The sequence below is a fragment of the Pseudomonas sp. S2_A10 genome, assembly GCF_054668465.1.
On the sequence record NZ_CP162773.1, the window covers coordinates 2,285,505 to 2,400,847 of the forward strand.

At 61.1% G+C, this 115,343-nt stretch carries 94 protein-coding genes and 1 pseudogene (2 of these 95 cut by a window edge); 48 read left to right on the forward strand and 47 right to left on the reverse strand.

Annotated features, from left to right (window positions below):
- Window positions 1–429: the 3' portion of a protein-export chaperone SecB gene (gene secB, locus AB4N41_RS10490; RefSeq protein ID WP_016772114.1), read on the forward strand. Its footprint begins 57 nt before the window's first position; the window shows 429 of its 486 coding nt (coding positions 58–486); the start codon falls outside the window, past its left edge; it ends in the stop codon at window positions 427–429.
- Between the two features lie 121 nt (window positions 430–550).
- Here secB and AB4N41_RS10495 read toward each other — a convergent pair whose 3' ends face one another.
- Window positions 551–1,006: a tRNA (cytidine(34)-2'-O)-methyltransferase gene (locus AB4N41_RS10495; protein ID WP_150637976.1), complete on the reverse strand. Its 456-nt coding sequence runs from the start codon at window positions 1,004–1,006 to the stop codon at window positions 551–553.
- On the opposite strand from AB4N41_RS10495, the gene AB4N41_RS10500 reads away from it, so the two are divergent.
- From AB4N41_RS10500 to AB4N41_RS10515, 4 genes are all read left to right on the forward strand, one after another.
- Entirely contained in the window at window positions 1,005–1,445 is a 441-nt protein-coding gene (locus AB4N41_RS10500) for a hypothetical protein (RefSeq protein ID WP_056787242.1), read from the forward strand. The two genes, AB4N41_RS10495 and AB4N41_RS10500, sit on opposite strands and share 2 nt — an antisense overlap.
- A gap of 186 nt (window positions 1,446–1,631) precedes the next feature.
- Window positions 1,632–3,623: a leucine-rich repeat domain-containing protein gene (locus tag AB4N41_RS10505; RefSeq protein WP_252877267.1), complete on the forward strand. Its 1,992-nt coding sequence runs from the start codon at window positions 1,632–1,634 to the stop codon at window positions 3,621–3,623.
- A 119-nt stretch (window positions 3,624–3,742) separates the two neighbouring features.
- A complete protein-coding gene (locus tag AB4N41_RS10510) occupies window positions 3,743–6,208 on the forward strand; it encodes a leucine-rich repeat domain-containing protein (RefSeq protein ID WP_252877268.1) in 2,466 nt (821 codons plus the stop codon).
- A 246-nt stretch (window positions 6,209–6,454) separates the two neighbouring features.
- The gene (locus AB4N41_RS10515; protein WP_252877269.1) at window positions 6,455–8,926 is read left to right on the forward strand and encodes a leucine-rich repeat domain-containing protein; all 2,472 of its coding nucleotides are present in this window, start codon (window positions 6,455–6,457) and stop codon (window positions 8,924–8,926) included.
- A 610-nt stretch (window positions 8,927–9,536) separates the two neighbouring features.
- Here AB4N41_RS10515 and ntrC read toward each other — a convergent pair.
- The 5 genes from ntrC to glnA all read right to left on the reverse strand — a co-directional run bounded on the left by ntrC (window position 9,537) and on the right by glnA (window position 15,154).
- Window positions 9,537–10,973 carry a nitrogen regulation protein NR(I) gene (gene ntrC, locus AB4N41_RS10520; RefSeq protein WP_016772108.1) on the reverse strand — a complete coding sequence of 479 codons (1,437 nt, stop codon included), beginning with the start codon at window positions 10,971–10,973 and terminating at the stop codon, window positions 9,537–9,539.
- A complete protein-coding gene (gene glnL / locus AB4N41_RS10525; protein ID WP_024011230.1) occupies window positions 10,970–12,055 on the reverse strand; it encodes a nitrogen regulation protein NR(II) in 1,086 nt (361 codons plus the stop codon). Before glnL ends, ntrC begins: the two co-directional genes overlap by 4 nt.
- A gap of 230 nt (window positions 12,056–12,285) precedes the next feature.
- Window positions 12,286–12,909, reverse strand: coding sequence for a DUF4124 domain-containing protein (locus AB4N41_RS10530; protein ID WP_122747959.1), 624 nt, complete (start codon window positions 12,907–12,909; stop codon window positions 12,286–12,288).
- Complete coding sequence (locus AB4N41_RS10535; RefSeq protein WP_252877270.1) at window positions 12,906–13,418, reverse strand: DUF4124 domain-containing protein; 513 nt, start codon at window positions 13,416–13,418, stop codon at window positions 12,906–12,908. The genes AB4N41_RS10530 and AB4N41_RS10535 overlap by 4 nt, the downstream gene beginning before the upstream one ends.
- 329 nt (window positions 13,419–13,747) lie before the next feature.
- Window positions 13,748–15,154 carry a type I glutamate--ammonia ligase gene (glnA, locus tag AB4N41_RS10540; protein WP_016772104.1) on the reverse strand — a complete coding sequence of 469 codons (1,407 nt, stop codon included), beginning with the start codon at window positions 15,152–15,154 and terminating at the stop codon, window positions 13,748–13,750.
- 327 nt (window positions 15,155–15,481) lie between these two features.
- Here glnA and thiI point away from each other — a divergent pair, with 327 nt between their 5' ends.
- Both thiI and typA read left to right on the forward strand, forming a co-directional pair.
- Entirely contained in the window at window positions 15,482–16,936 is a 1,455-nt protein-coding gene (gene thiI, locus AB4N41_RS10545) for a tRNA uracil 4-sulfurtransferase ThiI (RefSeq protein WP_024011233.1), read from the forward strand.
- Between the two features lie 139 nt (window positions 16,937–17,075).
- Complete coding sequence (typA, locus tag AB4N41_RS10550; protein ID WP_016772102.1) at window positions 17,076–18,896, forward strand: translational GTPase TypA; 1,821 nt, start codon at window positions 17,076–17,078, stop codon at window positions 18,894–18,896.
- Window positions 18,897–19,109: 213 nt separating this feature from the next.
- On the opposite strand, the gene AB4N41_RS10555 is transcribed toward typA, so the two are convergent.
- Complete coding sequence (locus AB4N41_RS10555; RefSeq protein ID WP_016772101.1) at window positions 19,110–19,547, reverse strand: YkgJ family cysteine cluster protein; 438 nt, start codon at window positions 19,545–19,547, stop codon at window positions 19,110–19,112.
- A gap of 259 nt (window positions 19,548–19,806) precedes the next feature.
- Between AB4N41_RS10555 and AB4N41_RS10560 the strand changes: the two genes are divergently transcribed.
- The 5 genes from AB4N41_RS10560 (at window position 19,807) to AB4N41_RS10580 (ending at window position 29,407) form a co-directional block, all read left to right on the forward strand.
- On the forward strand, window positions 19,807–22,257 hold the full coding sequence (locus tag AB4N41_RS10560) for a glycogen/starch/alpha-glucan phosphorylase (RefSeq protein ID WP_041477535.1): 2,451 nt from the start codon (window positions 19,807–19,809) through the stop codon (window positions 22,255–22,257).
- Window positions 22,258–22,508: 251 nt separating this feature from the next.
- Window positions 22,509–26,090: a DUF2339 domain-containing protein gene (locus AB4N41_RS10565; protein ID WP_252877271.1), complete on the forward strand. Its 3,582-nt coding sequence runs from the start codon at window positions 22,509–22,511 to the stop codon at window positions 26,088–26,090.
- A complete protein-coding gene (locus AB4N41_RS10570; protein WP_252877272.1) occupies window positions 26,087–27,451 on the forward strand; it encodes a DUF3999 domain-containing protein in 1,365 nt (454 codons plus the stop codon). The genes AB4N41_RS10565 and AB4N41_RS10570 overlap by 4 nt, the downstream gene beginning before the upstream one ends.
- A 339-nt stretch (window positions 27,452–27,790) precedes the next feature.
- Window positions 27,791–28,801, forward strand: coding sequence for a class 1 fructose-bisphosphatase (locus AB4N41_RS10575; protein WP_016772098.1), 1,011 nt, complete (start codon window positions 27,791–27,793; stop codon window positions 28,799–28,801).
- A gap of 3 nt (window positions 28,802–28,804) precedes the next feature.
- On the forward strand, window positions 28,805–29,407 hold the full coding sequence (locus AB4N41_RS10580; RefSeq protein WP_252877273.1) for a DUF924 family protein: 603 nt from the start codon (window positions 28,805–28,807) through the stop codon (window positions 29,405–29,407).
- Window positions 29,408–29,514: 107 nt separating this feature from the next.
- On the opposite strand, the gene AB4N41_RS10585 is transcribed toward AB4N41_RS10580, so the two are convergent.
- Complete coding sequence (locus AB4N41_RS10585) at window positions 29,515–31,407, reverse strand: methyl-accepting chemotaxis protein (protein WP_252877274.1); 1,893 nt, start codon at window positions 31,405–31,407, stop codon at window positions 29,515–29,517.
- A gap of 282 nt (window positions 31,408–31,689) precedes the next feature.
- Between AB4N41_RS10585 and AB4N41_RS10590 the strand changes: the two genes are divergently transcribed.
- Window positions 31,690–31,944 carry a hypothetical protein gene (locus tag AB4N41_RS10590; RefSeq protein WP_016772095.1) on the forward strand — a complete coding sequence of 85 codons (255 nt, stop codon included), beginning with the start codon at window positions 31,690–31,692 and terminating at the stop codon, window positions 31,942–31,944.
- Between the two features lie 29 nt (window positions 31,945–31,973).
- Window positions 31,974–32,543 (forward strand): lipocalin family protein, encoded by a 570-nt coding sequence (locus AB4N41_RS10595; RefSeq protein ID WP_016772094.1) that lies wholly within the window; start codon window positions 31,974–31,976, stop codon window positions 32,541–32,543.
- Window positions 32,544–32,664: 121 nt separating this feature from the next.
- On the opposite strand, the gene AB4N41_RS10600 is transcribed toward AB4N41_RS10595, so the two are convergent.
- Entirely contained in the window at window positions 32,665–34,029 is a 1,365-nt protein-coding gene (locus tag AB4N41_RS10600) for a formimidoylglutamate deiminase (protein WP_236168198.1), read from the reverse strand.
- Window positions 34,030–34,174: 145 nt separating this feature from the next.
- Between AB4N41_RS10600 and hutC the strand changes: the two genes are divergently transcribed.
- The 15 genes from hutC (at window position 34,175) to mdoH (ending at window position 53,942) form a co-directional block, all read left to right on the forward strand.
- The gene (gene hutC / locus AB4N41_RS10605; protein WP_162999786.1) at window positions 34,175–34,885 is read left to right on the forward strand and encodes a histidine utilization repressor; all 711 of its coding nucleotides are present in this window, start codon (window positions 34,175–34,177) and stop codon (window positions 34,883–34,885) included.
- Window positions 34,882–35,454: a HutD/Ves family protein gene (locus AB4N41_RS10610; protein WP_252877275.1), complete on the forward strand. Its 573-nt coding sequence runs from the start codon at window positions 34,882–34,884 to the stop codon at window positions 35,452–35,454. The genes hutC and AB4N41_RS10610 overlap by 4 nt, the downstream gene beginning before the upstream one ends.
- 471 nt (window positions 35,455–35,925) lie before the next feature.
- Window positions 35,926–37,614: a urocanate hydratase gene (gene hutU, locus AB4N41_RS10615; protein WP_016772090.1), complete on the forward strand. Its 1,689-nt coding sequence runs from the start codon at window positions 35,926–35,928 to the stop codon at window positions 37,612–37,614.
- Between the two features lie 148 nt (window positions 37,615–37,762).
- A complete protein-coding gene (locus AB4N41_RS10620; protein WP_252877276.1) occupies window positions 37,763–39,235 on the forward strand; it encodes a purine-cytosine permease family protein in 1,473 nt (490 codons plus the stop codon).
- 71 nt (window positions 39,236–39,306) lie between these two features.
- Window positions 39,307–40,275, forward strand: a complete 969-nt coding sequence (locus AB4N41_RS10625) for an ABC transporter substrate-binding protein (RefSeq protein ID WP_071174126.1) — start codon at window positions 39,307–39,309, stop codon at window positions 40,273–40,275.
- Window positions 40,276–40,345: 70 nt separating this feature from the next.
- Window positions 40,346–41,197: an ABC transporter permease gene (locus AB4N41_RS10630; RefSeq protein WP_016772087.1), complete on the forward strand. Its 852-nt coding sequence runs from the start codon at window positions 40,346–40,348 to the stop codon at window positions 41,195–41,197.
- Window positions 41,194–42,024 carry a quaternary amine ABC transporter ATP-binding protein gene (locus AB4N41_RS10635; protein WP_016772086.1) on the forward strand — a complete coding sequence of 277 codons (831 nt, stop codon included), beginning with the start codon at window positions 41,194–41,196 and terminating at the stop codon, window positions 42,022–42,024. Before AB4N41_RS10630 ends, AB4N41_RS10635 begins: the two co-directional genes overlap by 4 nt.
- Window positions 42,025–42,208: 184 nt before the next feature.
- The gene (gene hutH, locus AB4N41_RS10640; protein ID WP_252877277.1) at window positions 42,209–43,732 is read left to right on the forward strand and encodes a histidine ammonia-lyase; all 1,524 of its coding nucleotides are present in this window, start codon (window positions 42,209–42,211) and stop codon (window positions 43,730–43,732) included.
- Window positions 43,733–43,848: 116 nt separating this feature from the next.
- Window positions 43,849–45,381, forward strand: coding sequence for a histidine ammonia-lyase (hutH, locus tag AB4N41_RS10645; protein WP_252868648.1), 1,533 nt, complete (start codon window positions 43,849–43,851; stop codon window positions 45,379–45,381).
- A 244-nt stretch (window positions 45,382–45,625) separates the two neighbouring features.
- On the forward strand, window positions 45,626–46,831 hold the full coding sequence (gene hutI / locus AB4N41_RS10650; protein WP_252877278.1) for an imidazolonepropionase: 1,206 nt from the start codon (window positions 45,626–45,628) through the stop codon (window positions 46,829–46,831).
- A 10-nt stretch (window positions 46,832–46,841) separates the two neighbouring features.
- Window positions 46,842–47,645, forward strand: coding sequence for an N-formylglutamate deformylase (gene hutG / locus AB4N41_RS10655; RefSeq protein WP_252877279.1), 804 nt, complete (start codon window positions 46,842–46,844; stop codon window positions 47,643–47,645).
- Window positions 47,646–47,886: 241 nt separating this feature from the next.
- Window positions 47,887–48,858, forward strand: coding sequence for a prolyl aminopeptidase (pip, locus tag AB4N41_RS10660; protein WP_056787286.1), 972 nt, complete (start codon window positions 47,887–47,889; stop codon window positions 48,856–48,858).
- A complete protein-coding gene (gene dtd / locus AB4N41_RS10665) occupies window positions 48,855–49,292 on the forward strand; it encodes a D-aminoacyl-tRNA deacylase (RefSeq protein ID WP_056787289.1) in 438 nt (145 codons plus the stop codon). The genes pip and dtd overlap by 4 nt, the downstream gene beginning before the upstream one ends.
- A gap of 305 nt (window positions 49,293–49,597) precedes the next feature.
- Window positions 49,598–51,379 carry a glucan biosynthesis protein G gene (locus tag AB4N41_RS10670; protein ID WP_162098724.1) on the forward strand — a complete coding sequence of 594 codons (1,782 nt, stop codon included), beginning with the start codon at window positions 49,598–49,600 and terminating at the stop codon, window positions 51,377–51,379.
- Window positions 51,372–53,942, forward strand: coding sequence for a glucans biosynthesis glucosyltransferase MdoH (gene mdoH / locus AB4N41_RS10675; protein ID WP_460138389.1), 2,571 nt, complete (start codon window positions 51,372–51,374; stop codon window positions 53,940–53,942). Before AB4N41_RS10670 ends, mdoH begins: the two co-directional genes overlap by 8 nt.
- A 250-nt stretch (window positions 53,943–54,192) precedes the next feature.
- Here mdoH and AB4N41_RS10680 read toward each other — a convergent pair whose 3' ends face one another.
- The 11 genes and pseudogenes from AB4N41_RS10680 to ubiE all read right to left on the reverse strand — a co-directional run bounded on the left by AB4N41_RS10680 (window position 54,193) and on the right by ubiE (window position 62,410).
- The gene (locus AB4N41_RS10680) at window positions 54,193–55,065 is read right to left on the reverse strand and encodes a methyl-accepting chemotaxis protein (protein ID WP_370695128.1); all 873 of its coding nucleotides are present in this window, start codon (window positions 55,063–55,065) and stop codon (window positions 54,193–54,195) included.
- Window positions 55,066–55,095: 30 nt separating this feature from the next.
- Window positions 55,096–56,109 (reverse strand): annotated as a pseudogene (locus AB4N41_RS10685) (methyl-accepting chemotaxis protein); the annotation flags it as partial.
- A 206-nt stretch (window positions 56,110–56,315) separates the two neighbouring features.
- A complete protein-coding gene (locus tag AB4N41_RS10690) occupies window positions 56,316–57,023 on the reverse strand; it encodes a 16S rRNA (uracil(1498)-N(3))-methyltransferase (protein ID WP_041477553.1) in 708 nt (235 codons plus the stop codon).
- Window positions 57,020–57,811 carry a twin-arginine translocase subunit TatC gene (gene tatC / locus AB4N41_RS10695; protein WP_252877281.1) on the reverse strand — a complete coding sequence of 264 codons (792 nt, stop codon included), beginning with the start codon at window positions 57,809–57,811 and terminating at the stop codon, window positions 57,020–57,022. The genes AB4N41_RS10690 and tatC overlap by 4 nt, the downstream gene beginning before the upstream one ends.
- On the reverse strand, window positions 57,808–58,251 hold the full coding sequence (tatB, locus tag AB4N41_RS10700) for a Sec-independent protein translocase protein TatB (protein ID WP_095181038.1): 444 nt from the start codon (window positions 58,249–58,251) through the stop codon (window positions 57,808–57,810). The genes tatC and tatB overlap by 4 nt, the downstream gene beginning before the upstream one ends.
- Before the next feature lie 10 nt (window positions 58,252–58,261).
- Window positions 58,262–58,543 (reverse strand): twin-arginine translocase TatA/TatE family subunit, encoded by a 282-nt coding sequence (locus AB4N41_RS10705; protein WP_016772073.1) that lies wholly within the window; start codon window positions 58,541–58,543, stop codon window positions 58,262–58,264.
- Between the two features lie 25 nt (window positions 58,544–58,568).
- Window positions 58,569–58,901 (reverse strand): phosphoribosyl-ATP diphosphatase, encoded by a 333-nt coding sequence (locus AB4N41_RS10710; protein WP_003220849.1) that lies wholly within the window; start codon window positions 58,899–58,901, stop codon window positions 58,569–58,571.
- A complete protein-coding gene (gene hisI / locus AB4N41_RS10715; protein ID WP_007899278.1) occupies window positions 58,894–59,295 on the reverse strand; it encodes a phosphoribosyl-AMP cyclohydrolase in 402 nt (133 codons plus the stop codon). The genes AB4N41_RS10710 and hisI overlap by 8 nt, the downstream gene beginning before the upstream one ends.
- A 120-nt stretch (window positions 59,296–59,415) precedes the next feature.
- On the reverse strand, window positions 59,416–61,020 hold the full coding sequence (ubiB, locus tag AB4N41_RS10720; protein WP_024011256.1) for a ubiquinone biosynthesis regulatory protein kinase UbiB: 1,605 nt from the start codon (window positions 61,018–61,020) through the stop codon (window positions 59,416–59,418).
- Window positions 61,017–61,640, reverse strand: a complete 624-nt coding sequence (locus AB4N41_RS10725) for a ubiquinone biosynthesis accessory factor UbiJ (protein ID WP_016772070.1) — start codon at window positions 61,638–61,640, stop codon at window positions 61,017–61,019. The genes ubiB and AB4N41_RS10725 overlap by 4 nt, the downstream gene beginning before the upstream one ends.
- On the reverse strand, window positions 61,640–62,410 hold the full coding sequence (gene ubiE, locus AB4N41_RS10730; protein WP_016772069.1) for a bifunctional demethylmenaquinone methyltransferase/2-methoxy-6-polyprenyl-1,4-benzoquinol methylase UbiE: 771 nt from the start codon (window positions 62,408–62,410) through the stop codon (window positions 61,640–61,642). The genes AB4N41_RS10725 and ubiE overlap by 1 nt, the downstream gene beginning before the upstream one ends.
- Before the next feature lie 154 nt (window positions 62,411–62,564).
- Between ubiE and AB4N41_RS10735 the strand changes: the two genes are divergently transcribed.
- The 3 genes from AB4N41_RS10735 to AB4N41_RS10745 all read left to right on the forward strand — a co-directional run bounded on the left by AB4N41_RS10735 (window position 62,565) and on the right by AB4N41_RS10745 (window position 64,385).
- On the forward strand, window positions 62,565–62,840 hold the full coding sequence (locus tag AB4N41_RS10735) for a polyhydroxyalkanoic acid system family protein (RefSeq protein ID WP_150638023.1): 276 nt from the start codon (window positions 62,565–62,567) through the stop codon (window positions 62,838–62,840).
- 230 nt (window positions 62,841–63,070) lie between these two features.
- Window positions 63,071–63,493 (forward strand): phasin family protein, encoded by a 423-nt coding sequence (locus AB4N41_RS10740; protein WP_076565216.1) that lies wholly within the window; start codon window positions 63,071–63,073, stop codon window positions 63,491–63,493.
- 10 nt (window positions 63,494–63,503) lie between these two features.
- Window positions 63,504–64,385, forward strand: a complete 882-nt coding sequence (locus AB4N41_RS10745; protein ID WP_252877282.1) for a phasin family protein — start codon at window positions 63,504–63,506, stop codon at window positions 64,383–64,385.
- Window positions 64,386–64,640: 255 nt separating this feature from the next.
- Here the strand turns inward: AB4N41_RS10745 and AB4N41_RS10750 are convergent, their stop codons facing one another.
- The 9 genes from AB4N41_RS10750 to argS form a co-directional block, all read right to left on the reverse strand.
- Window positions 64,641–65,261, reverse strand: a complete 621-nt coding sequence (locus tag AB4N41_RS10750; RefSeq protein ID WP_024011259.1) for a TetR/AcrR family transcriptional regulator — start codon at window positions 65,259–65,261, stop codon at window positions 64,641–64,643.
- Window positions 65,262–65,291: 30 nt separating this feature from the next.
- Window positions 65,292–66,974 carry a class II poly(R)-hydroxyalkanoic acid synthase gene (gene phaC / locus AB4N41_RS10755; RefSeq protein ID WP_095181035.1) on the reverse strand — a complete coding sequence of 561 codons (1,683 nt, stop codon included), beginning with the start codon at window positions 66,972–66,974 and terminating at the stop codon, window positions 65,292–65,294.
- Window positions 66,975–67,114: 140 nt separating this feature from the next.
- Window positions 67,115–67,969 carry a poly(3-hydroxyalkanoate) depolymerase gene (gene phaZ, locus AB4N41_RS10760; RefSeq protein ID WP_252877283.1) on the reverse strand — a complete coding sequence of 285 codons (855 nt, stop codon included), beginning with the start codon at window positions 67,967–67,969 and terminating at the stop codon, window positions 67,115–67,117.
- A gap of 215 nt (window positions 67,970–68,184) precedes the next feature.
- Window positions 68,185–69,864, reverse strand: coding sequence for a class II poly(R)-hydroxyalkanoic acid synthase (gene phaC, locus AB4N41_RS10765; protein ID WP_041477559.1), 1,680 nt, complete (start codon window positions 69,862–69,864; stop codon window positions 68,185–68,187).
- 257 nt (window positions 69,865–70,121) lie between these two features.
- On the reverse strand, window positions 70,122–70,499 hold the full coding sequence (locus tag AB4N41_RS10770) for a gamma-butyrobetaine hydroxylase family protein (RefSeq protein ID WP_217864588.1): 378 nt from the start codon (window positions 70,497–70,499) through the stop codon (window positions 70,122–70,124).
- A 153-nt stretch (window positions 70,500–70,652) separates the two neighbouring features.
- A complete protein-coding gene (gene hslU, locus AB4N41_RS10775; protein WP_016772060.1) occupies window positions 70,653–71,990 on the reverse strand; it encodes an ATP-dependent protease ATPase subunit HslU in 1,338 nt (445 codons plus the stop codon).
- 55 nt (window positions 71,991–72,045) lie between these two features.
- Window positions 72,046–72,576: an ATP-dependent protease subunit HslV gene (gene hslV / locus AB4N41_RS10780; protein ID WP_007968352.1), complete on the reverse strand. Its 531-nt coding sequence runs from the start codon at window positions 72,574–72,576 to the stop codon at window positions 72,046–72,048.
- Between the two features lie 290 nt (window positions 72,577–72,866).
- Window positions 72,867–73,577 (reverse strand): SPOR domain-containing protein, encoded by a 711-nt coding sequence (locus AB4N41_RS10785; protein WP_041477562.1) that lies wholly within the window; start codon window positions 73,575–73,577, stop codon window positions 72,867–72,869.
- A gap of 1 nt (window position 73,578) precedes the next feature.
- The gene (gene argS / locus AB4N41_RS10790) at window positions 73,579–75,315 is read right to left on the reverse strand and encodes an arginine--tRNA ligase (RefSeq protein WP_095181033.1); all 1,737 of its coding nucleotides are present in this window, start codon (window positions 75,313–75,315) and stop codon (window positions 73,579–73,581) included.
- On the opposite strand from argS, the gene AB4N41_RS10795 reads away from it, so the two are divergent.
- The gene (locus tag AB4N41_RS10795; RefSeq protein ID WP_256674698.1) at window positions 75,314–75,436 is read left to right on the forward strand and encodes a hypothetical protein; all 123 of its coding nucleotides are present in this window, start codon (window positions 75,314–75,316) and stop codon (window positions 75,434–75,436) included. The genes argS and AB4N41_RS10795 overlap by 2 nt on opposite strands.
- 90 nt (window positions 75,437–75,526) lie before the next feature.
- Here the strand turns inward: AB4N41_RS10795 and AB4N41_RS10800 are convergent, their stop codons facing one another.
- Window positions 75,527–77,746 carry a primosomal protein N' gene (locus AB4N41_RS10800; protein ID WP_150638032.1) on the reverse strand — a complete coding sequence of 740 codons (2,220 nt, stop codon included), beginning with the start codon at window positions 77,744–77,746 and terminating at the stop codon, window positions 75,527–75,529.
- 284 nt (window positions 77,747–78,030) lie between these two features.
- Between AB4N41_RS10800 and rpmE the strand changes: the two genes are divergently transcribed.
- The 3 genes from rpmE (at window position 78,031) to AB4N41_RS10815 (ending at window position 80,529) form a co-directional block, all read left to right on the forward strand.
- The gene (gene rpmE / locus AB4N41_RS10805) at window positions 78,031–78,252 is read left to right on the forward strand and encodes a 50S ribosomal protein L31 (protein ID WP_041477565.1); all 222 of its coding nucleotides are present in this window, start codon (window positions 78,031–78,033) and stop codon (window positions 78,250–78,252) included.
- Between the two features lie 41 nt (window positions 78,253–78,293).
- The gene (locus AB4N41_RS10810; RefSeq protein WP_252877284.1) at window positions 78,294–79,076 is read left to right on the forward strand and encodes a thermonuclease family protein; all 783 of its coding nucleotides are present in this window, start codon (window positions 78,294–78,296) and stop codon (window positions 79,074–79,076) included.
- 184 nt (window positions 79,077–79,260) lie between these two features.
- On the forward strand, window positions 79,261–80,529 hold the full coding sequence (locus AB4N41_RS10815) for a malic enzyme-like NAD(P)-binding protein (protein ID WP_016772053.1): 1,269 nt from the start codon (window positions 79,261–79,263) through the stop codon (window positions 80,527–80,529).
- Window positions 80,530–80,851: 322 nt separating this feature from the next.
- Here the strand turns inward: AB4N41_RS10815 and AB4N41_RS10820 are convergent, their stop codons facing one another.
- Window positions 80,852–83,296, reverse strand: a complete 2,445-nt coding sequence (locus tag AB4N41_RS10820) for a penicillin-binding protein 1A (RefSeq protein ID WP_371857552.1) — start codon at window positions 83,294–83,296, stop codon at window positions 80,852–80,854.
- 219 nt (window positions 83,297–83,515) lie between these two features.
- Here AB4N41_RS10820 and AB4N41_RS10825 point away from each other — a divergent pair, with 219 nt between their 5' ends.
- From AB4N41_RS10825 to hemE, 11 genes are all read left to right on the forward strand, one after another.
- Window positions 83,516–84,580 carry a pilus assembly protein PilM gene (locus AB4N41_RS10825; protein WP_252877285.1) on the forward strand — a complete coding sequence of 355 codons (1,065 nt, stop codon included), beginning with the start codon at window positions 83,516–83,518 and terminating at the stop codon, window positions 84,578–84,580.
- Entirely contained in the window at window positions 84,580–85,146 is a 567-nt protein-coding gene (locus AB4N41_RS10830) for a PilN domain-containing protein (RefSeq protein ID WP_056787334.1), read from the forward strand. Before AB4N41_RS10825 ends, AB4N41_RS10830 begins: the two co-directional genes overlap by 1 nt.
- Window positions 85,143–85,766 (forward strand): type 4a pilus biogenesis protein PilO, encoded by a 624-nt coding sequence (gene pilO / locus AB4N41_RS10835; RefSeq protein WP_041477570.1) that lies wholly within the window; start codon window positions 85,143–85,145, stop codon window positions 85,764–85,766. The genes AB4N41_RS10830 and pilO overlap by 4 nt, the downstream gene beginning before the upstream one ends.
- Window positions 85,763–86,287, forward strand: coding sequence for a pilus assembly protein PilP (locus AB4N41_RS10840; RefSeq protein WP_056787340.1), 525 nt, complete (start codon window positions 85,763–85,765; stop codon window positions 86,285–86,287). Before pilO ends, AB4N41_RS10840 begins: the two co-directional genes overlap by 4 nt.
- Before the next feature lie 13 nt (window positions 86,288–86,300).
- Window positions 86,301–88,379, forward strand: coding sequence for a type IV pilus secretin PilQ (pilQ, locus tag AB4N41_RS10845; protein WP_150638039.1), 2,079 nt, complete (start codon window positions 86,301–86,303; stop codon window positions 88,377–88,379).
- A 4-nt stretch (window positions 88,380–88,383) separates the two neighbouring features.
- Window positions 88,384–88,902, forward strand: coding sequence for a shikimate kinase AroK (aroK, locus tag AB4N41_RS10850; protein WP_024011270.1), 519 nt, complete (start codon window positions 88,384–88,386; stop codon window positions 88,900–88,902).
- Window positions 88,903–89,054: 152 nt separating this feature from the next.
- Complete coding sequence (gene aroB / locus AB4N41_RS10855; protein ID WP_041477573.1) at window positions 89,055–90,155, forward strand: 3-dehydroquinate synthase; 1,101 nt, start codon at window positions 89,055–89,057, stop codon at window positions 90,153–90,155.
- Window positions 90,156–90,165: 10 nt separating this feature from the next.
- Window positions 90,166–91,758 carry an AAA family ATPase gene (locus AB4N41_RS10860; RefSeq protein WP_252877286.1) on the forward strand — a complete coding sequence of 531 codons (1,593 nt, stop codon included), beginning with the start codon at window positions 90,166–90,168 and terminating at the stop codon, window positions 91,756–91,758.
- A 350-nt stretch (window positions 91,759–92,108) separates the two neighbouring features.
- Window positions 92,109–96,554: a glutamate synthase large subunit gene (gene gltB / locus AB4N41_RS10865; protein ID WP_252877287.1), complete on the forward strand. Its 4,446-nt coding sequence runs from the start codon at window positions 92,109–92,111 to the stop codon at window positions 96,552–96,554.
- Between the two features lie 33 nt (window positions 96,555–96,587).
- Window positions 96,588–98,006: an FAD-dependent oxidoreductase gene (locus tag AB4N41_RS10870; protein WP_007909438.1), complete on the forward strand. Its 1,419-nt coding sequence runs from the start codon at window positions 96,588–96,590 to the stop codon at window positions 98,004–98,006.
- A gap of 251 nt (window positions 98,007–98,257) precedes the next feature.
- Window positions 98,258–99,325 (forward strand): uroporphyrinogen decarboxylase, encoded by a 1,068-nt coding sequence (gene hemE, locus AB4N41_RS10875; RefSeq protein WP_056787355.1) that lies wholly within the window; start codon window positions 98,258–98,260, stop codon window positions 99,323–99,325.
- Between the two features lie 176 nt (window positions 99,326–99,501).
- Here hemE and AB4N41_RS10880 read toward each other — a convergent pair whose 3' ends face one another.
- The gene (locus tag AB4N41_RS10880; RefSeq protein ID WP_056787358.1) at window positions 99,502–100,776 is read right to left on the reverse strand and encodes an MFS transporter; all 1,275 of its coding nucleotides are present in this window, start codon (window positions 100,774–100,776) and stop codon (window positions 99,502–99,504) included.
- A gap of 118 nt (window positions 100,777–100,894) precedes the next feature.
- Between AB4N41_RS10880 and AB4N41_RS10885 the strand changes: the two genes are divergently transcribed.
- Window positions 100,895–101,797 carry a LysR family transcriptional regulator gene (locus AB4N41_RS10885; RefSeq protein ID WP_056787362.1) on the forward strand — a complete coding sequence of 301 codons (903 nt, stop codon included), beginning with the start codon at window positions 100,895–100,897 and terminating at the stop codon, window positions 101,795–101,797.
- A gap of 103 nt (window positions 101,798–101,900) precedes the next feature.
- Here AB4N41_RS10885 and AB4N41_RS10890 read toward each other — a convergent pair whose 3' ends face one another.
- From AB4N41_RS10890 to AB4N41_RS10960, 15 genes are all read right to left on the reverse strand, one after another.
- Window positions 101,901–102,338: a hypothetical protein gene (locus AB4N41_RS10890; protein ID WP_041477579.1), complete on the reverse strand. Its 438-nt coding sequence runs from the start codon at window positions 102,336–102,338 to the stop codon at window positions 101,901–101,903.
- Window positions 102,339–102,473: 135 nt separating this feature from the next.
- Window positions 102,474–102,917 (reverse strand): hypothetical protein, encoded by a 444-nt coding sequence (locus tag AB4N41_RS10895; RefSeq protein ID WP_041477580.1) that lies wholly within the window; start codon window positions 102,915–102,917, stop codon window positions 102,474–102,476.
- Between the two features lie 29 nt (window positions 102,918–102,946).
- Window positions 102,947–104,173, reverse strand: coding sequence for a beta-ketoacyl-ACP synthase (locus AB4N41_RS10900; protein ID WP_252877288.1), 1,227 nt, complete (start codon window positions 104,171–104,173; stop codon window positions 102,947–102,949).
- Window positions 104,173–104,901: a 3-oxoacyl-ACP reductase FabG gene (gene fabG, locus AB4N41_RS10905; RefSeq protein WP_041477582.1), complete on the reverse strand. Its 729-nt coding sequence runs from the start codon at window positions 104,899–104,901 to the stop codon at window positions 104,173–104,175. The genes AB4N41_RS10900 and fabG overlap by 1 nt, the downstream gene beginning before the upstream one ends.
- On the reverse strand, window positions 104,894–105,358 hold the full coding sequence (locus AB4N41_RS10910) for a hotdog family protein (RefSeq protein WP_056787367.1): 465 nt from the start codon (window positions 105,356–105,358) through the stop codon (window positions 104,894–104,896). Before AB4N41_RS10910 ends, fabG begins: the two co-directional genes overlap by 8 nt.
- Complete coding sequence (locus AB4N41_RS10915; protein ID WP_217851087.1) at window positions 105,355–106,551, reverse strand: beta-ketoacyl-[acyl-carrier-protein] synthase family protein; 1,197 nt, start codon at window positions 106,549–106,551, stop codon at window positions 105,355–105,357. The genes AB4N41_RS10910 and AB4N41_RS10915 overlap by 4 nt, the downstream gene beginning before the upstream one ends.
- Complete coding sequence (locus tag AB4N41_RS10920) at window positions 106,548–107,159, reverse strand: hypothetical protein (protein ID WP_252877289.1); 612 nt, start codon at window positions 107,157–107,159, stop codon at window positions 106,548–106,550. Before AB4N41_RS10920 ends, AB4N41_RS10915 begins: the two co-directional genes overlap by 4 nt.
- The gene (locus AB4N41_RS10925; RefSeq protein ID WP_125925750.1) at window positions 107,159–107,884 is read right to left on the reverse strand and encodes a class I SAM-dependent methyltransferase; all 726 of its coding nucleotides are present in this window, start codon (window positions 107,882–107,884) and stop codon (window positions 107,159–107,161) included. Before AB4N41_RS10925 ends, AB4N41_RS10920 begins: the two co-directional genes overlap by 1 nt.
- Window positions 107,881–109,128, reverse strand: a complete 1,248-nt coding sequence (locus tag AB4N41_RS10930) for an NAD(P)/FAD-dependent oxidoreductase (protein WP_252877290.1) — start codon at window positions 109,126–109,128, stop codon at window positions 107,881–107,883. The genes AB4N41_RS10925 and AB4N41_RS10930 overlap by 4 nt, the downstream gene beginning before the upstream one ends.
- Window positions 109,115–110,278 carry a cation:proton antiporter gene (locus AB4N41_RS10935; RefSeq protein WP_252877291.1) on the reverse strand — a complete coding sequence of 388 codons (1,164 nt, stop codon included), beginning with the start codon at window positions 110,276–110,278 and terminating at the stop codon, window positions 109,115–109,117. Before AB4N41_RS10935 ends, AB4N41_RS10930 begins: the two co-directional genes overlap by 14 nt.
- Window positions 110,275–112,605: an MMPL family transporter gene (locus AB4N41_RS10940; protein WP_252877292.1), complete on the reverse strand. Its 2,331-nt coding sequence runs from the start codon at window positions 112,603–112,605 to the stop codon at window positions 110,275–110,277. The genes AB4N41_RS10935 and AB4N41_RS10940 overlap by 4 nt, the downstream gene beginning before the upstream one ends.
- Window positions 112,589–113,191 (reverse strand): outer membrane lipoprotein carrier protein LolA, encoded by a 603-nt coding sequence (locus AB4N41_RS10945; RefSeq protein ID WP_252877293.1) that lies wholly within the window; start codon window positions 113,189–113,191, stop codon window positions 112,589–112,591. The genes AB4N41_RS10940 and AB4N41_RS10945 overlap by 17 nt, the downstream gene beginning before the upstream one ends.
- Entirely contained in the window at window positions 113,188–113,613 is a 426-nt protein-coding gene (locus AB4N41_RS10950; RefSeq protein WP_056787385.1) for an acyl-CoA thioesterase, read from the reverse strand. The genes AB4N41_RS10945 and AB4N41_RS10950 overlap by 4 nt, the downstream gene beginning before the upstream one ends.
- Window positions 113,606–115,150: an HAL/PAL/TAL family ammonia-lyase gene (locus AB4N41_RS10955; protein ID WP_095181015.1), complete on the reverse strand. Its 1,545-nt coding sequence runs from the start codon at window positions 115,148–115,150 to the stop codon at window positions 113,606–113,608. The genes AB4N41_RS10950 and AB4N41_RS10955 overlap by 8 nt, the downstream gene beginning before the upstream one ends.
- Window positions 115,131–115,343, reverse strand: partial view of an LpxL/LpxP family acyltransferase gene (locus AB4N41_RS10960; protein WP_252877294.1) — the 3' end only. Its footprint extends 735 nt past the window's final position; 213 of the gene's 948 nt are visible here — the last part of the coding sequence; its start codon lies beyond the right edge, outside the window; it ends in the stop codon at window positions 115,131–115,133. The genes AB4N41_RS10955 and AB4N41_RS10960 overlap by 20 nt, the downstream gene beginning before the upstream one ends.

Genomic DNA, 115,343 nt, shown 5'->3' on the forward strand with positions numbered 1-115,343 from the left:
TTGCAGCGCATCTACGTACGCGACCTGTCCTTCGAAGCCCCGAAAAGCCCGGCAATCTTCCGCCAGCAGTGGGATCCGGCGGTCGGTCTGGATCTGAACACCCGCCAGAAAGCGCTGGAAGGCGATTTCTACGAGGTGGTGCTGACCCTTTCCGTTACCGTGAAAAACGGTGAAGAAGTGGCCTTCATCGCTGAAGTGCAACAGGCCGGTATCTTCCTGATCAAGAATCTGGACGCGGCTTCGATGAGCCACACCCTCGGTGCGTTCTGCCCGAACATCCTGTTCCCGTACGCCCGCGAAACCCTGGACAGCCTGGTCACCCGCGGTTCGTTCCCGGCGCTGATGCTGGCCCCGGTGAACTTCGACGCCCTGTACGCGCAAGAGCTGCAGCGCATGCAGGAAAGCGGCGAGACCCCGACCGTTCAGTAAGACGGTTCAGTAATACCCATGTGGGAGCGAGCCTGCTCGCGAAAGCGGTCTGTCAGACACATCAATGTTGACTGACACTCCGTAATCGCGAGCAGGCTCGCTCCCACATTTGCTTGCGGCGTTACTTGAAGTCGTTCTGCCGCCACGCTTCGTACACGGCGACCGCCACGGTGTTGGACAGGTTCAGGCTGCGGCAGCCTTCGCGCATCGGCAGGCGCAGGCGCTGTTCGGCGGGCAGGGAGTCGAGCACGTCCGCCGGCAGGCCACGGCTTTCCGGGCCGAACAGAAACGCGTCGCCGGGCACGAACGCGGCATCATGGAACGGCCGCGAACCCTTGGTGGTGAAAGCGAACACGCGCGGGTTACCCAGACTTTCCAGACAGCTGGCCAGGTCAGCGTGACGCTGCAACGTGGCATATTCGTGGTAGTCGAGACCGGCACGGCGCAGGCGCTTGTCGTCCATCTCGAAACCCAGTGGTTCGATCAAATGCAGGTGGCAGCCACTGTTGGCGCACAGCCTGATAACGTTGCCGGTGTTCGGCGGAATTTCTGGTTGAAAAAGGATGACGTGAAACATGCACGGCTCCGAAGGTAAAGATGAGCGGCATTCTACGCCGCCTGTGGACAACCGTTCGAAACTATTCCCGCGAGTCATCGGCTCGCTGGCGATTGTCGGCTTGATGATCGGCTTGATGATTGGCCGTCTGACGACGCCCGATCCAAGCGTGCTGGAGCGTGTCGAGGTCACCGATGGCGGCCTGGTGGTGTGGTTCAACAACGAGCCGAAACTGCACGGCGAGATTATCGATGGCACCGTCGCGCTGCTGTTTCAGGCCGAAGGTCGACCGCAGAAGGGCCAGCTCAGGCTCAACGGCAAGGACGTCAACTGGCGCACGCGCAAAAGCGATGGAGGGTTATTGCTGACGGTGCTGGCAGCGCGCCCGTTGCAGGGCGACTGGGTTGGCAGCGAGGTCGATGATCGTTGGCGGCTGGAGATCCGCTTGAGCGAGCCCTAGGGGCAAGTCCTCATCACTGGGCGCGCTCCGACACTGTTTGAGGTCGTTTCCCACTGCGGCCGTCTCCCTTTCCCATCTCCGTCCGATGCTCGTCCACGCTATCGTTTGCCCCTTCAAACGGCAGGATGCCGAAACCCGTCGTCCCCTTGCTCGACTGCATGGGGCGTCTTTTTCAAGGATGAAAACATGCCAGTAAAACCCCCTCGCGGTGGCGGTACCCACGTGGACGTTCCGGACAGCCTGCATCGGGCTGCGGACGCCGACATTTCGCTCCACGGCCACCCGGGTCGCACAGGCGTCGATGTGAATTTTGCTTCGCATCATTTGCTGCCGCGCGCCGAATCATCCAGTGATGCGACCCTGGGTGCCATACCCCCTGCCGCGGCCGTTGTGGTGCGCGCACTCGCAGAAGGTATTCGCCCTCCCGCTACCCAGCCTTCGCTGGACAATTACGTCACCAACGCCCGAGCGATACTTCCACAGGTCAACAGTGAGGGTTTGCGGGTGATCAGTCGGCGAACCTACGCAGACTTGGTCAACGGCGACCTGGTGCCTGTCGCAGTGGATCCTGCGACGGGTCTGTATCGAGCCCGGCGGCCAAGCGAGTTGCTCCCATCCGGCCCGGTGATGCTGCGCGATGTGCACAGCGGACTTTGGTATGCGCGTGAAGTCGTGGAACCAACTACCCGGGAGCAGATCCGCAAGTACCTGCCCGACACGACCGACGAGGACGCGGATGCCTTCATCGCCCGGTTCGATGACAAGGACGTGGCAGAGCTTGAGCTCAAGCATATTCAGCTTGGGCTGGCGCAATTGGACTCGACGCGTTTTGACCTGCCGATCAGTCGAGGTCGCATTTCATCGGACAAGGAGTTACATGAGGCGCGGAATATATGGGCGACGTTTCGCCAGTTGTACCGATGGCAAGGTCAGCCCGAACAGCGCGTCTACCGTGACGGGCGGCATGTGGGCTTCAAGCTGGAAATCGATCTGACGATATGGCCAGTTCAAAAACCGCTTTCCTTGAAATTCAGCTCAGTGATTTCTCTGACTTTAAGAGGCCATGGCCGGCTGGACCCGGACGTGTTTTGCGCACAGTTTCCCAATCTTGAAAGTCTGACCATTACCAGTCAGGCAATCGAAGTGGAAGGGCGGTTTCAAGGATGGAACGTGATCGAACGGGCTTATTCGAAATTCAGACTGGATTCGCGCTTTGCCGAGCAATTGAAAAGATTCCCGCGTTTGCAAAGGCTGCACCTGCAGGACTGTGAATTGACGTCTGACTTTTCCGTACGAGGCCTTGCCAGGCTAAACGAGCTATGGCTTTGCAACACATTCGAGGCCCCGGTGAACAGCCTGGACATGCAGATGCGGCATCAGGAGCAAGTCACCTTTTTGCAAGTGGCAGCTGATATCAGAGGGATGACTGAACTGCGGGTGCTGGATCTGAGCCGCACCGGAATACACCTGCTGCCTTCCGGACTTGATGCCATCGACGTGGCGTCGACGCTGGAAGTGTTGAGACTGGGGGGCAATCCGCTTTCGATCAGCCCCTCACTCGAACACATGACCGCACTGCAGGAGCTGGATCTTTCCAATACACGATTGCAAAGATTTCCCGAGGGCATTACCGACAGGATTCCCGCAAGAGAACTGAATCTTGCGGACAATCACATCAGGTCGATCCCCGAGTCCGTGGAGCTCAGAGCGGGCTTCAATCTCATCGGCAATCCGATAATGGACCCGGCCTCTTTACGGCGGTTGATACGAGCACGGGTAGAGACAGGCACCGATATCTGGCTTGGGCAGGAAAGCAGCGATGTAACTGCCGATCTCTGGCTACGCAATGTGCCACAGGAACAGATAGCGGAAAAACAAGCGCTGTGGGACAGGCATAACGCCGCAATGCCACTGGCAGTGACCGGCATTCTTCGTCGACTGAGTCGAACGCCCGAGTTTCACGTGGAGCGCCCGCTTCTGCAGCGGCGCGTGTGGTGGTTTCTGGAAATGTATGACAGCGCCGAAGTCAACGAGCGGGCCAGGCTCGACGCCATTCTTTATACGGAAACGAGTCCCGGGAGGATGCTGGACAGGCTGGAGAATGAAATCCGCAACTATGACGGAGGGCGACAGAGTCAGCCGCTGCACCCTTTGCCCAAGCGTCCCAGGTTCGAGTAACTCGCAGGAGTACGCAGTGCCGATGCAAAAGCGGCAAACCTCGGCCCGTCTGTAACAGCAATGCCACCCCCCCATCGTCTCTGGGATAAATGCCAGGGACGACTTTCAAGGATGAAAACATGCCAGTAAAACCACCCCGCAGTGGCAGCACCCGCGTGGACACGGATGTTCACCCGGCCATGACCCGACGTCTGGACAAGGATTTCGCACTGGTGCGCACTCCCGATCTCAATGGCACCGCCCCCTGGGTTCGTGGCGATGATCCGAAGCTGCGGGGCAGCTTGCCGGGCGATGTTGTCGGCGCGGACAGGACCTTGCCGACGCCGATGGTCGAGGTTCGCCCTGCGCCGCACACCAATCCAAGTCCTCCCGTCATCGCCAGGTCGCTGGACAGTTACGCAATGCGATCACCGGCCGGACTGCCGGCAGCTGACGGTGACGGCTTCAGGCTGTACAAAAAACGTCAGTATGTGGATGTGTCTGGCGGCGGCATCGTTCTGGTAGGGGTGGATCCGGACAGCGGATTTTATCGCGCTCGACTCCCCAGCGAGTTGCTGCCCACCGGTCCATGGATGTTGCGGGATAGCCGCAGCGGCCTCTGGCATCCGCACAACGACTTCAACGCACGCACCGATCCTCTGACCGCTGCGGGTTTGCAGGGATTTCGCAGCGGGCTGGATCTCAGCGGCGTCGCCCCCGGCAGCGACGGCGTGGTACGTCACGCTGGCAAGCTCTACGTGGTCATTGATCAACAGGCGTATCAGGTTTTGCAGGATCTTGCTGCGTCTCGCCCGGAATACAAGGTCTGGCGTCTGGTTGATCCCAGTCATCCCGGCGCCACCGACAGCGCAAACATTTATCGCGCCAGCCTCGGCGGTGAGACGCTGGCCATTACCCGGAACGAGCGCAATACCTGGGTTTCCATCCTTCCTGGTTTACGCGGGGGCATGCAGCGCAATGAGGCTGCAGGTGCCAATCCGTTCAACTTTCATCGCCCCTGGCTCACTGACTCCGGCCCTTCACGGGGGCAAGCGGCGGTTGCAGACGCGACCACGCGGGCGCAGGTAAAACGCTATTTCGCCGACTCCACCGATCAGCATGCCGATGATTTCATTGCCCGATTTGCTGAGGCAGGTGCGGCTGAGGTGGAGCTAAAACGGCTACAGCTTGAGTTTCCTCAACTCAACCGTGAGGTCACTGCGTGGGAGACTGCCTACAGGGGTGACAGCAGTGCCGAGCGCATTCGGCGACTGGCAATAGGTGCCAGCGTGCGTCGATTGTTCAAGTGGCAGGGCGACAGTTCGGAAAAAGTCTACCGGGATGGCCGGCTGATCGGCTTCAGGTTGAAACTGGATTTGGGCGCGCGGGGGAATTTCGCCCTTCCGGTTTTTTCGACTCGACTCGGATCTGTTGTGTCTCTTGGCCTGGAGGGACGCACCTCTAGGAATCTGGGAGATCTGTTGTCGATGTTCCCGCGCATGGACACCTTGCAAACACGCAGAATCGACGGCCAGAAATTGCTTGCCCAACTCGACAAGCTCCCTCAATTGAGAGTCCTGGAAATTCGTGAAAGCAGTCTGTTGCTGTCGTCGACAGGCCTCGACCACTTCGCCACATTGACCGGGCTGGAAGAGTTGAGCCTGATCAATTGTGGTATCTGGCCCGATCTTTCAGTGCGAGGGATGACCGGGTTACGGGTATTGCGCGCACGTTCCTGTGGCTTGCTCCGTCTGCCTTTCGGATTGGATGAGGTGGCCGTGGCGTCACGGTTGCAGGTGCTTGATCTGTACCACAATCCCGAACTGCGACATCCGCCTGATGTGACCCAGATGTCCGAATTGCGAGTATTGGATCTGTCCCATACCCGCATATCCGCGCCGCCACCCGGGCTTGGCATGCAGAGCGGTCCTTCGCAACTCCAGGTCTTGAATTTATCCAGCACCCCACTCGCTGTGGCGCCGTCGCTCAGCGCAATGTCGGCATTGCTGGAGGTTGACCTGAGCCATACCGCGATAAAAACTTTCCCGGACGGCGTGAACTCCGAGGTTCCCCGAGCACGTCTGGATCTGAGTTATACCCGGATCGAATCAATCCCCGAAGCTGTTGAACTCAGGGAGGGTTTCAACCTTACCGGCACGTTGATTTCCGATCCTGTCTACTTTCGGCGGTTGATTGCTGCACGTCGGCAAACAGGTACGGACATCTGGTTGGGACGAGCTTCGAGCCATCTGGTCATAGACCACTGGATGCACAATGTTCCACAGGCGCAACGCGCCGCCCGGATTTCCCTCTGGGACTCGTTAATCGATCAGACGAATGTTGCCATGATGGGCAAAATCAGAGAGCTGGTCCGCACGCCTGAGTTTCAGGTTGAGCGGCCGCTTCTGCAGCGTCGGGTCTGGGCGTTTCTGGAACATTTCCAAAAGGCGAGTCTTGGTGAGCAAGACGCTTTGCGGGACATCGCGATAACGGAGTCCAGTCCCGGAAAAATGCTGGAAAGGCTCGAAGAGGAAATGACGAAGTTCGACTCAACCTGGCAGCACCAGCCCCCGCATCATTTGCCCAAGCGGCCGCGGCTTGCATAGGGGGGTGCAAACCGCAGGCGGCACGATGCCGGCATCATCACCCCTGCACAAAAGCGCAGGCTGATGACGTTCGGCCTGCCCTGCCATTCCCACATTTGCTAGCGTCATTTCCCACCGGAGCCGTCTGTTTTTCCGCTGCGCGTCAACGTTTACGCAGGCTATCGTTGGTCTTCCCAGCTAACCGGCAGGATGCCGACCCCCCCGCCTGAGCATGAATGGCGGGGCGACTTTTCAAGGATGAAAAACATGCCACTAAAACCACCTCGCGGGGGCAGCACCCACGTTGATACGGATGTCCACACGTTCCCGAAGCGAAGCTCGGACAAGGATTTCACAGCGGCGGATATGCCCGTCCGTGATGGCACGGTCCCCTGGGCTGGTCTCGATGATCTGAAGTCGCTTAGCACCAAACCTGGCGACGACGCAGGCCCGAATACGATCCTGCCGGCGCCGGTGGTCGAGGTTCGCCCGGCACCGGAGGTTGCTGCCATCTCTCCTGTGATACACCGGTCGCTGGAGACTTACCGGATAACATCAACCACCGAATTGCCTGACGCTGATGGCGAAGGCTTCAGGCTGTACAAAAATCGCCGTTATGTTGACGTCCCTGGCAGTGGCCTCGTTCTCGTCGCAGCTGATCCGGATACGGGATGGTATCGCGCTCGACATCCCGGCGAGTTGTATCCTTCCGGCCCATGGATGTTGCGCGATAGCGAAAGCGGCATCTGGCATCCGCACAGCGACTTCAGCACCCGCACCAACCCCCTGACCGCCCAAAGCCTGGATGGCTTTCATGCCGGGCTGGATGTCAGTGGCGCACAATCGGGCAGCGACGGCGTGATACGTCACGATGGCAAACTCTATGTGGTCATCCATGAGCAGGCGTATCAGGTGATGCAGGATCTGGATGCCTCCCGCCCGGAATACAGGGTTTGGCGCCTGGTCAAACCCAACGATCCCGTCGCTGCCGACAGCGTGAACATTTACCGCGCCAGCCTGGGCGGTGAAACCCTGGCGATCACCCGCAGCGGGCAGAACACCTGGGTTTGCATCCTCACAGGTTTGCGCGGTGGGATGGATGGCGCTGCTCAAGTACCTGCCAACCCGTTCAACTTTCACCGCCCCTGGCTCACCGGCGCAGGTCCCTCTGGGGGACAGCCGCCGGTTCTGGTTGCGACTACACGGGCACTGGTCAGACGCTATTTTGCTGATGCGACGGATCAACATGCCGATGATTTCATCGCAAGGTATGGGGAAGCGGGTGTGGCAGAAGTCGAACTCAAGCGGCTTGAGCTGGAGTTTCCTCGATTGAACCGTGAGATCACTGCCTGGGAGACGGGTTACAAAGGCCAGGACATTGCCGAACGCAGGCGCCGGCTGGCAATAGGGGCCAACGTGCGTCGGTTGTTCAAATGGCAGGGAGAGCATTCGGAAAAAGTCTACCGCGACGGGCGGCTGGTCGGTTTCAAGCTGGAGCTCGACTTGGGAAGTCGGCGCAATCTGGCGCTACCGGGTTGTTCCGTTCCGCTCAGATCCGTCGTATCTCTAGGCCTGGAAGGAAGTCCTTCGAAAAGTCTGGGAAAATTGTTCTCGATGCTTTCCCACATTGAAACCCTCGAAATCCGCAGATTCAATGGCAAGTGTCATGAACTGTTGGCCGAAATCTATAAACTCCCGGCGTTGAAAGTCCTGACGATGCAGGAAGCCAGACTATGGCTCCCGTCGGACGGCCTTGAGCATTTCACGCGATTGACCCGTTTGCGGGAGTTGAGCCTGACGCACTGCAGTATCTGGCCGCTTTTTTCAGTGCGTGGCATGAGCGAGTTGCGGGTCTTGCGCGCACGTTCCTGTGGTTTGAGTCGTCCCCCTGTCGGGCTGGATCAATGGCCCGTGGCGTCACGGTTGGAGGTGCTTGACCTGTACCATAATCCCGATTTGACAGAAGCACCTGATGTGACTCGCATGTCCGGATTGCGAGAGTTGAATCTGGCCAATACGTTCATAACCTCGCCGCCGCCCGGGCTTGGTTTGCAGAACGGTCCGTCGCGGCTGGAGATATTGAATTTGTCGGAAAGTCGGCTGGCTGTGGCGCCCTCACTGCGGGGAATGACGGCGTTGCGGGAAGTCGATCTCCACCGAACTCGTATAAGAGAATTCCCGGATGGTGTGACATCCGATATTCCCAGGACACGTTTGAATCTGGCCTATACCGCGATCAGAGCCATTCCCGAAACCATTGAGCTGAGAAAAGGGTTTGACCTGACTGGCAGTCCGATTGCCGACCCCGCTTCTCTTCGACGATTGATAGCTGCACGTCGGCAGACGGGTACCGATCTGTGGCTTGGGAGAATCGAGGCTGATTTGGCGGACAGTCCATGGCTGCACCATGTCCCCCAAACGCAACGCGCTGAAAAGTCTGCCCTGTGGGATTCATTTGTCCTTCAAGCGAACCCCGCAATGATCAAACAACTCAGAAATCTGGTGCGTACGCCGGAATTTCAGGTTGAGCGTCTGCTTTTGCAGCGCCGGTTCTGGTCGTTTATTGAAAGCTTCCAAAAGGCCAGCGTAGGTGAGCAAGAAAGTTTGCTGAACATTGCGTCTACTGAACCCAGCCCGGGAAAAATGCTGGACAGGCTGGAGGAGGAAGTAAGGAGGTTTGACCCGACATGGCAAAACCAGCCCCCACATCATGTGCCCGAGCGCCCCAGGTTCGAATAGGGGCGGGACGCATTGCGGTGTAAAAGCGGGAATCCCTGACCTGCCTGTATCAGGGTTCCCAAAAGCATGGGCTTCGCTTGCAGCGTCAGCCCGGTGTAAAGAGGGAACCCCCGGCCTGCCTGTACCAAGGATCCCAAAACGGTGGGCTCGCTGCTTTGCGCTGTGAGCCCGGTGTAAAGAGGGGAATCCCCGGCCTGCCTGTACCAAGGTCCCCGAAACGGGTGGTGAATCGAATCACCTGAGATAGATATTGCAGGCGGCGTGCCAGGTTTTGATTTGCTGTAACAAAAAATGCTTCGAAAACGCGAAAGCCCCGGAATACGGGGCTTTCGCTTATTTCAAGTCTGGGTTTTTCGGCACTGCGGAACTGGGCGATGAGAATCGGGCTCTGCGCGATCACGGGTCATCGTGCATTGATGCGGTGCACGGTGGCCCTCACCCTGACCCTCTCCCAAGGGAGAGGGGACTGACCGAGTTGCCCGGTCAAGTTACGCCGACCTGAGATACCGAGCCGAACCCAGGCCTCGAAACCACCCGAGATTGCTCCCTTCCCCCGGGAGAGGGCTGGGGTGAGGGGGATCGATCCTGAGTGCACGGCAACCCTTAAGCGTTAACCCTCTTCCCCCTCGTCATCATCCCCACCATCAACCTTCATCCCCAGTTCCTTGATCTTGCGCGTCAGGGTATTGCGCCCCCAACCCAGCAGCACCGCCGCATCACGCCGACGTCCTGCGGTGTGCTTCAAAGCAGTCTCGATCATGATCCGCTCGAACGCCGGCACTGCGCTGTCGAGCAGGCTCGACTGGCCGCGGGCCAAGGCCTGATCCGCCCACTGGCGCAGGGCCTGTTCCCAGTTGGTCACTGGCGCCGAATCCTGCGGCAGGTTGAGCAGTTCCGGCGGCAAATCGCTGATGTGCACTTCACGGCCGGAGGCCATGACGGTGATCCAGCGACAGGTGTTCTCCAGCTGGCGCACGTTACCTGGCCACGGCAGGTTTTTCAGGTATTCCTCGGTCTCGCTTTTCAGCAGCTTCGGCTCGACCGCCAGTTCCTGCGCGGCGCGGCTGAGGAAGTGCCGGGCCAGGGTTGGAATGTCTTCACGACGATCCGACAGGCGCGGGATGTGGATGCGGATCACGTTCAGGCGGTGGAACAAGTCCTCACGGAATTTGCCGGCGTGGACAAGTGTTTCGAGATTCTGGTGGGTCGCGGCGATGATGCGTACATCCACCTTGACCGGTACATGGCCGCCGACGCGGTAGAACTCGCCATCGGCCAGCACGCGCAACAGACGCGTCTGGGTGTCCGCCGGCATGTCGCCGATTTCATCGAGAAACAGCGTGCCGCCGTCCGCCTGTTCAAAACGACCGCGACGCAGGTTTGCCGCGCCGGTGAACGCGCCTTTCTCGTGGCCGAACAATTCCGATTCCATCAGATCCTTGGGGATCGCCGCCATGTTCAGGGCAATGAACGGCGAAGCCGCGCGTGGGCTGTGGCGGTGCAGGGCGTGGGCGACCAGTTCTTTACCGGTACCGGATTCGCCGTTGATCAGCACGGTGATGTTGGAGTGGCTCAGGCGGCCGATGGCGCGAAACACTTCCTGCATCGCCGGCGCTTCGCCGATGATTTCCGGGGTGCGGGTCAGGGCTGGCACAACCTCCAGGCCTTGCTGTTCCTGGGCATGTTGATTGGCGCGTTTGACCAGCGAAACCGCTTCATCGACGTCGAACGGCTTGGGCAGGTACTCGAAAGCACCGCCCTGATAGGAGGCGACAGCGCTGTCCAGATCGGAGTGAGCGGTCATGATGATGACCGGCAGCCGTGGGTGCTGTTCGCGAATCCGCGCCAGCAGATCCAGGCCACTGGCGCCCGGCATGCGGATATCGGAAATGATCACGTCCGGCTGCTGCCGGGCCAGACGACTCATCACGCCATCGGCGCTGTCGAAGCTCTGGGTGGTCATGCCTTCCTGCTGCAAGGCCTTTTCCAGGACCCAACGGATAGAACGGTCGTCATCGACGATCCACACGGTTTCACTACGGCTCATGTCGATGTGGCTCCTTGTTCCAGTGGCAGGAAGATCGAGAAGGTGGTGTGGCCTGGATGGCTCTCACACTCGATCAGGCCCTGGTGCTGACTGATGATGTTCTGGGTAATGGCCAGGCCCAGCCCGGTACCGTCCGGGCGGCCGCTGACCATGGGAAAGAAAATGGTTTCCTGCAGTTCCGCCGGAATGCCGGGACCGTTGTCGATGATCTCGATCTTGGTCACCAGACGATGGCGGATGTGGCCGATGGTGAACTGGCGCATGGCGCGGGTGCGCAGGCTGATGCGGCCCAGGCGCAGCTCGTTCTGGCTGCTGATGGCCTGCATCGCATTGCGCACGATGTTCAGCACCGCCTGAATCATTTGCTCGCGGTCGATCAATACGTCGGGAATGCTCGGGTCGTAATCACGCACCAGGGTGATGCAGCCCTGGCTTTCGGCTTCGACCAGATGGCAGACGCGTTCGAGCACTTCGTGGACGTTGCACATGGCCAGCGACGGCAGTTTGTTCGAGCCGAGCATGCGATCGACCAGATTGCGCAGGCGGTCGGCCTCTTCGATGATCACATTGGTGTAATCGCGCAGGCTTTCCTCCGGCAGTTCGCGGGCGAGCAATTGCGCTGCGCCCCGGATGCCGCCGAGGGGGTTCTTGATCTCATGGGCGAGGCCGCGCACCAGCATCTTGCTGGTTTCCTGCTTGGACAGCTGCGCCTCTTCCTTGGTGATGCGCAACAGGCGATCACGCGGGTGCACTTCAAGCAAAAGCAAAGTCTCGCCGTTGCTGAGGATTGGCGTGACCGCGTAATCCACGGTCAGCGTCTGGCCGGTGAGGGCGGTGAGCATCGCTTCACGCTTGGTGAACGGGTGCGCCTGCTCCACCGCCTGACGCAGGGAATTGAGCGCCTCGGGGGATTCGGTGAACAGCTCGCTGATGAACTGGCCGTGGCTGCGCTGACCGCTGACGGCCAACAGCATCTCCGCCGCCGGGTTCATGTACTCCAGGCGCAATTCGGCGTCGAGCAGGATGGTCGCCGTGGTCAGGTTGTCGAGCAGCAAACGGTGAATAGCGTCGCTTATGGTCATCTGGACCCCTTTTGGAGCAAGGCGTGCGCGAGAACAAAGCGCTGATGTCGGGAAAATGCAAAAACCAAACCAAGGCTCCGAAAAGAAGCGTTTAACCCCTGAAACAGGCGTTTGACGCGCGTTTGTATGGCACGAAGCCAGCTCAAACGGGAAGTTTCGAACCAAAATGGGTTGGGTTGTGGGCGAGATGCAGTTTAGTGCACCAATAGAGTGCGCGCGGCTGGCGGAGGTTAAAAGAAGCGCAGGAATGGATTTTTCGGCTCTTCAGGTTTGTCCTTGAGCGGACATTCCGGGCGCACGCCATAGTCGTCGGCAACGCAGGGTTTGACCTGACGTTTCTGCGCGAGGGAAATGCGCAGCATGTGGAACGGCTGATTGGCGGTGCGTTCCACGGTACGCCCGGCGGCGTCGAGGATTTCGATCGAAAGGCTGTGGCTGCCGCGATCGATATTGCTCAGCGCAAATACCGGGCTGACGCCGGGCTCGCCAGTGGCCTTGCCATCCAGCAGCAGGCGATAACGATGGCCGCTTTGCAGGCCGGGCTCGCTGGTGACGCTGACGATCAGCTCGCCGGCGCTGCTGCGCAGAGTGGCATCGGGCTCCGGGATCAGAATGCGCAGCATGTCGTAGTGAAAGGGCGCTGGTTCGGCGGATTTTTTCGCTGTGGTGATCGGCGCTGCGGTGTTGGCAGGGACAGCCATGCGATTGCTCGTCGCGATCGGCACTCGCTTGGCGTTGGCGCGTGGCTGGTCGGTATAGACGCGGTTGCCCTGCGCGTCGACATAGGTAAAGACCTCCGCCAAGGTGTACGTCGACATCAGCGCCAGAACGAGTACCAGCCCCGCGCGGATCATGGTCTATGCACCCGTTGCACGGTGAAGACGGCTGGCGGGCTCTGCTGAATGACGGTCTGGCCGTCGATCACCTGCACGGCCAGGCGATGCTCGCCGCGATCGATGTTCACCAACTGCAAAACCGGTACGTTGCTCGGCTGGCCATAGGGCTCGTCGTCCAGCACCAGTCTCAGTTGATGCGGCGATTGCAGGCGCGGTTTGATCAGGACATTGACCGTAAAGGTGCCGTTGTTGGCGCGCAGCGCCTCGTCAGTGGGCAGACCGGCGAGTTCGAGGATTTCATAGGCGTTGCGCGGTGGTTGCGGTTGTTCTGCGGTGGGTGATTGCGGCGCGCTCGGTGCTTGCGGCTCGACCCGATTGAGCGGCGGCAGCTCGACCGGTTGCGCCTGCACGCCGTCCGGCGGCTGATTGCTGTACGCCGTGTTGCCGTTGGCGTCGGTGTACTTGTAGATCTGCGCGGCGGCGGGCAGAGCGATCAGCAGCAGAATGTAGAGAAACGTGCGACCCATGAAATCGACCGGGATTGGAAGCGATGGGTAGCAGCATAGGACAGGTGGGGCGGTTGGCCAAAACCGTTAATAACTGGAATTGAAAAGACTGGTAGCCAAAACACGGATCGTTCCCATGCTCTGCGTGGGAATGCCTCCTGGGACGCTCCGCGTCCAGTGACGCGGAGCGTCACGGGCTGCATTCCCACGCGGAGCGTGGGAACGATCAATGACCCACCGCTTTCGCGAGCAGGCTCGCTCCCACATGGAAAATGCGTTGCGCCGGGCAATAAAAAAGGCCTCCCAAAGGAGGCCTCTTTTGTCACGCCGCTTTACGCAGCGCTACCGGATCAGCAGCTGTAGTACAGCTCATATTCCAGTGGGTGTACGAAGGTGCGAACCTTGATTTCTTCTTCCGATTTCAGCGCGATGTAAGCGTCGATGAAGTCGTCGGAGAACACGCCGCCCTTGGTCAGGAACGCGCGGCCCTTGTCCAGCTCTTCCAGGGCTTCTTTCAGGCTGCCGCAAACCTGTGGAATCTCTTTCGCCTCTTCAGGCGGCAGATCGTACAGGTTCTTGTCGGCGGCATCGCCTGGGTGGATCTTGTTCTGGATACCGTCCAGACCGGCCATCAGCAGTGCTGCGAAGGCCAGGTACGGGTTGGCAGCCGGATCCGGGAAGCGTGCTTCGATACGGCGGGCTTTCGGGCTCGACACGTAAGGAATACGGATCGAAGCGGAACGGTTGCGAGCCGAGTAGGCCAGCATTACCGGAGCTTCGAAGCCTGGCACCAGACGCTTGTAGGAGTTGGTCGCCGGGTTGGTGAAGCCGTTCAGGGCCTTACCGTGCTTGATGATGCCGCCGATGAAGTACAGAGCGGTATCGGACAGGCCGGCATAGCCTTCACCTGCGAAGGTGTTCTTGCCGTCTTTCCAGATCGACATGTGTACGTGCATGCCCGAACCGTTGTCGCCGTACAGTGGCTTCGGCATGAAGGTCGCGGTGCGGCCGTAAGCGTCGGCAACGTTGTGCACAACGTATTTCAGGGTCTGAACTTCGTCGGCCTTCTTCACCAGGGTGTTGAACTTGACGCCGATTTCGTTCTGGCCGGCAGTCGCCACTTCGTGGTGGTGAACTTCAACCGACTGACCCATTTCTTCCAGTGCGTTGCACATGGCAGTACGGATTTCGTGGTCGTGGTCGAACGGTGGAACCGGGAAGTAGCCGCCTTTCACGCCTGGACGGTGACCCTTGTTGCCACCTTCGATGTCCTGGTCGGACATCCACGAACCTTGCTCGGAGTAGATCTTGAACATCGAGCCGGAGATGTCCGACTTGAATTTGACCGAGTCAAAGATGAAGAACTCAGGCTCCGGACCGGCGAATACGGTGTCACCGATACCGGTGGCTTTCAGGTGCTCTTCGGCGCGCTTGGCGATCGCACGTGGGTCGCGATCGTAGCCCTGCATGCTCGAAGGCTCGATGATGTCGCACACCAGAATCAGGGTTGGGTCTTCGGTGAACGGATCGAGCACGGCAGTTTCGTCGACCGGCATCAGGATCATGTCGGAGGCTTCGATGCCTTTCCAGCCGGAGATGGAGGAACCGTCGAACATCTTGCCGACTTCGAAGAAGTCGTCATCCAGCGCATCGCGAGCCGGCATGGTCACGTGGTGCTGAGTGCCTTTGGTGTCCGTGAAGCGCAGATCAATCCACTTGACGTCATGATCTTTGATGAGTTGAACCGACTTCGACATAGTGTCCTCCGGGTGAATTAGGGCGGGTAGTGGATGCCCTTAATAATGGTGATGCCGGCGCGAATACTCTGCCAAGGCAACCTGCCTCACAAGGGAGCAAATTGCATGCCAGTGCCCCAGCATGGGTTTTTTGCCCCAAATTCACGCTTATTAAGGCGTGCGAGGTACTGAATCGACAAATCCCGCCCCTTAATGTTGCGTTTAAATTCAGAAATGACCTGTTTTGGTGCAAGCAAAACCTTCTGCACATTAACTGGTTAAACCTTGAGCAATTTCCGCTATAATCCGCGCCCCCCTTTTTCGGCTGGCCGTTCGCGCGCTGTTTTCATGAAACTTATCGTAAAAGTCTTCCCCGAGATCACCATCAAAAGCCGACCTGTCCGGACGAAATTCATCCGCCAGTTGGCCAAGAATATCCGCACCGTGCTCCGTGACCTGGACCCGGCCGTGGTGGTGAACGGCGTGTGGGACAATCTCGAGCTGGAAACCCGCGTTACTGACCCCAAAGCCTTGAAAGAGATGGGCGAACGCCTGACCTGCATGCCGGGTATCGCGCATTTTCTGCAGATCGACGAGTACCCGCTGGGCGATTTCGACGACATCACCGAAAAGTGCAAACAGCACTACGGCGATGCACTGGCCGGGAAGATTTTCTCGGTGCGCTGCAAGCGCGCAGGCAAGCATGCCTTCAGCTCGATGGACGTGGAAAAATACGTCGGCAGCAAGCTGCGTCGTGAGTGCGGTGCGGCCGGAATCGACCTTAAAGCACCGCAAATCGAAGTCCGTATCGAAGTTCGCGACAAACGGTTGTTCGTGATTCACAGCCAGCACAACGGCATCGGCGGCTACCCGCTCGGCGCGTTGGAGCAGACGCTGGTATTGATGTCCGGCGGCTTCGATTCGACCGTGGCGGCTTACCAGATCATGCGTCGCGGCCTGATGGCGCACTTCTGCTTCTTTAATCTCGGCGGGCGTGCCCACGAATTGGGCGTGATGGAAGTCGCGCACTTCATCTGGAAGAAGTACGGCAGCTCGCAACGCGTGCTATTTGTCAGTGTGCCGTTCGAGGAAGTGCTGGGCGAAATTCTCGGCAAAGTCGATAACAGTCATATGGGCGTGGTTTTGAAGCGTATGATGTTGCGCGCCTCGTCCGAGATCGCCGAACGGCTGCACATCGATGCACTGGTGACCGGTGAAGCGATCTCCCAGGTGTCGAGCCAGACGCTGCCGAACCTGTCGGTGATCGACTGCGTGACCGACAAGCTGGTGCTGCGGCCGCTGATCGTCGCGCACAAGCAGGACATCATCGACACCGCCAACGAGATCGGCACCGCCGATTTCGCCCGGCACATGCCGGAATACTGCGGCGTGATTTCGGTCAACCCCAAGACCGCCGCCAAGCGTGGCCGGGTTGAGCACGAAGAGAAAGAATTCGACATGGCGGTACTCGAGCGTGCGCTCGCCAACGCCAAACTGGTGCCGATCGATCGGGTAATCGACGAATTGGGCCAGGATTTGCAGATTGAAGAAGTCAGCGAAGCGCTGGCCGGTCAGATCGTGATCGACATCCGCCACCCGGATGCCGCCGAGGATGACCCGCTGGAGCTCGCCGGCATAGAGGTACAGACGATGCCGTTCTATGCAGTGAACGCACGTTTCAAGGAACTGGACCCTACTCGCCAGTACCTGCTGTATTGCGACAAAGGCGTGATGAGTCGCCTGCATGCCCACCATTTGCTCAGTGAGGGGCATGCCAATGTGCGCGTTTATCGACCGAGCTAAGTGCCCGGGGCTGTTTGCCTGTGGCCTGCGTCACCGGCCCCCCGACACCGCCGTCAAGCTGTAACGGCCATGCCGGACACTACTGCTAATCGCTGCCATGACTTGTCAGCAAACCGAATCCTCTGATCGAGATACACAAGTGATCGAAAATCTACGCAACATCGCCATCATTGCCCACGTTGACCACGGTAAAACCACCCTGGTAGACAAACTCCTGCGTCAATCCGGCACCCTGGAGCGCAACGAGCTCAACGACGAGCGCGTGATGGACTCCAACGACCAGGAAAAAGAGCGCGGTATTACCATTCTGGCGAAGAACACCGCCATCAACTGGAACGGCTACCACATCAACATCGTGGATACCCCGGGCCACGCCGACTTCGGCGGCGAAGTTGAACGCGTAATGTCGATGGTCGACTCCGTTCTGCTGCTGGTTGACGCTCAAGACGGCCCTATGCCGCAAACCCGTTTCGTGACCAAGAAGGCTTTCGAAGCCGGCCTGCGTCCAATCGTGGTCATCAACAAGGTTGACCGTCCAGGCGCGCGTCCGGACTGGGTTCTGGACCAGATCTTCGATCTGTTCGACAACCTCGGTGCGACCGAAGAACAACTGGACTTCCAGGTTGTTTACGCTTCGGCCCTGAACGGTATTGCCGGTCTGGACCACACCGCCATGGCGGAAGACATGACTCCGCTGTACCAGGCAGTAGTCGACCACGTTCCGCCTCCGGCCGTTGACCGTGACGGTCCGTTCCAGATGCAGATCTCCGCTCTGGACTACAACAGCTTCCTGGGTGTTATCGGTGTTGGCCGTATCGCTCGTGGTCGCGTCAAGCCGAACACCCCGGTTGTCGCTATCAGCGCTGACGGCAAGCGTCGCAACGGTCGTATCCTGAAGCTGATGGGTCACCACGGTCTGCACCGCATCGACGTTGACGAAGCAGCAGCTGGCGACATCGTCTGCATCAGCGGCTTCGACGAGCTGTTCATCTCGGACACTCTGTGCGATATCAACACCGTCGAGGCGATGAAGCCGCTGACCGTTGACGAGCCAACCGTTTCCATGACCTTCCAGGTAAACGACTCGCCATTCTGCGGTAAAGAAGGCAAGTTCGTGACCTCCCGTAACATCAAGGATCGTCTGGACAAAGAGCTGCTGTACAACGTTGCACTGCGCGTTGAAGAAGGCGACTCGGCTGACAAGTTCAAGGTGTCCGGCCGTGGTGAGCTGCACCTCTCGGTACTGATCGAAACCATGCGTCGCGAAGGCTTCGAGCTGGCCCTGGGCCGTCCTGAAGTGATCATCCGTGAAGTCGACGGCGTGAAGCAGGAACCGTTCGAAAACGTCACCATCGACATCCCTGAAGAATCCCAGGGCAAGGTCATGGAAGAGATGGGTCTGCGTAAGGGCGACCTGAGCAACATGGTGCCGGATGGCAAGGGCCGTGTTCGTCTGGAATACAACATCCCTGCTCGCGGTCTGATCGGTTTCCGTAACCAGTTCCTGACCCTGACCAACGGTGCTGGCATCCTGACCTCGATCTTCGACCGTTACGCTCCAGTGAAGTCGGGCCACATGTCCGGCCGTCAGAACGGCGTTCTGGTTTCGGTTGAAACCGGCAAGGCTCTGACCTACTCGTTGGAAACCCTGCAGGCCCGTGGCAAGCTGTTCGTAGAACACGGCCAGGAGATCTACAACGGTCAGATCGTTGGTCAGAACAGCCGCGACAACGACCTGGGTGTGAACCCAACCAAAGGCAAGAAGCTCGACAACATGCGTGCTTCGGGTAAAGACGAAACCATCGCTCTGGTCCCACCTGTTCGCTTCACCCTGGAACAGGCTCTGGAATACATCCAGGAAGACGAGCTGTGCGAAGTTACGCCTAAGTCGATCCGTCTTCGCAAGAAGATCCTCGACGAAAGCGAGCGTACCCGCGCTGCCAAGAAAGCCAAGGCGTAATCCAGCCCTGGAATAGAAAACGCCCCCGGTCGCGAGACCGGGGGCGTTTTTGTTTGTCTGGCGTTTAGCGATATTTGTGCTGGCCCCATCGCTGGCAAGCCAGCTCCCACAGGGTTTTGGGTCGTATATAAAATATGTGTTCGACCACAATCATTGTGGGAGCTGGCTTGCCAGCGATGGCGGTCGGTCAGCCGCTGAAAATCTCAAGGCCGATCAAAATTTGTCGATGGCCCGGAAATTCTGCACCCGCTCGACTTCTTTCGGCTTATAAGCGCAATACCCCGGCCGCGGCCCGATCTTCGGGTGGTTGCGGCAGGTGTCCGGGCGCTTGTCATAAATGGTGCACAGGCGGGTTTTACGATCCAGGTAATAGCAGTCGTTGTTGCTCATGCGCTGCAGGGTGAAGATCCCCGACTTCTGATTGAAGCGCTCGACCAGACCTTCCTTTTGCAGACGCTTGGCGATGTTCTTTGGCGGATCGCCCAGTTCGAACTCGTCGACCACACCGATGCGCACCAGATCCTTGATCTTCACTTCGACCGGCAGCGTGCAGCAGCTGGACATGCACGAGCCGCACATCGGCGCCGAGTATTTGGCCCACGTATCGAGACGATCAATCTCGGCGGCGGCGATCAGGTTGGGCTTCATCATCGGGAGTTACCAGGCGTGTATGCATCAGGGCGCGCGATCATACCGGGAGCGGTGGAATTTTGAACAACCTTTCGCCGGATATTTTCGCAACGACTGCAATTTGCCCGACAGGACGGCACGGCCCCTGCATTCATTGGCTCATCCGCCAGGGTTATGTCGGACTGGTGCACAGTCCGGGCAAATACTGCCGAACCAGAGCCGTTACCGCCGGTCAGACCGTCTAGGCTCAGAAAATTCCCGCTCGCTCGAGGTCCTGTTGATGACTCAAGAACCACTAGTTCGCGAAGCAGAGGTGGCCGCGTTCCGCGACGCCGTCCTGACCAAACTCACCTACGCCGTGGGCAAAGACCCCGATCACGCCTTCGACCATGACTGGTTCGAAGCCATTGCCCTGGCTGCGCGTGATCACATGGTCGAACACTGGATGGACCACACCCGGCAGATCTATCGCAAAGGCCAGAAGCGGGTTTATTACCTCTCGCTGGAATTTCTCATCGGCCGTTTGCTCTACGACAGCCTGAGCAACCTCGGCCTGCTCGACGTCGCCCGTGAAGCGTTGACCGAACTGGGCGTCGATCTGGAGCGCATTCGTCTGCTGGAGCCCGACGCGGCGCTCGGTAACGGCGGCCTCGGTCGTCTCGCGGCGTGCTTCATGGAGAGCATGTCGACCCTCGGCATCGCCGGCCATGGCTATGGCATTCGTTATGAACACGGCTTGTTCCGTCAGGCGATTGTCGATGGCTGGCAACAGGAGCAGACCGAACACTGGCTGGATTTCGGCAACCCTTGGGAATTCGAACGGCCGGAAGTGGCGTACCCGATCGGCTTCGGCGGCAGCGTCGAAACCGTCACCGATGCCTCCGGCAAGACTCGTCAGGTCTGGTCGCCGGCGGAAACCGTGCGCGCAATTGCTTATGACACGCCGGTGGTCGGCTGGCGCGGGGCGAGTGTCAACACTCTGCGTCTGTGGCGTGCCCGCGCCATGGAAGACCTGCACCTGGAACGCTTCAACGCCGGTGACCACCTGGGCGCCGTGGCGGAAGTGGCCCGCGCCGAGAGTATCTCCCGCGTCCTTTATCCGGCCGACAGCACCGAAGCCGGGCAAGAACTGCGCCTGCGTCAGGAATACTTCTTCGTCGCCGCTTCGCTGCAGGATCTGCTGCGCCGTCACCGCAACATGCACACCTCGGTGCTGACCCTGGGTGATCACGCGGCGATTCAGCTCAATGACACTCACCCGTCAATCGCCGTGGCAGAACTGATGCGCCAACTGGTCGACGTCTACGACGTCGCGTGGGATGCAGCATGGCAAGTCACTGTCGACACGCTGTCGTACACCAACCACACGCTGCTGCCGGAAGCGCTGGAAACCTGGCCGGTCGGGCTGATGGAACGCATGCTGCCACGGCACATGCAGATCATTTACCTGATCAACGCACAGCACATCGATTCGTTGCGAGCCAAGGGCATTCATGACTTCGACGTGTTGCGCGCGGTGTCGCTGATCGAAGAAGACAACGGCCGCCGGGTGCGCATGGGCAACCTCGCGTTCCTCGGTTCGCATAGCGTCAACGGCGTGTCCGGTCTGCATACGCAGCTGATGCGCAAAACCGTATTCGCCGAACTGCACAAGCTCTATCCGGAGCGGATCAACAACAAAACCAACGGCATCACCTTCCGCCGCTGGCTGTATCAGGCCAACCCGGAACTGACCTCGATGCTGATCGACGCTCTCGGCCCGGATGTGCTCGACCATCCCGAAGAGCGCCTGCTCGAACTTGAACCGTTCGCCGAGAAAACCGCGTTCCGCAAAGCCTTCGCCGAGCAGCGGTTGCACAGCAAGAAGGCGCTGGCCTATCTGATTCACGAGCGCCTCGGGATCGCGGTCAACCCGGCAGCGATGTTCGACGTGCAGGTCAAACGTATTCACGAATACAAGCGTCAGTTGCTCAACCTGATGCACACCGTGGCGTTGTATCAGGCGATTCGTGCCGAGCCGGAAGTCGACTGGGTGCCGCGCGTGAAGATCTTCGCCGGTAAAGCGGCGGCGAGTTACCACCAGGCCAAGCTAATCATCAAACTCACCAACGACATCGCTCGGGTGGTGAACAACGACCCGACCGTGCGCGGCCTGCTGAAAGTGGTGTTCCTGCCCAACTACAACGTCAGCCTGGCCGAAAGCATCATTCCGGCGGCGGATTTGTCCGAGCAGATTTCCACCGCCGGTTTCGAGGCGTCGGGCACCAGTAACATGAAGTTCGGCCTCAACGGCGCGCTGACCATCGGCACCCTCGACGGTGCCAACGTGGAAATGTGCGAGCGCATCGGTGCCGAGCACATGTTCATCTTCGGTCTCAGCGCGCAACAGGTTGAAGCGCGCAAGCAGAACCACGAGTTCAGCGCCGTACCCGACATCGCCGCCTCCCATCGTTTGAACGATGTGCTGCAAGCGATTCGCAGCGGTGTGTTCTCGCCGGACGATACCTCGCGTTATACCGGGCTGATCGACTCGTTGATCGACTATGACCGCTTCCTGGTCTGCGCCGACTTCGATTCCTACTGGGAAGCGCAGAAGCGTGTCGATGCGCACTGGCACGACTCGCAGAACTGGTGGCGTTCGGCGGTGCTCAACACCTCGCGGATGGGCTGGTTCTCTTCCGACCGGACGATTCGCGAGTACGCCACGGATATCTGGAAAGCGCTGGAGTAACTTTCCCCGACAAATCTGCGCAAGGCCCAACGTTTGTTGGGCCGGATCGATATACTGAGCGCCGGTTAAAAGGCATCAATCACCGCCGTACCCTGTGGGAGCGAGCCTGCTCGCGAAGCGATCGTCGACTTAAACAGAAATGTTGGCTGACAATCCGCCTTCGCGAGCAGGCTCGCTCCCACACGGTTTGTGCCTAGACTGAAGCCATCACCGGACTCGCCCCGCCCCGGGGCTGCTTAGGGATATCGACCATGCAATGGATGTTCATGTTGATCGGGCTGGTGCTCGGTGGACTGCTCGACGAGTCATTCAGCGGCGCGCTGTTGGGTGCGCTGCTGGGGCTGGTCATCGGCCAGGCGCTACGCATTGCGCGCCTCGGCTCGCAGGCGGCGGAGCAACAGCGTCAACTCGAGCAGGTGCGCGAAGCCTTGCAAGGCGTGGCCCAGCGGCTGTTTGTGCTGGAAGGTTCGCCCTCCCATGCGCCCGCGCCGCCACCTGAAGCCGAGCCAGTCGCCGCGCCCGTCGACGTGGCTGAGCAGGCAGCCCAGCCCCCTGAGCTGATCTGGGAACTGCCCCCCGAACTCGAACCGGTCTCCGCCGTCGCCCGCGAAACCAGCCAGTCGCTGCCGGCCGATGTCTGGCGCGCCGAACCGGCTCCCGTTGCACCAACGCAAAAACCCGCCGAACCCCGTGGCCCGAACCTGATCGAACGCGGCATCAGCGCTGCGCGCAACTGGCTGTTTGGCGGCAACACCGTGCTGCGCGTCGGTGTGGTGCTGCTGTTTTTCGGTCTGGCGTTTTTACTGCGTTACGCCACCGAAGGCATGGTGGTGCCGATCGAGTTGCGTTACGCCGGTGTTGCGGCAGCGGCGTTCGCCTTGCTTGCGCTGGGCTGGTGGCTGCGCCGACGCAATAGCAACTATGCGTTGATGCTGCAAGGCACCGGGATCGCGGTGTTGTACCTGACGGTGTTTGCGGCGATGCGTCTGCATCCGTTGCTTGATCCGTCCGCTGCACTCGGTTTGCTGGTCGCGGTGACGGTGTTCTCGGCCATTCTGGCGATCACTCAGGATGCACTGGGGTTGGCCGCAGCGGCAGCGTTGGGCGGTTTCGCCGCGCCGATTCTGACTTCTACCGGCGAAGGCAATCACGTCGCACTTTTCAGTTATTTCGCCTTGCTCAACGCCGGCATTCTCTCCATCGCCTGGTTCAAGGCCTGGCGCCTGCTCAACCTGATCGGTTTTGTCGGCACCTTCGGTATCGGTTTCGCCTGGGGTCTGCGTTCCTACACCCCGGAACTGCTGTGGAGCACCGAGCCGTTCCTGATTGTGTTTTTCCTCATGTACCTCGCCATCGGCCTGCTGTTCGCCCGGCGCAAATTGCGCGACCTGCAGGATGCTCCGGCGGAGGCTGATCGCGAGGCGCTGCTGCAATGGTCGGCCCGCAAGGGTGATTATGTCGACGGCACCCTGCTGTTCGGCCCGCCGATCATTGGCTTCGGTTTGCAGTTTGCGTTGGTCCAGCACCTCGAATTTGCGGCGGCGTTCAGTGCGTTGGCGCTGGGCATGATCTATATGGCGCTGGCCAAAGTTTTGATGGGCGGGCGCGCGATGCTGCTAGGTGAAACCTGCCTGGCGCTGGGAGTGATTTTTGCCAGTCTCGCGATTCCGCTGGGGCTCGATGCGCGCTGGACTTCTGCGGCGTGGGCCGTGGAAGGCGCGGGGATTTTCTGGCTCGGGTTGCGTCAGCATCGACCGTTTGCCCGGGCCTTTGCCTTACTGCTGCAACTGGGTTCGGCACTGGCGTTTCTCAGCCAGTTGCAGCCCGGCGAGAGCAGCCTGCTCGACGGCGCACCGCTGGGCGCGCTGATGCTTGGCGCCGCGCTGCTGTTCAGTTTCCTTCAACTGCGCAAGGCTACGCCCGAGCAGACATCGCCGTGGGAAAAGCAAGGCCTGCCGCTGCTGGCGTGTCTGGGCCTGACGTTCCTTTATCTGCTGGCACCGTTGTTCCTGTTCATCCAGGGCACGGCAATCAGTTGGGCCTTGGCCGGGTTGGCGACTTTGTTCGTGGGGCTGCGGATTCAATCACGCACATTCCTGTTCACCGCGTTCGCCGTGCAGTTGCTGGGCGGCGCGTTGTTCCTGCTGCGCCTGCAAACTGCCGGTGAAGATTCGGCGGCGGTATTCAGCGCTGGCTGGAGCGGCTTGCTCAGTGCATCGCTGATCGGTCTGGCCTTGATTGGCGGCATGCTGCTGGCGGCGCGGGACGAGATGGTGCGCGGCGATGTGCGCCTGCTGCGCGGCTTGTCGGTGGTGCTGCTGGCCGGCTTGGTACTGATCAATCTGGCGGTGCTGTTCGTGCTGCCGTGGCAAACCGCGAGCGCGGTGTGGGCGGCCAGCGGTTTGCTGATCATCTGGCTGAGCCTGTACCTGCAACAGCGTCTGAGTTTCGTTTTCGGCCTGCTGTTGCAGGTGGTCGGCGGCGCAGCGTTTCTGCTCGCCGGCCCCGAATGGCTCGGGCCGTTGTCTAGCGAAGGATTGAAACCATTGGCCCATGGCGGATTCTGGACGCCGCTGGTGCTGGGGCTGGCCGCGCTGATCGGCGCGTGGCGCTTGCAATTGGGCAACCATGCCAGTGCTTTTGATGCCTTGAGTTTGCAACGCTTGTCGCAAGTGCTGCTGGTCTGGGGCGCCGGTTGGTGGACGCTGGCGTGGGTCAGCGAGATCCTGCGTTTCGCTTCGCCGAACCTGCAAGGCACATTGTTGCTGCTGGTCGCTGCGATCAGTGTTGCGCTGTGGACGCTGTTGTCGCTGCGTCTGAAATGGCCGGCGCTGGGGTTGCTCTGCACCTTGCTGATTCCGGCGGCGACGCTGGTTTTGCTCGGCGCTTGGCATTCGCGCTACCACCCGGCCGCCGACTTCGGCTGGCTGGCGTGGCCGGCGCTGTTCGCGGTGCATTTCTTCAGCCTGCGCCGCCTGGCTTCGGTGTTGCCGGCGCGCGCATTGAGCGCGGCCCATGTGTTCGGTTGCTGGCTGTTGATTGGCGTGCTGGCGCTGGAGTTGCGTTACGGCCTGCTGTTGTTGGCCGAGCAGTACAACGCGTGGCGGTGGCTGGGCTGGGCGATTCTGCCGAGCCTCTATCTGTTGCTGATGGCTGCACCGCGCAACTGGCCGTGGCCGGTGGCCGCATTTGCTCGGGAGTACCGCTTGTATGCGGCGGCACCGCTGGCGGTGCTGATGCTGGCGTGGTTCTGGCTGGCCAATGGCGTCAGCGATGGCAATGCCGAACCATTGCCTTACGTGCCGCTGCTCAACCCATTGGAGCTGGGTCTGCTGTTTGCGCTGTTCGGCGTTTATGCCTGGTCGCGCAGCGCCGTCGCGCAGCTGTCGATCCGTCAGGATCATGCCGACAAGGCTACGCAACTGATCGCCGGGGTTTCGCTGTTCGCCTTCTGCACCGCGCTGGTCACCCGCGCGGCGCATCACTTGGCCGGCATCCCGTTCGAGCTTGATCAACTGCTCGCGTCGATGCTGGTGCAGGCCGGCCTGTCGATCGTCTGGACGTTGATGGCGCTGGGGCTGATGATCGGCGGCCATCTGCGCCATCGCCGCGAAGTGTGGCTGATCGGCGCGGCGCTGATCGCGCTGGTGGTGGCCAAGCTGATTTTTGTCGAACTGAGCAACCGTGGCGGCCTCGCCCGGATCGTCTCGTTTATCGGCGTTGGCGTGTTGCTGCTGGTGGTCGGCTACTTTGCGCCGCTGCCACCCAAACGCGTCGAGGCTGAACCGGCGGCGGACAAACCCGCGCCGGAAACCGAAGGAGTTGCATCTTGAGTCGCATGCTGAATCTGGGTTGGTTGGCGCTGGGCGTGGTGATGGTCGCTGGCGCTCAGGAAAAACCGGCGGACTTCGCCACGCAGTTGCCGTTGACGGTGAGCGGCAATGGCCCGTGGTATCGCCTCGACTTGCCGCTGAGCGCGCAATTGCAGGCGCGCCAGACCGATCTCGGCGACCTGCGTGTGTTCAACGCCGCCGGCGAAGCGCAGGCCTACGCCTTGGCTCGCGAATCGGCGCAGACCCGCGACGACGGCAAGCTGCACGAGGTCAAATGGTTCCCGCTGTACAACGCCGCCGACGCCAGCGAGCGCGCGCCGAATGTGCGCGTGCAGTCGACCACCAACGGCACCCTGGTCGAAGTGCAACCGTCCTCGCAACTGGAGGCGGGCGAAGAAGTGCTGCGCGGCTGGCTGCTCGATGCCAGTGCGATCAAGGCACCGTTGCAGCAGTTGATCCTCGACTGGACCAGCGAGCGCGACGGTTTCCAGCGTTTCAGCATCGAGGCCAGCGACGATCTGCAGCACTGGCAGTCATGGGGCGAGGGCCAGGTGGCACGGCTGACCTTTTCCGATGAGCGCATCGAACAGCACGAAGTGACCCTGCCGGGGCAGACCGCGCGCTATGTGCGCCTGCTGTGGGAGTCGCCGGGTTCGGCGCCCGTCCTGACGTCGGCGCAATTGAAAAGCAGCGACCCGCGCAACCTGCCGCTGCCTTTGGTCTGGTCGCCCAGCGTGGCCGGCAGCAGCACCAAGTCCGGGGAATACATCTGGCAGTTGCCGATGGGGCTGAATGTCGAGCGGGTGCAGATCGAGCTGAAACAGCCGAACAGTCTGGCGCCGGTCACGTTGGCCGGCCGGCGCGAGAGCAACTTGCCGTGGCAGCCACTGAGCAGCGGTTTGCTGTATCGCCTGAGCCAGAACAATCAGGACGTGGTCCAGAACGAAATCCCGCTGTCCGGGCAGACCGTGCAGCAACTCAAGCTGACCGTGGATGAGCGCGGCGGCGGTCTGGGTGAGCAGGCGCCGGACCTGAAATACGCGGTGCGCGCCACGCAGGTGATCTTCCTCGCCCGGGGCGAAGGGCCGTACAGCCTGGCCTTGGGCAATGCCACGGTGAAAACGGCGAACCTGCCGCTGGCAACGTTGATTCCGGATTTCAAGCCAGAAAAGCTGGCGAGCCTGGGCAAGGCGACGGTGCAGGACGAAGCGAAGGCCACGCAAACTTCGGCGGCGACGACGGCTGCGGTGGCCGGGACCAACTGGAAGAAGTTCGGGCTGTGGGCGGTGTTGCTGCTCAGTGTGGTGTTTCTCGGGGCGATGGCGTTCAGCCTGTTGCGCAAACCGCCAGCCAATACCTGAGCATGGCGGCGCTTTGCGCCATTCGCGAGCAGGCTCGCTCCCACAGTGATCTCGGTCGTTCACATATTTTGTGTACACCACACATCCTGTGGGAGCTGGCTCGCCAGCGATGGCGGCCGGTCAAACAACAAAAATTCATCAGACTGCCGCTATCGCTCAACCACCACCCGCCCCATTTCCAACTACGCTAAACCCGACACCTGAACTCTCCACCAACAATCACGTCTCATACAGGCAAATACACCCAGGCGCACGTTAGCCGGCGTCTTCGCTCGCTAGGTTTTCAGACTCCCTGTAAACTGCGCGGGTTTTCCGCCCCCCATTCCACCGGAGCCGTCCATGTCCCGCGTTACCTTGAGTCGCTATTTGATTGAGCAGACCCGCAGCAACAACACTCCTGCCGATCTGCGCTTTTTGATCGAAGTGGTGGCGCGTGCCTGCAAGGAGATCAGCCACGCCGTGTCCAAAGGCGCCCTGGGTGGTGTTCTGGGCAGCATGGGCACCGAGAACGTGCAAGGCGAAGTGCAGAAGAAGCTCGACGTGATCTCTAACGAGATCCTCCTCGAAGCCAACGAATGGGGCGGTCACCTGGCCGGCATGGCGTCCGAAGAAATGGACAACGCCTACCAGATCCCGGGCAAATACCCGAAAGGCGCATACCTGCTGGTCTTCGACCCACTGGACGGCTCGTCGAACATCGACATCAACGCCCCGGTCGGCACGATCTTCTCGGTACTGCGTTGCCCGAACGAGTACCTGAGCCAGAACGAGCCGCTGAACGAAAAAGCGTTCCTGCAGCCAGGCACCCAGCAAGTGGCCGCCGGTTACGCCATCTACGGCCCGCAGACCATGCTGGTGCTGACCCTGGGTGACGGCGTCAAAGGCTTCACCCTGGACCGCGAAATGGGCAGCTTCGTCCTGACTCACGAAGACATCACCATCCCGGAAACCACCCAGGAATTCGCCATCAACATGTCCAACCAGCGCCACTGGGAAGCCCCGGTACAGCGCTATGTCGGCGAGCTGCTGGCCGGTGAAGAAGGTCCGTTGAAGAAGAATTACAACATGCGCTGGGTCGCGGCGATGGTTGCTGACGTCCACCGCATCCTGACCCGTGGTGGTCTGTTCATGTACCCGCGCGACAGCCGCGAGCCGTCGAAACCGGGCAAGCTGCGCCTGATGTATGAAGCCAACCCGATGTCGTTCCTTGTCGAACAAGCCGGCGGCGCGTCCACCGACGGTCACCAGCGCATTCTCGACATCCAGCCGGAAGGCCTGCACCAGCGCGTTGCAGTGTTCCTCGGTTCGAAAGAAGAAGTCGCCCGCGCCACGGCCTACCACAAGGAATAAACCATGCACGCGCCCTGGCAGCCGTTGCTCGACTGGTGGTTCGGACACGCCGAATCAGCCAACGAAGTAGCGGCCGAAAAGGGCAAGTTGTGGTTCGGCAAGCGAAACAGCCAAGACCTCGAAGCGCAGACGCGTTTCGGGGTCTTTGTCGATCAGGCCCTGGCCGGCGAATTGACCGAGTGGACGCAATGTCCCGAAGGCTGGCTGGCGGTGGTGCTGCTGCTCGATCAACTGCCGCGCATGATCTATCGCGACACCCCCAAAGCGTTTTTCGGTGATCTGCTTGCACAGAAACTTGTCGCGCAAGGCATTGCGGCAGATTTTGATCGGCAGTTGAAGCCGATTCAGCGTGTGTTCATTTATCTGGTGTTCGAACACTGCGAAAACCTCGCGGTGCAGAATGAAGCCGTTTCCAGATTTATTGAATTGGTGGCTGAACAACCAGAGTCGGAGCGGGCGGTGTTTGCCGATAACCTGGACTATGCCGAGCGGCATCAGAAGGTGATTGCCCGGTTTGGCCGGTTTCCGCATCGCAATGCGGTGTTGGGGCGGGAGTCTACGTCTGAGGAATTGGAGTTCCTGTCCAGGCCCGGCTCAAGATTCTGAATCTTCAGTGCGGCTTATGCCGCTTTCGCGAGCAGGCTCGCTCCCACAATTGAAATGCATTCCACTGTGGGAGCGAGCCTGCTCGCGAAGAGGCCTGAGGCTGCAGCTTAGATCCTGAAGCTGCCGACCAGATGCTTCAACCGCGCCGCCTGCTGCTCAAGGTCCGAACACGCGCGCAACGTCGCCTGCAAGTTCTCCACGCCTTCCTGATTCAGCGTGTTGATCTCGTTGATATCGACATTGATCGACTCGACCACAGCAGTCTGCTCTTCAGTCGCGGTGGCCACCGACTGGTTCATGCCGTCGATTTCGCCGATGCGCTGGGTCACGCTGCCCAGACGCTCGCCGGCCTGGTTGGCGATGCCGACGCTGCTTTCGCTCTCGCGCTGGCTCTCGGTCATGATGGTTACTGCCTGACGTGCGCCGACCTGCAACTCTTCGATCATCTTCTGCACTTGCTGCGCCGAATCCTGGGTGCGGTGCGCGAGGTTGCGCACCTCGTCGGCGACCACGGCGAAACCGCGTCCGGCCTCACCGGCACGCGCGGCTTCAATGGCGGCGTTGAGTGCGAGCAGGTTGGTCTGCTGGGAAATGCTGGTGATCACTTCGAGAATCTGGCCGATGTTCACCGTGTTGCTGTTCAGCGTTTCGATGTTGCCGCAGGAGTCGCTGATCTTCGCCGACAGTTGTTGCATGGCGTAAATGGTTTTATCCACCACCTGCTGGCCGTCGACCGCGAGGCTGCGCGCATCGCTGGAGTGCTGCGAGGCGAGGGCGGCGTTCTGGGCGATTTCCTGAGCGGCGGCGCCGAGCTGATTGATCGCGGCGGCGACACTGTTGGTGCGGCTGGCCTGCTGGTCGGAGTTGTACATCGACGAGTTCGAGGCAGCGACCACACGCAGGGCGACTTCGTTGACCTGGCCGGTGGCCGAGGACACTTCGCGGATCGACGTATGAATGCGTTCGACGAAGCGGTTGAACGACGTACCCAATGCGCCGAATTCATCGTTGCCGTGAATCACCAGCCGTTTGGTCAGGTCGCCTTCGCCTTCAGCGATGTCATGCATCGCACGGCCCATGGTCAGCAGCGGTTGCATCAGCACGCGAATCAGCATGCCGAGCAGGCCGATGATGATCAGCACGGCGATGACCATGGCGATCAGTGCCGAGGTGCGGAATTCGCTGAGCATCGAGAACGCGGTGTCTTTGTCGAGCACCAGCGCCACGTACCAGTCAGCCGATGGCACGCCGTTGACGCGGGTGAAGGAAACCAACTGGGTCTTGCCGTCGAACTCGACTTGTTTCAGGCCCGGGCTGACTTGAGGCGCGCCGTTCGGATAGGCCTCGGCGAGGGACTTGAGCACCAGCTTGCTGTCCGGGTGAATCAGGATCTTGCCTTCGGCGCTGACGATGAACGCATGACCGTGGCCGCCGAAGTTCAGCGAGTTGATGATCGCGCTGACGCTGGTCAGATCGATGTCGGCACCGGCGACGCCGAGCATTTGGCCCTGACGCTGCACCGGGGTGGCGACGGTGATCACCAGTTTGCCCGACGAAGCGGCGATGTACGGTTCGGTGACGATGGTCTGCTGCGCGCTGTTGGCCGCTTTGTACCAACCACGCGCCCGTGGGTCGTAGTCCGGCGCACGGTTGCCGGCCGGCACCGAGAACATCACGCCGTCAGCGCCACCGAAATAGCTGAGCTGGAAATTGCCGGTGTAGGCGGGCAGGTCAATGATGCGCTTGAGGCTGGCGGGCGCGTTGCCGTCGACGGCGACTTGCTGCGACAGCGATTGCAGCAGTTGAATGCGACTTTCCAGCCAGGTCTGGATGTTGCTGGTGGTCAGGCTACCCAGTTCCTGCATGGTCGCTTCGGTGCTGCTGCTCAAGGCCTGACGTTGGCGATAGTCGTTGAAGAAGATGAAACAGGCGAACGCAACGGCCACCACAAGGGCAGCAGCCAGCAAAATCTTGTGGCTGAATTTCATGTTTCTGGTCATCGAATGAACTACCGCGAAGGGGCTGGTCAGGAAAGGGCGGCAATTTGCCATATTCGGCAGCGTTGCGCTGCTCTTATTTTCGACCGCGCCGCGCCAAAGATTAGGCGTTTGCAGGGAAAGTCGACGAAATGCTCGACGGCTTCACAAAGTTTTTGATTTACCGACAAAAGCCGGACGGGCGGGCTGATAAATAGGCGTTCGGTCACGGAACCAGATGACACTTTTCTCTTCTAAGCTTCTGGTTGGCACCATGCCATCCCCCCTCGTTCCAGGAGTTTCACCATGTCGCTGCGATCTATCGCCCTGCTGTCGTTTTGCGTGCTGTTGGCCGCATGCAGCAAGGTCAATCAGGAAAACTACTCCAAGCTCTCGGCCGGCATGGCCAAGTCCGAAGTGGAAACCCTTCTCGGCAAGCCCACCGATTGCTCGGGCGCGCTCGGTATGTCCAGCTGCACCTGGGGCGACAAGAACAGCTTTATCAGCGTGCAATACGCCGGTGACAAAGTGCTGATGTTTTCCGGCCAAGGCCTGAAGTAAACCGGGGCTTCGCGCCCACGGAGAAAAAAATGAAGCGGTTATTGCTGATCCTTTTTGCTGGCCTGGTACTGGCTGGCTGCGCCACTTCCGGCGTCGACCCGTTGGCGCCCAAGACCGTCAACAGCGTCAATCTCAAGCGTTATCAGGGCACCTGGTATGAACTGGCACGCTTGCCGATGTACTTCCAGCGCCACTGCGCGCAATCCGAAGCCCATTACACCCTCAAGCCTGACGGTAATGTCGGCGTGCTCAACCGTTGCCTGACCCCGGAGTGGCAGTGGGAAGAAGCCAAGGGCACGGCTTATCCACAAGTGCCGGGCAAGACCGACAAGCTCTGGGTCGAATTCGATAACTGGTTCTCGCGCCTGGTGCCGGGTGTGGCGAAGGGCGAGTACTGGGTGTTGTACGTCAGCGACGATTACAAGACCGCCATCGTCGGCGATCCGAGTCGCAAGTACCTGTGGCTGCTGTCACGCACACCGACCGTCAACGGTGTAGTGCGGGAAGAATTGCTGAGCAAGGCGCGTCAGCAGGGTTACGACACCACACGCCTGATCTGGCGGGCGTCGGATCGGCAGATGGCCAAGACATCCAATTAAGCCGCTATACAAATCAAATGTGGGGGCGAGCCTGCTCGCGAAGAGGGTGTATCAGTCGATATGAATGTTGACTGATACAGCGCTTTCGCGAGCAGGCTCGCTCCCACAGTTTGGTTTTGGGTCAGCCCAAGAGATCACGCAGGACCTGGGTGAAAGCTCGGGCGCTTTGCTCTTCGCCGGCATGCCGTCCATCGCGCACCACCCACTGACCATTGACCAGCACATCGCGCACTTGGCGATCGCCGCCGGCGAACAACCAGCGATTGAGAATCCCGTCTCCCGCAGCCGTCGCCAGATACGGATCGCTGCCATCCAGGACAATCCAGTCCGCGCGCTTGCCCACTTCCAGCGCGCCGATCGGCTGCCCCAGTGCCTGTGCACCGCCGTCCAGCGCCGCGTCATACAGGGTGCGACCGACCATCGGCTGCTGCGCGCCATACAAGCGATTGCGCCGCTGATCACGCAGGCGCTGGCCATATTCCAGCCAGCGCAATTCTTCCACCACGCTCAGCGACACATGGCTGTCGGAGCCAATGCCCATGCGCCCGCCCTGGGCAAGAAAGTCCACCGCCGGAAAAATTCCGTCGCCCAGATTCGCTTCAGTGGTCAGGCACAGCCCGGCGATCGCGCGACTGTTGGCCATTAGCGTGATTTCTTGCGGATTGGCGTGGGTGGCGTGGACCAGACACCAGCGCTGATCGACTTCAGTGTTCTCGTAAAGCCATTGCAACGGACGACGACCGCTCCAGCTCAGGCAGTCGTCGACTTCCTTTTGCTGTTCGGCGATGTGTATGTGCACCGGGCATTGTTTGTCACTGGCCGCCAACACTTCGCTGATTTGTTGTGGCGTCACCGCCCGCAGCGAGTGGAAACACAGGCCCAGCGATTGCGCCTTTTGCTGCGCCAGTAATGGCTGCAACCGCGCTTGCAGATTCAGATAGTTTTCAGTGCTGTTGATAAAGCGACGCTGGCCATCGTTTGGCGTCTGCCCGCCGAATCCGGAATGACTGTAGAGCACTGGCAGCAGGGTCAGACCGATGCCGCTTTCGCTGGCGGCCTGGCTGATACGCAAAGCCAGTTCGGCAGGATCGGCATACGGCTGGCCGTTGCTGTCGTGGTGCACATAGTGAAATTCGGCGACCGAGGTGTAACCGGCCTTGAGCATTTCGATGTAGAGCTGACGGGCGATGATGCCGAGCTGATCCGGGCTGATTTTTCCGACGAGGCGGTACATCAGATCGCGCCAGGTCCAGAAACTGTCGTTGGGGTTGCCGGCCACTTCGGCCAATCCAGCCATGGCGCGCTGGAAGGCGTGGGAGTGCAGGTTGGGCATACCCGGCAGCAACGGCCCGCGCAGCCGTTCGGCGCCGTCTGCGCTGGAATCGGCCTGGATTCGGGTCAACAGGCCATCGGCGCTGACCTCGAGACGTACATTGTTGGCCCATCCGTTAGGCAGCAGTGCGCGTGCGGCAAAGAAGGCGGACATCGTTCGGCACCCCATGTGTGTTATTTGTATATACATATACAGACGTTTGCCTGCCCGGTAAACTCCGGCAAGCTAGTCACTTTCATCCAATGAACAGGGATCAACCGTGCCGACTCCGCCTCCAGTTTCTCCGTTGGCCGCGAACATGGGCGACAGTCCGGCGCCTTTGTACGCCCGCGTCAAACAGATGATCACCCAGCAGATCGACAGCGGTAACTGGCCGCCGCACTACCGCGTGCCGTCCGAAAGCGAACTGGTCAGCCAGCTCGGCTTCAGCCGCATGACCATCAACCGCGCCCTGCGCGAGATGACCGCCGACGGCCTGCTGGTGCGCATGCAAGGCGTGGGCACGTTTGTCGCCGAACCGAAGAGCCAGTCCGCGCTGTTCGAAGTGCACAACATTGCCGACGAAATCGCCTCGCGCGGGCATCGCCACACCTGTCAGGTCATCACCCTCGAAGAAGAGGCCGCCGGTTCCGAACGCGCGCTGGCGCTGGACATGCGCGAAGGCCAGAAGGTCTTCCACTCGCTGATCGTGCATTACGAAAACGGCATTCCGGTGCAAATCGAAGACCGTTTCGTCAACGCCCTGGTCGCGCCGGAATACCTCAAGCAGGATTTCACCCTGCAAACGCCTTATGCCTATCTCAACCAGGTCGCGCCGCTGACCGAGGGCGAGCACGTGGTCGAAGCGATTCTTGCCGAGCCGTCGGAGTGCAAGCTGCTGCAGATCGAAAAGGGCGAGCCGTGCCTGCTGATTCGCCGGCGAACCTGGTCGGGGCGTCAACCGGTGACGGCGGCGCGTTTGATCCACCCCGGTTCCCGCCATCGTCTGGAAGGGCGCTTTCATAAATGAATTATCAAGTGAAGGTTCTACGCGCTGAAGGCTACCCGCGCATGCCGTGGAAAAACGGCGGCGGCAGCACCGAGGAAATCACTCGTGATGCCGGCACTGGCCTGGACGGTTTCGGCTGGCGCCTGTCGATTGCCGACATCACCGAATCCGGCGGTTTCTCGACATTCGCCGGTTACCAGCGAGTCATCACCGTGTTGCAGGGCGACGGCATGACCCTGTGCGTCGACGGTGACGCTACCCGTCCACTGTTACCCTTGGACCCGTTTGCTTTCAGCGGCGAAAGCCAAGTGTCCTGCACCTTGCTCGGCGGTGCGATTCGCGACTTCAATCTGATCTACGCGCCGCAACGTTACAGCGCGCGATTGCAGTGGCTGGACGGTGAGCAGCGGTTCTTCAGTTCGGCATCGACAGTGCTGGTGTTCAGTGTCAGTGAGCTGATGGACGTGCGTGTTGGCGACGGCGTTTCACAGCTCGGTCGGCATGATTGCCTGCAACTGGACGGCAACAGTGGGCTGGTCGAAGTCTCCACCCATGGCACTTGCTGCATAGTTGAACTTCTCCAAAACTGACCCTGTGGCGAGGGGATTTATCCCCGCTGGGTCGCGAAGCGGCCCCATTCCTGATTAAAAAAAGCGGTCTGCTGCGCAGCCCAGCGGGGATAAATCCCCTCGCCACCAAAGCCATCCCCACTCTTGTTTCCCTTCCGCGCACCAACTTGTTACCGAACGCCCCAGCGTGGCGCAAAACCACGCTGTCGTAGCCAATCCCAACCTCCCCAAAATAACTGCGAAGAAAATTTCATTCACGCCAGAACCCTCGATTCAGGCGCTCTCCAGCCCTACCCCTGATTTTTCCTGAACACTCATCCATCAAGTTGGCCGCTTGATTGCATATGCTTGTATGTACAAGTAAAGACGTATGCGTATGAGTCGGTCGAGACTCTCCGCAGCGTCCACTGATTCGCTTGTCGCGCAGCACAGCGCGCAGGCTGCTACCCACTGCCAGGGTTGGTTTGAATTGATCGCTGAGGAGTCTTTTTCGTGACTGACAATACCCAGAACAGCAACAAGTTTCGTGACGTGCAGATCCGCGCCGCACGCGGTAACACGCTGACCGCCAAGAGCTGGCTGACTGAAGCGCCGCTGCGCATGTTGATGAACAACCTCGACCCGGAAGTCGCCGAAAACCCGAAAGAACTGGTGGTCTATGGAGGCATCGGCCGCGCTGCGCGGAACTGGGAGTGCTACGACAAGATCGTTGAAAGCCTGACCAATCTGAACGACGACGAAACCCTGCTGGTGCAGTCGGGCAAGCCGGTCGGCGTATTCAAGACTCATAGCAACGCGCCGCGCGTGCTGATCGCCAACTCCAACCTGGTGCCGCACTGGGCGAGCTGGGAACACTTCAACGAACTCGACGCCAAAGGCCTGGCCATGTACGGCCAGATGACCGCCGGCAGCTGGATCTACATCGGCAGCCAGGGCATCGTTCAGGGCACCTACGAAACCTTCGTTGAAGCCGGGCGCCAGCATTACAACGCTGACCTCAAGGGCCGCTGGGTGCTCACCGCCGGCCTCGGTGGCATGGGCGGCGCACAACCGCTGGCCGCCACCCTGGCCGGTGCCTGCTCGCTGAACATCGAATGCCAGCAGGTCAGCATCGATTTCCGCCTGAAGAGCCGTTACGTCGATGAGCAAGCCAAAGACCTCGACGACGCTCTGGCGCGTATCGACAAATACACCAAAGAAGGCAAAGCGATTTCCATCGCGCTGCTCGGTAATGCGGCGGAAATCCTCCCGGAACTGGTCAAGCGCGGCGTGCGCCCGGACATGGTCACCGACCAGACCAGCGCCCACGACCCGCTCAACGGTTACCTGCCGGCCGGCTGGAGCTGGGACGAATACCGCGCTCGCGCCAAGACCGAACCGGCCGCTGTGATCAAAGCCGCCAAGCAGTCGATGGCGGTGCACGTCAAAGCCATGCTGGAGTTCCAGAAGCAGGGCATTCCGACCTTCGACTACGGCAACAACATCCGTCAGATGGCTCAGGAAGAAGGCGTCGAAAACGCTTTCGATTTCCCGGGCTTCGTGCCGGCCTACATCCGTCCGCTGTTCTGCCGTGGCATCGGCCCGTTCCGTTGGGCGGCGCTGTCGGGTGATCCACAGGACATCTACAAAACCGACGCCAAGGTCAAAGAGCTGATCCCCGACGACGCGCATTTGCACAACTGGCTGGACATGGCCCGCGAGCGCATCAGCTTCCAGGGTCTGCCGGCACGTATCTGCTGGGTCGGTCTGGGCCAGCGCGCCAAGCTCGGTCTGGCCTTCAACGAAATGGTCCGTAGCGGCGAGCTGTCGGCCCCGGTGGTGATCGGTCGCGACCACCTCGACTCCGGCTCGGTGGCCAGCCCCAACCGCGAAACCGAATCGATGCAGGACGGCTCCGACGCCGTCTCCGATTGGCCGTTGCTCAACGCGCTGCTGAACACCGCCAGCGGCGCGACCTGGGTGTCTTTGCACCACGGCGGCGGTGTCGGCATGGGCTTCTCGCAACATTCGGGGATGGTGATCGTCTGCGACGGTACCGATGAAGCCGCCGAGCGCATCGCTCGCGTGCTGCACAACGACCCGGCTACCGGCGTCATGCGTCATGCGGATGCCGGTTACCAGATCGCCATCGACTGCGCGAAAGAGCAGGGGCTGAATCTGCCGATGATCACTGGCGGGTAACACGCTCTGGTTTTATGTGGGAGCGAGCCTGCTCGCGAAGGCGTCGTGTCAGTCGCTACTGCTGTGCCTGATACACCGATTCGCGAGCAGGCTCGCTCCCACAGAGGAATTTCAGTGAACCCGAATAGCAATCCACAGAGGTTGAATCATGGCGGTTAACAACGAACGTGCAGGCAGTACTCCGTTGATCGAAAGGCGTTCGATCGACTACATCCCGGAAGCGGAAAGACACGGTCGTCTGTTCAGTCAGTTCACCCTGTGGATGGGCGCCAACCTGCAGATCACTGCGATCGTCACCGGGGCCTTGGCCGTGGTGCTCGGCGGTGATGTGTTCTGGTCGCTGATCGGTCTGTTGATCGGTCAGTTGCTCGGCGGTGGTGTGATGGCGCTGCATGCCGCGCAAGGACCGAAACTGGGCCTGCCGCAGATGATCTCCAGTCGTGTGCAATTCGGCGTTTACGGCGCTGCGATTCCGATCGTGCTGGTGTGCCTGATGTACCTCGGCTTCACCGCCACCGGAACGGTGCTGTCCGGGCAAGCGCTGGGCCAGTTGTTCGGTGTCAGCGACAGTGTAGGCATCCTGATTTTCGCCAGCGTCATCGTGCTGGTCACGGTGCTTGGCTACCGGGTAATCCACTGGATCGGCCGCGTCGCCAGTGTGATTGGCGTGATCGCTTTCGTGTTCCTGTTCTGGCGGCTGATGAGCCAGACCGACGTTGGTGCGCTCCTGCAGATTCGTCATTTCAGCTGGAGCAGTTTCCTCTTGGCGGTGTCGCTGGCGGCGTCCTGGCAGATCGCTTTCGGCCCGTATGTAGCTGACTACTCGCGTTACCTGCCGAGCGCCACTTCATCGGTGAAAACCTTTTTCGCCGCTGGCGCAGGTTCGGTGATCGGCGCGCAGGTGGCGATGATCCTCGGCGTGTTTGCCGCCGCGTCGGCCAACGGTCAATTCGCTGGCCATGAAGTCGCCTACATCGTCGGCCTCGGCGGTACCGGCGCCACTGCCGCGCTGCTGTATTTCAGTATCGCGTTCGGCAAGGTGACCATCTCGACGCTGAACTCCTACGGCAGCTTCATGTGCATCGCGACCATCATCAGTGGTTTCAAAGGCCATCTGACGGTGACCCGGATGCAGCGGCTGGTGTTTGTGCTGGTGATCGTCGGCGCCGCTACTCTGATCGCGCTGCTCGGTCAGCACTCGTTCCTCGGTGCGTTCAAGTCTTTCATCCTGTTCCTGCTCGCCTTCTTCACCCCGTGGAGCGCGATCAATCTGGTCGACTACTACTGCATCACCCGCGAGCGTTACGACGTGCCGGCGCTGGCCGATCCGGACGGTCGCTATGGCCGCTGGAACCTGCTCGGTATCAGCGTCTACGTGTTCGGCGTGCTGGTGCAGTTGCCATTCATCTCGACCAAGTTCTACACCGGCCCACTGGTGGCCGCCCTCGGTGATGTCGACATTTCCTGGATCATCGGTCTGGTTCTCCCGGCCGCCGTCTATTACTTCTGCGCAAAGAAATGGCACAGCACCGTGCCCGACCGCCTGATTCTGCCGGTCGAGCAGAACAGCACCCAACAAGCAAAAACGAGCGGGGCCGGTCGCGCTGCGGCGCAGGCCTGATCTGGACGTGGACCAGGCTGGATGCCTCTTGAACTGCCGTAAGCCCATTCATGATTAGGAGCGTCACGACAATGAAATCGAACAAGACCCTGCTGACCACATTGCTGTCCATGGGCCTGCTGGCCAGTGCCGGTGCGACGCAAGCCGCCGGCTGGTGCGAATCGGGCAAACCGGTGAAATTCGCCGGGCTGAACTGGGAAAGCGGCATGCTTCTGACCGACGTGCTGCAAGTGGTGCTGGAGAAAGGTTACGGCTGCAAGACCGACAGCCTGCCGGGCAATTCCATCACCATGGAAAACGCCCTGAGCAGCAACGATATTCAAGTGTTTGCCGAAGAGTGGGTCGGCCGCAGCGAGGTCTGGAACAAGGCCGAGAAGGCCGGCAAGGTCGTCGGCGTCGGTGCACCGGTGGTGGGCGCGGTCGAAGGCTGGTACGTGCCGCGTTACGTGATCGAAGGCGACGCCAAGCGCAAGCTCGAGGCGAAAGCCCCGGACCTGAAAAACATCGCTGATCTGGGCAAGTATTCCGCCGTGTTCAAGGACGCTGAAGAGCCGTCCAAGGGCCGCTTCTATAACTGCCCGGCCGGCTGGACCTGCGAGCTCGACAACAGCGAAATGCTCAAGAGTTATGGCCTGGAAAACAGTTACACCAACTTCCGCCCGGGCACAGGCCCCGCGCTGGATGCGGCGGTGCTGTCGAGCTACAAGCGCGGCGAGCCGATCCTCTTCTACTACTGGTCGCCGACCCCGCTGATGGGCCAGATCGATGCAGTCAAACTGGAAGAGAAACCCGGCGTCGACAAGACCGTCAGCATCAAGGTCGGCCTGTCGAAAACCTTCCACGACGAAGCCCCGGAACTGGTCGCCGTGCTGGAAAAGGTCAACCTGCCGATCGACCTGCTCAATCAGAACCTCGGGCGCATGGCCAAGGAACGTATCGAGTCGGCAAAACTGGCGAAAATCTTCCTCAAGGAACATCCTGAAGTCTGGCACGCATGGGTGAGCGACGACGCAGCCAAGAAAATCGACGCGGCCTTGTAGGTCAGGTTTCCCCGGCTGCCAGCCACGGCAGCCGGACGCTTGATCGCAACCCCTTGATTGAGAGTCCCTTATGTTTCCCGAAAGTTTTACCTTTTCCATCGCCGACTGGGTCAACGGTTGGGTCGATTCGCTGGTGACCAATTACGGCGACGTGTTTCGGCATATCTCCGACACGCTGCTGTGGGCCATCGTCAGTCTCGAAGGTTTGCTGCGTGCAGCGCCGTGGTGGTTGATGCTGGCAATCGTCGGTGTCATCGCCTGGCACGCCACGCGCAAAGTCGTGACCACCGCCGTGATTGTCGGTCTGTTGTTTCTGGTGGGCGCGGTCGGCCTCTGGGACAAACTCATGCAGACCCTGGCGCTGATGATGGTCGCGACGATCATTTCGGTGCTGATCGGCATCCCGCTGGGGATTCTCTCGGCGCGCAGCAATCGCCTGCGTTCGGTGCTGATGCCGCTGCTCGACATCATGCAGACCATGCCGAGTTTCGTTTACCTGATTCCGGTGCTGATGCTGTTCGGCCTGGGCAAGGTGCCGGCGATTTTCGCCACGGTGATCTACGCCGCGCCCCCGCTGATTCGCCTGACCGACCTTGGTATTCGCCAGGTAGACGGCGAAGTCATGGAAGCGATCAATGCCTTCGGCGCCAACCGCTGGCAGCAACTGTTCGGCGTGCAACTGCCGCTGGCGCTGCCGAGCATCATGGCCGGGATCAACCAGACCACGATGATGGCCCTGTCGATGGTGGTGATCGCCTCGATGATCGGCGCCCGCGGCCTCGGTGAAGACGTACTGGTGGGCATTCAGACGCTCAACGTCGGCCGTGGTCTCGAAGCCGGGCTGGCGATCGTGATTCTCGCGGTGGTCATCGACCGCATCACTCAAGCGTACGGTCGGCCACGCCATGAGGTGAGCAAATGAGCAATGCAAGCGTGAGCAAGATCGAAGTGCGCAACGTCTTCAAGATTTTCGGCAACCGCGCCAAGGATGCGCTGGCCATGGTCGGCCAGGGCAAGAGCAAGGATCAGGTGCTCAACGAAACCGGTTGCGTGGTCGGCGTGAACGACTTGTCGCTGAGCATCGGCACCGGCGAAATCTTTGTGATCATGGGCCTGTCCGGCTCGGGCAAATCCACCCTGGTGCGCCACTTCAATCGCCTGATCGACCCCACCAGCGGGGCGATTCTGGTCGATGGCGAGGACATCCTGCAGTACGACATGGACGCCCTGCGCGAATTTCGTCGACACAAGATCAGCATGGTGTTCCAGAGCTTCGGTCTGCTGCCGCACAAGACCGTGCTCGATAACGTCGCCTACGGCCTGAAAGTGCGCGGCGAAAGCAAGCAGGTCTGCGCCGAACGCGCGCTGCACTGGATCAACACCGTCGGTCTAAAAGGCTACGAAAACAAATACCCGCACCAGCTCTCCGGCGGCATGCGTCAGCGCGTCGGCCTCGCCCGTGCATTGGCGGCGGACACCGACATCATCCTCATGGACGAAGCGTTCAGTGCGCTGGATCCGTTGATCCGCGCCGAGATGCAGGACCAGTTGCTGGAACTGCAAAAGACCCTGCACAAAACCATCGTCTTCATCACCCACGACCTCGACGAAGCCGTGCGCATCGGCAATCGCATCGCGATTCTCAAGGATGGCCGGTTGATCCAGGTGGGCACGCCAAGAGAGATCCTGCACTCGCCGGCGGATGAGTATGTCGACCGGTTCGTGCAGCGGCGCGCGGCAGTGGTCTGAGACTGAGTGGCCGTCGTGGCGAGGGGATTTATCCCCGTTCGGCTGCGAAGCAGTCGTAAAACCGGCCACTGCGGTCTGTCTGACGGATTTGCGGGCATGGTTTGGGGCGGCTTCGCCACCCAACGGGGATAAATCCCCTCACCACTGGGTTACCGGCATCAACAGAATTGGTATGAGGTTTTAGATGTCCCAGGCTGAAAAAATCGTTATCACAGGCAGCCCTCTGCGTTGGCAGGACGTGGTCGCCGTTGCCCGGCACGGTGCGCCACTGGAACTGTCCAGCGAAACCTGGGCGCGCCTCGATAACGCTCAGGCCATCGTCCAGCGCATCGTCGCCAGTGGCGAGCGCGCCTATGGCGTCAACACCGGTCTGGGCGGTCTGTCCAACGTCTCGCTGCAGGACGAACAGCTCAGCCAACTCTCGCGCAACACCTTGCTCAGCCATGCCTGCGGTGTCGGCCCGGTGCTCAGCGACGAGCAGACCCGCGCAATCATCTGCGCTGCGATCCACAACTACAGCCACGGCAAGTCCGGCCTGCATCGGCGTGTGGTCGAAGGGCTGCTGGCGCTGCTCAATCGCGGCATCACCCCGCAGGTGCCGTCGCAGGGTTCGGTGGGTTACCTGACGCACATGGCGCACATCGGCATCGCGCTGCTCGGCGTTGGCAATGTCAGTTATCGCGGGCAGATCATTTCGGCGCAACAGGCGCTGGCCGAAGAGGGCCTGCAACCTGTGCAGCTCGGCGCGAAGGATGGCTTGTGTCTGGTCAACGGCACGCCCTGCATGACCGGCCTCAGTTGCCTGGCGATTGCCGATGCTACGCGGCTGTTGCAATGGGCCGATGTCATTGGTGCGATGAGTTTCGAAGCCCAGCGCGGCCAGATCGATGCCTTCGATGCCGAGATCATTGCGCTCAAGCCGCATCCGGGCATGCAGCAGGTCGGCCAAAATCTGCGTGCATTACTCGATGGCAGCCAAGTGATCGCCGCAAGCAAAGGCGTTCGCACTCAGGACGCGCTGAGCATCCGCTCGATCCCGCAGGTGCATGGCGCCGCGCGTGATCAACTGGAGCACGCAATCAAACAGGTGGAAGCCGAACTCAACGGCTGCACCGACAACCCGTTACTGCTCGGCACACCAGACAATTTCCGGGTGATGTCGCAGGCCAACCCGCACGGTCAATCCGTGGCGATGGCTGCGGATCTGCTGGCGATTGCCATGGCCGAAATCGGCTCGATTGCCGAGCGCCGTCTGGACCGTTTGGTCAATCCGCACGTCAGCGGTCTGCCGGCGTTTCTGGTGGCCAATCCCGGGGTCAACTCGGGGATGATGATCGTGCAATACGTCGCCGCCTCGCTGTGTGCGGAAAACCGTCAATTGGCGCAACCGGCGGTACTCGACAACTACATCACCTCGGGCCTGCAGGAAGATCACCTGAGCATGGGCACCAACGCCGCGCTGAAGCTGCATCGCGCGCTGGAAAACTGCACGCAGATCCTCGCGATTGAATACCTGCTGGCGGCGCAGGCGTTTGAATTCCTCAATGAACAGCGCTTTGGCGTGGGCACTGACCGCGCGTGGAAACTGCTGCGCGAAACGGTCCCCGCCTACGATCAGGATCGCTGGCTGGCGCCGGATATCGCTGCCGCTGCGACCGTGCTGAAAGACCCGAATCTGCCGCACAACGTTCTACCGAATTTGCACTGACAACTACCCATACCAGCGTGCCAAGGCGTGGATCGTTCACAAGACGAGAAACGACGGATAACGGAATGCTCCGGAGCGACTGGTAGTTAATAACAATGCCTGACAGGAGCATTTTAATGACTGCGCTGAATCTGATCCCCGGCCAACTGAGCCTGGCCCAACTGCGTGACGTCTATCAGAACCCGGTCACACTGACCCTCGACAACAGCGCCAGCGCGCAGATCGAGGCCAGCGTCGCCTGCGTCGAACAGATCCTCGCCGAGAACCGCACCGCCTACGGCATCAACACCGGTTTCGGCCTGCTGGCCTCGACGCGCATCGCCAGCGAAGACCTGGAGAACCTGCAGCGTTCGCTGGTGCTCTCGCACGCTGCCGGCGTCGGCCAGCCGATCAGCGATGACCTTGTGCGACTGATCATGGTGCTCAAGGTCAACAGTCTCAGCCGTGGTTTTTCCGGCATCCGTCGGCAGGTGATCGATGCGCTGATCGCGCTGATCAATGCCGAGGTCTATCCGCACATTCCGCTGAAAGGTTCGGTCGGTGCGTCGGGGGATCTGGCGCCGTTGGCGCACATGTCGCTGGTGCTGCTGGGCGAGGGCAAGGCGCGCTACAAGGGCGAATGGCTTGAAGCCACCGAAGCACTGAAAGTCGCAGGCCTGGCGCCGCTGACTTTAGCGGCTAAAGAAGGTCTGGCGCTGCTCAACGGTACCCAGGTTTCCACAGCGTTTGCCCTGCGCGGCCTGTTCGAAGGCGAAGATCTGTTTGCCGGTGCAGTGGCGCTGGGCAGTCTCACCGTAGAAGCCGTGCTCGGTTCGCGCTCGCCGTTCGACGCGCGCATTCATGCCGCGCGTGGGCAGAGAGGGCAGATCGATGCTGCTGCCGCGTACCGCGATCTGCTCGGTGAGCGCAGCGAAGTCTCCGCCTCGCACCAGAACTGCGACAAGGTCCAGGACCCGTATTCGCTGCGCTGCCAGCCGCAAGTCATGGGCGCCTGCCTGACCCAGTTCCGCCAGGCCGCTGAAGTGCTGGCGGTCGAAGCCAACGCGGTTTCCGACAACCCCTTGGTCTTCGCCGCTGAAGGCGACGTGATTTCCGGCGGCAACTTCCACGCCGAACCGGTAGCCATGGCCGCTGACAACATGGCCCTGGCCATCGCTGAAATCGGCTCGCTGAGCGAACGCCGCATCTCGCTGATGATGGACAAGCACATGTCGCAACTGCCGCCGTTCCTGGTGGCCAATGGCGGGGTGAACTCCGGTTTCATGATCGCCCAGGTCACCGCTGCGGCGTTGGCCAGCGAAAACAAGGCGTTGTCCCACCCGCATTCGGTGGACAGCCTGCCGACCTCGGCCAACCAGGAAGATCACGTATCGATGGCCCCGGCGGCGGGCAAGCGGCTGTGGGAAATGGCCGAGAACACTCGCGGCATTCTCGCCGTGGAATGGCTGGCGGCAGTGCAGGGCCTGGATCTGCGCAACGGCCTGAAGACCTCACCGAAGCTGGAACAGGCGCGGGCGATTTTGCGCAAGGAGGTGCCGTTCTATGAGAAGGACCGCTTCTTTGCCCCGGACATCAATGCGGCGACTGAATTGCTGGCGTCGCGGTGCTTGACCCAGCTTGTCGCTGGGCAGTTGTTGCCTAGTTTGTAAGCGCTTTACGGGGAGATTTGTATTGTTAGTGAAATCGCTCCCCCTCACCCCAGCCCTCTCCCCCAAGGGGGAGAAGGGGAAGGGAGCCGATCTTCATTGTTTTCGCAACGTGAGTTCGGCTGAGAAATTTCAGGTCGGCATATCTTGACGGAACAACACGGTCAGTCCCCTCTCCCTCTGGGAGAGGGCTAGGGTGAGGGGCTTTTGAGGCTGCTCACCATACAAACCCAAACGGAGGCCAACAGTGAAAACCCTCTGGCAACACTGCCACGTCGCAACCATGGCCAACGGGGTCTATTCGATCATCGAGGATGCCGCGATCGTGACGTCCGGCACGCTGATCGAGTGGATCGGCCCGCGCGCCCAACTGCCGACCGGCGAATACCCGGCGGTCAATGATTTGCAGGGTGCGTGGGTCACCCCCGGTCTGATCGACTGCCACACCCACACCGTGTTCGGCGGCAACCGCAGCGGTGAGTTCGAGCAGCGTCTGCAAGGCGTCAGCTACGCCGAGATCGCCGCGCAGGGCGGCGGCATCGCCAGCACCGTGCGCGCCACCCGCGAAGCGAGCGAAGACGAGTTGTTCGCCAGCGCCGCCAAACGCCTGAAAAGCCTGATGCGCGACGGCGTGACCACGGTGGAAATGAAGTCGGGCTACGGTCTCGATCTGGCCAACGAGCGCAAGCTGCTGCGGGTCATCCGGCGCCTGGCCGAAGAGCTGCCGATCAGCGTGCGCAGCACTTGCCTGGCGGCGCACGCGTTGCCGCCGGAGTACAAGGATCGCGCCGACGATTACATCGATCTGGTCTGCGAGCAGATGCTTCCGGCCCTCGCCGCCGAAGGTTTGGTCGATGCCGTGGATGCGTTCTGCGAATACCTGGCATTCTCGCCGGAGCAGGTCGAGCGGGTCTTCGTCGCCGCGCAACAACTCGGACTGCCGGTGAAGCTGCACGCCGAGCAATTGTCCTCGCTGCACGGCTCCAGCCTCGCCGCGCGCTACAAAGCCTTGTCCGCCGATCACCTGGAGTTCATGGACGAGGACGACGCGATCGCCATGGCCGCTGCCGACACCGTCGCCGTGCTGCTACCAGGCGCGTTCTACTTTCTGCGCGAAACCCAGTTGCCGCCGATGGAAGCGCTGCGCAAGCACAAGGTGAAAATCGCCATCGCCAGCGACCTCAACCCCGGCACCTCGCCGGCGCTGTCGTTGCGCCTGATGCTGAACATGGCTTGCACCTGTTTCCGCATGACCCCGGAAGAAGCCTTGGCCGGAGCGACCATCCATGCCGCGCAGGCGTTGGGCATGGCCGATACCCACGGCTCGCTGGAGGTCGGCAAGGTCGCTGATTTCGTGGCGTGGGACATCGAGCGTCCGGCGGATCTGGCCTATTGGCTCGGTGGCGATCTGGACAAGCGCGTCGTGCGTCACGGCGTCGAATCGAATTTCTAGGAGGGCGGTTGTGGACAAGGTTCTGAGTTTCAAACAAGGTCGCGTGCCGCTGCTGATCAGCATGCCCCACGCCGGCGTGCGTCTGACCCCGGCGGTCGAAGCCGGGTTGATCCCCGCTGCGAAGAGTCTGCCGGACACCGACTGGCATATCCCACAGCTCTACGATTTTGCCGAGGAACTGGGCGCCAGCACCCTGGCTGCCGAGTATTCGCGTTTCGTCATCGACCTCAACCGGCCGTCCGACGACAAGCCGTTGTATGCCGGGGCAACCACCGGTTTGTACCCGGCGACGTTGTTCGACGGCATTCCGTTGTTTCAGGAAGGTCTGGAACCGTCGAAAGAGGAGCGCGCGACTTACCTGGAGCAGATCTGGACGCCGTACCATCGCACCTTGCAGCAAGAACTGGCGCGGCTGAAAGCCGAATTCGGCTACGCGCTGCTATTCGATGCGCACTCGATCCGCTCGATCATCCCGCACCTGTTCGACGGCAAGTTGCCGGACTTCAACCTCGGCACCTTCAATGGCGCCAGTTGTGATCCGCAATTGGCCAGTCAGCTGGAAACGATTTGCGCGGGGCACGAACAGTTCACCCATGTGCTCAATGGCCGCTTCAAGGGCGGACACATCACCCGCCAGTACGGCGCCCCGGCGCAGGACATCCACGCCGTGCAGCTGGAACTGTGCCAGTCCACCTACATGGAAGAGTTCGAACCGTTCCGCTACCGCGCCGACCTGGCCGAGCCGACGCGGGTGGTGCTCAGGGAATTGCTGCAGGGCTATCTGGCCTGGGCAAAATCTCACTACAGCGCCTAACCCCTGTGGGAGCGAGCCTGCTCGCGAAGGCATCCGTTCAGCCGACAACCAGGCTGAATGACACACCGCGTTCGCGAGCAGGCTCGCTCCCACAGGATCGCGTTCAGCCCGTGAGGGTGATGGCTGACAAACGGTGACAGCGCACAGGCATGCTCATTGACGCAAATCGGGTTTATGATGCCCAACGGCAGAATAATACGAGTCCCCCCAGGGATGACCTCGACCCCTTACGGAGCGCGCAATGCAGACTTTGTTTCCGCAGATCAAACCCCACGCCCGGCACGATCTGGCTGTCGATGACACCCATACACTGTACGTCGATGAAAGCGGCTCGCCGGAGGGTTTACCGGTGGTGTTCATCCACGGTGGCCCCGGCGCCGGCTGTGACGCCCAGAGCCGACGCTATTTCGATCCGAATCTGTATCGCATCGTCACCTTCGACCAGCGCGGCTGCGGTCGCTCCACCCCGCACGCCAGCCTGGAAAACAACACCACCTGGGATCTGGTCGAAGACCTTGAGCGCATCCGCAAACACCTGGGCATTGAAAAATGGGTGCTGTTCGGCGGCTCCTGGGGTTCGACCCTGGCGTTGGCCTACGCGCAAACGCACCCGGAGCGCGTGCACGGTTTGATTCTGCGCGGGATCTTCCTCTGCCGTCCGCAGGAAATCGAATGGTTCTATCAGGCCGGCGCCAGCCGTCTATTCCCGGATTACTGGCAGGACTACATCGCGCCGATCCCGCTGGACGAGCGCGACGACCTGCTCAGTGCTTTCCACAAACGCCTGACCGGCAACGACCAGATCGCCCAGATGCATGCAGCGAAGGCGTGGTCGACCTGGGAAGGGCGTACCGCGACCCTGCGGCCAAACCCGCTGGTGGTCGATCGTTTCTCCGAGCCGCAGCGCGCGCTGTCGATTGCGCGGATCGAATGCCACTACTTCACCAACAATGCCTTCCTTGAACCTAACCAGCTGATCCGCGACATGGGCAAGATCGCGCATCTGCCCGGCGTGATCATTCACGGTCGCTATGACGTGATCTGCCCGCTCGACAATGCCTGGGAATTGCACCAGGCCTGGCCGAACAGCGAATTGCAGGTGATCCGCGACGCCGGCCACGCCGCGTCCGAGCCGGGCATCACCGATGCGCTGGTGCGCGCGGCGAGCAAAATGGCCCAGCGCCTGCTCGACTTGCCACTCGAAGAAGCATGAAGGCGCTGTTACAACGCGTAAGCGGCGCGCGGGTAGAGGTCGCCGGCGAGGTAGTCGGCGCAATCGATCAGGGTTTGCTCGTGCTGGTCGCGGTAGAACCCGACGATACGCGTACCAGCGCCGACAAACTTCTGCATAAGCTGCTTAACTATCGAGTATTCAGTGACGCCGAGGGCAAGATGAATCTGTCCCTGGCGGATGTGGGTGGCGGGTTGCTGCTGGTCTCTCAGTTCACACTTGCCGCCGACACCAAAAGCGGCCTGCGCCCGAGCTTTTCCACGGCCGCACCGCCGGCACTGGGTGAGGAATTGTTCGACTATTTATTGAGCCAGGCGAAACAGGTGCATGGCACTGTGGCATCAGGTAGATTCGGCGCCGATATGCAGGTGCACCTGGTCAACGATGGCCCGGTTACCTTTTTGTTACAGACCTGACAGTGCCTGAAACACCTTTTTCGGAAATTTCGACTGTTTTTAGGCTGTTTTCGCGATAAATACTTTGTTACCCCTGATGCGTTGTCATCCGGGCTACTAGATAATCGCGCGCTGCGGGGATCGACATTCGTTGATCCGTTTTGACTTAGGTAGAGACTTGTCTGGATCCGATTGGGGAATCATTTTGCCCCGGCGGAGTCGGAACAATGCTCGCCAACCTGGCATAAAGATAGCTGGCCGTTGGTTTATTGATCTGTTTTCGGCGAGGGTTGCTCGTGATTGTTAGTCCCTGTAATGCAGCAAAAATGTCTGCCAAACGCATGCGAAGTGCTCTGGTAGCGGGTTCGGCGCTCCTGTGCCTGCTCAGCGCCGGTCAGCTTTGGGCGTTCAATCTTGACGACGTATCGGCCAAGGCCAAAGAGCTGGCCGGGCAGAAGTTCGAAGCCCCGCGCAGCAACCTGCCGAACGAATTCCGCGAAATGAAGTTCGCGGACTACCAGAAGATCCGCTTCCTCACCGAAAAGGCTGAGTGGGCCGATCAGAAGACGCCGTTCAAGCTCTCCTTCTATCACCAGGGTATGCACTTCGATACACCGGTGAAAATCAACGAAATCACCACCAATACCGTCTCGGAGATCAAATACGATCCGAGCCGCTTCGATTTCGGCGACCTGAAATTCGATCCGAAAGCCACCGAGCAACTGGGTTATGCCGGTTTCCGTGTGCTGTACCCGATCAACAAGGCCGACAAGCAAGACGAGATCATGACCATGCTCGGCGCGAGCTACTTCCGCGTCGTCGGCAAGGGCCACACCTATGGTCTGTCGGCCCGTGGTCTGGCGATCGATACCGCGCTGCCGTCGGGTGAAGAGTTCCCGCGTTTCCGCGAGTTCTGGATTCAGCAGCCCAAGCCGGGCGACAAGCACCTGGTGATCTTTGCTCTGCTCGACTCGCCGCGTGCCACTGGTGCCTACCGTTTGATCCTGCGTCCGGGCAGCGACACCATCGTCGACGTCAAGGCGCAGATGTTCCTGCGTGACAAGGTCGGCAAACTGGGCATCGCGCCGCTGACCAGCATGTTCCTGTTCGGCGCCAACCAGCCGTCGAAAGTCCTCAACTACCGTCGTGAACTGCACGACTCCAGCGGTCTGTCGATCCATGCCGGCAACGGCGAGTGGATCTGGCGCCCACTGAACAACCCGAAACACCTGGCCGTGAGCAACTTCAGCGTCGAGAACCCGCGTGGTTTCGGTCTGCTGCAGCGTGGCCGCGATTTCAGCCACTACGAAGACCTCGACGACCGCTACGACAAGCGCCCAAGCGCCTGGATCGAGCCGAAGGGCGAGTGGGGCAAGGGCACTGTCGATCTGGTAGAGATTCCGACCGCTGACGAAACCAACGACAACATCGTTGCGTTCTGGAGCCCGGAAAAAATGCCGGAGCCAGGCCAGCCGCTGGACTTCGCCTACCGTATGCACTGGACCATGGACGAAGCAGCACTCCATGCGCCGGACAGCGCCTGGGTGGCGCAGACCCTGCGTTCGACCGGTGACGTCAAGCAATCGAACCTGATCCGTCAGCCCGATGGCAGCGTGGCCTATCTGGTCGACTTCGAAGGCCCGTCGCTGGCGGCCCTGACGCCGGATGCCGACGTGCGCAGTCAGGTCAGCGTCGGTGACAACGCCGAACTGGTCGAGAACAGCGTGCGCTACAACCCGGAAACCAAGGGCTGGCGTTTGACCCTGCGGATGAAGATTAAGGATCCGAGCAAGGCAACCGAGATGCGCGCTGCTCTGGTTCAGCCGGTGGTCACCGCGGATCTGGGCAAATCGGTCCCGGCCTCCAACTCGTCGGTCGCCAAGGCTGACAAGGTTGCTGCCAAGCAACAGGAAAAACTCGACAAGGAAGCCAAGGCCGCCGAAGCCAAACAGGCTGAAGCCAAGCCTGCAGCCGACGCCAAGGACAAGGCCAACAAAGACGCCAAGCAGCCAGTCGCTGCCGACGCGGCCCCAGCCACACCGGAATCGGCGCCGACTGAAGAAGTCCTGACCGAGACCTGGAGCTATCAGTTGCCTGCCGATGAGTAATTCACCAGTAAAGTCAGAGACTCTGTCCGAGTATCTGGCGCATCTGCCGATGACCGACGAGCAACGCGCGGAACTCGCGGGTTGCCAGTCGTTCAGCGAGCTGCATGAACGCCTGTCGTCCTCGACATTCGACGCCCCTGCCGAAGCCGCCCAGGCTTCGGTGGGCAAGCGTCTGACCCTGAGCACTGCCGAAGAACTGGCTGAAGCGGAGATGCTGGTGCTCGATGCCAGCGGTCGGGTCAGCCTCAAGGCGACCCCGCCGATCCGCCGCACCAAGGTCGTGCCGGAGCCATGGCGCACCAATATCCTGGTGCGTGGCTGGCGCCGTCTGACCGGGCGCACCAACCCGCCGCAGCCGCCGAAGGACGCCAATGTCCTGCCGGCCGCGCGCTGGCGCACCGTCGGTTCGATCCGCCGCTACATCCTGTTGCTGCTGATGCTCGGCCAGACCATCGTTGCCGGTTGGTACATGAAAGGCATCATGCCGTACCAGGGCTGGTCGTTCGTCGATCTGGAAGAAGTCCTGCATCAGCCGCTGCTGCAAACCGCCACGCAAGTGCTGCCTTACGCACTGCAAACCAGCATCCTGATTCTGTTCGGGATTCTGTTCTGCTGGGTCTCGGCCGGTTTCTGGACCGCGCTGATGGGCTTCCTCGAGTTGCTCACCGGCCACGATAAATACCGTATCTCCGGGAAAAGCGCGGGTAACGAGCCGATTCCGAAAGATGCGCGTACTGCGCTGGTGATGCCGATCTGCAACGAAGACGTGCCGCGTGTATTCGCCGGTCTACGTGCGACGTTCGAGTCGGTCGCCGCCACCGGTGATCTGGATCGCTTCGACTTCTTCGTCCTCAGTGACAGTAACGACACCGATATTTGCGTCGCCGAGCAACAGGCCTGGCTGGATGTCTGCCGCGAAGCCAAAGGCTTCGGCAAGATCTTCTATCGCCGTCGTCGCCGTCGTGTGAAACGCAAGAGCGGCAACCTCGACGACTTCTGCCGTCGTTGGGGTGGTGACTACAAGTACATGGTCGTGCTCGACGCCGACTCGGTGATGAGCGGCGAGTGCCTGACCAGTCTGGTACGTCTGATGGAAGCCACGCCGGACGCCGGGATCATCCAGACCGCGCCACGTGCGTCGGGCATGGACACTCTGTATGCGCGGATGCAGCAGTTCGCCACCCGTGTGTACGGCCCGCTGTTTACCGCCGGTCTGCACTTCTGGCAGTTGGGTGAATCCCACTACTGGGGTCACAACGCGATCATCCGCATGAAGCCGTTCATCGACCACTGCGCTCTCGCGCCGTTGCCGGGTAAAGGCGCGTTCTCCGGTGCAATCCTGTCCCACGACTTCGTCGAAGCTGCGCTGATGCGCCGTGCCGGCTGGGGCGTGTGGATTGCCTACGACCTGCCGGGCAGTTACGAAGAGTTGCCGCCGAACCTGCTCGACGAGCTCAAGCGTGACCGTCGCTGGTGCCACGGCAACCTGATGAACTTCCGCCTGTTCCTGGTCAAGGGCATGCACCCGGTGCACCGCGCGGTGTTCCTCACCGGCGTGATGTCCTACCTGTCGGCGCCGTTGTGGTTCTTCTTCCTGGTGTTGTCGACCGCGCTGCTGGCGGTGAACACGCTGATGGAGCCGCAGTACTTCCTCGAACCGCGCCAGCTCTATCCGCTGTGGCCACAATGGCACCCGGACAAGGCCATCGCGCTGTTCTCGACGACCATCGTGCTGCTGTTCCTGCCGAAGCTGTTGAGCATCATCCTGATCTGGGCCAAGGGCGCGAAAGAGTTCGGCGGCAAGTTCAAGGTGACTCTGTCGATGCTCTTGGAGATGCTGTTCTCCATGCTGCTGGCGCCGGTGCGGATGATTTTCCACACCCGCTTCGTTCTCGCCGCGTTCCTCGGTTGGGCCGCGACCTGGAACTCGCCGCAGCGTGACGACGACTCGACGCCATGGAGCGAAGCGGTCAAGCGCCACGGTCCGCAGACGTTGCTGGGCTTCTTGTGGGCGCTGCTGGTGATCTGGTTGAATCCGAGCTTCCTCTGGTGGCTGGTGCCGATCGTCGGTTCGCTGATGCTGTCGATCCCGGTCTCGGTGATCTCCAGCCGTGTCGGCCTTGGTCTGAAGACCCGTGACGAGAGCCTGTTCCTCATCCCTGAGGAATACAATCCGCCACAGGCCTTGCTGGCAACCGATCAGTACACCCACGAAAACCGCTATCACGCCCTCAACGACGGCTTCGTCCGCGCCGTGGTCGATCCTCAGCAGAACGCCTTGGCGTGCTCGCTGGCGACCTCGCGTCACGGCCAGGCCGAGCCGATCGAGTGGCTGCGTCAGGAACGTGTGCGCCACGCGATCAAGGTCGGCCCGGCCGGGCTGAACAACCATGATCGTCTGCAACTGCTCAGCGACCCTGTTGCACTGGCACGTTTGCACGAGCAGGTCTGGGCCGAAGGGCTTGCCGAGTGGCTGGATGCTTGGCGCGCTTCGGTGAAAGCCGATCCGCATGCGCCGTTGCTGCCGCTGCGACCGGTGAGTTTGCAGGCTCAGCCGGCCTGATAAGAGAACCCCGCTGATTCAGCGGGGTTTTTTTATGTCCGCTGATTTGCGAACAAATCCGGATAAAGCCTAAAACCAGTGCATAGCATCCGTCGCCAAATTGGCGCGCCCGTTAACTACGACGCGCAAACCGCGCCGCTGCCTTCGCGAGCAGGCTCGCTCCCACCTTGGAATGCGTTTCCCTGTGGGAGCGAGCCTGCTCGCGAATGGCATCACCTCGGTTACAGGCGAATCGGGGTTGTGCATCAACTCAGACTTTGAAACGGCCTACCAGCATCTGCAGATGCGTGCCCAACCGCGCCAGTTCAACGCTGGACGCAGCGGTCTCTTCACTCGCCGCCGAGGTCTGATCCGACACATCGCGCACGTTCAGCACGCTGCGGTTGATCTCTTCGGCCACGGCGCTCTGCTGCTCGGCAGCGGCGGCGATCTGCTGGTTCATCGCCTGGATCGCCGAGACGGTGCGGGTGATGCTCTCCAGTGAGCCACCGGCACGCCGGGTCAGTTCGACGCTGCTGTCGGTGAGGCTGCGGCTGTTGTCCATGATCGTCGCCACTTGCTGAGTGCCGTTTTGCAGGCCGACGATCAGCTCTTCGATCTCTTCGGTGGACTTCTGGGTGCGCTGGGCGAGGCTGCGCACTTCGTCGGCAACCACGGCGAAACCACGTCCGGCTTCCCCGGCACGGGCCGCTTCGATGGCAGCGTTGAGGGCCAGCAGGTTGGTTTGTTGGGCGACAGACTTGATCACGTCGAGGACGCTGCCGATCTTGTCGCTTTCACGCTTGAGCTCGCCCATGGCTTCAGTGGAGTGACCCACCTCGATTGCCAGACGCTCGATCTGGGCGATGGCTTCGCCGACGACCTTGTCGCCTTCACGGGCCTGTTGGTCAGCGGCGACAGCGGCCTCTGAGGCTTCTTCAGCGTTGCGTGCGACTTCCTGCACGGTGGCGGCCATTTCGTTCATGGCGGTGGCGACCTGATCAGTCTCGACCTTCTGATTGTTGACCCCGGCGCTGGTCTGCTCGGTCACCGCCGAAAGTTCTTCAGCGGCGCTGGCGATCTGCGTGACCCCGTCGCTGATGCCACCGATCAACTCGCGCAGGCCCTGGGTCATGCTTTGCATCGAGCGCTGCAATTGACCGAGTTCGTCGCGACGCAGGGAAACCAGGTTGTGGGTCAGGTCGCCAGCGGCCACGCGCTCGGCGACTTTCAGGGTCTGGGTCAGCGGAATGATGATTTGCCGAGTGATCGCCCAAGCCGCAATCAGACCGAAGGCCAGTGCCAGCGCAGTGGCGATCAGCAGCATGTTCTTGGCATGGGCGGCATCGGTGTCGCGCACCACGGTTTGCGATTCGGTGAGCTTCTTGCTGGCCGCGATCAGGATGTCGCCCTGAGCCGACATGTTGGCCAGTGCGGCGGCGTTCTTGACCTGCGAATCACGGAACTGAGCGACAGCGGCGCGGTAAGCCTTGAGCGAATCGGTGGCTTGCTGCAGGTTGGCGATGTGCTGCTCTGGCACGCGGGTCGGCAGGCTTTCGAGATTCTTCAAGGCGTTGTCGATGGCGGTCAGCGCCGGTTGCTCGGCATCGGCCTTGCCGCTGTAGGTGTAACCGCGCACCTGATAGCGCGCCTGCTGCAACAGTTTGCTCAGCTCGATGACAGCGTTGTACTGCGCAACGCTGTCGCCTTGCAGCAGCGCACTTTCGACTTCGCCGACCTTGGCCACAGCATTGTCAGCGTTGGCGCCAAGCTTGCTGCGCGCATCTTCACGGTGCACGGTGGCCTGGGTCATTTCGCCGAAAGCGCGTTTGTATTCGGCAACCGCAGCCAGTTGCTGGTCGACCATCGCCACATCGGACGGCTGCTCGATCATGCCGCGTGCCGACTGCAGACCGCTTTCGAGTTTGCTGAGCAATTCATTGACCGCGCCCGGACCCTGTTCACCACGACGCATGTCGTAGTCCATGCGCGCCAGGCGCAGGTCTTTGGTCAGCTCATTGAGGCTGGAAATGAAGCCGAGCTTGTCGCCACGGCTAATGATGCCGCTCATGCCGGTCCAGCCGGTGAAAGTGATCAACAGCGTCAGCAACAGCACCAGGCCGAAACCGATGCCCAGCTTGCGTTTGACGCTGACGTTTCCAAGACTCTCGGCTAACCAACGGTACATGCGACCACTCCCTTCGGACCACTTAATTGGACTTATAGGGGTTGTATCGGCTGGGTGGTGGCAATCTGTAACGCCACTTGTCTGCGACTGTAGGGGCTTGTAGGAGCTGACGAGTGCAACGAGGCTGCGATCCTTTGATCTTGCTTTTAAAAACAAGATCAAAAGATCGCAGCCTTCGGCAGCTCCTACACAGGATCGGTGTCGCGCTAGAACAGGCGTGCGAGCAGGGCGGTGACGGCGGTTTCGACGCGCAGGATGCGCTCGCCCAATTGCACCGGTTGCAGGCCGGATTTGGCCAGCAGATCGATTTCGTAGGGAATCCAGCCACCCTCGGGGCCAATGGCCAGGGTCACCGGTTCGTTCAGGGCGCGCGGGCAGGGCGGGAAGTGGCCGGGGTGCCCGACCAGGCCGAGGGTGCCCGCGCTGATCGCCGGCAGCCGATCCTCAACGAAAGGCTTGAAGCGCTTTTCGATGACGATCTCCGGCAATACCGTATCGCGAGCCTGTTCGAGCCCGAGGATCAACTGCTCACGAATCGCTTCCGGCTCCAGAAACGGCGTCTGCCAGAAGCTTTTTTCGACGCGATAGCTGTTGACCAGAATCACCTTGGCCACACCCATGGTCGCGACGGTCTGGAACACGCGGCGCAGCATTTTCGGCCGGGGCAGGGCCAGCACCAGGGTCAGCGGCAACTTCGCCGGCGGTGGCTGGTCGAGGCTGACGCGCAGCTCCGCTTCGCCCGCTTCGAGGCGCAGCAACTCGGCCGAACCCATCAGCCCGTTGATGCGCCCGACGCGCAGGCTGTCGCCGACTTCCGAGCGATGAACTTCCTGCATGTGGGTCAGGCGCCTGTCGCGCAGGATCACGCGGTCGGCCGCAATGAAGTCGGCCTCTTCGAGCAGCAGCAGGTTCATGCCTGGGTCGCTGGCGGCTGGTCGTTGTGGTCGTCGGCCGGGGTTTCGTCCGGGCGTTCGCGCTTGCTGACCAGCGCGCCGAAGAGAATGCCGATCTCGAACAGCATCCACATCGGCACGGCCAGCAGGGTCTGCGAGAAAATGTCCGGCGGAGTGAGGATCATGCCGACTACGAAGCAGCCGATGATCACGTACGGGCGGATCTTCTTCAGGTATTTGACGTCGACCACGCCGATCCACACCAGCAGGACCACGGCCACCGGAATCTCGAACGCCACGCCGAAGGCGAAGAACAGCGTCATGACGAAATCGAGGTAGCTGACGATGTCGGTCATCATTTCCACGCCGGCCGGGGTGGCAGCGGCGAAGAACTTGAAGATCAACGGAAAGACGAAGTAATAGGCGAACGCCATGCCGATGTAGAACAGCAGGATGCTGGAGATCAGCAGCGGTACCGCAACGCGTTTTTCATGCTTGTACAGGCCCGGCGCGATAAAGCCCCAGATCTGATGCAGGATCACCGGAATCGCGAGGAATAGCGAAACCATCATGGTCAGCTTCAGCGGCGTCAGGAACGGCGACGACACGTCGGTGGCGATCATCGTCGCGCCGACCGGCAGGTACTGGCGCAACGGCGTCGAGACGAAGGTGTAGATCTGCTGGGTGAACGCGAACAGCCCGGCAAAGATAATGAAGATCGCCGCCACGCAACGCAGCAGGCGGGTGCGCAACTCGGTGAGGTGCGATACCAGCGGCATGTGCTGGTCGTTTTCCGGAAGATCGCTCATGGGGCTCGCGGCGGCAGTGTAGGGTCTTGAGGCGCTGGTGTAGTCGGCGCGGCGGAGGGCGCTACGTGTTCAACCGATGTGTCTGTGGTAACCGGCGCCGGTCCTGGCGGTGTTACAACAGGTGCAGGAGTCGGAGCGGCAGCGCTGTGAATCGTCTGCTCGCCCACAGGCTCGACCGGCGTCGGCTCCTGCTGGTTCGGATTGAAGATCTTCCGCGCCTCTTGCTCCAGCGACAGAATATGTTCGTTGTGCAGTTGCCGACGGATCTCGTCGGCACCTATTTCACGTTCAACTTCCTGTTTGATCGCGTTGAAGCTGCGCTTCAGGCGGCCGACCCACAGACCGGCGGTGCGCGCCGCGCCCGGCAGACGCTCGGGGCCGAGCACCAGCAGGGCGACGAGGCCGACGAGCAGCAGTTCAGAGAAGCTGATACCAAACATTAGTCAGTGCTCACACGTCTTTGCGGATCGGCTCTTCGACTTTTTGCGCCTGCACGTCGATGGTGTGCGGCGGGTTGGCCTGAGCGGTGGTTTGCGGCTGCACCGGTGGCACAGGCTGGGCCGGCGGGGTCACGCTCGGTTCGGCCGGTTTTTCGTCGTCGTTCATGGCTTTGCGAAAGCCCTTGATCGATTCGCCAACGTCGGTGCCGAGGTTTTTCAGTTTTTTGGTACCGAACACCAGCACCACGACAATCAGAATGACGACCCAGTGTTTCCAGTCAAAAATGCCCATGTGGCGATTCCTCTCTAAAAGTTGTTCAGGCGGACGGACGCGAGGCTTTCTCGACGTGTCCGGACAGGCCGAAGCGACGGTCCAGTTCATCCAGCACGGCCTGCGGATGCTGCCCCAGTTGGGCGAGCATGACCATGCTGTGGAACCACAGGTCGGCGGTCTCGTAGATCACATCACTGCAATCGCCGCTGATGGCGGCATCCTTGGCGGCAATAATGGTTTCGACCGACTCTTCGCCGACTTTCTCCAGAATCTTGTTCAGCCCCTTGTGATACAGGCTGGCGACATACGAACTGTCGGCGGCTGCGCCTTTGCGCTCTTCAAGTACCTGAGCGAGGCGGGTCAGGGTGTCACTCATGTGTGTGTCCTGCGGAATAGATAGCGTGCGGGTCTTTCAGTACCGGATCGACCGTTTTCCAGTCGCCGTTTTCGAAGACCCGGTAAAAGCAGCTTTGACGGCCGGTGTGGCAGGCGATGTCGCCGATCTGTTCAACCATCAGGATGATCACGTCGGCATCACAGTCCAGGCGCATTTCATGCAGGGTCTGCACATGGCCGGACTCTTCGCCCTTGCGCCACAGCTTGCCACGGGAACGTGACCAGTAGATTGCACGATTCTCCGCAGCGGTCAGTTCCAGCGCTTCGCGGTTCATCCAGGCCATCATCAATACGCGCCCGGTCTTGTGATCCTGGGCAATCGCCGGCACCAGGCCGTCAGCATCCCACTTGATCTCGTCCAGCCAGTTTTTCATCGTCAAATCTCGAAAAGCAGCAGCAAGCCATGAGCTTCGAGCTGCAAGTAAACGCACGTTGCGGTGTGCCAGTAGCGTCAAGCTTGGAGCTGGCAGCTTATAACTTGCAGCTCAATCGTGCTATCGGCGAACGACCAGATACAAACCGACCGCGATCATGATTCCGGCGGGCCAGTGCGCCCACTCGGTCAGCGGACCACCCGCAGCGAGGATCGCGCCGCCGGCCAGATGCGCGCAGCCGAGCAGGCGCAGGAACCAGTCGTCCTTGCGTTTGCGCCACGGCGGCGGTGGGTCTTTGGCGTGGGGTTGCGACATGCGTTCGAGCAGATCGCGGGCCATGTTCGACAGGTGCGGAATCTGCTCCAGCTGGCTCTGCACGTTGCCCAGCAAGGCTTTCGGGCTGACGCGTTCGCGCATCCAGCGCTCGAGAAACGGCTGCGCGGTGTTCCACAGATCCAGATCCGGATACAACTGACGGCCGAGGCCTTCGATGTTCAGCAAGGTCTTCTGCAACAGCACCAGTTGCGGCTGCACTTCCATGTTGAAGCGGCGTGCGGTCTGGAACAGGCGCATCAGCACCTGGCCAAATGAAATATCTTTTAACGGTTTTTCGAAGATCGGTTCGCACACCGTACGGATCGCTGCTTCGAATTCGTTGAGTTTGGTTTCCGCCGGCACCCAGCCCGAGTCGATGTGCAGTTGCGCCACACGACGGTAGTCACGCTTGAAGAAGGCGAACAGGTTGCGCGCCAGATAGTCCTGGTCTTCCGGGGTCAGGCTGCCGACGATGCCGCAGTCGATCGCGATGTATTGCGGGCTCCACGGATTGACGGTGCTGACGAAAATGTTGCCCGGGTGCATGTCGGCGTGGAAGAAGCTGTCGCGGAACACTTGAGTGAAGAAAATCTCCACGCCACGCTCGGCGAGCATTTTCATGTCGGTGCGCTGGTCAGCGAGGGTCGCCAGATCGGTGACCTGAATGCCGTAAATGCGCTCCATGACCAGCACTTTCGGCCGGCACCAGTCCCAATAGACTTGCGGTACATAAAGCAGCTGCGAGCCTTCGAAGTTGCGGCGCAACTGGCTGGCGTTGGCCGCCTCGCGCAACAGATCGAGTTCGTCGTAAATGGTTTTTTCGTAGTCCTGCACCACATCGACCGGGTGCAGCAGGCGCGCGTCAGCGGAGAACTTCTCGGCGGCGCGGGCGAGGATGAACAGCCACGCCAGATCCTGCGCGATGATCGGTTTCAGGCCCGGGCGAATGACCTTGACCACGACTTCTTCGCCGCTTTTGAGCTGCGCCGCATGCACCTGCGCCACCGAGGCCGAGGCCAGCGGGGCGACGTCGAAACGGCTGAACACTTCGCTGATTTTCTTGCCCAGCTGTTCTTCGATCAGCTTGATCGACACTTGCGAATCGAACGGCGGTACGCGGTCCTGCAAGAGCATCAGCTCATCGGCGATGTCCTCCGGCAGCAGGTCACGGCGGGTTGAAAGGATCTGCCCGAACTTGATGAAGATCGGCCCCAGATCCTGCAACGCCAGACGCAAGCGCGCGCCACGGTTGAGCTCCAGCGGCTTGCGCGGCAGCCAGCGCCACGGCAGCAAAAAGCGCACGGCCAGAAGGAACCAGGGCAGTGGCAGATCGAACAGCAGGTCATCGAGGCGGTAGCGGATCACGACGCGCTGGATGCGCAACAGACGGCGGACGGCAAGCAGCTTCATGCGTTATCGCTTGGGTCGAGGGATCGGGAAAGGCGCTCGAAACGCGCCTCGAGTCGTTCCAGATCAAGTTTGATCCGGTCCAGTTCGCTGAATCGCGCTTCGGCTTCACGCTGCCCGACAAGGGTGCGCGATTCTTCGGCGAGGTATTCGGCAAGATTCTGGTTGAGGCTGGCAAATCCTTGTTGATACCAGCGTGCGCGGCTGCGCAGATGGCCACCGAGCAATTGCGTGGCGACCGGACCGAGCCAGCGCGAGAGTTCGTACTCCCAGTCCAGCTCAAGATCCTGCAGTACGCCGGCCAGCTCCAGCAGCACGCCGCTGTCGCCATCGAGCTCGACTTCCGGCGCGTGCAGCACGGCGGTCTTGTCCTTGCTCAGGGCCAGTTTCACCAGGCTCGATGCCGGTGCGCGCAACGTGCAATCGACATCCGCTGCCCACTGCGAGGCGAGCATCAAGCCTTCGTCGCTGGGCAGGATGAACAGTTGCAGCGCCGGGCTGCGGCAGTCGACGGCAATCACCTTGCCGGTCAGATGCGCCAGGCGCGGCAGCGCCGTGCTGTCGAGACGCAGCACCCGGTTGAGGCCGAGTTCGACGCTGGCGAGCAGCCCGGTGAGCAACATCAGGGTTTGATGCCGCGGTGCAGGGCGACGATGCCTGCGGTCATGTTGTGATAGGTCACGCGGTCGAAACCGGCCTCGACCATCATCGACTTCAGGGTTTCCTGATTCGGGTGCATGCGGATCGATTCGGCCAGGTAGCGATAGCTTTCCGAGTCATTGGTGATCAGCTTGCCCATCAGCGGCATGAAGGCGAACGAGTAGGCGTCGTAGGCTTTGGACATCAGCGCGTTGGTCGGCTTGGAGAATTCCAGCACCAGCAGGCGGCCGCCGGGCTTGAGCACGCGCAGCATCGAACGCAACGCGTCCTCTTTGTGCGTGACGTTGCGCAGGCCGAAGGCGATGGTCACGCAGTCGAAATGGTTGTCCGGGAATGGCAGTTTTTCCGCGTCGGCCTGGACGAATTCGACGTTGCCGGCAACGCCCAGATCGAGCAGACGATCACGGCCGACCTTGAGCATCGACTCGTTGATGTCGGCCAGCACGACCTGGCCGGTCGGGCCGACGAGGTTCGAGAACTTGCGGGTCAGGTCGCCGGTGCCACCAGCGATGTCGAGCACGCGGTTGCCGCTGCGCACGCCGGAAAGCTCGATCGCGAAACGCTTCCACAGACGGTGCATGCCGCCCGACAGAAGGTCGTTCATCAGGTCGTATTTCGCGGCTACGGAATGGAAAACCTCAGCGACTTTTTCCGCTTTCTGGCTTTCCGGAACGTTTTTGAAGCCGAAGTGAGTGGTGGGTTCGGCATCGCTGCCTTTGCGCTGATCAGTCATATCGCTGTCACCAAAAGAGAATGCGCGACATTCTAATCCCCAAGCCATGCTTTGTCTTGGAATGGCTAAAGGTAAGATGGGCAACCTTCGGGACGATTTGCCGCAGATGCGGTCAAGATTCAACGTAAGCCATTCAATCATCAGGAGTCATTCCATGGCCAAAATCAGTGTTGAGCGCGCCCACACCCTGGGCAAGGAAGCCGCCCGCGAAAAGGCCGACAAACTGGCCACAAAGCTCAATGAACAATACGGCTTGGAGCCGCAATGGTCAGGCGACACCCTGAACCTCAAGCGCTCCGGCGTGAAAGGCGAAGTGCATGTGGCGGACGATTCGATCAGGGTCGACGTCGAACTGGGCCTGATGATGTCGGCCATGAGCGGCATGATCAAAGCCGAGATCGAGAAAGCCCTCGACAAAGCCCTGGCCTGATTTTCAGATTGAAATCCAATCCCCTGTGGGAGCGAGCCTGCTCGCGAAAGCGTTCTTTCAGTCAAATTATCCGTGATTGACAAACCGCTTTCGCGAGCAGGCTCGCTCCCACATTTGTTCTGTGATGCTCCCGCTGGTTAGGGTGCCCTTTCTAATTTTTCTCCCTACTTTGTGCCTGAGCCCGACACTCGTCCGGCAGTTCCTCAAACCTTCTGCGCGTGAGGTGCACCATGGCCAAAGTCATTTTGAAGAAAAAAATCGACGCTCCGACTTCCACTCTGAGCGACGTCAAATCCTATGCCCGCAAGATCTGGCTGGCAGGCCTGGGCGCCTACACCAAGGTCGGCCAGGAGGGCAGCGAGTACTTTCAAGAGCTCGTCGCCGCCGGTCAAACTGTTGAAAAGAAAGGCAAAAAAGCCGTCAGCGAAAAACTCCATGCGGCCAACGCCGAGATCGACGACGCGGCCACGCAGGTCAGCTCGTTCAAGGGTCGCGTTGAAGTTCAGCTCGACAAGGTCGAGAAGGCCTTCGACAACCGTGTGGCCAGCGCCTTGAATCGGATCGGCATTCCGTCTAAACATGACGTTGAGGCACTCTCTGCTAAGCTCGATGAGCTGACGGCATTGCTCGAACGCGTCGCGCGAAAATCTTAAGGAGAACGGGATGGCTGGCAAAAAGAACACCGATAAAGAAAGCAGCTCGTGGGTCGGGAAGGTCGAGTCCTACTCCCGCAAAATCTGGCTGGCTGGTTTAGGCGTGTACTCGAAGATCGACACTGACGGCAGCAAACTCTTCGATGCATTGGTCAAAGACGGCGAGAAAGCCGAGAAGCTCACCAAGACTGCCGTCGGCAAGAAAGTCGAGGATTCGACCTCTTCGGCCAAGTCGCGTATCAGCGGCGTGAAAGATCGCGCACTGGGCAAGTGGGACGAGCTGGAAGGGGCTTTCGACAAGCGCCTGAACAGCGCGATTTCGCGCCTGGGTGTGCCGAGCCGCAATGAGGTCAAGGCGCTCAACGCCAAGGTCGATACGCTGACAAAGCAGATCGAAAAACTCACCGGTCTGAAAGCTCAGCCCGTAGCGGCGAAAACCGCTGCGGCGAAACCTGCCAGTAAAACTGCAGCGGCCAAACCTGCGGCGAAAACCGCAGCCAAGCCACTGGCCAAAGCGGCGGCAAAACCGGCTGCGAAAGCTGCGGCAAAAACTGCAGCCGCCAAGCCTGCGGCCAAAGCGGCAGCCAAACCGGTTGCCGCCAAAGCAGCAGCAAAACCTGCGGCTAAAGCAGTAGCAAAACCAGCGGCCAAGCCAGCAGCGAAAACTGCTGCCGCCAAACCCGCTGCGAAGCCTGCGGCCAAACCGGCTGCGGCGAAAAAGCCAGCAGTGAAAAAGCCGGCCGCGCCGAAAGCCGCTGCGCCGAAACCGGCCGCCGCACCATCGACTGCGCCAACAGCTCTGGCCAACGCGGCAAACTCCGCTGCGGCACCCACGGCAGCAGCTACTCCGACTGCGGCATCGACACCGTCGACGCCATCCAGTCAGTCCTGATTTCAGGGCAAATCAAAAACGCCCGGCCTGTGAAGGTCGGGCGTTTTTGTTTGTGCATTCCAAGCGGCCCCTCACCCCAGCCCTCTCCCCAAGGAGAGGGAGCCGACCGAGGTGTCCTGCGTCATACGTCGACCTCAACAAATCGAGTCGATTATCGATTCAAAGAAGCTCGCTCAGGTCGGCGTAGCTCGCGAACATCCCCCAATCAGTCCCCTCTCCCCTCCGGGAGAGGGTTAGGGTGAGGGGCTTTTCGGGTCAGTCGTGATCCTCAAGGTATTGCAGGGCCATTCGCTCTGTCGCCACCTTCACTGGCGGCAGCAAATGCGGCGCCACCAGCATCATGATCTGATAAACCACCAACCGAACCTCTCCCTCACGATCAAGAATCCGCTGGTAATCCAGCGAGAACAGCAACGTCATGGTCACCTGCTCCACCAGTTGCCCCAATGCCTGGGTATCGCTGACCAGTTGCCCCGAAGCCTTCAATCGCGCCAGCAACGACGCCAGCGTCCGCTTCAGCGCATTGAGCAGATTGCGAATCCCCTTGGCCAGTTTCGGCAAGCGCCCGGCGAGGTTCGACAGGTCCTGGAACAGGAACCGGTATTGCGCCAGGCGCTCGACGATCAAATGCAGAAACAGCCAGTAATCCTCCGGCGCCAGTTCAACGTCCGGCGGCGGGTCGAGCAGGGGCGCGAGCTCGTGCTGGAAGCGTTCGAACAGGCCGAGAATCAGCGGTTCCTTACCGTGGAAGTGGTAGTAGAGATTGCCCGGGCTGATCCCCATTTCGTTCGCCACCTCCATGGTGGAAACGTTCGGTTCACCCTTTTCGTTGAACAGTTGCAGCGCACATTCGAGGATCCGGTCGCGGGTTTTCATCCAGTCTTCTTAGAAAATTTCGGTTGAGCGTCAGCGCACATGCACATAGGTGCCAGGTGCTGCTTCCATCGGTGGATAGTTCGGATTGCCGAGGGTGGTGCGAGTCTCATTCAGGGCGCCGGAGCGCTGGGCGACCCATTCCAGCCACTGCGGCCACCAGCTGCCGTCGACGTGTTTGGCATCGTAGTACCAGGCACGCGGGTCGCTGCTCAGTTTGGCGTTCTCGACGTAGGCAGCTTTCGGGTTGCTCGGCGGGTTGAGGATGCTCTGCACGTGGCCGCTGTTGGACAGCACGAAACGTCGTTCGCCACCGAGCAGCAGGGTCGAGCGATACACCGCGTCCCACGGCGTGATGTGGTCGTTCATGCCGGCGACGCTGAAGCTGTCGACATTGACCTTCTGCAGATCGATCGGCGTACCGCACACCTCGAGACCGCCAGCGTGGATCAGCGGGTTGTGCTTGAAGAAGTCCAGCAGATCGCCGTGCAGCGCCGCCGGCAGGCGCGTGTTGTCGTTGTTCCAGTAGAGGATGTCGAAGGCTGGCGGCTCCTTGCCCAGCAGGTAGTTGTTGACGAAATAGCTCCAGATCAAATCGTTGGGGCGCATCCAGGCGAAGACCTTGGCCATGTCGCGACCGTCGAGCACGCCTCGCTGGTACGAGCGACGTTTGGCCGCTTCCAGTGTTTGCTCGTCGGCGAACAGCGTGGCCGGGGTTTCGATCTGGCTGTCGAGCAGACTGACCAGGTAAGTCGCGCTGGCGACCCGGCGCAGTTGCCGTTTGGCCTGCAAATGCCCTTGCAGGGCGGCAATGGTCAGGCCGCCGGCGCAGGCGCCCATCAGGTTCACTTCACGCGCGCCGGTAATCGCCCGGCAGATGTTCATCGCTTCTTCGACCGCTTCGACGTAACTCGACAGGCCCCACTCGCGATGGCGCACATCAGGGTTGCGCCAGCTGATCATGAAGGTCTGCAGGCTGTTTTTCAGGGCGTACTGGACGAAGCTGTTCTGCGGGCTCAGATCGAAGATGTAGTACTTGTTGATTTGCGGCGGCACCACCAGCAAGGGCTTGGCGTACTGCTTTTCGCTCATCGATTTGTACTGGATCAACTCGAACATTTCATTGCGAAACACCACAGCCCCAGTGGTGGTCGCTACGGTTTTGCCGACCTCGAACGCCTGCTTGGTCACTTGCCGTGGCAGGCCGTCGTTGTGCAACAGATCATCGAACAGATGGCTCAGGCCACGCACCAGACTCTGCCCGCCGGAATTGAACAGCTCCTTGACCGCCAGCGGATTGAGTAGGGTGTTGGAGGGCGCTACGGCGTCATTGAGCAGAGTGAAAGCGAAGTGCGCACGGGCACGATCTTCAGGGCTCATGTCGCCTTCATCGATCCAGCTCTTGACCTGTTTCTGCCAGGCCAGATACGCCTGCAGGCTGCGCCGGTAGAACGGGTTGAGGCTCCACGCCGGATCGGCGAAGCGGCTGTCTTGCGGATTGGTCGGGTGCAGGGTTTCGCCGAGCAGCACGCGCCCCAACTGCCCGCCAAGCTTCAGCGCGTGCCTGGCGCTGTGCAACGGATTGCGCAAGCCGTGGGCGGCGACGCTGCGCAGTGTCGACAGCAGATCCCTGCCACGCAGACCGGCGATCGCACTCTGGGCGTTGATAAACACGGCGGGGCTGGGCACCACGCCCGTCGCTGGTTTTTCGCGCATGACTCAACACTCCTTCGTCTTCAGGGCAAAAACACACTCACCGAACCAGAACACCATAGACGCTGTAACCGGTTGCTGCCTGCGCGGCGTCCTGCCGCGCGCTTGATTTGGAAAGTGCTGCATAAAGCAGGCCGCCGCGATCAGCTGCCCAGCGGGGTCGGATGCGGGTGCATGACTGCGCGCAGACGCTCCTCTTCGAGAAACTTCATGATGATCGGCGCCACCGCTTCGGCGCGGGTAATCAGGAACAGATGGCCGTCATCGATGATGTGCAACTGGGCGTTGGGAATGCGCCAGGCGAGCATGCGCATGTTGATCAGCGGAATCAGCGGATCGTCATCGCCGGCCAGCACCAGCGTCGGCTGATGGATCTTGTGCAGCCAGTGGATGCTGGTCCAGCCGAGGCCGGCGAACAGTTGCCAGTAGTAACCGAGCTTGCCCGCCGAGCGCACTTTCGCCGCATGGCTGGCAGCCAGCGTCGGGTCGCGACGGAACGAGCCGCCGTAGATCATCGGCGCGATGCGGATCACATGGGATGGCTGAATGTAGCGGCGCGGGCTGGCCATCATCCACAGCACTTTCGGTTTGCCCGGCACCATCACCGCACCGGCCGCAGTGGCCGCCAGTACCAGTTTCTTGCAGCGCTCGGGATAGTCGTAGGCAAACTGCTGCGCCAGAGCTCCGCCCCACGACACGCCGATCACATTGACCTTACCGTAGTCAAGATAGTCGAGCATCCGCGCCGTCAGTTTGGCCAGGCCGGGGAAGCGATACGGCCGGTTCGGCGTCGACGAGCCGCCGACCCCGGGCACGTCGAAGGCGATCACTTCCAGATCCGGGTCGAGCGCAGCGACAAACGGGAACACCAGCTCCAGGTTGGCGCCGATGCCGTTGAAAATCAGCAGAGGCGTCAAATGAGGCTTGCCGGGACGCACCGCCGTGCGAAGGGTCTGGCCATCCAGATCGACGGTGCGGAATATGAACGGTTGCGGCATGCTTCAGGCCCTGTAGATTTCAAGTAGACCCGTATTCCTGTAGGAGCGGACCTTGTGGTGAGGGGATTTATCCCCGTTCGGCTGCGAAGCAGTCGTGAATCGAGTAGCCGCGGTGCGTCTGACAAATCACGGTTTCAGGATTCGGGGTCGCTTCGCAACCCAACGGGGATAAATCCCCTCGCCACAAGGCCCTCTCCCACAATGGGTGGTGTCAGTTACCGCTCGTGAACGTAAGTGCCCGGCGAAGCCTCGCCTGCCGGGTACGCTTTGTTGCCCAGTTTCGTCGGGGCCTTTTTCAGGTTGCCCGAGCGCTCGGCCAGCCATGCCTGCCAGTACAGCCACCAGGAATCGGTGTGCTTGGTCGAGTTTTCCTGCCAGTCATCGGCAGTCGCCGCCATCTCTTCGCTGGTCATGTAACGCGATTTCGGATTGCCCGGCGGGTTGAGAATGCTCTGGATATGGCCGCTGCTCGACAGCACGAATTCAACTTTGCCGCCGAACAGCTGCGCCGACTTGTAGCAGGACTTCCACGGCGTGATGTGATCGTTGGTGCCGGCCAGCGAGAAGATGTCGGCGGTGACCTGCTTGAGGTCGATCGGCGTGCCGCACACTTCCAGTGCATTGGGGCGGATCAGTGGATTGTTTTTGAACATCTCGATCAGGTCGCCGTGGAACGCAGCGGGCAGGCGGGTGGTGTCGTTGTTCCAGAACAGAATGTCGAACACTGGCGGCTCATTGCCGAGCAGGTAGTTGTTGACCCAGTAGTTCCAGATCAGATCGTTGGGGCGCATCCAGGCGAAGACCTTGGCCATGTCTTTGCCTTCGAGCACGCCGGCCTGGTAGGAGTGGCGCTTGGCGGTCTCCAGAGTCTGCTCATCGACGAACAGGGCGACGTCGCTGTCCAGGGTGGTGTCGAGCACGCTGACCAGCAGGGTGAGGGCGTTGACCTTGTTCTCGCCGAGCGCAGCGTAGTGGCCGAGCAGGGCGGTGCAGGTGATGCCGCCGGAGCAGGCGCCGAGCATGTTCACATCTTTGCTGCCGGTGATCGCCGTGACCACATCGACGGCTTCTTTCAGCGCTTCGATGTAGGTAGACAGGCCCCATTCGCGCTGGGCCTTGGTCGGGTTGCGCCAGCTGATGATGAAGGTCGGCACATTGTTGCGCAGGCAGAAGCGCGCCAGACTCTTGTCCGGGCTCAAGTCGAAGACGTAGAACTTGTTGATCTGCGGCGGCACTACCAGCAGTGGGCGTTCGTGGACCTGCTCGGTGATCGGCCGGTACTGGATCAGCTCCAGCACATCATTGCGGAACACCACCGCGCCTTCGGTGACGCCGAGGCTCTTGCCGACTTCGAACGCGCCCATGTTGACCTGGCTCGGCATGCCGCCGTTGTGCACCAGATCCTTGGCCAGATGCGAGAGGCCATCGAGCAGGCTTTTGCCGCCGGTTTCGAAGAAGCGTTTGACCGCCGCCGGGTTGGCCGCCGTGTTGGTCGGCGCCATGGCTTCGGTCATCAGGTTGATGACGAAATGCCCGCGAGCGATGTCCTTGGGGGACAGGCTGCTGTCATCGATCCAGGCATGCAGTTCCTTGCGCCAGGCCAGGTAGGTTTGCAGATAACGTTTGTACAGCGGGTTCTGGCTCCACGCCGGGTCGGCGAAACGGCGGTCGTCACCGGCCGGTTGCAGCGCGGATTTACCCAGCAGCACGTTCTTCAGCTCGAGGCCGAAATGGGTCACGTGCCTGACGCTGTGAATCGGTTGTCTGATGGCCTGTTTCAGCACCATTCGAGCAGAGGCCAGCAGATCCTTTCCGCGCAGCCCGACGACGGGGTTAAGCCCCAGAGTGTTTTCCGAGGCTTGGTACTTCAGGTCATCGTTATTCTTGTCACTCATCTACGACGCTCCATTGTCCTGAGACGAGTACCCGGTTTCACGCTGTCGCTTCCACAGCCAATGCCGGGTACTACTGCTCGGGTGACCGTTGATTCTGCATAGCTGCTTTACAGTCGTAGAGCACTGCAGGGAACTTGCCAGCTCCATTGGTTACCCGAGTTTAATTTTTTTCGCAAGCGGCCGATCCGGGGCCATATGCGCGGAGCATTCAAACAGATGAAGTTAGAAAATGCCCTCTAAAGAGCGAGAGCCACGGCCTAGAGCATCAGCTTGACGAACGACTCGTTCGGATCGCGGGATTTTCCGGCAGCGCGCAGCTCGGCAAGATAATCGTCCCAGAGTTCGTTCTGGCGCTTGCCGAGTTCGTAGAGGTATTCCCAAGTGAACAGGCCGCTGTCGTGACCGTCGTCGAAGGTAAGTTTCAGTGCATAGTTGCCAGCCGGTTCCAGCTTGCTAAGACCCACGTTGAGCTTGCCGAATTGCAGGATCGGTTTGCCGTGGCCCTGGACCTCGGCGGAGGGAGAGTGCACGCGCAGAAACTCGGCGGGCAGAGTGTATTCCTCGCCGGACGCGTAAGTGAGCGTCAGGGTTTTCGAGGCTTTGTGCAGTTTGATGTCGGTGGGGATTCGATTCATGGGCTGGCGTCCGATGTGTGGGCGACCCTGATTCAAATGTGGGAGCGAGCCTGCTCGCGAAAGCGGCGGGTCAGACGGCATTGATACCGCCTGACACGACCTCTTCGCGAGCAGGCTCGCTCCCACAGGGTCCGCTACCGCTGTAAGTATGGCTTACAGGATATAACGGGACAGATCTTCGTTCTGCGCCAATTCGCCGAGGTGGCTGTTGACGTAGTCGGCGTCGATCAGAATCGCCTTGTCATCGTGGGCGCTGGCCAGGTCGCCGGCGCTGAACGACACCTCTTCGAGCAGGCGCTCAAGCAGGGTGTGCAGGCGACGGGCACCGATGTTCTCGGTTTTCTCGTTGACCTGCCAGGCGATCTCCGCCAGACGCTTGATGCCCTCGGGCTGGAACTGGATGTTCAGGCCTTCGGTTTTCAGCAGCGCGCAGTATTGCTCGGTGAGCGAGGCGTGCGGTTCGCTGAGGATGCGTTCGAAGTCTTCCGGGCTCAGGGCCTTGAGCTCGACGCGGATCGGCAGACGACCTTGCAGCTCCGGCACCAGATCGCTTGGCTTGCTCAAGTGGAACGCGCCGGAGGCGATGAACAGGATGTGGTCAGTCTTGACCATGCCCAGTTTGGTGTTGACGGTGCAGCCTTCGATCAGCGGCAGCAGGTCGCGCTGTACGCCTTCACGGGAGACATCGGCGCCGCCGACATTGCCGCGCTTGGCGACCTTGTCGATCTCGTCGATGAAGACGATACCGTGCTGCTCGACCGCTTCCAGCGCCTTGGCCTTCAGTTCTTCTTCGTTGACCAGACGCCCGGCTTCTTCATCACGCACCAGTTTCAGCGCTTCCTTGACCTTGAGCTTGCGCGACTTTTTCTTGCCCTTGCCCATGTTGGCAAACAGCGATTGCAGCTGGTTGGTCATCTCTTCCATGCCTGGCGGCGTGGCAATTTCGATGCCGGAGACTTCGGCGACTTCGATCTCGATTTCCTTGTCGTCCAACTGGCCTTCGCGCAGGCGCTTGCGGAACAGCTGACGGGTGTTGGAATCGGAGCTCGGCGCTTCTTCGTTGCTGAAACCCATGCGTGCCGGCGGCAGCAGCGCGTCGAGGATGCGGTCCTCGGCAGCGTCTTCGGCGCGGTGGCGTACGCGGGTCATTTCCTGTTCGCGGAGCATTTTGATCGCGGCATCGGCCAGATCACGGATGATCGACTCGACGTCACGGCCGACATAACCGACTTCGGTGAATTTGGTCGCTTCGACCTTGATGAACGGCGCATTGGCCAGTTTCGCCAGGCGACGGGCGATCTCGGTTTTACCGACACCGGTCGGGCCGATCATCAGGATGTTCTTCGGGGTCACCTCAACGCGCAGCTCTTCAGGCAGCTGCATGCGGCGCCAGCGGTTGCGCAGGGCAATCGCGACGGCGCGCTTGGCATCGTCCTGGCCGATGATATGGCGGTTGAGTTCGTGGACGATTTCGCGGGGAGTCATGGACATAATAATTGACGGTCCTCAAGCAGAAACAAGCCGTGGCACACGGGCCGCAACAGGCTTACTCAGCGAGATCCTGCTCCTCAATGGTCTGGGTGTGGTTGGTGAATACGCAGATGTCGCCAGCGATGCCGAGAGCGGTTTCGACGATCTCGCGCGCTGACAAGTCGGTCTTTTTCAGCAGGGCGCTGGCGGCGGCTTGCGCGTAGGCGCCGCCGGAACCCATGGCGATCAGGCCATCTTCGGGTTCGACCACGTCACCGTTGCCGGTGATGATCAGCGAGGCGTCCTTGTTGGCGACCGCGAGCATCGCTTCGAGGCGGCTCAGGGAGCGGTCGGTGCGCCATTCTTTGGCGAGTTCGACGGCGGCGCGGATCAGGTGACCCTGATGTTTTTCGAGCTGGCCTTCGAAACGTTCGAACAGGGTGAAGGCGTCGGCGGTGGCACCGGCGAAACCGGCGATGACCTGGCCGTGGTACAGGCGACGGACTTTTTTGGCGTTGCCTTTCATCACGGTGTTGCCGAGAGAAACCTGGCCGTCGCCGCCCATGACGACTTTGCCGTGGCGGCGGACTGAAACGATGGTGGTCAAGGGAAGAGTCTCCACGCAGCGGGGCGAAAATGCCTTATGCCCATTCATATGGGGGTGCTGGAGGGGATTTCAACCGGCAGGGACGATGGGAGACGAATGGTGTGTGTGATGACTGTGGCGAGGGGATTTATCCCCGTTCGGCTGCGGAGCAGTCGCGAAACCATCATTTGCGGTATGCCTGCTGCACCGCAATGGCTGGTTTCAGGGCTGCTTCGCAGCCCCGCGGGGATAAATCCCCTCACCATAAAGTTTGAAGGTCACCTGCAAGTTGCAGCTGACCTCTGAGAGCCTTAGCGGCTCTGGCGTTGTTGTAACAACAGGTTGCTGAAGCCGGCACCGGCCAGTTGTTTCTGCGCCGTGGTCAGTTGTTCGCGGTTGCTGAACGGGCCGACCAAGACGCGATACCAGGTTTCATCCTTGACCGTGCCGGACTCCACCGCCACGGCTTGGCCGAGCAGAATGATCTGCGCACGCACCTTGTCAGCATCGGTTTCCTTGCGGAACGAACCGGCCTGGAGGAAGAACTTGGTCACTGGCGCGGCCTTGCTCACCGGTGGCGCTGGCGGCGGCGTGATCCCGGCCAATGCCGCTTGAGCCCGTGCGGTGTCGATCTTCGCCGCTTCGGCCGGGGTTACCGGCGTGGTCGGGACGGCCGGCACTTGCGGCGTCGGCAGGGTCTTCTCCGGTACCGCGTCCGGCGGCACGATCACTTCTGATTCCGGCAGCAAGGTGTAGAAGTCGTACTTCGGCTTCACCGGTTGCGTCGGGCTCGGCGGGGTCTTGTTGGCCTCGGCGATCTTTGACGCTTTCTGCTGCTGTTCGACCTTCTCGCGCTTGACCGTGTCGCTGCCCTTGCCCGGTTCCAGTTTCATCAGAAACACGATGAACGCGCCGACGGTCAGGCCGATGGCCATCCACAGCCAGCCCGGAATCGGTTGTTTCGCCGGGGCCTGATAGCGGCTGGCGCCGCGTTTGGGTGCAGGTTTTTTCTTGGCAGCCAACTTACATACGCTCCAGAGTTTCCAGACCCAACAGCTCCAGGCCTTGCTTGAGGGTGCGACCGGTCAGTGCGGCCAGACGCAGACGGCTCTGCATCTGTGCCGGGGTGTCGGCGGCGAGGATCGGGCAGTTCTCGTAAAAGCTGGAGAACAGGCCGGCGACGTCGTACAGGTAAGTGCAGAGAATGTGCGGCGTGCCTTTTTCAGCCACGTTGTTCAGCACTTCGCCGAACTGCGCCAGCTTCGCCGCCAGCTCCTGCTCGTGCGCCGCTTCGAGGACGATCTGGCCGTCGACTTCGCTGAAGTCCTTGCCCAGTTTGCGGAACACACCGGCCACACGGGTGTAGGCGTACAGCAGATACGGCGCGGTGTTGCCTTCGAAATTGAGCATCAGGTCGAAGTTGAAGCTGTAGTCGCTGGTGCGATGCTTGGACAGGTCGGCGTATTTCACCGCGCCGATGCCGACGACCTTGGCGATGTTGCGCAACTCGTCTTCGGCCAGGGTCGGGTTCTTCTCTTTCACCAGGTTGTAGGCACGTTCCTGGGCTTCGGTCAGCAGGTCGATCAGCTTCACGGTGCCGCCATCACGGGTCTTGAACGGACGCCCATCGGCGCCGTTCATGGTACCGAACCCCATGTGTTCCATTTCCATCGGATGGGTGACGAAACCGGCCTTGCGCGCCACCGCGAAGACCTGCTGAAAGTGCAGGGCCTGGCGCTGGTCGACGAAATACAACGCGCGATCAGCCTTGAGCTTGCCGCTGCGGTAGCGCACGGCCGCCAGGTCAGTGGTGGCGTACAGGTAACCGCCATCGGCCTTGACGATGATCACCGGCAGCGGGTCGCCATCGGCGTTCTTGAACTCGTCGAGGAACACGCACTGGGCGCCGTTGCTCTCGACCAGCATGCCCGCTGCTTTCAGGTCGTTGACCACGTTGATCAGGTCGTCGTTGTAGGCGCTTTCGCCCATCACGTCGGCCATGGTCAGTTTGACGTTGAGCAGTTCGTAGATCTTCTGGCAGTGCGACAGCGAGATGTCCTTGAACTTGGTCCACAGTGCCAGGCATTCGGCATCGCCAGCCTGCAACTTGACCACCAGGCCACGCGCGCGATCGGCGAATTCTTCGGACTCGTCGAAACGCTGCTTGGCCGCACGGTAGAAGTTTTCCAGATCGGACAATTCGTCGCTGGTGATCGGGTTTTCCTGCAGGTACGCCATCAACATGCCGAACTGGGTGCCCCAGTCGCCGACGTGGTTCTGGCGGATCACTTCGTCGCCGAGGAACTCAAGCACGCGGGCCACGCCGTCGCCGATGATGGTCGAGCGCAAGTGGCCGACGTGCATCTCCTTGGCCAGGTTCGGCGCCGACAGGTCGACCACGGTGCGTTGCGCCGGGCCGGCCTTGCGCACGCCGACATGGGCGTCGGCCAGTGCGGCGTCGAGGCGCGAGGCCAGTGCCTGGGTGTTCTGGAAGAAATTGATGAAGCCCGGGCCGGCGATTTCGGCCTTGGTGACGTTCTCGTCAGAGGGCAGGGCGGCGATGATTTTCTCCGCCAGATCCCGTGGCTTCATGCCGGCCGGCTTGGCCAGCATCATGGCGATGTTGCTGGCGAAGTCGCCGTGGGTCTTGTCGCGGGCGTTCTCCACCTGGATCGCCGGCGTCAGGCCTTCAGGCAACACACCTTCGTTGACGAGTTGGGTGAGGGCTTGCTGGATCAGCTGGCGAATGGTGTCTTTCATGGTCTTCTCTTTCGACCGCAAGCGCGGCGGGCGCATCGATGCGCGGGTGGAAAAACTGGGCATTATCCGTTGCGAAGACGGGCTTGCCAACCTTAGCAGGCAGCTTATGGATTTGTGGTGACAATTCGACCGTTATCGCTGGCAAGCCAGCTCCCACAAGAGCGGCGCAGTCCCTGTGGGAGCTGGCTTGCCAGCGATAGCAATCGATCAATCAGTACAAGTCGACGGGATCAACATCCAGCGACCAGCGCACTGCCCGCCCACTCGGCATCTGCTCCAGCACCAGCATCCAGCTCGCCAGCAAGCGGTGCAGCGGTGCCCGCGCGGTCGCCTGTAACAACAGCTGGGCGCGATAACGCCCGGCTCGGCGCTCCATCGGCGCCGGCACCGGCCCGAGCAACTCGATGCCGCTCAGATTCAATTCGGCCAGCAAGCGTTCGGCCGCGCTGCACGCTTCATCGAGAAAGCCTTCCGCCTGCCCCGGCTTGTGCGCTTCGGCGCGCAGCAGCGCCAGATGGGCAAACGGCGGCAACCCGGCCGCGCGGCGCTCGCTCAAGGCTTGTTCGGCGAAGGCGAAATAACCCTGCTCGGTCAGTTGCACCAATAAAGGATGGTCGGCCAAATGCGTCTGGATGATCACCCTGCCCGGCTCCTCAGCCCGGCCGGCGCGCCCGGCGACCTGGACGATCAACTGCGCCATGCGCTCGCTGGCGCGGAAGTCGCCGGAAAACAGGCCACCGTCGGCATCCAGAATCGATACCAGCGTCACCCGGGGGAAATGGTGCCCTTTGGCCAACATCTGCGTGCCGACCAGAATGCACGGCTGACCCTTTTGAATCGTCGCAAACAGCTGATTCATCGCGTCCTTGCGCGAGGTGCTGTCGCGATCGACGCGCAGTACCGGGTAATCCGGGAACAGAATCGCCAGGCGTTCTTCGGCGCGTTCGGTGCCGGCGCCGACGGGGCGCAGATCGACCTTGCTGCACTTCGGGCACTGGCGCGGCGTGCGCTCGACGTTGCCGCAGTGGTGGCAGCGCAACTCGCCGTAACGTTGATGCACGGTCATGCGCGCATCGCAGCGCGAGCACTCGGACATCCAGCCGCAATCGTGGCAGAGCAGGGTCGGGGCAAAGCCGCGACGGTTGAGGAACACCAGCACCTGCTGGCCGTTGGCGAGGGTCTGGCCGATGGCTTGCTGCATCGGCCCGGAAATACCGCTGTCGAGCGGACGGCTTTTCACGTCCAGCCGCAGGAAGCGCGGTTGCTTGGCGCCGCCGGCGCGCTCGTTCAGACGCAACAGGCCGTAGCGGCCGGTGTAAGCGTTGTGCAGACTTTCCAGCGACGGCGTGGCGGAGCCGAGCACGATCGGGATGTTTTCCTGCCGCGCGCGTACCAGCGCCAGATCGCGAGCGTGGTAGCGCAGACCTTCCTGCTGTTTATAGGAGCCGTCGTGTTCTTCATCGATGATGATCAGCCCGGGATTTTTCATCGGCGTGAACAGGGCCGAACGGGTGCCGATAATAATGTCGGCCTCGCCATCACGGGCGGCGAGCCAGGCTTCCAGGCGTTCGCGATCATTCACTGCCGAATGCAGCAGGGCGATGCGCGCATTGAAACGCTGTTCGAAACGCGCCAGGGTCTGCGGGCCGAGGTTGATTTCCGGGATCAGCACCAGTGCCTGTTTGCCGGCTTCGAGGGTTTCGCGGATCAGTTGCAGATAGACTTCGGTCTTGCCGCTGCCGGTGACGCCGGCCAGGAGAAACGCGTGATAACTGTCGAAACCGGCGCGAATCGCTTCATACGCCGCGCGTTGTTCGCTGTTGAGCGGCAGCTCCGGTTGCGCCAGCCAATGTTCATGGCGAGCGCCGGGGGCGTGGCGGCGGATTTCGACCTGCACCAGCCCCTTGGCCAGCAGCAGATCGAGGCTGTCCTTGCTCAGCATCAGTTTGCTCAACAACTGATGGGCGACGCCGTGGGGATGCTGGGCCAGCGTGGTCAGCGCCTCGCGCTGGCGTGGCGCACGGGCCACTCGCGGGTCATCGACGCTGGCGCCGGGGGCCACCGACCAGAAGCGTTCCTGGCGGGCTTCGGCCAGCTCGCCCTGACGCAGCAGCACTGGCAAGGCCCAGTTCAAGGTGTCGCCGAGGCTGTGCTGATAATACTGCGCCGTCCACAGGCACAGCTTGAACAGCGCCGGCGGCAGCGGTGAAGTCGAGTCGAGGAGGGCCAGTGCCGGTTTGAGTTTTTCTGCCGGCACCTCGCTGGTGTCGGTGACCTCGACCAGAATCCCGATCATCTCGCGCCGACCGAACGGCACCCGCAAGCGCATGCCCGGCTGCAATTGCTCACGCCGCACCCCGGCCGGCGCCCGGTAATCGAACAGGCGGCGCAGAGGCGAAGGCAGGGCAAGGCGCAGAATGGCGTCGGGCACGCGGGGGGATCTCGATACGCAAAATGATCGGATATGCATGACCTGTGGGAGCGAGCCTGCTCGCGAAGGCGGTGGGACAGGCAACACATGTGTCGACTGCCATGGCGCCTTCGCGAGCAGGCTCGCTCCCACAGGGAAGTGCGTTCAAGGCCGGGAGCCTAGCAGACGGTCGGTCTCGGTGACAGCTTGCGCGATTGAAAAGGTCTGGTAGAATCCGCGGCCTAATTACGTGCGGTATTCAACAATAGTGTTGGGTGGCGGCACGCTAGCCTGAGGAAGACACCATGAAAGCCGATATCCATCCGAACTACCCGGAAATTGCTGTTACCTGCAGCTGCGGTAACAAGTTCGAAACTCGTTCGACCTACGGCAAAGCCCTGGCGATCGACGTTTGCAACGAATGCCACCCGTTCTACACCGGTAAGCAGAAGACTCTGGACACCGGCGGCCGTGTGCAGAAGTTCGCAGACCGTTTCGCTACTTTCGGCGTCGGCAAAAAAGCCTGAGGCTGATCATTTTGGAAGGTCGCTTCGACTGCTCCAGACTGATGAAAAAGGCGTCCCTTGCGGGCGCCTTTTTTGTGTCTGCGATTTGGCTGTCCGCCGCCCAGGCGTTCTGCCCGACACCCGCAGGGCTGACCAGCGTCTCCGTGCAGCGGGTGGTCGATGGCGACACCCTGCGCCTGAGCGACGGGCGCAATGTGCGCATGATCGGCCTCAATACGCCGGAGCTGGGCAAGCAGGGCCGCAGCGACGAACCCTTCGCCGTGGCGGCGCGCAAACGCCTGCAAGCGCTGGTGGATGAGAGCGGCGGCCGGGTCGGCTTGCGGCCCGGCAAGCAGGCGAAAGACCATTACGGGCGTACGCTCGCGCATGTTTACAGCGTCAGCGGAGTGAACCTCGAAGCGCAAATGCTTGCCGATGGCCTGGGTTTTCACGTTGCGGTGGCGCCGAACGTCGATCTGGTCGCCTGCCAGCAGGCCGCCGAACGCAGCGCTCGACAGGCCGGGCTTGGTCTCTGGCGGCAATCGCCGGTGCAGAAAGCGCAGGAGATCCAGCGTTCAGGCTTTGCCGTAGTCAGCGGTCGGGTGAGCAAGGTGCAGCGCAATCGCGGCGGAATCTGGATCGAGTTGCAGGACAGGCTTGTATTGCGGGTTGCACCCAATCTGCTCGGACGATTTGACAGTACTGGTCTGGAAGCACTGAAAGGCAGGCAGATCGAGGCGCGTGGCTGGGTGGTTGACCGAACCCGGCGCGGTGGATTGCAAAAAGGTCAGGCGCGCTGGTTGTTGCCGTTGACCGATCCTTCGATGCTGCACGTGCCGCGTTGAAGAAAAATTGTAGACATTTTTACAGCTGATTGTGAACAGTCCAGCCCTTGTGCGCCGTGGCTCTTGGCCCAAAGTCGTAGGGCAGGGCGCTTGACAGCGGTGACTGCCCAGTCTTGTGGGGACTTTGCGAGGCGCGTATCCTCGCTGACCAGTCTGTCCAACAGTAAAAAAGCGGAATGCCAAAATGTCTGATCTGAAAACTGCCGCTCTCGAATACCACGCCAATCCTCGTCCGGGGAAGCTGAGTGTCGAGCTCACCAAGGCCACTGCTACCGCCCGCGACCTGTCGCTGGCCTACAGCCCCGGCGTAGCTGAACCAGTACGCGAGATCGCTCGCGATCCTGAACTGGCCTACAAATACACCGGCAAGGGCAACCTGGTGGCAGTCATTTCCGATGGCACCGCGATTCTCGGCCTGGGCAACCTCGGCCCGTTGGCGTCCAAGCCTGTGATGGAAGGCAAGGGCGTACTGTTCAAGCGTTTCGCCGGCATCGACGTATTCGACATCGAAGTCGACTCGGAAAGCCCGCAAGCCTTCATCGACACCGTCAAGCGCATCTCCATCACCTTCGGTGGCATCAACCTGGAAGACATCAAGGCGCCAGAGTGCTTTGAGATCGAACGCGCTCTGATCGAGCAGTGCGACATTCCGGTGTTCCACGATGACCAGCACGGTACCGCGATCGTGACCGCTGCCGGCATGATCAACGCCCTGGAAATCGCTGGCAAAACCCTGCCGGAAGCAAAAATCGTCTGCCTCGGCGCCGGCGCTGCCGCCATCTCCTGCATGAAACTGCTGGTGAGCATGGGCGCTCGCATCGAAAACATCTTCATGGTTGACCGTACCGGCGTGATCCACTCCGGCCGTGACGACCTGAACCAGTACAAAGCCGTGTTCGCCCACGCTACCGAGAAGCGCACCCTGGCAGACGCACTGGCAGGCGCTGACGTATTCGTCGGTCTGTCCGGTCCGAACCTGCTGAGCGCCGAAGGCCTGCTGTCGATGGCGGCCAACCCGATCGTGTTCGCCTGCTCCAACCCGGATCCGGAAATCTCCCCGGAACTGGCGCACGCCACCCGTAGCGACGTGATCATGGCTACCGGCCGTTCGGACTACCCGAACCAGGTCAACAACGTGCTGGGCTTCCCGTTCATCTTCCGTGGTGCCCTGGACGTTCGCGCCAAGCGCATCAACGAAGAAATGAAAGTCGCCGCCGCCAACGCCCTGCGCGAACTGGCCAAACTGCCTGTTCCACAGGACGTGTGCGATGCCTACGGCGGTGCTCCGCTGGAATTCGGTCGTGAGTACATCATTCCGAAGCCAATGGACAAGCGCCTGATCACCCTGATCTCCGACGCCGTGGCCAAGGCCGCGATCGAGACCGGCGTTGCTACTCTGCCGTATCCGAAGAACTACCCGCTGAAAAGCGTGGATGACGTGTTCAACGGCTAAGTCGTTGTAGCGTGTCAAACAAAAGCCCCGGCTCGTGAGAGTCGGGGCTTTTTTATGCCTGAAGATCAAGAGCCCCTCACCCTAACCCTCTCCCAGAGGGGAGAGGGGACTGATTGGGGGACGCTTGGGAGCTACGCCGACCTGAATGTATGGTTTTGAATCCATAATCGACACCACACTTTCAGGTCGGTGTTTGACCCCAGACAACTCGGTAAGTCCCCTCTCCCCTCTGGGAGAGGGTTAGGGTGAGGGGCTTTTGATCTTCGGGTAATAAAAAGCCCCGCACTTCTCACGAAGGCGGGGCCTTTTTGCGGCATCAGGATCAGAACAAATCGATCGGCGCCTGTTCATCCGCCGGCAGCGGGCTGCCTGGCACTGCGCCGTTGCCCAGCTCGTTCACCGATGGCGGCGTGTCTTCGGCCTTGAACAGTTCGAAGTACGCACCCGGTGTGCTCGGTGTTGCTGCACGGCCGCTGACCGGGTCTACCCGCAGGCTGAGCAAGCCTTCTGGCTCAGGCTGTACATGCGGCGGCTTGTCTTTCAGCGCGGCCGACATGTAATTCATCCAGATCGGCAGCGCCACAGTACCGCCGAATTCACGGCGACCGAGGCTTTCCGGTTGGTCGAAACCAGTCCACACCGTGGTTACGTAATCAGCGTTGTAGCCAGAGAACCAGGCATCTTTCGATTCGTTGGTGGTACCGGTCTTGCCCGCGATGTCACTGCGGCCCATGGCCAGTGCGCGCCGGCCGGTGCCGAGTTTGATTACGTCTTGCAGCATGCTGTTGAGGATGTAGGTGGTACGTCCATCGACAATCCGTTCGGCCACGGCCGGCGCTTGCGGCACTGCCGGATTGGCCGACGCTTCACCGGCAACCGGAGCGGCATTGACCGTGAACGACTCGGTAGCCGGCGCAGCGATACCGTCGGTCGCCGCACCACCCTGTGGCACGGTCGGCGGGTTGGCGACGAACAAAGTGTCACCGTTACGGCTTTCGATCTTGTCGATGATATACGGAGTGATCTTGTAGCCACCGTTGGCAAAGGTGCTCCAGCCAGTGGCGATTTCCATCGGCGTCAGCGTTGCGGTGCCGAGTGCCAGCGACAGGTTCGGCGGCAGGTCCTGCTTGTTAAAGCCGAAGCGAGTGATGTAGTCGATGGTCTTGCCCACGCCCATGGCCTGCAGCAGGCGGATCGACACCAGGTTGCGCGACTTGTACAGCGCTTCACGCAGGCGGATCGGGCCGAGGAAGGTGTTGGTGTCGTTCTTCGGGCGCCAGACCTTGTCCAGGTACTCGTCGACGAACACGATCGGCGCATCGTTGACCAGACTGGCAGCGGTATAGCCGTTATCCAGCGCAGCGCTGTAAACGAATGGCTTGAAGCTCGAACCCGGCTGACGCTTGGCCTGCATGGCACGGTTGTAGTTGCTCTGCTCGAAAGCGAAGCCACCCACCAGCGAACGGATCGCACCGTTTTGCGGATCCAGCGACACCAGTGCGCCCTGAGCCTGTGGTATCTGGCTGAATTTCAGCGAATTGTCGGTCTGGCGCTGTACGCGGATCAGATCACCGACCTGCGCGACATCCGACGGCTGGCGCGGATTGGCGCCCATGCTGTTGGTATTGAGGAACGGTCGCGCCCATTTCATCGTGTCCCAGGCAACGTGCTCTTCACCGGTGCGGGTCAACACTTGCAGGCCGGTTTTATCGACTTGGGTAACGATCGCAGGTTCGAGACTGCTGATGGTGCGCTGCTTGGTCAGTTCGCTGGCCCAGGCTTCGCGGGTCTTGCCCGGCAGGCGCGACTCGGGGCCACGGTAGCCATGACGCTGGTCGTAGGTCATCAAACCTTCGTGCAGCGCGGTGTTGGCCATTTCCTGCAGGTTGCTCGGCACCGTGGTGGTGACGCGGAAGCCTTCGGTGTAGGCCTCGCTGCCATAACGACCGACCATTTCGGCACGGGCCATTTCGGCGATGTACGGTGCGTTCACTTCCGGGGTCGGCACGTGGTAGCTGGCGTTCAGCGGCTCGTTGATCGCCGCGGTGTAGTCGGCTTCGCTGATCTTGCCCAGCTTATACATGCGCCCGAGGATCCAGTCGCGGCGTTCTTTGCTGCGCGCCGGGTTGGCCAGCGGATTGAAACGCGACGGTGCTTTTGGCAGGCCGGCGATCATCGCCATCTGCGCCAGGCTGATGTCACGGATCGATTTGCCGTAATACACCTGCGCCGCCGCCTCGATGCCGTAGGCGCGGTTGCCCAGGTAGATCTTGTTGACGTACAGCTCAAGAATCTCGTCCTTGGTCAGCTGTCGCTCGATCTGCAAGGCGAGGAGAATTTCTGTGGTTTTACGCGAGAAGCTGCGCTCGCTGGTGAGGAAGAAGTTCTTCGCCACCTGCATGGTGATGGTGCTGCCGCCGGACTGAATATGTCCGCTCTTGACCAGTTGCGTCGCCGCGCGCATCAGGCTGCTCGGGTCGACGCCATAGTGGTTGGCAAAATTGTCGTCTTCAGCACTTAGTAACGCATTGATGAAGTTGGGCGGAATGTCGGCGAAACGAATCGGTGTACGGCGCATTTCGCCAAATTCTGCGATCAACTTGTTGTCGCTGCTGTAGACGCGCAGAGGAATCTGCAACTGAATGCTTCTCAGCGCCTCCACAGACGGCAAACCCGGACTAAGGTAAAGAAAGGCGCCGCTGAGACCTAAGAGCAGTCCGCAGAAAACGGCGACGATGGACCAACCGAAAAATTTCAGCAGACGAATCAAGGCTTTTGGACATCCAGGGCAAAGAATGAATTTGGCACGGGGCTGCGGTTACACACAGAGCCCTCCGCGCGGGCAGTAAAAAGCGGAAAAAATCGCTGGGCATTATAAGCACTTTTCCGTCGGGGGCGTCATTGGCGCTTCTGTCAAGACGGGGGTGAAGGAACGCAATGCGTATTACAGAGTCCGTAACTCACGGAAAGTCATAGGGAATTGGTAGTGCTGGGACTCTTCAATAAAAAGACCAATGCGTTACTGGGGATCGACATCAGCTCCACGTCGGTGAAGCTGCTGGAACTGAGCCGTCAGGGCGAGCGCTACCGGGTCGAGGCCTATGCGGTGGAGCCGTTGCCGGCGAACGCCGTGGTCGAAAAGAACATCGCCGACCTCGAAGGCGTCGGCCAGGCGCTGAGCCGGTTGCTGGTGAAAGCGCGAACCGGGGTCAAGAGCGTGGCGGTGGCGGTGGCCGGTTCTGCGGTGATCACCAAGGTCATCGAGATGGACGCCGGGCTGTCTGACGACGAACTGGAAAACCAGCTCAAGATCGAGGCCGACCAATACATTCCCTATCCGCTGGACGAAGTCGCCATCGATTTTGAAGTCCAGGGCGTCTCGCCGCGCAACCCGGATCGGGTCAACGTGCTGCTTGCCGCCTGTCGCAAGGAAAACGTCGAGGTGCGTGAAGCGGCGCTGGCGCTCGCCGGCCTGACCGCGCGGGTGGTGGACGTCGAGGCCTACGCCCTCGAGCGCTCGTTCGGTCTGCTGGCGACGCATCTGGCGGCCTCCCAGGAGCGCCTGACCGTGGCGGTGGTCGACATCGGTGCGACCATGACCACTCTCAGCGTCCTGCACAACGGCAAGATCATCTATACCCGAGAGCAATTGTTCGGCGGACGCCAGCTCACCGAAGAGATCCAGCGCCGCTACGGCCTCACGGTCGAACAGGCGGGCCTGGCGAAAAAACAGGGCGGGCTGCCTGACGATTACCTCAGCGAGGTCTTGCAGCCATTTCGCGAGGCGCTGGTGCAGCAAGTCTCGCGTTCGCTGCAGTTCTTCTTCGCCTCCGGGCAGTACAACGCGGTCGACCATATCCTGTTGGCCGGCGGCACCGCCTCGGTGCCCGGCCTGGACCGTCTGATCGAACAGCGGCTGGACACGCCGACGCAGGTCGCCAACCCATTCGCCGACATGGCCTTGGGCAGCGAGGTCAACGCAGGAGCGCTGGCCAGCGACGCGCCAGCCTTGATGATTGCCTGCGGGCTCGCGCTCAGGAGTTTCGACTGATGGCGCGGATCAACCTTCTCCCCTGGCGCGAGGAACGCCGCGAAGAACGGCGCAAACGCTTTCTGCTGGTACTTATCGGCGTGCTGGCCGGCTCGATCGGCGCGGTGCTGATTGCCGACCAGATCATCACCGCAGCGATCGAGCGGCAGATGGCGCGCAACGATTACATCGGCAAACAGATTGCCGTGGTCGACGAACGCATCAAACAGATCAGCGAACTCAAGGCGCGCCGCCAGCAACTGGTCGAGCGCATGCGCATCATCCAGGACCTGCAGGGCAATCGGCAGATCAGCGGGCGGGTCTTCGACCAACTGGCGCGTACCCTGCCGGACGGCGTGTATTTCACCGATGTGAAAATGGCCGGCAAGACCCTGTCCATCAGTGGCGCGGCGGAGTCGAACAACCGGGTCTCCGAGCTGATGCGCAATCTCGACGCGTCCGACTGGTTCGACGCGCCAAGCCTGAATGAGGTCAAGGCCACCAGCGCCGATCAGGTCGAACAGGCCAACGTCTTCCAGCTGACCGTTCGTCAGACCCAGCCCAAGGTTGTGGAGGACGAGCAATGAACGCCTCCGAATGGCTGCAAAGCCTGCGCAATATCGATTTCAACGACCTCGACACCAGCAACATCGGCTCCTGGCCCCCGGCGGTAAAAACCCTGTGCGGTGCGCTGGTGATGGTGTTGATCCTCGCGCTTGGCTATTACTTCTTTATCAGCGATATGGAAAATCAGCTCGACCTCAAGCGCGAAGAGGAAACCACCCTCAAGGAACAATTCGCCAGCAAGGCGCGGCTGTCGGCGAACCTTGAGCTGTATACCCAGCAAATGAAGGAAATGGAAAACACCTTCGGCGTGCTGCTGCGGCAATTGCCCAGCGACACCGAAGTGCCGGGCCTGCTCGAAGACATCACTCGCACCGGTCTGGGCAGCGGCCTGGAATTCGAAGAGATCAAGCTGCTGCCGGAAGTGACCCAGCCGTTCTACATCGAGCTGCCGATCCAGATCACCGTGACAGGCGCCTATCACGACCTCGCGACCTTCGTCAGCGGCGTCGCCGGGCTGCCACGAATTGTCACTCTGCACGATTTCGAACTGGCGCCAGCCAATCCCGAGGGCGGGACGAAGCTGCGCATGAGCATTCTTGCCAAGACGTACCGCTATAACGACAAGGGGCTGGAGAAATGACCCCGATTCGTTATCTCGTCCTGCCGATGATGCTGGCGTTAAGCGGCTGCGGTGGCGGCGATGACTTCAGCGACCTCGACGCGTACCTCAACGAAGTGCGCCTGCGTCCGGCGGGCAGGATTGAACCAACGCCGACATTCCGGTCTTACCCCACATTCACTTACAGCGCCGCCAACCTGCGCAGCCCGTTTTCGCGGCAGGCGCGGGTCGATCTGGCCGGGCAGAAACACGGTTCGCGCAACGTCAAACCCGACCCCAGCCGGGTCAAGCAATACCTTGAAGGGTTCAATATCGAGCAGTTCGAAATGGTCGGCACGATTGCCAATGCCTCGGGCTCGTTTGCGCTGTTGCGCGGCGCAGGCGGGGTGCATCGCCTGAAGGTCGGCGACTACCTGGGCCGCAACGACGGCCGCATCGTCGCCATCAGCCCTACCCAGGTCGATGTCGTGGAGATCGTGCCCGACGGCGCCGGCGCCTGGCTGGAGCGGCCGCGCACCATTCCTTTGAAAGAGCACTCATAGTGGAAGTCGAATAATGAACAGGATTTTCTCCACCCTCGGTTTTTCGCTATGGATAGCGCTGGTGTCACCGATGGTAATGGCGGCCAGTCTGAAAGCGCTGGATGTCGCCGCGCTGCCGGGTGACCGCGTCGAACTGAAGCTGTCGTTCGACGGCCCGCCACCGCAGCCCAAGGGCTACACAACCGAGTCACCGGCACGCATTGCACTGGATCTGCCGGGCGTGACCAGCCAGCTGACCAACAAGAATCTTGATCTGGGCAGCGGCAACGCGCGCACGGCCACGGTGGCCGAAGCCAAGGATCGCACGCGGCTGATTGTCAGCCTGACGCAGTTGGCGCCTTACAGCACGCGGGTCGAGGGCAATAATCTGTTTGTGGTGGTCGGTCAGGGCGCTTCCGCGACTGCGCCGCGCCCGGCCGTCGCTGCACCGCGTGCCGCCACGGCCGCCGCAGCACCTGCCAGACCAGCCGCGCAACGCAGCAGGGCGATTCGCGGCGTCGATTTCCAGCGCGGCACCGAGGGCGAGGGCAATGTGGTCATCGATCTCTCTGATCCGACCATCGCCCCGGATATCCAGGAGCACGACGGCAAGATCATCCTCAGCTTCGCCCGTACGCAACTGCCGGAAAAACTGCGCGTGCGCCTCGACGTCAAGGACTTCGCCACCCCGGTGCAGTTCGTCAACGCAGCGCTCACCGGCGATCGTACGGTGATCAGTGTCGAGCCCAGCGGCACCTTCGACTATTCCACATTCCAGACCGACAACAAGCTCACCGTGAGCGTTCGGCCGATGAGCATCGACGACCTGCAAAAGCGCAACGCCGACCGTCAGGCCTATGTCGGCGACAAGCTCTCGCTGAATTTTCAGGACATCGACGTGCGTTCGGTACTGCAACTGATCGCGGACTTCACCAATCTCAATCTGGTGGCGAGCGATACGGTGCAGGGCGGTATCACTTTGCGCCTGCAGAACGTGCCGTGGGATCAGGCACTGGATCTGGTGCTGAAAACCAAGGGGCTGGACAAGCGCAAGATCGGCAACGTGCTGCTGGTCGCGCCGGCCGATGAAATTGCCGCTCGCGAGCGTCAGGAACTGGAATCGCAGAAGCAGATCGCCGAGTTGGCGCCCCTGCGTCGTGAGCTGCTGCAAGTCAATTACGCCAAGGCAGCGGACATCGCCAAGCTGTTCCAGTCGGTGACCAGCGCCGAGGCCAAGGTCGACGAGCGCGGTTCGATTACCGTCGATGAGCGAACCAACAACATCATTGCCTACCAGACCCAGGATCGCCTCGACGAACTCCGGCGGATCGTCGCCCAGCTGGATATTCCGGTGCGCCAGGTGATGATCGAGGCGCGCATCGTTGAGGCCAACGTCGATTACGACAAGAGCCTGGGCGTGCGCTGGGGCGGTTCGGTGCAGAACAAGGGCAACTGGAACGCCTCCGGGGTCAACGGTTCGTCGAGCACTATCGGTACGCCGGGCAGCACCGGCACCAACTCGCCGTTCGTCGACATGGGCACGGTCAATAACACTTCGGGGATCGGCATTGCTTTCATCACCGACAACGTACTGCTGGATCTCGAACTGACGGCGATGGAAAAAACCGGCAATGGCGAAATCGTCTCGCAGCCGAAGGTGGTCACCTCGGACAAGGAAACCGCGAAGATCCTCAAAGGCACCGAGATTCCCTATCAGGAGGCCAGCTCCAGCGGCGCTACCTCGGTGTCGTTCAAGGAGGCTTCGCTGTCACTGGAAGTCACCCCGCAGATCACCCCGGACAACCGCATCATCATGGAGGTCAAGGTCACCAAGGATGAGCCCGATTACCTGAACAAAGTGCAGGATGTGCCGCCGATCAAGAAAAACGAGGTCAACGCCAAAGTGCTGGTAAATGACGGCGAGACCATCGTAATCGGCGGTGTTTTTTCAAATACTCAGAGCAAGGTCGTAGATAAGGTGCCATTTCTTGGCGATGTGCCGTATCTTGGCCGCCTTTTCCGGCGTGATGTGGTTTCGGAGAAAAAATCCGAGCTGCTGGTATTTCTCACTCCGCGTATCATGAATAACCAGGCGATTGCTGTGAGTCGTTGATTCTGTGCGAAATTTGATACTTGTAGGACCGATGGGTGCTGGCAAAAGCACCATCGGCCGATTGCTGGCCAAAGAGCTGCGCCTGCCGTTCAAGGATTCCGACAAGGAAATTGAGCTGCGCACGGGTGCCAATATCCCATGGATCTTCGACAAGGAAGGCGAGCCCGGCTTTCGTGACCGTGAGCAGGCGATGATCGCCGAGCTGTGCGCGTTCGATGGTGTGGTGCTGGCGACCGGCGGCGGCGCGGTGATGCGTGATGCCAATCGCAAGGCCCTGCATGAAGGCGGGCGCGTGGTGTATCTGCACGCCTCCGTCGAGCAGCAGGTCGGCCGCACCTCCCGCGACCGCAATCGGCCGCTGCTGCGTACCGCCGATCCGGCGAAAACCCTGCGCGACCTGCTCGAGATCCGGGATCCGCTTTATCGGGAAATTGCCGATCTGGTGGTGGAAACCGACGAGCGGCCGCCACGCATGGTGGTGCTCGACATTCTCGACCGTCTCGCGCAGTTGCCACCCCGTTAAAGCATCGCCCGAAATGCGCTATCCTCGGCGTCCTGTCAGCGCCCGCCGAGGGTGTGGCGGTTGCCGGGCGAGCGGCGTCATACCGCTACAGGCCGCAGAACACCAATAATTTCAGGGCAGGACGCCTGCTTCCATCTTCACTGTGGGGACACATGCAGACACTCAAGGTCGATCTAGGCGAGCGCAGCTACCCGATTCATATTGGCGAAGGTCTGTTGGATCAGCCGGAACTGCTGGCGCCGCATATCCACGGGCGGCAGGTGGCAATCATCTCCAACGAAACCGTCGCGCCGCTCTATCTCGAACGTCTGACCCGCAGCCTTGCGCAGTTTTCGGTTATCTCGGTGGTGTTGCCTGACGGCGAAGCCTTCAAGAACTGGGAAACCCTGCAACTGATTTTCGACGGTCTGCTGACCGCCCGTCATGACCGCCGCACCACCGTGATCGCCTTGGGCGGCGGGGTGATCGGCGACATGGCCGGTTTCGCCGCCGCCTGTTATCAGCGCGGTGTCGATTTCATCCAGATTCCGACCACGCTGTTGTCGCAGGTCGATTCCTCGGTCGGCGGCAAGACCGGCATCAACCATCCGCTGGGCAAGAACATGGTCGGCGCGTTCTATCAGCCGAACGTGGTGCTGATCGATACCGCATCGCTGAAAACCCTGCCGCAGCGCGAGCTGTCGGCGGGCCTGGCGGAAGTCATCAAGTACGGCCTGATCTGCGACGAACCATTCCTGACCTGGCTCGAAGAAAACGTCGACGCCCTGCGCGCGCTGGATCAAACCGCGCTGACCTATGCGATCGAGCGTTCCTGCGCGGCCAAGGCTGCGGTGGTCGGCGCCGATGAAAAGGAGACCGGCGTCCGCGCTACGCTCAACCTCGGCCACACCTTCGGCCACGCCATCGAAACCCACATGGGCTATGGTGTCTGGCTGCATGGCGAGGCGGTGGCGGCGGGCACGGTGATGGCGCTGGAAATGTCCGCGCGCCTGGGCTGGATCAGCGAACAGGAGCGTGATCGCGGCATTCGTCTGTTCCAGCGGGCCGGCCTGCCGGTCATTCCGCCTGAAGAGATGAGCGAAGCCGATTTTCTCCAACACATGGCAATTGATAAAAAAGTGATCGACGGTCGTCTGCGCCTGGTGCTGCTGCGCCGGATGGGCGAAGCGGTAGTGACCGACGATTATCCGAAAGAGGTTCTACAGGCCACGCTGGGAGCGGATTACCGCGCCCTGGCTCAGCTTAAAGGTTAAAACGATTCCGATGACTAGTTTGCATGCCGACGAGGCGTTTCTCGGCCATTTCCAGTTAAGTCACGACCCGTTCGCGCCACGGGTGCCGGGCTTCAAATTCTTCCCGGCCCAGCGCAAACCGGTGCTGGGTCAACTGCATCACCTGGCGCGTTACAGCCAGTTGCTGCTGGTGGTCACCGGCCCGCAAGGCAGCGGCAAGACCCTGCTGCGGCAGGCGCTGGTGGCCAGCACCAATAAGCAATCGGTGCAGAGCGTGGTGGTTTCCGCCCGTGGCGCCGGTGATGCGGCCGGCGTGCTGCGCCAGGTGGCGCAGGCGCTGGATGTCGCGCAGGCCGAAGTCGGCGCGATTCTCGAGCAGGTGGTGCAACTGGGGCTGACCGGGCAGGAAGTCTATCTGCTGGTGGACGATGCCGAGCAGCTCGACGAGTCCGCGCTGGAAGCATTGATGGCGCTCGGCGCCGGCACGCCGGAAGGTCGTCCGCATGTGTTCCTGTTCGGCGAGTCGTCGCTGATTGCTCAGCTTGAGGCGTTGCAGCTCGAAGAAGAGCGTTTCCACGTCATCGAATTGCAGCCGTACACCGAAGAAGAGACCCGCGAATATCTCGACCAGCGGCTGGAAGGCGCGGGCCGGGGTGTCGAACTTTTCACCGCAGATCAGATCTCTGATATTCACGAAAGCTCCGAGGGCTGGCCGGGCAACATCAACCAGGTCGCTCGCGATGCACTGATCGAAGTCATGATTGCCAGCCGCTCCGCGGTCAAGCGTCCAAGTATGGGGTTCAACATGCCGAAGAAACACGTATTGGCGATTTCCGCCGTCGTTGTGGTCGCGGTTGCCGCCGCCTGGCTGATGCCGGGTCGCAGCAAGGCACCGACCACCGGTGCTCCGGCCAACGAACAGGCGCAACTGCCATTGGGTCAGGGCGCAGCGAACGGCGCCAACCCGTCCGTCGAATTCGCCGGCAACACCCAGCCGATGCCGCTGCCATTGGTCGGCAACTCGCAGCCGGTCATGCGTGGCCCGCTGGCCGAGGCCGCCGGTGGCATTACCGAAGGCGACGACGGCGTGCCACTGGAAGGCTCCAGCGATACGCCGCCGACCGTAACCACCTCTGCACCGCCTGCGGGCGTTCCGGCCGGTCCTGCGCCGACACCGGCTCCGACCCCTGCCGCCAAACCGGCACCAACACCGGCACCGGCACCGACGCAGATCGCCACGGCCAAGCCTGCTCCGGCCACGCCAGCGCCAGCCGCGAAACCGGCTCCTGCTCCGGCCAAGCCTGCCGACAAGCCGGTCACCGTGGCCAAGGCTGCCGGTGGCAGCTGGTACGCCGGTCAGCCGACCAGCAACTATGTCGTACAGATCCTCGGTACCAGCTCGGAAACCGCTGCGCAGAACTTCGTCAAGGAGCAGGGCGGCGAGTACCGTTATTTCAAGAAAGTCCTCAACGGCAAGCCGCTTTACGTGATCACCTATGGCAACTTTGCCAATCGTGATGCGGCCGTTTCTGCCATCAAGGCCTTGCCAGCGAAGGTTCAGGCTGGTAAACCTTGGCCTCGCACTGTCGCCAGCGTCCAACAGGAACTGGCAACAACTCGCTGAAGATTCGGCGGCCTTACCCAGGCCGCCTCTCCCGGCACCTCAAAATCTCCACGAGTGCGCGCCGCCTGAAAGGGCCGCGTGCCTTGTGGTGTCTGCGTCACAGTAGTCTTTGAGTCGTTGCGGTCAAAATTAAAAAAGTTTTGACTAGCACAGCAGATCGCTTTAAACCTTTCACAAATGCGACATGAATTTGCGACAGTTCGTCGTCAAATTTGTGAGCCTCTGTGTCGCTGTGTACAATGACCACCCTTTTGCCCCCGCTAAGCCGGCGTACGTTCGGCGCGGAACGCAAGTGGTTGAATTGAAAAGAAATTTGCCTCGAGTAGAGGCAGCCTGGTGAGAAAGTGTCTATGAAAGCAGGTCTGTACCAACCAGATGAATTCAAGGATAACTGCGGTTTCGGCCTGATAGCTCATATGCAGGGCGAGCCCAGTCATACCCTTTTGCAAACGGCCATCGAGGCCCTGACCTGCATGACCCACCGCGGTGGGATTAATGCCGACGGCAAGACCGGTGACGGTTGCGGTCTGCTGATTCAAAAACCCGACGCCTTCCTGCGAGCCATTGCCCAGGAAAGCTTCGGCGTCGAAATGCCCAAGCAATATGCCGTGGGCATGGTGTTCTTCAATCAGGATCCGGCCAAGGCCGAAGCCGCTCGCGAGAACATGAACCGCGAGATCCTCGCCGAAGGCCTGCAACTGATCGGCTGGCGCCAAGTGCCGATCGACACCAGCGTCCTCGGCCGCCTGGCCCTTGAGCGCCTGCCGCAGATCGAGCAGGTCTACATCGGCGGCGAAGGCCTGAGCGATCAGGACATGGCGGTGAAGCTGTTCAGCGCCCGTCGCCGTTCGTCGGTGGCCAACGCCGCTGACACCGACCACTACATCTGCAGCTTTTCGCACAAGACCATCATCTATAAAGGCCTGATGATGCCGGCCGACCTGGCCGCGTTCTATCCGGACCTGAGTGACGAGCGCCTGCAAACCGCGATCTGCGTGTTCCACCAGCGCTTCTCTACCAACACCCTGCCGAAATGGCCGCTGGCGCAGCCATTCCGCTTCCTCGCCCACAACGGCGAGATCAACACCATCACCGGTAACCGCAACTGGGCGCAGGCCCGTCGGACCAAGTTCACCAATGATCTGATGGATCTGGAAGAGCTCGGCCCGCTGGTCAACCGTGTTGGTTCCGACTCCTCGAGCATGGACAACATGCTCGAACTGATGGTCACCGGTGGCATCGACCTGTTCCGTGGCGTGCGGATGATCATTCCGCCAGCGTGGCAGAACGTCGAAACCATGGACCCGGATCTGCGTGCGTTCTACGAGTACAACTCGATGCACATGGAACCGTGGGACGGCCCGGCCGGCGTGGTGATGACCGATGGTCGCTACGCGGTGTGCCTGCTCGACCGTAACGGTCTGCGTCCGGCGCGCTGGGTGACCACCAAGAATGGTTTCATCACCCTCGCCTCGGAAATCGGCGTGTGGAACTACCAGCCTGAAGACGTGCTCGCCAAGGGTCGCGTCGGCCCGGGCCAGATTTTCGCCGTGGATACCGAAACCGGGCAGATCCTCGACACCGATGCGATCGACAACCGTCTTAAATCCCGTCATCCGTACAAGCAATGGCTGCGCAAGAATGCCCTGCGCATTCAGGCGACCATGGAAGACAACGACCACGGTTCGGCTTTCTACGACGTCGATCAGCTCAAGCAATACATGAAGATGTATCAGGTCACGTTCGAAGAGCGTGATCAGGTGCTGCGCCCGCTTGGCGAGCAAGGTTACGAAGCCGTGGGCTCGATGGGCGACGACACGCCGATGGCCGTGCTGTCCCAGCGTGTGCGCACGCCGTACGACTATTTCCGTCAGCAGTTCGCGCAGGTCACCAACCCGCCGATCGACCCGCTGCGTGAAGCGATCGTGATGTCGCTGGAAATCTGCCTCGGTGCCGAGCGCAACATTTTCCAGGAGTCGCCGGAACACGCCTCGCGCGTGATCCTCAGCTCGCCAGTGATCTCGCCGGCCAAGTGGCGCTCGCTGATGAACCTCGACCGTCCGGGTTTCGAACGGGCGATCATCGACCTCAACTACGACGAAAGCCTCGGCCTCGAAGCGGCGATCCGCAACGTTGCCGATCAGGCTGAAGAAGCCGTGCGCGCCGGGCGTACCCAGATCGTCCTCAGCGACCGTCATATCGCCCCGGGCAAGCTGCCGATCCATGCTTCGCTGGCGACCGGTGCGGTGCACCACCGTCTGACCGAAAAAGGCTTGCGTTGCGATTCCAACATCCTTGTTGAAACCGCGACCGCCCGTGACCCGCATCACTTCGCCGTGCTGATCGGTTTCGGCGCCTCGGCTGTCTATCCGTTCCTGGCCTACGAAGTATTGGGCGACCTGATCCGTACCGGTGAAGTACTGGGCGACCTCTATGAGGTGTTCAAGAATTACCGCAAGGGCATCACCAAAGGCCTGCTCAAGATTCTGTCGAAGATGGGCATCTCGACCATCGCTTCGTACCGTGGTGCGCAGCTGTTCGAGGCGATTGGTCTGTCCGAAGAAGTCTGCGAACTGAGCTTCCGTGGTGTGCCAAGCCGGATCAAGGGTGCGCGTTTCGTCGACATCGAAGCCGAGCAGAAAGCCCTCGCCGTCGAAGCCTGGAGCCCGCGCAAGCCGATCCAGCAGGGCGGTCTGCTGAAGTTCGTCCACGGTGGCGAATATCACGCCTACAACCCGGACGTGGTCAACACTCTGCAAGCCGCTGTGCAGCAGGGCGACTACGCCAAGTTCAAGGAATACACCTCACTGGTGGACAACCGTCCGGTGTCGATGATTCGCGACCTGTTCAAGGTCAAGACCCTCGACACGCCGCTGGACATCAGTGAAGTCGAGCCGCTGGAATCTGTGCTCAAGCGCTTCGACTCCGCCGGTATCTCGCTCGGCGCGCTGTCGCCGGAAGCTCACGAAGCCCTGGCCGAAGCCATGAACCGCCTCGGCGCGCGTTCCAACTCCGGCGAAGGTGGTGAAGATCCGGCGCGTTACGGCACCATCAAGAGTTCGAAAATCAAGCAGGTCGCGACTGGCCGTTTCGGTGTAACCCCGGAATACCTGGTCAATGCCGAAGTGCTGCAGATCAAGGTCGCCCAAGGCGCCAAGCCGGGCGAGGGCGGGCAACTGCCGGGCGGCAAGGTCAACGGGCTGATCGCCAAACTGCGTTACGCAGTGCCGGGCGTGACCCTGATTTCGCCACCGCCGCACCACGATATCTACTCGATCGAAGACTTGTCGCAACTGATCTTTGACCTCAAGCAGGTCAACCCGCAGGCGCTGGTTTCGGTGAAACTCGTAGCTGAAGCGGGCGTCGGCACCATCGCCGCCGGTGTGGCCAAGGCCTATGCCGACCTGATCACCATTTCCGGTTACGACGGCGGTACCGGTGCTTCGCCGCTGACTTCGATCAAATACGCGGGCGCACCTTGGGAACTCGGCCTCGCTGAAACCCACCAGACCCTGCGCGGCAACGACCTGCGCGGCAAAGTCCGGGTGCAGACCGACGGCGGCCTGAAAACCGGCCTCGACGTGATCAAAGCGGCAATCCTCGGCGCCGAGAGCTTCGGCTTCGGCACCGCGCCGATGATCGCACTGGGCTGCAAATACCTGCGCATCTGCCACCTGAACAACTGCGCCACTGGCGTCGCGACGCAGAACGAAAAGCTGCGCAAGGATCACTACATCGGCACCGTCGACATGGTGGTGAATTTCTTCACCTACGTCGCCGAAGAAACCCGTGAGTGGCTGGCCAAGCTTGGTGTGCGCTCCCTCGAAGAGCTGATCGGTCGCACTGATCTGCTGGAAATCCTCGAAGGCCAGACCGCCAAGCAACATCACCTGGACCTGACCCCGCTGCTGGGCAGCGATCACATCCCGGCGGACAAACCGCAGTTCTGCGGCGTCGAGCGCAACCCGCCGTTCGATAAAGGTCTGCTGGCGGAGAAGATGGTCGAGCTGGCCTCGTCGGCGATCAACGACCTCAGCGGTGCCGAGTTCGAGCTGGATATCTGCAACTGCGACCGTTCGATCGGCGCGCGGATCTCCGGCGAAATCGCGCGCAAGCATGGCAACCAGGGGATGGCGAAAGCGCCGATCACCTTCCGCTTCAAGGGCACGGCAGGTCAGAGCTTCGGTGTGTGGAACGCCGGCGGTCTGAACATGTACCTGGAAGGCGACGCCAACGACTACGTCGGCAAAGGCATGACCGGCGGCAAGCTGGTCATCGTGCCGCCGAAGGGCAGCGTTTATAAAACTCAGGAAAGCGCCATTATCGGCAACACCTGCCTGTACGGTGCCACTGGCGGCAAGTTGTTCGCCGCCGGCACCGCAGGCGAGCGTTTCGCCGTGCGTAACTCCGGTGCCCACACCGTCGTGGAAGGCACTGGCGATCACTGCTGCGAGTACATGACCGGTGGTTTCGTCTGCGTGCTGGGCAAGACCGGTTACAACTTCGGTTCTGGCATGACCGGTGGTTTCGCCTACGTGCTCGATCAGGACAACACCTTCGTTGACCGGGTCAATCACGAACTGGTGGAAATCCAGCGGATCAGCGGCGAGGCGATGGAAGCCTATCGCAGCCACCTGCAGAACGTGCTGAACGAGTACGTCGCCGAAACCGACAGCGAGTGGGGTCGTGAACTCGCCGAGAACCTCGACGATTACTTGCGGCGTTTCTGGTTGGTCAAGCCCAAGGCTGCCAGCTTGAAAACCCTGCTTTCCAGCACTCGTGCCAACCCGCAGTGATATGCGCCTGAAGAGTTTGATGAGGTTTTAACAATGGCTGAACGTCTGAATAACGACTTCCAGTTCATCGATGTCGGGCGCAAGGATCCGAAGAAGAAACTGTTGCGTCAACGCAAGAAAGAGTTCGTTGAAATCTACGAACCGTTCAAACCCCAGCAGTCGGCCGATCAGGCCCACCGCTGCCTGGGTTGCGGCAACCCGTATTGCGAATGGAAGTGCCCGGTGCACAACTTCATTCCAAACTGGCTCAAATTGGTGGCCGAGGGCAACATCCTTCAGGCCGCCGAGTTGTCGCACCAGACCAATACCCTGCCGGAAGTCTGCGGCCGGGTTTGTCCCCAGGATCGTCTGTGCGAGGGTGCCTGCACCCTGAACGACGGCTTCGGCGCGGTGACCATCGGTTCGGTCGAGAAGTACATCACCGACACCGCATTCGCCATGGGCTGGCGCCCGGACATGTCCAAGGTCAAGCCGACCGGCAAACGCGTGGCGATCATCGGCGCAGGCCCGGCGGGTCTTGGTTGTGCCGACGTGCTGGTGCGTGGCGGCGTAACCCCGGTGGTGTTCGACAAGAACCCGGAAATCGGTGGCCTGCTGACCTTCGGCATCCCCGAGTTCAAGCTGGAAAAGACCGTGCTGAGCAATCGTCGCGAAGTCTTCACCGGCATGGGCATCGAGTTCCGTCTCAACACCGAAGTCGGTAAAGACGTGACCATGGAACAACTGCTCGCCGAATACGACGCGGTGTTCATGGGCATGGGCACCTACACCTACATGAAGGGCGGCTTTGCCGGTGAGGACCTGCCGGGCGTTTATGACGCGCTGGATTTCCTCATCGCCAACGTCAACCGCAACCTGGGCTTTGAAAAGTCGCCGGAAGATTTCGTCGACATGAAAGGCAAGAAGGTCGTGGTACTCGGCGGCGGCGACACGGCGATGGACTGCAACCGCACCTCGATCCGTCAGGGCGCCAAGTCGGTGACCTGTGCCTATCGTCGCGACGAAGCGAACATGCCCGGCTCGCGTAAAGAGGTGAAGAACGCCAAGGAAGAAGGCGTGAAATTCCTCTACAACCGCCAGCCGATCGCCATCGTCGGTGAAGACAAGGTCGAAGGCGTGAAGGTGGTCGAGACCCGTCTCGGCGAACCGGATGCCCGTGGCCGTCGCAGCCCCGAGCCGATCCCGGGTTCCGAAGAGATCATCCCGGCCGATGCCGTGGTCATCGCCTTCGGCTTCCGCCCGAGCCCGGCGCCGTGGTTCGAACAGTTCGAGATCCAGACCGACAGCCAGGGCCGCGTTGTTGCGCCTGAGCAAGGTCAGTACAAGCACCAGACCAGCAACCCGAAAATCTTCGCCGGTGGCGACATGGTGCGCGGTTCCGACCTGGTGGTGACGGCGATCTTTGAAGGGCGCAATGCGGCTGAAGGGATCCTCGATTACCTGGGTGTCTGATCACTTTCCAAAATTGGAATGGGATTAATTGTGGGAGCGAGCCTGCTCGCGAAAGCGGTGGATCAGTCAACAGAGATGTTGAATGTGAAGCCCTCTTCGCGAGCAGGCTCGCTCCCACAGTTGTTTCTCGGTGTTGCTGATAGCGCATTCCAGCGCGACAAATTGACCCGATAGACAAAAGGCTGACCCACATCCGTGCCTTTTGCCTCGCGCTCTGAGAAAATGCCCGCACTTTTTTTCCGGATGCCGACATGACTGCCCTGAAGAACGACCGTTTCCTCCGCGCCCTGCTCAAGCAACCCGTTGACGTCACCCCTGTGTGGATGATGCGCCAGGCCGGTCGCTACCTGCCGGAGTACCGCGCCAGCCGCGCGCATGCCGGCGACTTCATGAGCCTGTGCATGAATCCGCAATTCGCCTGCGAAGTCACCCTGCAACCGCTCGACCGCTACCCGCAACTGGACGCGGCGATCCTGTTTTCCGACATCCTCACCATTCCCGATGCCATGGGCCAGGGCCTGTACTTCGAGACCGGTGAAGGTCCGCGCTTCAAAAAAGTCGTCAGCACGATGGCCGACATCGAAGCGTTGCCGATCCCGGATCCGCACAAAGACCTCGGTTACGTCATGGACGCGGTCAGCACCATCCGTCGCGAACTCAACGGTCGCGTGCCGTTGATCGGTTTCTCCGGCAGTCCGTGGACCCTCGCGACTTACATGGTTGAAGGCGGCTCCTCGAAAGACTTCCGCAAGACCAAGGCGATGCTCTACGACAACCCGCAAGCCATGCACCTGCTGCTCGACAAATTGGCGCAGTCGGTGACTTCGTACCTCAACGGCCAGATCATGGCGGGTGCGCAAGCGGTGCAGATCTTCGATACCTGGGGCGGCAACCTGTCGGCGGCGGCGTATCAGGAATTCTCCCTGGCTTACATGAAGAAAATCGTCAGCGGCCTGATCCGCGAGAACGACGGCCGCAAAGTGCCGGTGATTCTGTTCACCAAGAACGGCGGCCTGTGGCTGGAAAGCATCGCCGAAGCCGGCGCCGACGCCCTCGGCCTGGACTGGACCTGCGACATCGGCAACGCCCGTGCCCGTGTCGGCGACAAGGTCGCGCTGCAAGGCAACATGGACCCGACCGTGCTCTACGCCAAACCGGAAGCGATCCGCACTGAAGTCGGGCGCATTCTGGCCAGCTACGGCAAGGGCAGCGGCCACGTGTTCAACCTTGGTCATGGCATCACCCCGGAAGTCGATCCGGAACATGCCGGCGCATTCCTGCGTGCGGTGCATGAGCTGTCGGCGCAGTATCACGAGTGATCAGCGCCCAATAAAAAACGCCCGGCCAATGCCGGGCGTTTTGGTTTGCACGATCCAATGTCGGACACAGATCAACTGTGGGAGCGAGCCTGCTCGCGAAAGCGGTGTGTCATTCAACACTGATGTTGCCTGACACAGTGCATTCGCGAGCAGGCTCGCTCCCACAGGGTTTTATGTCAGGCTTTGACACCCTGCAACGGCGGCAACTTCGCCAGCTTCAACGCCACCAGAAGGGCAATCAGCAACAAAGCGCCAATAAACAGGCCGATGCCGTTCCACCCGCCCAGATGCCAGAACACCCCGCCCGCCGTCCCGGCAATGCTCGACCCGGCGTAATAACTGAACAGATACAGCGACGACGCCTGGCCCTTGGCAGTTAGCGCGCGCCGGCCGATCCAGCTGCTCGCCACCGAGTGCGCGGCGAAGAAGCCGAAGGTGAACACCAGCATGCCGATGATGACCAGCAACAGCGGCGTGAACATCGTCAGCGCGAGCCCGGCGAACATCAGCGCAATCGTCGCCCAGAGCACTTTGCGCCGCCCCAGTTTGTCCGCCAGCGAACCGATCTTCGCCGAGCTGTAGATCCCCGACAGGTAGACCACCGAGAGCAATCCGACAAATACCTGATCGAGGTTGTACGGCGCAGCCAGCAAGCGGTAGCCGATGTAGTTGAACAGCGTGACAAACGCGCCCATCAGCACAAACGCTTCAAGAAACAGCAGCGGCAGACCGGCGTCGCGAAAGTGCATGGTGAAGCCGTCGAGCAGGCTGCGCGGGTGCAGCGAGCGGGCGCGGAAGTTGCGCGACTCCGGGAGGATCTTCCAGAACACCGCCGCCGCGACCAGCGCCAGACCGCCAATCACCAGCATCGCCGTGTGCCAGCTGACGAAGTCGATCAGCACGCCAGTTATCAAGCGTCCGCTCATTCCGCCGATCGCGTTGCCGCCGATGTACAAACCCATCGCCAGGCCGATGTGCTGTGGATGGATTTCTTCGCTCAGATAGGTCATCGCCACCGCTGCCAGACCGCTCAATGACAGGCCGATCAATGCGCGCATGATCAGCACTCCGTGCCAGCTCGGCATCATCGAACTGGCGATGGTGCATAGCGCGGCAGCGAACAATGCCGCGACCATCACCGGTTTACGGCCGATGCGGTCGGAGATCGGCCCGGTGATCAGCAGGCCGAAGGCCAACATGCCGGTTGCCACCGAGAGGATCAGACTGCTCTGCGCCGCGTTGATCCCGTATTCGTGGGACAGCAGCGGCATCATCGGTTGCACGCAATAGAGCAGCGCGAACGTCGCAAAGCCGCCACAGAAAAGCGCCAGCACCGTGCGCATGAACGCCGGCGTGCCTTTTTCGATGTAGATCTCCTGCAGCTCGGCGAGGGCATCGTCGTCGGCTGCGGGCGGGATTTCGTGGGCAAGGGGCGCGACAGCAGTTTTCACTTCAGACCTCGGAAAGCACAGCCGGGCAGGCAATGAAAAAATCATATAGCTGGCTAATGTTTCTATCCAATATATTGTTCGACCTGTTTGATAGCTTCAGCGACCTAATGGAAATCCTATGGAACTGCGTCATCTGCGTTACTTCATCGCAGTCGCCGAAGAACTGCATTTTGGCCGCGCCGCACAGGTGCTGGGCATCTCCCAGCCACCGCTGAGCCAACAGATTCAGGCGCTGGAGCAACAGCTCGGCGCGCGCTTGTTCGAGCGCACCAATCGTCGGGTCGAGTTGAGTGAAGCGGGCAGGCTGTTTCTGCAGGAGGCGCGGCTGGTGCTGGCGCAGGTCGACAAGGCCGCGGATGTTGCCCGGCGTGCGCAACTTGGTGAGCTGGGTGAGTTGAAGATTGGTTTCACTTCGTCGGCGCCGTTCAACTCGACCATTCCGCAGGCGATTTTTTCCTTTCGTCAGCGCTTTCCGGCGGTGCATCTGAATTTGCGCGAAATGAGCAGCACCATGGTCGCCGATGCTCTGGTGGACGAGTCGATCGAAGTCGGCATCATGCGCCCGCTGGGATTGCCAGATTCACTGAGTGTTGTGGAGTTGATGCGCGAGCCATTGGTGGCGGTGCTCAGTTCCAAGCATCCACTGGCCCAAAGTAGCGATGAAGGTCTGTTTCTATCGGCGCTGGCGCTGGAACCGTTCGTATTTTTCCCGCGCAGCTATGGCAGCGGGCTCTATGCGCAACTGCTAAACCTGGCCCGTGACGCCGGCTTCAGCCCGCACTTCGCTCAAGAGGCTGGTGAGGCGATGACCATTATTGGTCTGGTGGCGGCGGGCTTGGGTGTATCGGTGCTGCCAGCGTCCTACCAACGCATGCGCATCGACGGCGTGGTCTACCGTCCGCTGCTCGATCCCGAAGCGATTTCGGCGGTGTGGCTGGTGCAGCGCAAAGACCAGAAATCGCCGATGGCCAAGGCGTTTGTCGAACTGCTTACGCGCAAGGTTGAACCGCTGACGGTGTGAAGGCGGCTGGCGCTTTCGCGAGCAGGCTCGCTCCCACAGGGAAACGCATTCCAAGGTGGGAGCGAGCCTGCTCGCGAAGGCGTCGGCCCAAACATCACAGATTTCAGGGCAACCGCACCAAATCCCCCTTCAAAGCCACCCGGGTAACAAAAACTCCTGCCCGGCACTCGTAGGTATTCAAATCCTTGCGTACACGCTGGTCGTAGTAGCTGACGATATTGACCACCGCATTCGCCCCGACCCGCTTGGCATCAGCCTGCAATTTGATCAGATTCGACTGCAACACCCATTCACACGAAGCCTGATCGCTCTTGTTGAAGCCGTTGGTTTTCAAATCACTGACCACCCCTTGGCGCAGCAACTGCTGAGTGCCCTGCGGCCCGTTGCCGATCAGGTAGAACTTCACACTGCCATCCAGCCGACCGGCGCGAATGGCGTCCGACAGCACGGTTTCGAAAGGCATGTACATGAGGTTGGTGGCATGGCTGGCACTTGGCAGCAGGGCGATAAGCGCAGCGGCCATCAGGGCTTTCACTTGCATGGTCATCTCCTTTGACGGTGAAAGAGACTGCGAGGGCAGGTGACGGTGCTGCGACCTGCATCAGCGAGTGTAGATGCTGCTGAATCACTGCAAATAAAAAGGGCGCCAAACGGCGCCCTTTGTCATTTCTGGCGTTTACTGAACCTTCGCCAGATCACCCTTCAGCGCAACGCCCGCCATGATCGCGCCGGCGTGGCATTCGTAGGTTTGCGCGTCCTTGCGCTCGTTGCGCTTGTAGAAGCTGACGATGTTGGTCACGGCGTTGGCGCCGGCGTTTTTCGCGGCCTGGTGCAGGCTGATGATTGCCGATTGGGCGACCCACTCGCAGGCGACTTCATCGGATTTGTTGAAGGCGTTGGTTTTCTTGTTGGTCACGGCGTCGGGGCTGACGACGGTGACTTTGCCGGCCGGGGTGTTGCCGGCCAGATAGAATTTCACGCTGCCATCGATCTTGCCGGAGCGGGTGGCTTCGGCGACGGCTTTGTCGAATGGCAGGTAGACCGCCGTGTCGCGGGCCTGGCTGACCGCTGGCAGGGCGCAGAGCAGCAGGGTAACGGCGGCGAATTTCTTGAAGTGCATGTAGGTCTCCTTGACCTGGATTGATTCGGTTATGCCCAGCGGCGGAAGATCAACGAAGTGTTGACGCCACCGAAAGCGAAGTTGTTGTTCATCACGTAATCGTGGTGCATCTGACGAAACTCGCCGCGCAGGTAATCGAGCTTGCCGCAGTGCGGGTCGACCTCGTCGAGGTTGAAGGTGTGCACGTAACGGTCGCTGTTGAGCATCTCGATGCTGAACCATGACTCCAGCGCACCGCAGGCACCGAGGGTGTGGCCGAGAAAGCTCTTTTGCGAGCTGATCGGCATGTGTTCGCCGAACAAGCCGCTGGTGGCCAACGTTTCGGCGATGTCGCCCTGTTCGGTCGCGGTGCCGTGGCCGTTCACATAGCCAATGGCGTCGGGGCGGAGGCCGGCATCTTCCAGGGCCAGCTCCATGGCGCGGCGCATGGTGACCTGTTCCGGGCGGGTGGTGTGCTGGCCGTCGGCGTTGCTGCCGAAACCGACGATTTCCGCGTGAATGTGCGCGCCACGGGCGAGGGCGTGTTCCAGCTCTTCAAGCACCAGCATGCCGCCGCCTTCGCCGATCACCAGACCGTCGCGGCCCTTGTCGTACGGGCGTGGGCTGGTCTGTGGTGCATCGTTTTTCAGGCTGGTGGCGTAGAGCGCGTCAAACACCATGGCTTCAGTCGGGCACAGTTCTTCGGCGCCGCCGGCGAGCATCAACGGCAGGCGGCCGAACTTGATTGCTTCGTAGGCGTAGCCGATGCCCTGGCTGCCGCTGGTGCAGGCGCTGGAGGTCGGGATCAGGCGGCCGGTGAGGCCGAAGAAAATGCTGATATTGGCGGCGGTGGTGTGCGGCATCATCCGCACGTAGGAGTTGGCGTTGAGCCCCTCGGCCACCGAGTTGAGCAGCATGTTGCCGAAGGCTTTGATCTCGTCAGTGCTACCGGTAGATGAACCACAAGCGACGCCCATGCGCCCGTCCTTGATCGATTCGTCACCGAGCAGGCCAGCATCGGCCAGAGCCTTTTCTGCTGCGCCGACCGCCAGTCGCGAAACCCGGCCCATGCTGCGCAACTGCTTGCGGGTCCAGTGCGACGGTACGAGAAAATCATCGATAGGCCCGGCCAGACGCGTGTTGAGCTCAGTGAAGCGATCCCACTCGTCCATCCGGCGAATGCCGCTGCGATTGGCCGCGAAATTGCCGGCAATGGTCGGCCAGTCGCTGCCCAGCGAGGTGATGCCGGCCATGCCGGTGACGACGACGCGCTTCATCAGCACAGGCCTCCGTTGACCGCCAGCACCTGGCGGGTGATGTACGAGGCTTCCGCCGACATCAGGAAATTCACCGCAGAGGCCACTTCTTCAGGGGTGCCCATGCGTTGCGCGGGGATCATTTTCATCAGTTCCTCCACCGGCACGTTTTCGTCGAGCATGGCCGTGTCGATCAGGCCAGGGGCGACGCAGTTAACCGTAATTTTGCGCTTGCCCAGCTCGATCGCCAACGCCTTTGCCGCACCGATCACCCCGGCCTTCGAGGCGCTGTAATTGACTTGGCCACGGTTGCCGATCAGGCCCGATACCGAGGTGATGCAGACGATGCGCCCGGCGGCGCGACGACGGATCATCGGCATCATCACCGGGTGCAGGACGTTGTAGAAACCGTCGAGGTTGGTGCGCAGGACCACGTCCCAATCGTCATCGCTCAGCGCCGGAAACGCGCCGTCGCGAGTCAGCCCGGCGTTGAGTACCACGCCGTAATAGGCGCCATGGTTTTCGACGTCGGCCTCGAGAATGCTTTTGCAGGTTTCACGGTCGGCGACGTCGAATTGCAGAATGCGTGCGCGGCGACCCAATGCTTCGATTTCGGCCTGCACCGCTTGGGCTTCGGTCATGCCGCTGCGGCAATGCAGGACGATGTCGTGCCCGGCTTGCGCCAGACGCAAGGCAATGGCGCGGCCGATGCCACGGCTGGAGCCGGTGACCAGTACGGATTCAGTCATCGTGCGACTCCTTTGTCTGTTGCAGATATTGGTTGGCATGCGGCGGACGGAACACGTTCAGCCGGGCGCTGGCATGAATGCCGTCACCGTGGATGTGACATTCGAATACGCCCATGCCGTTGTCGTCTTCCAGTGAGCGCAGGCCGTGGATGGTCAGCACGCTGCCAGGCGCAAAGGCTTCGACGTTGCACTCGAATTTGCGCGTGCCGAGGAGAAAGCCCAGCTCCGGCGGATTGCCTTTTTGCCGGGCGTGGCAACCGGCGAAAGCGGCGACGCTCTGCGCCATCAGCTCGACGCCGACCCACGCCGGCAGGCTGCCGTCGGGCAGGTTGAACAGGCCGTCGGGCTTGACCGTGAGGCGGGTGAAAATCTGCTCATCGTCGAAGCGCTCGATCGCGTCGATCAGAATCATGTCGCCGGCATGCGGCAGCAGTTCGGCGAGCGGCCAGTGGCTCATGGGGCGTCTCCGATAATCAGGCTGACGTTGTTGCCGCCGAAGGCAAACGAGTTGCTCATCAGGTAGCGCGGTGCAATGGACGTCAGGCGTTCGCTCGCGGTCACCCACTTGAGCGGCGGCAGCGCGGGATCGGCCTGGCCGTCCCAGATATGCGGCGGTAACGCCTGCTCAGGGTTGTCGGCACTCAGGCTCAGCCAGCAGAACGCCGCTTCCAGCGCGCCAGCCGCGCCGAGGGTGTGGCCGGTCAGCGGCTTGGTTGATGAGCAGGCGACGCCTTGGGGAAACAGCGCCGCGACCGCCAGACTTTCCATCGCGTCGTTGTGCTGGGTGGCGGTGCCGTGCAGGTTCAGGTAGTTGATTTGCCCGGCTTGCAGATGCGCGCGACCAAGGGCTTTTTGCATGGCTTGCAGGGCGCCGCGACCGCTCGGCTCCGGCGCGGAGATATGGTGCGCATCCGAGCTGGCGCCCGCACCCAGCAGGGCGATGCCCGGGCCTTCGTCGCGCTGTTTGCTCATCACGAACAGCACCGCTGCCTCGCCGATATTGATGCCGTTGCGGTTGGCGGAGAACGGATTGCAGCGCTCATCTGAAACGGCTTCCAGCGAAGAGAAACCGTTCAGCGTGAGCTTGCACAGACTGTCGACGCCGCCGCACAGCACCGCGTCGCACAGGCCCAGATCGAGCAGGCGCTGAGCGCTCATCAGCGCGCGGGCGCTGGAGGTACAGGCGGTGGAAATCACGTAGGCCGGGCCGCTCAGTTGCAGCCATTCGGCGAGAAAATTCGCCGGGGCGCCGAGTTCCTGTTGGCGATAGTCGTACTCGCGGGGAAATTGCTGTTCGCGGATGTAATGCGCCAGACCCCGGCTGGCCTCGTCGATGCCTGAGGTGCTGGTGCCGAGGACCACGCCTATGCGCTCGCGGCCGAAGGTCTGGATCGCACGATCGATGTCGTCTCGAATCTGCAGCGCGGCTTCCAGCAACAGCTGATTGTTGCGACTGCTGTGCTCGACCAGGTCCGCAGGGATCGCCGCCAATTCACCGTGTACGCCAGCCACAGGCAGTTCACGTTCGGCGACCCAGCCGGACTCGCGGCGCATCCCCGAACAGTCGCCGGCAAACAGATTGCGCGCGACTTCAGACTTGTCGCGGCCCAGGGCGCAGATCACGCCGAGGGCATTCAGGTAAGCGGTCATGGCGTCGATTCACCTAACTGGGAAACGCGATAGTGCGGGCCTTGAGGCAGATTCAATTGGAAGCTCAACGGTTGTGAATAACGGATGTTCCAGCGCGCCGGCAGTGAACGCTGATCGGCCTGTTGCCGGGCGTCGGGATAGTTGCGCAGCAGTTCGGCAGGAGGCGTCAGGGCGAACAGCAATGCGGCGAACAACTCCCGCGCTTCCGGATTCGGCGGCAGCAGACCGTCGGCCTGCCAGTGCCCGTCGATCAGTTGCTGGCGGGCCTGGGGAATGCCCAGTGGATCCATCATCGACCAACGCGTGCCGGCGCCTTCGCGCTGGATCACCAGCAGCCAGTCCTGACGCTGCCCGGCCTGCTCGCGCTCGATGTGCAGTTGCAGCGGCAGGGGCAACGTCGGGTCGGCCGCTGGTAGCGGTGGCTGGCTGGCGCAGGCACTGAGCAGCAGGGCTGACAAAACGATCACCAGCCATGCAGCAAACCCTGTGGGAGCGAGCCTGCTCGCGAATGCCATCTGACATTCGCCACTTTGGCTGACTGATACACCGCTTTCGCGAGCAGGCTCGCTCCCACAGGGTTTCAGGTGTTCAGATCGATAGCCGTACATCAGACAGATTCCTGCAATGGCTTGCGCGCGACGACATTCACCAGCGTCTCTTCGCGCTCACCGAATGGCTTGGGTTTGCTCAACCCCAACCGCTCCAGCAAACCAAAATCCTTCGACCGGCTCCACCACAGATACGGGTAGGACACATTGCGCTCGGCAAACTCGAAGCCCTGCTCGCGGATCATCTGCAGGTAGCCGGCGGCGCTCTTCTGCACATGCATCGGATGGCGGAACAGCCAGCGAATCACCCAGGTATCAATGTAAGCCTCGGTGGATTCGGCGAACAGCAGATAGCCGCCTGGCTTGAGCACGCGATAGAACTCGGCCAAGGCCTTTTCCTGCTCGACCAGATGATGGAAGGTCTGGTGGCAGAACAGCAGGTCGACGCTGGCATCGGCGACGTTGAGCGTGGCGCAATCGCTGCCGATCAACTCGACTGGCATGCCCAGGCGGGTGGCCTCTTCGGCGCTGAGTTGCAAACTGTGCGGGTCGGCGTCGACGCCGATCAGTCGCTGCGGGGCGAAGGTCTGACGCAGGTGGCCGAAGGACTTGCCCTGACCGCAACCGGCGTCGAGCAGCACCGGGTGTTCCGGCAGCGGCTCACTGAATAATCCACGCAAATCGTTGATCGCCACGCGCAGCACATGGTGCTGCCAGGTGTGGCTGCGCAAGAACCAGAGACCGAAGCGGGTTTCCTCGACGTAACTGTCGCTCAAGTAATTCATGAGGCGTCCTGCGCGCAGAGTTGGGAAATCATCTTCAGCCGGCGCCGCGCTTCACTGACGAACGGGTTGCGCTCGTCCCAGGCGTAACCGGCGAGGATCGAGCAGATCATCCGGCGAATTTCCGCTTGGCTGTCCTCATAGAAAATCACGTCCTGGAAGGTGCCGGCGTACCAGCCTTCGACGTAGCAACGGAAGGTATCGACGCCGCGTTTCAACGGTTCGGCAAATTCGCTTTGCCAGTCCACCGTTTCACCCTGCAACTGACGGTGCAGCACGCCGGCAGCCATGCTCGCCGAACGCATGGCGATGGTCACGCCGGAGGAGAACACCGGGTCGAGGAATTCTGCGGCGTTGCCCAGCAGCGCAAAGCCCGGGCCGTGCAGGGTTTTCACGTTGGCCGCATAGCCGCCGAGGGTGCGCGCCGGGGTGTCCCAGACCGCGTTGTTCAGAACCGCGGCGAGGCTTGGCGTCTCGGCGATAAAACTGCGCAGGCAGGCATCGAGGTCGCTGTCGCGGCCCTGGAAATGTTCCTCAGCCGCGACCACGCCCACCGAGCAGCGGCCGTTGCTGAAGGGGATGGTCCAGAACCACACATCGCGATGCTCGGGATGGGTGGTGACGAGGATCTTTTCACGGTCGAACGCCGGGTTGTCGATGTGATCTTCGACATGGGTGAACACGGCCTGACGCACCGGGAAATTCGAAGGTGCTTCGAGGTCAAGCAAGCGCGACAGCACGCGGCCGTAGCCGCTGGCGTCCAGGACGAAATCGGCTTCGACGCGGTACTCGCTGCCATCTTCGCGGCGCACATCGAGTTGTGGTTTCGCCTGATCGAAATCGACGCTGACAATCGCATCGCCATAACGGATTTCCGCACCTTGCAATGCTGCTTGATCGGCCAGCAACTTGTCGAAATCGGCGCGCTGCACCTGGAACGTGGTCGGCTTGCCGGCGGTGAAAGTGTCGCCAAAATCGAAAGCGCTGTAGCGCTCGCCCCAGGCAAACGCCGCGCCGGTCTTGCGCTGGAACCCGGCGGCGTTGACGGCGTCGAGCATGCCGGCTTCTTCGACGAAATCCAGGCAGTGGCTGAGCAGGCTTTCGCCGATGGAGAAGCGTGGGAAGTGCTGGCGCTCGAGCACCAGCACATCGTGGCCCTTACGCTTGAGCAGGGCAGCGGCGATAGCACCGGACGGGCCGGCACCGATGATCACGACCTGACGGGATTCCATTTCAACGATTGGCACGTGAGCTCCGGGGCAGAGGACTGTTCAGATTCAGGGGCGCGCGATGCAGGCCGATCAGGGCCGGCAGCAGCGTCGCGATCAGGCCCATCAGCATCAGCGCGAAATACAGCGCCGGGGTGATGAGCTGTTGTTGCAACAACAGATTGAGAAAGACGATTTCGCTCAGGCCGCGAATGTTCAGCAGTACGCTTTCGCGCCAGCGGCTGGCACCCGCGAACGAGGCTCCAGCCCAACCGAGGCCGAGCCAGTTGCCGAGCAGTTTACTGGCAATCGGCAACAGCAGCAGCGCCGCCCATTGCCCGGCGTCGAGGCTGGCGAGGGCGCTGTGCACGTCGATCTGGACGATGCCGAACGTGAGGATCAGCGGGATTGCGATCCACGTCTGCAAACGGCTCATCCAGCGTGCCGGCAACGGCAGCACCAACGGCACTTTCAGCAGCGCCATGCACAGCAGATAGCCGATGCCGAAAATCAGCGCGTTGAGTTTGTAATGCTCGGCCATGACCAGCAACGCGAAGAAGCCGAGGCTGTAAGTCAGCGGGCGACGCACGCGCAGCAGGTGCAAAAGCAGCGGCACGCCGGCCATGGCCACGGGCAGCAACAGGCTGCTCAGGTACAGGCTGCCCTGGGCGAGGCCGAACAGCGTCCAGCAGGTCAGATCGATAAGGATCGCTGTTTGCACCAGACGCCGCGTGGCAGCGGGCGGGTAATCGATGTGACGCAGATACAGGTACAACACCGGGATCGCGGTAATCGCGAAGACCAGTCCGATGGCCAATGCGTTGAGCCACGGCTGCGACGGCAGCAACCAGTACGCAACCGCCAGCCCGCAAGCGAACGGCACAGCGAAACTCGGTATAGCGATTTTCACGCTCTGGCGATCCAGACGCAGATCGATGACATCGCTGAGGATATGCCCGAGCAGCAAGGCGAAGCTCAGGCTGTAGAGGTTTTTCAGCCAGTCCGGGGCGATCAGTTGTGCGCCGCTGAGCTGCCAGCCCGGCTCGATCCAGAAATACATCAGCAACGGCAAACCGAAGCTCGCCAGCAGCAACTGACTGACGATCGGAATCAGGCCGAAGTGACGGCCGACACGAGTCGCCAGCGCAAACAGCGCCAAGGCCAGCAACCAGAAGCCGAAGACCATCATGCCGCTGGCTCCGCAACCGGTTCATGGCGCCCGGCCCACGGCGCGAGCATGAAGCTGAACGCCAGGCCGAGGCTCACCGACAGGCCGAAATTACTCACCGCCGGGGTGCTGGACACCGCTAGCAGGCCGAACGACAGCCACGTCGTCACTGCTGCAAGCAAGGTGCCGAGCAGGCTCACCGCCGCGCCGCCCACCTGTTCGCGCATGAGGATTGCATAGTCGACACTGATCGCCGTCACCAACAGCAGGCCGAACAGGCTGAACAGGGTCAGCGGCTGACCGAGCCAGCCAAGGCTGGCCAGACTGCACAGCGCCGCCAGCAGCGGCAGGGCGACGATACGCAGGGCGCCGGTCAGGCCGAACGGCAGGATCAGCACCAGCACGATCAACACGCAGGAGGCCAGTTTCAGTTCGGCGGCGCTGATCTGCGTGGCGGCGAACACCTTGTTCAGATCACCGAGGCGATCGACCAGCACCACCCCCGGCAAATCGAGCGCCTGCACGCGCAACAACGACGGATTGTTCAAGCCCTGCAAACTGGTCATCGCTGCGACGCCGTCTTCAGTCGGTCCAAGCCACAGTGTCCGATACGGCTCACCGAGCGGGCCGGCCAGCGCGGCGTCGATGTCTTCGGCGGGCAGGGTCTGCAACTGCTGCAATTCATTTTGCAACGCAGCCACCGGCACGCCCAGATCGAGCAGCGGTTGCCAGAACGACGGCAGCTTGTTCAGTGATTCGCGCACTTGCTGTTGCTGGCTCGGCGCACTGACCAGTTGATCGAGGGCCAGATAGCCTTGCAGCTTGTCGAGGTTGACCAGTTGCTGCAGGCGCTCGCTCAGCGCTGCCTGGCGCTCGAGCAATTGCTCCTGATTGGCCGCGCGGATCAGGAAGAACTGGCTCGTCGGTTGATACCCGGTGATGCGCGCGATGGTCTGCGCTTCGTCGGTCAGCTGTTGTGGCGCGCCGACCCATTGGCGGATGTCGTTCTTGCTCTGCAACTGCATCAAGCCGCCGATGCAGAAGGCGATCAGCAGCGCCAGCAGCGCGGGCGTGCGAATGCAACCGAGCAGCGCCTCACGCAGATGAATCAGCAGTTCGGCCAGGCGCAGCGGCCATTGCGCCGGGCGCAGTTGAACATTTTTCAGCAGCGCCGGCAGCAGGCAGACCGCCGACAGATAGGCACCGAGCAAGCCGGCGGCGGAGAACACGGCGATCTGCGTCAGCGCCGGGAACGGTGTCCAGGCCAGCGCCAGATAGCCGATAACGCTGGTGATCAGGCTCAGGGTCAGCCCCGGCAAGGTCAGGCGCAGGGCCGGCCAACTGCGCCACGGCTTGAGACTCCAGCTTTTGGACAGATAGTGCAGCGGGTAATCGACGGCGACGCCGATCAGACTCGAACCGAGCACCAGCGTCATCACATGCATGTGGCCGAACAGCGCCACGCAGGCCACCGCGCCGAACAGCATGCCGACCAGCACCGGAACAAATGCCAGCAGCACGCCCCAGCGGCGAAACGCCAACAGCAGCAACAGCAGAATGCCGACCGCCGCACCACCGCCGACCCAGGTCATTTCGCGGGTGGCTTGTTGCTGGCCGTTGGCGGCGTAGAGCAGGCCACTGGCGGCGAGCAACTGCACGTCGCCTTTCGCCGCCTGTTCGCGGCTGTGCTGGAGCAGCTCTGCCACTTGCAGCGGCAGGTTCATGTCGAAGGCATTGCCGGTGGAGCGCGCACGCAGCATCACCCAGCTCTTGCCGTCGGCATCGGCGACCAGTGCGCCGCTGCCGATGTCCAGTTGCACCGCGCCGTGTTTCGGCTGGCTGTTCTGGATGCGCCCGGTCAGGCCGAGCCAGTCGTCCTGGCTCGGCACCAGGGTGAAGCCGTTGAACGGATCGAACAGCGCCTGTACTCGCTGCTGGATGAACGCGTCGGGGTGCTTGCTGAGTAGCTGCCGATCATCCGCCGAGAGCATCGCAAGGCGTCCTTGCAGCAATTGCTTGCGCAGCGCCGGCAAGTCGGCTTGCAGGTTCCACTGCACGGTTTCGAACAGACCGCTGGCCTGCCATTGTTCGCCCAGTTGTTGGGCCATGGTCAGCGCTTGCTGGCGATCGGCGTGGCCGACCAGCACCAGCATTTCGCGATTGAGCGGTTCTTGCATGCGCTGTTCGGCGCGCAACTCCAGCGCGTCTGGATTGGTCCCGGGTACCAGCTCCATGAGATTGGCCGACAGCGGCGCACCGTCGCGCCACTGCCAGGCAGCCAGCGCGACGACGGCCAGCAGCAGGCTCAGAAACAGCCAGGGCAGCTTGCGTTCACTCGGCAAAGTCATGTTGCTCCGCTTCGCTCAAGGGTTGCTCGGCCGTGCTGTCCTGCATGCGTAGCAGTGTGCTGTCGCCTTGGGTTTCCAGCAGTTCGATGGTTTGCACCAGAGTACCGCCGTCGATATTGATCTGCTGGAACACTTGCTTGAGCAGCATCGAGCGCGGCGTCAGAGTCAGTTGCCACTGCTGCGCCGTGCCGCTCAGGGCCAGTTCGAAATCGCGCTGCAAACCGCTGCTGTCACCTTGCAGCACGGCGAGGAACAAACGGTTCTGCTCGGCACCGGCGCTCTTGTTCGGCAGCAGTTGCCAGCCATTGGTGTCACGGCGGGCGATGCCATTGGCGGTGATGCGGTAATCCTGTTGCAGCGGGGTTTTCAACAGCCACAGCAGGCCATGATTTTTCGCGAGGACGAAGCTGCCCTTGCTGATCAGCGGCTGCGGCAGGGCGCGCAGGTGTTTTTCCTGAGTGAACTGGCCGTGGATAACATCCGGTTTCGCCAGTTGTTCACTGAGTTGTTGCAGGTCGAAGGCATTGGCCCATGACGACACGGCCAGCAGCGCCAACGCGCCAAGGCTTTTGAACAACACATTCATCGCAGCATCCTTTCCACGGCATCGGTGAAGACTTTGGGTGAGGCCAGTTGCATCTCGCGGCTGCTGACTTCGACGGCGACCTGCACGGAGCTTGCGCGGGTCAGGCGTTCGCCGGTCTGCAGGTCGCTGATCAGATAATTGATCTTCAGACGGTTTTCCCACTCGATCAGGCTGGCGCGCACGTTCAGCCGTTGGCCGAACACCGCGCTGCGCACGTAGCGCAATTGCAGATCGATGATCGGCCAGGCGTAACCCGACTCGACCATGTGCGTGTAGTTGTGGCCGATCTTGTCCAGCAACGCGCAGCGCGCCACTTCGAGGTATTTGACGTAATGGCCGTGCCAGACCACGTGCATGGTGTCGACGTCGAAAAACGGCACGAGAATCTCGGTATCGGCGTGAAGCACTCCGGCACTACGCATGCAGCCTCCAGTGTTGCGCGGCGATGCGTTGCAGGCACAGGCGCAGTTCGCCTTCCAGGGCGCGGTCTTCGATGACCGGCGGGAAGTCCTTGCCCAGCTCTTCGTGCATCGCTGCCAGTGCCGGCGGCAGCGGGCGCGCATCGGCGGCTTGAGCGCGCAGCCACACGCCCTGATTGGCGGCGAGCAGCGTGGCGGCGGCGACCTGTTCGGTCAGCTCCAGCACGCGAATCGCATCACGGGCGGCGATGGTGCCCATGCTCACCTTGTCCTGGTTGTGGCACTCGGTGGAGCGCGAGAACACGCTGGCCGGCATGGTGTTTTTCAGTGCTTCGGCGGTCCAGGCGCTGGTGCCGATCTGCACGGCTTTGAAGCCGTGATTGATCATGGCCCGATCGGCTGGCGCGCCGGAGAGGTTGCTTGGCAAGCCGTGGTTGTAGCGCTCGTCGACCAGCAACGCCAATTGCCGATCGAGCAGATCGGCGACGTTGGCCACGAGGTTTTTCAGGCTGTCCATAGCGAACGCAATGTGCCCGCCGTAGAAGTGCCCGCCATGCAGAACGCGCTCGGCTTCGGCATCGATGATCGGGTTGTCGTTGGCGCTGTTCAGCTCGGTTTCGATGAAGCCGCGCAGCCAGTTCAGGCTGTCGGCCAGCACGCCGAGCACATGCGGCGCGCAACGCAGCGAATAACGATCCTGCAGACGATGCAGTGGCGCGGTCGGCGCGTCGATCGCCAGATCCTTGCGCAGCCACGCGGCGACCTGCATCTGCCCCGGGTGCGGTTTGGCGGCGAACAGGCGTTCGTCGAAGTGCTCCGGGTTGCCTTGCAGCGCGACGACATTGAGCGCGGTGATGCGCGTGGCCAGTTGCAGCAGGTAATCGGCGCGGGCGAAAGCGAGACAGGCGAGGCCGGTCATCACCGCTGTGCCGTTCATTAGCGCCAGCGCCTCTTTCGGGCGCAGCACCAGCGGCGTCCAGCCTAGCTCGCGATGCACGTCGGCAGCCTGACGACGTTCGCCACGGAACAGCACTTCGCGCTCGCCGGACAGGGTTGCGGCGACATAGGACAGCGGCGTCAGATCGCCGCTGGCACCCACCGAACCTTCTTCGGGAATCAGCGGCAGGATGTCGTATTCGAGAAACGCGTGCAGACGCTCGAGCAGTTCGACGCGCACCCCGGAAACGCCGTGGCACAACGACTGCAAACGCGCTGCCAGCACCGCGCGGGTCGCCTGCGCGTCGAGCAGTTTGCCCAGGCCGCAACCATGAAAGGTGTAGAGATGACGCGGCAGCGCCTCGACGTGATGCAGCGGCACCGCGACCACGCAGGAATCGCCGTAACCGGTGGTGACGCCGTAGATCACACCTTCCTTGTCCAGCAGCGAATCGAGAAACCGCGCGCCCTTGGCGATGCGCTCGCGATAGTCGGCGTCAGCCTGCAACTGCACGGGCGCCTGACGGTTGGCCAGGGCCAGCACGTCTTCGATGCGCAAAGGGCGTTCGCCGAAGGTTACCGGCTCATGGGTTGGCGTCGTCATCGGTCTTCCAGAAAGGGTAAAAGTTGAACCATTGCTGCGGGGCTTCGAGGCAATAGTGACTCAGGCGCTGCGCGTAGCGGGTGGCCCACTGATGAATGACCTGCTCGCGTTCGCGGCGTGTCCACACCACCGCGTCGGCGAACGGTTCGAGATTCAGGCGATAGTGGCCGTCGGGTTGCTTGAGGCACATCAG

Excerpts from the sequence above, each read along its gene's own strand:
- glnL (WP_024011230.1), bottom strand. The coding sequence starts at position 12,055 with ATGACCATAAGCGACGCTATTCACCGTTTGCTGCTCGACAACCTGACC.
- tatC (WP_252877281.1), bottom strand. The coding sequence starts at position 57,811 with ATGAGCGATCTTCCGGAAAACGACCAGCACATGCCGCTGGTATCGCAC.
- argS (WP_095181033.1), bottom strand. The coding sequence starts at position 75,315 with ATGAAAGACACCATTCGCCAGCTGATCCAGCAAGCCCTCACCCAACTC.
- AB4N41_RS10840 (WP_056787340.1), top strand. The coding sequence starts at position 85,763 with ATGACCCCGATTCGTTATCTCGTCCTGCCGATGATGCTGGCGTTAAGC.
- AB4N41_RS10885 (WP_056787362.1), top strand. The coding sequence starts at position 100,895 with ATGGAACTGCGTCATCTGCGTTACTTCATCGCAGTCGCCGAAGAACTG.
- phaC (WP_041477559.1), bottom strand. The coding sequence starts at position 69,864 with ATGAGTGACAAGAATAACGATGACCTGAAGTACCAAGCCTCGGAAAAC.
- AB4N41_RS10595 (WP_016772094.1), top strand. The coding sequence starts at position 31,974 with ATGAAGCGGTTATTGCTGATCCTTTTTGCTGGCCTGGTACTGGCTGGC.
- AB4N41_RS10495 (WP_150637976.1), bottom strand. The coding sequence starts at position 1,006 with ATGTTTCACGTCATCCTTTTTCAACCAGAAATTCCGCCGAACACCGGC.
- aroB (WP_041477573.1), top strand. The coding sequence starts at position 89,055 with ATGCAGACACTCAAGGTCGATCTAGGCGAGCGCAGCTACCCGATTCAT.
- AB4N41_RS10860 (WP_252877286.1), top strand. The coding sequence starts at position 90,166 with ATGACTAGTTTGCATGCCGACGAGGCGTTTCTCGGCCATTTCCAGTTA.
- AB4N41_RS10770 (WP_217864588.1), bottom strand. The coding sequence starts at position 70,499 with ATGAATCGAATCCCCACCGACATCAAACTGCACAAAGCCTCGAAAACC.
- AB4N41_RS10705 (WP_016772073.1), bottom strand. The coding sequence starts at position 58,543 with ATGGGCATTTTTGACTGGAAACACTGGGTCGTCATTCTGATTGTCGTG.
- dtd (WP_056787289.1), top strand. The coding sequence starts at position 48,855 with ATGAAGGCGCTGTTACAACGCGTAAGCGGCGCGCGGGTAGAGGTCGCC.
- AB4N41_RS10900 (WP_252877288.1), bottom strand. The coding sequence starts at position 104,173 with ATGAAGCGCGTCGTCGTCACCGGCATGGCCGGCATCACCTCGCTGGGC.
- AB4N41_RS10555 (WP_016772101.1), bottom strand. The coding sequence starts at position 19,547 with ATGATGAAGCCCAACCTGATCGCCGCCGCCGAGATTGATCGTCTCGAT.
- AB4N41_RS10585 (WP_252877274.1), bottom strand. The coding sequence starts at position 31,407 with ATGACCAGAAACATGAAATTCAGCCACAAGATTTTGCTGGCTGCTGCC.
- AB4N41_RS10510 (WP_252877268.1), top strand. The coding sequence starts at position 3,743 with ATGCCAGTAAAACCACCCCGCAGTGGCAGCACCCGCGTGGACACGGAT.
- AB4N41_RS10600 (WP_236168198.1), bottom strand. The coding sequence starts at position 34,029 with ATGTCCGCCTTCTTTGCCGCACGCGCACTGCTGCCTAACGGATGGGCC.
- AB4N41_RS10925 (WP_125925750.1), bottom strand. The coding sequence starts at position 107,884 with ATGAATTACTTGAGCGACAGTTACGTCGAGGAAACCCGCTTCGGTCTC.
- glnA (WP_016772104.1), bottom strand. The coding sequence starts at position 15,154 with ATGTCGAAGTCGGTTCAACTCATCAAAGATCATGACGTCAAGTGGATT.
- AB4N41_RS10530 (WP_122747959.1), bottom strand. The coding sequence starts at position 12,909 with ATGATCCGCGCGGGGCTGGTACTCGTTCTGGCGCTGATGTCGACGTAC.
- AB4N41_RS10500 (WP_056787242.1), top strand. The coding sequence starts at position 1,005 with ATGCACGGCTCCGAAGGTAAAGATGAGCGGCATTCTACGCCGCCTGTG.
- AB4N41_RS10710 (WP_003220849.1), bottom strand. The coding sequence starts at position 58,901 with ATGAGTGACACCCTGACCCGCCTCGCTCAGGTACTTGAAGAGCGCAAA.
- AB4N41_RS10915 (WP_217851087.1), bottom strand. The coding sequence starts at position 106,551 with ATGACCGCTTACCTGAATGCCCTCGGCGTGATCTGCGCCCTGGGCCGC.
- AB4N41_RS10625 (WP_071174126.1), top strand. The coding sequence starts at position 39,307 with ATGAAATCGAACAAGACCCTGCTGACCACATTGCTGTCCATGGGCCTG.
- ntrC (WP_016772108.1), bottom strand. The coding sequence starts at position 10,973 with ATGAGCCGTAGTGAAACCGTGTGGATCGTCGATGACGACCGTTCTATC.
- AB4N41_RS10810 (WP_252877284.1), top strand. The coding sequence starts at position 78,294 with ATGAAAAAGGCGTCCCTTGCGGGCGCCTTTTTTGTGTCTGCGATTTGG.
- pilO (WP_041477570.1), top strand. The coding sequence starts at position 85,143 with ATGAACGCCTCCGAATGGCTGCAAAGCCTGCGCAATATCGATTTCAAC.
- ubiB (WP_024011256.1), bottom strand. The coding sequence starts at position 61,020 with ATGAAGCTGCTTGCCGTCCGCCGTCTGTTGCGCATCCAGCGCGTCGTG.
- AB4N41_RS10620 (WP_252877276.1), top strand. The coding sequence starts at position 37,763 with ATGGCGGTTAACAACGAACGTGCAGGCAGTACTCCGTTGATCGAAAGG.
- AB4N41_RS10635 (WP_016772086.1), top strand. The coding sequence starts at position 41,194 with ATGAGCAATGCAAGCGTGAGCAAGATCGAAGTGCGCAACGTCTTCAAG.
- pip (WP_056787286.1), top strand. The coding sequence starts at position 47,887 with ATGCAGACTTTGTTTCCGCAGATCAAACCCCACGCCCGGCACGATCTG.
- AB4N41_RS10690 (WP_041477553.1), bottom strand. The coding sequence starts at position 57,023 with ATGAACCTGCTGCTGCTCGAAGAGGCCGACTTCATTGCGGCCGACCGC.
- AB4N41_RS10725 (WP_016772070.1), bottom strand. The coding sequence starts at position 61,640 with ATGTTGCTCACCGGGCTGCTCGCCAGCGTCGAACTCGGCCTCAACCGG.
- hutH (WP_252868648.1), top strand. The coding sequence starts at position 43,849 with ATGACTGCGCTGAATCTGATCCCCGGCCAACTGAGCCTGGCCCAACTG.
- hslU (WP_016772060.1), bottom strand. The coding sequence starts at position 71,990 with ATGTCCATGACTCCCCGCGAAATCGTCCACGAACTCAACCGCCATATC.
- AB4N41_RS10680 (WP_370695128.1), bottom strand. The coding sequence starts at position 55,065 with ATGCAAAGCATGACCCAGGGCCTGCGCGAGTTGATCGGTGGCATCAGC.
- hutH (WP_252877277.1), top strand. The coding sequence starts at position 42,209 with ATGTCCCAGGCTGAAAAAATCGTTATCACAGGCAGCCCTCTGCGTTGG.
- ubiE (WP_016772069.1), bottom strand. The coding sequence starts at position 62,410 with ATGACTGATCAGCGCAAAGGCAGCGATGCCGAACCCACCACTCACTTC.
- tatB (WP_095181038.1), bottom strand. The coding sequence starts at position 58,251 with ATGTTTGGTATCAGCTTCTCTGAACTGCTGCTCGTCGGCCTCGTCGCC.
- mdoH (WP_460138389.1), top strand. The coding sequence starts at position 51,372 with ATGAGTAATTCACCAGTAAAGTCAGAGACTCTGTCCGAGTATCTGGCG.
- gltB (WP_252877287.1), top strand. The coding sequence starts at position 92,109 with ATGAAAGCAGGTCTGTACCAACCAGATGAATTCAAGGATAACTGCGGT.
- AB4N41_RS10910 (WP_056787367.1), bottom strand. The coding sequence starts at position 105,358 with ATGAGCCACTGGCCGCTCGCCGAACTGCTGCCGCATGCCGGCGACATG.
- AB4N41_RS10630 (WP_016772087.1), top strand. The coding sequence starts at position 40,346 with ATGTTTCCCGAAAGTTTTACCTTTTCCATCGCCGACTGGGTCAACGGT.
- AB4N41_RS10575 (WP_016772098.1), top strand. The coding sequence starts at position 27,791 with ATGTCCCGCGTTACCTTGAGTCGCTATTTGATTGAGCAGACCCGCAGC.
- AB4N41_RS10795 (WP_256674698.1), top strand. The coding sequence starts at position 75,314 with ATGGTCTTCTCTTTCGACCGCAAGCGCGGCGGGCGCATCGATGCGCGG.
- hisI (WP_007899278.1), bottom strand. The coding sequence starts at position 59,295 with ATGAAAAACTGGCTGGACGAGATCAAGTGGGATGCTGACGGCCTGGTG.
- AB4N41_RS10505 (WP_252877267.1), top strand. The coding sequence starts at position 1,632 with ATGCCAGTAAAACCCCCTCGCGGTGGCGGTACCCACGTGGACGTTCCG.
- phaC (WP_095181035.1), bottom strand. The coding sequence starts at position 66,974 with ATGCGCGAAAAACCAGCGACGGGCGTGGTGCCCAGCCCCGCCGTGTTT.
- hemE (WP_056787355.1), top strand. The coding sequence starts at position 98,258 with ATGACTGCCCTGAAGAACGACCGTTTCCTCCGCGCCCTGCTCAAGCAA.
- AB4N41_RS10740 (WP_076565216.1), top strand. The coding sequence starts at position 63,071 with ATGGCCAAAGTCATTTTGAAGAAAAAAATCGACGCTCCGACTTCCACT.
- AB4N41_RS10940 (WP_252877292.1), bottom strand. The coding sequence starts at position 112,605 with ATGACTTTGCCGAGTGAACGCAAGCTGCCCTGGCTGTTTCTGAGCCTG.
- AB4N41_RS10610 (WP_252877275.1), top strand. The coding sequence starts at position 34,882 with ATGAATTATCAAGTGAAGGTTCTACGCGCTGAAGGCTACCCGCGCATG.
- fabG (WP_041477582.1), bottom strand. The coding sequence starts at position 104,901 with ATGACTGAATCCGTACTGGTCACCGGCTCCAGCCGTGGCATCGGCCGC.
- phaZ (WP_252877283.1), bottom strand. The coding sequence starts at position 67,969 with ATGCCGCAACCGTTCATATTCCGCACCGTCGATCTGGATGGCCAGACC.
- pilQ (WP_150638039.1), top strand. The coding sequence starts at position 86,301 with ATGAACAGGATTTTCTCCACCCTCGGTTTTTCGCTATGGATAGCGCTG.
- AB4N41_RS10670 (WP_162098724.1), top strand. The coding sequence starts at position 49,598 with ATGTCTGCCAAACGCATGCGAAGTGCTCTGGTAGCGGGTTCGGCGCTC.
- AB4N41_RS10955 (WP_095181015.1), bottom strand. The coding sequence starts at position 115,150 with ATGACGACGCCAACCCATGAGCCGGTAACCTTCGGCGAACGCCCTTTG.
- thiI (WP_024011233.1), top strand. The coding sequence starts at position 15,482 with ATGAAACTTATCGTAAAAGTCTTCCCCGAGATCACCATCAAAAGCCGA.
- AB4N41_RS10895 (WP_041477580.1), bottom strand. The coding sequence starts at position 102,917 with ATGCACTTCAAGAAATTCGCCGCCGTTACCCTGCTGCTCTGCGCCCTG.
- AB4N41_RS10735 (WP_150638023.1), top strand. The coding sequence starts at position 62,565 with ATGGCCAAAATCAGTGTTGAGCGCGCCCACACCCTGGGCAAGGAAGCC.
- AB4N41_RS10580 (WP_252877273.1), top strand. The coding sequence starts at position 28,805 with ATGCACGCGCCCTGGCAGCCGTTGCTCGACTGGTGGTTCGGACACGCC.
- AB4N41_RS10815 (WP_016772053.1), top strand. The coding sequence starts at position 79,261 with ATGTCTGATCTGAAAACTGCCGCTCTCGAATACCACGCCAATCCTCGT.
- AB4N41_RS10830 (WP_056787334.1), top strand. The coding sequence starts at position 84,580 with ATGGCGCGGATCAACCTTCTCCCCTGGCGCGAGGAACGCCGCGAAGAA.
- AB4N41_RS10590 (WP_016772095.1), top strand. The coding sequence starts at position 31,690 with ATGTCGCTGCGATCTATCGCCCTGCTGTCGTTTTGCGTGCTGTTGGCC.
- rpmE (WP_041477565.1), top strand. The coding sequence starts at position 78,031 with ATGAAAGCCGATATCCATCCGAACTACCCGGAAATTGCTGTTACCTGC.
- AB4N41_RS10560 (WP_041477535.1), top strand. The coding sequence starts at position 19,807 with ATGACTCAAGAACCACTAGTTCGCGAAGCAGAGGTGGCCGCGTTCCGC.
- AB4N41_RS10920 (WP_252877289.1), bottom strand. The coding sequence starts at position 107,159 with ATGTACGGCTATCGATCTGAACACCTGAAACCCTGTGGGAGCGAGCCT.
- AB4N41_RS10935 (WP_252877291.1), bottom strand. The coding sequence starts at position 110,278 with ATGATGGTCTTCGGCTTCTGGTTGCTGGCCTTGGCGCTGTTTGCGCTG.
- AB4N41_RS10750 (WP_024011259.1), bottom strand. The coding sequence starts at position 65,261 with ATGAAAACCCGCGACCGGATCCTCGAATGTGCGCTGCAACTGTTCAAC.
- AB4N41_RS10535 (WP_252877270.1), bottom strand. The coding sequence starts at position 13,418 with ATGGGTCGCACGTTTCTCTACATTCTGCTGCTGATCGCTCTGCCCGCC.
- AB4N41_RS10745 (WP_252877282.1), top strand. The coding sequence starts at position 63,504 with ATGGCTGGCAAAAAGAACACCGATAAAGAAAGCAGCTCGTGGGTCGGG.
- AB4N41_RS10945 (WP_252877293.1), bottom strand. The coding sequence starts at position 113,191 with ATGAATGTGTTGTTCAAAAGCCTTGGCGCGTTGGCGCTGCTGGCCGTG.
- AB4N41_RS10950 (WP_056787385.1), bottom strand. The coding sequence starts at position 113,613 with ATGCGTAGTGCCGGAGTGCTTCACGCCGATACCGAGATTCTCGTGCCG.
- hutC (WP_162999786.1), top strand. The coding sequence starts at position 34,175 with ATGGGCGACAGTCCGGCGCCTTTGTACGCCCGCGTCAAACAGATGATC.
- AB4N41_RS10890 (WP_041477579.1), bottom strand. The coding sequence starts at position 102,338 with ATGCAAGTGAAAGCCCTGATGGCCGCTGCGCTTATCGCCCTGCTGCCA.
- AB4N41_RS10565 (WP_252877271.1), top strand. The coding sequence starts at position 22,509 with ATGCAATGGATGTTCATGTTGATCGGGCTGGTGCTCGGTGGACTGCTC.
- AB4N41_RS10515 (WP_252877269.1), top strand. The coding sequence starts at position 6,455 with ATGCCACTAAAACCACCTCGCGGGGGCAGCACCCACGTTGATACGGAT.
- AB4N41_RS10870 (WP_007909438.1), top strand. The coding sequence starts at position 96,588 with ATGGCTGAACGTCTGAATAACGACTTCCAGTTCATCGATGTCGGGCGC.